This window comes from Mitsuaria chitosanitabida ATCC BAA-476 = NBRC 102408, from assembly GCF_001598255.1.
Taxonomy (GTDB): domain Bacteria; phylum Pseudomonadota; class Gammaproteobacteria; order Burkholderiales; family Burkholderiaceae_C; genus Roseateles; species Roseateles chitosanitabidus.
This window is the reverse complement of sequence record NZ_BCYP01000001.1, coordinates 114014-223910: the sequence shown is the minus strand read 5'-3', so window position 1 is coordinate 223910 and position 109897 is coordinate 114014. Positions and strand designations below refer to the sequence as shown.

Sequence of the window (109897 nt, the reverse complement as noted above, 5' to 3'; positions counted from 1 at the left end):
CCACCGAGGTCCGCGAGACCGCCATCGAGACCCTCGCCGAGAACCTCAACGATTCCGTCATCGCGCCGCTGTTCTGGTTTGTCATCGCCGGTCTGCCCGGGGCCGCCCTCTACCGCTTCGCCAACACCGCCGACGCGATGTGGGGCTATCGCGGTCCTTGGGAGTGGGCCGGCAAGTGGGCCGCGCGCGCCGACGACCTGCTGTCCTGGATCCCCGCGCGCCTGACCGGCCTGGCCATGATCGCGACCCGCCCCGGCCTGCTGCCGCGGCTGCTGCGCGAGGCGGCCCGCACGCCGTCGCCCAATGGCGGCTGGCCCATGGGCGCGATGGCATTGCGCCTGGACCGCGCGCTGAGCAAGCCCGGTCACTATCGACTCCATCCGGCCGGCGTCTCCGTGACCGCGGCCGACACCCTCATCGCGCGGCGCATCGCCGCGCGCACCCTGCTCGCGCTGGCTCTGCTCGGCGCACTGGGAGCCGCCGCGCTGCGTGGTGGCTTCGCTGGAGGTCCCGCATGAGCCGACTCCACGGCAAGCTCCAGGGCAAGCCCCCCCTCCTGGCCACCGGCCCCACCCACGGCGGCACCGACGCCGGTCCGCCGGTGCTGCACGACTTCTCCACCAACGCGCATCCGCTGGGCCCGCCGCCCGGCGCGCTCGACGCCGTCCTGCGGGCCGACCGGCTGCGCTATCCCGACCCGGGCTACACCGCCTTGCGCGCGCGCCTGGCCGACTGGCATGGCGTCACGCCGGAGCGCGTGCTGCCGGCCGGCGGCGGCTCCGAGGCGATCCGTCGCCTCACCTTGACGGCGATGCTCTCGGGCATGACCCGCGTCTGCGTCCCGCAGCCCGGCTTCGGCGATTACGCCGCGGCGGCGCACGCGCTGGGACTGCAGGTCATCGGCTACGCCGACGCCTTCGAGCTGGCGCAGTCGCTCACCCTGCCCTCGCTGGTCTGGGTCTGCGACCCCTGCAATCCCACCGGCGCCACGCTGGACGCGGCCGAGTGGGCCGCCGTCGCCGTGGCGCTGGGGCAGAGCGGCTCGCAGCTGGTCGTCGATCAGGCCTATGAGCCGCTGCGGCTCTCCGGCGTGAGCGCGCTGCCCACGGCAATCGCCGATGGGGCGTGGCGGCTGGTCTGTCCCAACAAGTCGCTGGGATTGACGGGCGTGCGGGCGGGGTATCTGCTCGCGCCGCGGGATGGGCTGTGGGTGGAGCGGGCCAACGAGCTCGCGCCGAGCTGGGTGGTGTCCGCCGAGGGTCAGGCCTTGCTCGAGGCCTGGACCGATGCGGGGATCCGGTCGGAGCTCGCGTCCTCGCTGCCGTTGCTGCGGGAGTGGCGCGATGCGCAGTGGACGCGCATGACCGCGATGGGGTTCGACCAGATCGGCGGCGGCGCGGCCAACTTCTGGCTCGCCGCCTTGCCCTCGCCCTGGCGGGACGCGCCAGAGCCCTTGCTCGAGGGGCTGCGTGCGCTGGGGATCAAGCTGCGGGACGCAAGTTCGTTCGGGCTGCCGGGGCTGGTGCGGGTGTCGGTGCAGACACCGGATACCGTCGACGCGCTGGAGGCGGCGATGCGGACCTTCTCGGGGCGCCGGGCGATGCCGGGGATGACGCGCGAAGACCCTCACCCCGACCCTCTCCCGCAAGCGGGAGAGGGAGGCGGCGCGAGGGGGCGTCCCGGGGACGGATTCGGGCTGTCGACGCGCTGGCCGACGACGGCCTCGATGCAGATGCCCTTCGATCGCGGAGCGCAACCATGACGGGCCGCGCGGTGATGGTGCTCGGCACGACGAGCGGCGCGGGCAAGAGCTTCCTGACCACGGCGCTGTGCCGCTGGTACGCGCGCCAGGGTCTCAAGGTCGCGCCGTACAAGGCGCAGAACATGAGCAACAACGCGCGCGTGGTGCCGGGTCTTGACGGTCGCGCGGGCGAGATCGGGTCGGCGCAGTACTTCCAGGCGCTGGCCGCGAGGGCGCGGCCCGAGGTGCGGATGAACCCCGTGCTGCTCAAGCCCGAGAAGGACACGGCCTCGCAGGTCGTCGTGCTGGGCGAGGTGGACGAGGCGCTCAGCCGCGCGCCCTGGCGCGAGCGCAGCGAGACGCTGTGGACGCACGCTCGCGGCGCCTTGCACGAGCTGCTGGCCGAGAACGACGTGGTCGTCATCGAGGGCGCGGGCTCGCCGGCCGAGATCAACCTGCACAGCAGCGACTACGTGAACATGCGCACCGCGCGCGAGGCGGGCGCCGCCTGCCTGCTGGTCACCGACATCGACCGCGGCGGCGCCTTCGCGCACCTGTTCGGCACGCACCAGCTGCTGCCCGCCGAGGAGCGCGCGCTGATCCGCGGCTTCGTGCTGAACCGCTTCCGCGGCGACGCGGCGCTGCTGTCACCGGGGCCGGAGATGCTCCAGCAGATGACCGGCGTGCCGACGCTCGCGACCCTGCCGATGTGGCGCGGGCACGGCCTGCCCGAGGAGGACGGTGTCTTCGACGACCAGCCCACCGGCGGCACGAGCGCCCTGGCCGCGTCGATCGCGTCGGGTACGGGCGGCGCCGCGACGCGTCGTGGCCCGCTGCGGATCGCCGTCGTCGCCTATCCGCGTCTGTCCAACCTCGACGAGTTCCAGCCGCTGCGCAACCTGCCCGACGTGCGACTCGCGTGGGCGCGCGAGCCCGCGGACCTCGACGGCGCCGACTGGATCGTGCTGCCCGGCTCCAAGGCCGTCGCGGCGGATCTCGCCTGGCTGCGGGCGCAGCGCCTGGACGTGGTCATCGCGGCGCACGCGGCCGCGGGACGGCCGGTGCTGGGCATCTGCGGCGGCCTGCAGATGCTGGGCGAGGCCCTGATCGATCCGCACGGCCTGGACGGCAACGCCCCGGGCCTGGGCCTGCTGCCGCTGGTCACCTCCTTCGAGCGCGAGAAGCTGCTGCGGGACACCGAATGCCGCTTCGCGCCCGAGCTCGACGGCCCGTGGGCCGCGCTGGCCTCGCTGCCGGCGCGCGGCTACGAGATCCATCACGGCCGCACGGCGCAGCACCCGTCGCTGCCGACCGCGCAGCCGGTGCTCTTCGACGGCCTGGGCGAGCCCCTGGGCTGGCGACACGGCCCGGTGCTGGGCCACTACCTGCATGGCCTGTTCGAGGACGAGCGCGTGCTCGCCGCGCTGTTCGCGCGTCCGTCGCGCCCGCTCGACCAGGTCTTCGACGAGCTGGCCGACTATGTCGACCGGCATTTCGCGCCCGGTGCGCTGCAATCCCTGTTGGAGCCCCGCCAGCCCCCGTGACCGCCTCGCGAGCGCGCGGCGACATGTCCGATCGCCGCGCACCGCGCCCGTCGCCGTCCACGACGGGCCCCGGCGGCCTCCTGCCAGCCCGAGCTCCCTTGTCCCTCGCGTCCCCCGAGCCCAGGCTCGCGCGAATCCCCTCCTCCTCCCGACGAGTTCCGAGTCCACCATGACCACGCAAGACCTGATCCCCGAGATCCCCTCGCTGCACGACGACGCCCTGGCGGCGGCGCTGCGCCACCGCATCGACCGCAAGACCAAGCCGGTGGGCTCGCTGGGCCGCCTGGAGACGCTGATGCTGCGCCTGGGCCTGATCCTGGGCAGCGACACGCCCAAGCTGATCGATCCGCAACTGCTGGTCTTCGCGGCCGACCACGGCATCGCGGCGCACGGCGTGTCGGCCTACCCGTCGGACGTGACCTGGCAGATGGTGGAGAACTTCCTGTCCGGCGGCGCGGCGGTGTCGGTGCTGGCGCGCCAGCACGGCCTGACGCTGAGCGTCGTCGACGCGGGCGTGAACCACAGCTTCGAGCCGCGCCCGGGTCTGCTGATCGCCAAGATCGCGATGGGCAGCCGCGACATGCTGGAAGGCCCGGCGATGAGCGTCGAGGAGTGCGCGACGGCGGTGGCCGCCGGCAAGACCCTGCTGCAGAAGCGCCCCGGCAACGTGCTGCTGCTGGGCGAGATGGGCATCGGCAACACCTCGTCGGCCTCGCTGCTGCTGGCGCGCCTGGGCGGCTTCCAGTTGGCCGAGTGCGTGGGCCGCGGCACGGGGCTGGACGATGCGCAGCTGCAGCGCAAGCTGTCGGTGCTGATGCGCGCGCTGGAGCGCCATCCGCGCGCCAACGAGCCGCTGTCGGCCCTGGCCGCGCTGGGCGGGCTGGAGGTGGCGATGATGGTCGGCGCCGTGCTACAGGCCGCGCTGGAGCGCCGGGTGATCGTGGTCGACGGCTTCATCACCGGCGCCGCGGTGATGGTCGCGGCGAAGCTGCAGCCGGCGGTGCTGGAGCGCTGCGTCTTCGCGCACCGGTCCAACGAGCAGGGGCACCGCCTGATGCTGGAGATGCTGCAGGTCGAGCCGCTGCTGGACCTGGGCCTGCGCCTGGGCGAAGGCTCCGGTGCCGCACTGGCCTGGCCGCTGCTGGAATCGGCCAGCCGCATCCTGGCGGAGATGGCCAGCTTCGATTCCTCGGGCGTCAGCGACAAGGTCTGACCGACAGGGCGCGGGCGAAGAGGCCGCTATGCTCGGCGGTCCCTGGACCTCGATGCGATCGACCGATCGATCTCCTCATGACCGCTCCCGACTTGTCCCTGCTCGACACCTTGCGCGCGCTCGAGGTCGAGCTGCATCACCCCGGCGTGCGCTGCAGCGCCGAGCGCCTGTCGCAGCTGCTGCATCCCGACTTCCATGAGGTCGGCCGATCGGGCCGGCAGTACGACCGGCCGACGATCATCGCGTGGCTGGCCGACGACCACGAGCCGCCGCGCGTGGTCCCCGACGATTTCCGCATCGCGCCGATCTCCCCGGACGCGGCGCTGCTGACCTATCGCTCCGCGCATCGGCAGGACGACGGCTCGCTGGCGCACCACACCTTGCGCTCGTCGCTGTGGCTGCGGACGGCCGAGGGCTGGCAGATGCGGTATCACCAGGGGACCGCCGCCGCACAGCCGTGGTGAGTCCCGCTTCCCGCGCGGGCATGGCGTCGAATCGGTGCGGATCCGCGCCGGGACGGTGCATCGCGGCAGGACGAAGGTCACATCGCGTCAGGCGGGTTGAGCGATAGATTCCCGGCGGCTCCGCTGCCGCGGGGCGGCCGGGTCCAGCCGGCCCGACCGAACGCTCCGCTCCCATGACCGATCTCCACGATTACGCCGCCTCCTTCGGCGACCTGCCCGTTCCCGCCGCGCTGCTCGATCTGCTGCGCTTCCAGGACGAGGTGGGCTTCGGCAACTACTCGCAGGCGCTGAGCCTGTCGGCGCAGGATCGCGACGGACTGCGCCACGGCTGGTCCGCGGATCCGGAGTTCCTCGCCCGCCTGGTGCCCTTCGCGCGCGCCTCGGCGTCGGGCTCGTTCTACGCGCTGTGGAATCCCGACCCGTCGCAACCGCCGCTGCCGGACCGCTGGCCGGTCGTGGTCTTCGGCGACGAAGGCGGCGAATGGGTGGTCGCCCGCGACGTGCGCGAGCTGCTGCGCGTCAGCACCTGCGACGTGGAGCCGATGATCGACATGGACCGCGTCCACTACTTCCGCAGCGAGCATCACTACCGCAAGAGCGCCGAGCTGGACCGCTATGTCGAGTGGCTGCGGGAGCACTTCCAGATCGCGCCGGTGGACGACCCGGAGGAGATCCTCAAGGCCGCCCAGAAGGAATGGCAGACCCGCTTCGAGCGGTGGATGCAGCCGATCCTGGGGGGATGAGGATCGAGGGCGAGGCGCCCGCGTCGCCCTCGATAGAATCACGCCCTGTGACCCGCTGGCTCCGCATCCTCGTCCTGGTGATCCTCGTCCCCGCCTACGGCATCGCCGCGGCCGGCGTGGCGAACTTCGCCTCGGGCGTCCCGCATGCGCAGCATCTGCGCGTCGACGGTCACCCGGTCGATGCCGGCGCCCTCGCGCCGGCGATCACCTCGCCCACGCCAGCGGACAACGGCGATCCGCAGGGCCGGCAGGTCCCGGATGACACGGGCGGCATCGCCTCGTTGCTCTACGAGCTCGGCGACACCTCGGACGACATGCCCGATCACTGCAAGCCCGACGCCGCGCCCATGCGGCTCGAGCAGCCGCGGTTGACACCCCGCGCCACGCCGGAGCCGCACGCGCCGGACATCTGGCCGCAGCCCCCCCGCCGCCCGCCACGGGCCTGACGACGCCCGCGCGACGGTCGCCTTCGCGAACCGTCCGCGTGTGAAGCGCGCCACGCGCGCCCTCTCTCGACCCGCGAGCGCCGATCGCCTGAGATCGCGTCCGTCGCCACGTCGTCCTTCATCGCCCTGTCCGGCCTCGCCGCCTTCCGTCGCGCGTGCCGGCATCGTCTGCCCATCATGGAAATCGCCATACTTTTCGCCCTCATCCTGCTCAACGGCGTGTTCGCCATGTCCGAGATCGGACTGGTCACCGCGCGTCGGGCACGCCTCCAGAAACTCGTCGACGAGGGCGACAGCGCCGCCGCGGCGGCCGTCAAGCTGGGTGAGGACCCGACCCGATTCCTGTCCACGATCCAGATCGGCATCACCTCCATCGGCGTGCTCAACGGCATCGTCGGCGAGGCCGCCCTGGCCGGACCGCTGGCCACCGAGCTCATCGTCCGCGGCATCCCCGCCGAGTACGCCAACGGCGTCGCCACCGGCCTGGTGGTCGTGCTGATCACCTACTTCTCCATCGTGCTCGGCGAACTGGTGCCCAAGCGCCTGGGCCAGTCCAACCCCGAGGCCGTCGCGCGTCTGGTCGCCCGTCCGATCGGGGCGCTGGCCGTCGCGACCAAGCCCTTCGTGCGACTGCTGTCGGGCTCGACGAACGCGCTGCTGCGACTGCTGGGCGTGAAGGCCTCCTCGGCCTTCAACGTGACCGAGGAGGAGATCCACGCCGTGCTCGCCGAAGGCACCAGCGCCGGCGTCATCGAGTCCCACGAGCACGCGATGGTGCGCAACGTCTTCCGCCTGGACGACCGCCAGATCAGCTCCCTGATGGTGCCGCGCAGCGACGTGGTCAGCCTGGACCTGAACGCGACCATGGAGGAGAGCCTCGCCCGCATCGAGGCCTCGGACCACGCGCTGTTCCCGGTCGTGCGGGGCACGGGGCTCAACGACATCGTCGGTGTCGTGAACGCGCGCCAGCTGCTCTCGGATCTGCTGCGTCATCGCCAGCCACGCCTGGACGAGCGCCTCGCGCCGCCGCTGTATGTGCCGGAGACGCTCACCGGCATGGAGCTGCTCGCCAACTTCCGTTCGTCGGAGGTGCACATGGCGTTCGTGATCGACGAGTACGGCGAGGTGCAGGGCATGGTCACGCTGCACGATCTGGTCGAGGCGATCACCGGCGAATTCCAGGCCCGCGATCCGGCCTCGGCCTGGGCGGTGCAGCGCGCGGATGGCTCCTGGCTGCTGGACGGCCACATCCCCGTGCCCGAGCTCAAGGACAGCCTGACGCTGGACGCCGTGCCGGAGGAGGAGCGCGGCCGTTACCACACGCTCAGCGGCATGATGATGCTGCTCAGCGGCCGCCTGCCGCGCGAGGCCGATGCCGTCGAATGGGAGGGCTGGCGCTTCGAGATCGTCGACATGGACGGCAAGACCATCGACAAGGTGCTGGCGACGCGGATGGAGGAGGTGGCCGATGCGCAAGCTGCTTGAGCGCTCGCCGCTGTCCACGCGACAGGATCGGCAGGCCCGCGCCGCGGGCACCGGTGTCGGACTCGGCCTGGCCCTCGTCATCAGCCTCATCGTCGCGCTCGCGCTGTCCGGCTGTGGCGAGGGCTATCCCAGCGACGACCGCGTGCTGGTCAGTCCCTTCGAGATGAGCAACGCGCAGCGCATCGCGGAGCTGAACCATGTGGGCAGCGACGCGCGCGCGGTGGGCGGCAACGGCCGCCAGTGGCGTTACACGCTGGAGGACAGCTGCCATCTGGAGGTCGAGCATCGACGCCGCGGCGGCGCGCCGGTGGCGACGCGGGTCGCGCTGACGCGAACGATGGATGCGGAGGTCGCCTTCGACGACGCGGGCAAGACCTACGACGTGGTTCTCGTCGACCACCGCGAGGATCCACCGGTGCGGGTGGGCACGCTGCTCAAGAGCGAGGGATGGACCCATGCGACGCAGGCCGGCCTGCTGCTGGATCTGGTGATCCGCGACTGCGCGCGACCGGCGGCCGCGGCGCGCTGATCCCCTTCAGGGGTACAGCGAGATGGCCTCGATGCCACCGCGACGCGCCATGTGCAGCAGCTGGAGCGCGGCGCCGCCGGGAGGACGGGAGAGCCCGTTCTCCCAGCGCCGGATCAGCCGTTCCGGGAGGACGAGCAGCCGCGCCAGGATGCACTGCTCGATGCCCATGGATTCGCGGATCTCGCGGATCTCCTGCGCCGTCAGCGGCGTCGGGATCGGAAAGCGCTCGTCGAGCGCCCGCTTCTCCTCCGCGGTCATCAGTCGATAGGGTGGGAACTCGCGCGACCAGGTGTGGATCATGGTCAGCAGTTTCTTCTTGCGCTTGCGGGTCATCGGTCCGCTCCTCGAGACACGACGTCCACGCCGCGCTTGCGGGTGAGGTGGATCAGCTTGAGCTCGGGGCCTCTCGGGTGGCTGCGGTCCTGCTCCCAGTCGCGCACGTGGTGCAAGCCGGTGTTGCAGGCGCGGGCGAAGATGATCTCGTCCGCGCTGGCTCGGCGGCGGATCCGGTGGATCGTGCCGCCGGTGATCAGCGGGGGCAGCGGCGCGCAGATCTGCTGAAAGTGCCGCCTCTCCTGGTGGGTCATCACCGACTCGGTCTTGAGCCTCTGGGCCCACCGGAAGATTCCGCCAAGGACCTTCGAATCACGCTGACGCATCGCAAGCCACCTCCATCACGGAGCCTTCGGCGAGCGCATCGCGCAAGCCATCGGCATTCATTGAAAGAAACCTCTTCGAGAGAAGTCGAAGGGCACTGAACTCCGCGGGCGAAAGATCCGCGCGTCGAGACCGATCAGTGCCAGGTCATGCGGGGTCTGCCGTCACCCTGAGGGCGGCCGACCGTTGGGGGAGAAATGGGGGATGGGTGCGCTCAGGCCAGCGCGTTCAGGCCGCGCTTGCGGGTGAGGTGGATCAGCTTGAGCTCGGGGCCACGTGGATGACCGCGGCCCTGCTCCCAGTCGCGCACATGCTGCGGGCCGCGGTTGCAAGCGCGCGCGAAGACCGCTTCGTCGATGTCGATCCGGCGGAGGATGCGACGGATCGCTCCCGCGGAGATCAACGCCGGCATCGGACCGAACAGCTGCTCATAGTGGCGCTGGCGATCAGGGGAGATGAGCCCGTGATCCATCCACCTTCGGGTCATGGCCAGCCCCTTGGCCAGAGACTTCGACTGTCGCTTCATCATGGCAGTGCACCTCGGAGATGTCGCCGCGCCCCAGCGCCTCGCGCAGGCCGTCGGCAGTCATTGAAAGCAGGTCGTCGGAGAGACGACGAGCGTGGGCAAGGTCGGTCGGCGAGAGGGCCGCCCGCTGGCTCTTGGCGTAGCCGCACAAGAAGAACCACGGGGTCCGTCGTCTGCTCGCGACGATGACCCGATAGCCTCCTCGCTTGCCGGCGCCGGATCTTGCGACCCGCTTCTTCAGCAGGCCATGACCCAGATCTGCATCGATGAGCCCTCGTGCCATTTCCGCCACGGCCGCGCACAGGTCGTCATCGGCCAGCACCTGCCTGCGCATCCATCGCCGAAAGTCGTCCACCACGAAGACCGTCACGCTGACCTCCCCGCATCGCTGCGAGATCGATCAGTGCCAGGTCATGCGGGGTCGGCCGTCACCCTGAAGTCGTCCCTCCGGCGAGGGGTGTGAGGGGGGCCGTCGTCGACGCGCCGTCGGGGCGCGGACATCCAGGCCGGGCCGGCCGCGTCCTCCCGACGCGCGCCGGCCTGGCGGGTTCAGGTCAGATCGAGTAGCCCAGCAGCATCGCGACGCCGGCTTCCTTGTTGGGGCGCTTGAAGCTGTCGCGGGTCAGGCGATTCATGGGGATCGCCAGCGCGTCGGTCTGGAACCACTTGCCGTAGAGCTGCTGGATCTCGCCGCTGCCGTAGATGCGCGACAGCGCGCGGTCCACCGCGGCGCCGAGCCGCGCGTCACCCTTGCGCATCATGATCCCGTAGGGCTCCACCGAGAACGCCATCTGGCCCAGGCTCAGGCTGTCCAGCGCCTTGTCCTTGGACGCCAGCCCCAGCAGCAGCGCGTCGTCCTGGGCGAAGGCCTTGGCCTTGCCCTCGCGCAGCGCCTTGAAGGCCTCGTTGTTGCCCGGGTACTGCACCAGCTGCATCTTGGCCTCGCCGCTGTGCTGCAGCTGGGTGAACAGCTTCTCCGACGTCGTGCCCTTGCTCAGCGCGATCGTCAGGCCGTCCAGGTCCTTGATGGACTCCACCCGGGTCCCGTTGGCCAGCAGCACCCGCATGCCCGCGACGAACACGGTGTAGCTGAAGTCCACCTGCTCCTGCCGCGCCTTGGTGTTGGTCGTGGAGCCGCACTCCAGGTCGATCTCGCCCTTCTGCAGCTTGGGGATGCGGTCCGCGCCGGTCACCACCACGTACTGCACCTTCACCTCGGGCAGCTTGAGCTCGCGCTTGATCTCGTCCACCGCGGCCAGGCACAGCTCGACGGTGTAGCCCTGCCCCTGCTTCTGCTCGTTCACGAAGGAGAACGGCCGCGCGGCCTCGCGCACGCCCAGCGTGATGGTCCGGGTGTCGCGGATGCGGGCCAGCGTGTCCGACGGCGCGGTCGCGGCGGCGGCCGGCGCCGCGTTCGCGGGCGTCGTGGCCGGATCGGCCGAGGCGGTCATCGGAACGGCCGCGATCGCGGCGGCGGCCATGAAAACGGCGCCGCTCAGGCGCCGGGTCGTCGGGAGGGAGGTCATGCGCGGGATCCGTGAAAACCCTGCATTCTAGGGAGGACGTGTGGCGGCGCCGCGCTCGTCCCCCCCGGCCCGACCGGCGGTCGGCGACGGCCCGACGGAAGGCGTGACACCCGTCACGCGCCGACTCGCCCGCGCAACAGTTCCGTGAAGCGGTCGTCAAGCCGCCATCCTCCAACCGCCGTCCCGCGTCGATTCCCTCCGGTCCGGAGGCTCGCTGGCACCGTACGCCAGGACTGCGTGCGATAGTGCGACCTTGCCAATTCCGCCTCCGGGCGATCCCCGCATCGTGTCCTCCGATCCCGCCGTCACCGGCACCGAATCTCCAGGACACGTCGTGTCCGCCGCTCCCGCCACCACCGGCGACCACGGGCATGGCCACGGACCGAGGCAGGGACTCGCGGCGCTGGCGCTGGGCGCGCTGGGCGTGGTCTACGGCGACATCGGCACCAGCCCGCTCTACACGATGCGCGAGGTGCTCAACCCCGCCAACGGCGTGACGCTGCAGGCGACCGACATCGTCGGCGCGGTCTCGGCGATCTTCTGGGCGCTGATGCTGGTGGTGACGCTCAAGTACGTGGTGCTGATCCTGCGCGCCGACAACAAGGGCGAAGGCGGCATCATGGCCCTCACCGCCCTGGCCGTGCGCGCGGCCGGCAGCACCGCCGCCAAGCGCCGCGTGCTGCTGCTGGTGGGCGTGTGCGGCGCCTCGCTGTTCTACGGGGACAGCGTCATCACGCCGGCGATCTCGGTCATGGGCGCGGTCGAGGGCCTGGAGATCGTCACGCCGGCCTTCAAGCCCTTCGTGCTGCCGATCTCGATCGCCGTGCTCACCGCGCTGTTCTTCATCCAGCGCCACGGCTCGGCCGCGGTGGGCGTGCTCTTCGGGCCGGTGATGCTGGTGTGGTTCGCGGTGCTGGGGCTGGCCGGCATCCACCAGATCGTCCAGGCGCCCGAGGTCCTGGCCGCGCTCAATCCGCTGCATGCGCTGAACTTCCTGTTCGCGCGCGGCCCGGCGCTGTTCCTGGTCGTCGGCGCGCTGGTGCTGGCGCTGACCGGCGCCGAGGCGCTCTACGCCGACATGGGCCACTTCGGGAAGCGGCCGATCCGGCTGGCCTGGACCGTGCTGGTGCTGCCGACGCTGGCGCTCAACTACGCCGGCCAGGGCGCGCTGCTGATGCGTGACCCCTCCGCCCTGGACAACCCCTTCTTCCGCCTGTTCCCGCCCGCGCTGCTGCTGCCCGTCGTGCTGCTGGCGACGCTGGCCTCGGTGATCGCCTCGCAGGCGGTCATCTCGGGCGCCTTCTCGCTGACCAAGGAGGCCATCCAGCTGGGCCTGCTGCCGCGCATGCGCGTGGTCTACACCTCCGCCCAGGCGATGGGCCAGGTCTACCTGCCCGCCATCAACTGGACGCTGCTGGTGGCGGTGCTGCTGGCGGTGCTGGGCTTCGAGAGCTCGTCGGCGCTGGCCTCGGCCTATGGCATCGCGGTCACGATCACCATGCTGATCACCACCGCGCTGACCTTCTTCGTCGTGCGTCACGCGTGGCGCTACCCCGCGCCGCTGGCCTGGGGCGTCACCGCCGGCTTCCTGGCGGTGGACGCGCTGCTGGTGGCCTCCTGCTCGCTCAAGGTGCTGCAGGGCGGCTGGTTCCCGCTGGTGATGGGCCTGGTGCTGTTCGCCGTGATGGCGACCTGGCGCCGCGGCAAGGAGCTGCTGGCCGCGCAGGTCGCCGGCGACGACCTGCCGCTGGTGCCCTTCCTGGAGGCGCTCGCCCAGGACGTCTCCAGCCCGCGGCCGGAGCGCATCGCCGTCTATCCGGTCTCGAACCCGGACGTGGTCCCGCCGGCCCTGCTGCACAACCTCAAGCACTACCAGATGCTGCACGCGCGCAACGTGCTGGTGACGGTGCGCTTCGAGGAGGTGCCCTACATGCCGGAGGACCAGCAGCTCAGCGTGGAGCCGCTGCCCGGCGGCTTCTGGCGCGTGGTGATCCGCTACGGCTTCAAGGACGAGCCCAACATCCCGGCGGCGCTGGGCCGCTGCGCCCGGCACGACCTGCAGTTCGACCCCTTCCTCGCGTCCTACTTCCTGAGCCGCGAGGTGGTGGTGCCGGCGTCGAGGAAATCGGCCGCCGGCCTGGCGCCCTGGCGCAGCAAGCTGTTCGCGACGATGGCGCGCAACGGCTCCAGCGCGGCCGACTACTTCCGGCTGCCCGACAACGCGGTCATCGAGCTGGGCTCACGGGTGCAGCTGTAGCGGCCGGCGTGCCGCGCACCAGCGCCCGCATCAGGACCGCCGCGATCAGGGTCGACGCGCACACCACATAGCCCACGACCGGGAAGTCGTTGATGTGGCCGTCCGGTCCGATGTGGACCAGGTGCCCCGCCACCAGCGAGGCCAATCCGCCCGCGAGCTGCTGCAGCGCCGAGTTGATCGCGTTGAAGGAGCCGCGCTGCTCGGGCACCGGCACCCCCGCCAACGTCGCCTGCGCCGGGATCATGCGCGAGAAGATGCCCACGAACATCACCACGTTCACCAGCACCAGCAGCCACAGCGGCGAACTGCCCAGACGCGTGTAGTAGAGCACCGTCGCGACGGTCACCGCGCAACCCGTGTAGAACACCCGCATCGCGCCGACGCGGTCCACCATGCGGCCGATCAGCGGCGAGAACACCAGCGTGCAGATCCCCGTGACCAGGTACACCACCGGCAGCTCGGTCAGCGGGATGCCGACGTTGTGCACGACGAAGGCGCTGGCGAAGGGCATCAGCATGAAGCCGCCCGTGGTCAGCAGCGCGGTCAGCGCGAAGGCCAGCTGATGGCGCGGCTTCTTCACCGTCTGCAGCAGGTGGCCGAAGGGGCTGTGCTGCCCGGTGCCGGGGGCGTTCAGATGGGCGTCGACCGGCTTCATGTTGAAGGCGATCACCAGCCCCCCCAGCACGCCGAAGATCACCAGCGCCAGGAAGGGCGCGTGCCAATCGAAATGCGAGGCCAGGAAGATCGCGAACGGCAGGCCCAGCACCTGGCTGGCCGCGAAGCCGCCCTGCAGCAGGCCCATCACGCGGCCGCGCTGCGCCGGCTGGAACAGGTCGGCCACGATGGCCATCACGATGGAGCCGATCACCCCGCCGAACAGGCCGGTGACCACGCGCGCCAGCAGCAGCGACTCGAAGCTGGTCGCCAGGCCGCACCACAGCGTGCCCAGCAGGAAGCCGACGTAGAAGAACAGCAGCAGCTTCTTGCGGTCGTAGCGGTCGGCGAAGCCCGCGGTCAGCAGGCCCGACAGCCCCGCGCTGAAGGCGTAGGCGGACACCACGGCGCCGAACTGGGCCGAGCTCATGGACAGCGCCGGCATGATCACCGCGCCCAGCGGCGACATGATCATGAAGTCCAGGATCACGGCGAACTGCAGCAAGGTCAGCAGGCCGACCGCGAAGCGCTGGTACGAGGTGAACGGCACCGGCGCGGGCGCGCTGCCCGGTGTCGCGGCGGCGGCGGGCGAAGAGGAGGGATGCGATGACATGGGGGCGGATTCTGCGCACCGGACGTGTCCCCGGCGTAAAGACATGCCTCTTTCGGGGACTCGGCCGCGGGCCCCGTGGCGCCGCCGCGTCAGCGTGACCTTCGGCCCCAGACCTCACCGGAAACAGGGGGATGAACGGCCGCGCGGTCCGATCTAGACTGTGGTCCAGCCGATTCCGATCCTGCGTCGACCCGCCATCCGCAGCGCGTCCGCGATCGCACCGGCCAGGTCCAGGGAGTGGTCCTTCGCAGCGATCGGGAGCGATCGATGCCGAGCCGAGAGGCACTCCTCCGCATCATCGAGATCCACAGCCAGGTGGCCCAGCTCGGACTGGACCTGGCGGGCGTGATGTCGCTGTCGGTGCACGGGACCCTGGATCTCGTGGAGGCCGACGGCGCCGCCATCGAGCTCGCCGAGGGCGAGGAACTCGTCTACCGCGCCGTGGCCGGCGCCGCGTCCCACCAGCTGGGCGTGCGCGTGCGCCGCGACGGCTCGCTCTCCGGGCGATGCCTGCGCGAGGCCCTGCCCCTGATCTGCGACGACACCGAGACCGATCCCCGCGTCGACCTGGAGGCCTGCCGCCGCGTGGGGCTGCGCTCGATGGTGGTGCTGCCGCTGCTGCACCAGGGCACGCCGGTGGGCGTGCTCAAGGCCTTCTCCAGCCGGCCGGCCCGCTTCGGTCCGCACGAGATCGAGGTGCTGGCGCTGATGTCCAAGGTGCTGGGCGCGGCGATGTACTGGGCGACCCGCTACGGGCGGGATGACCTCTTCCACCGCGCCACCCACGACGACATGACCGGCCTGGCCAACCGCTCGCTCTTCATGGACCGGCTGCGCCACGCCACCAGCGAGGTCGAGCGCGGCGACCCGCCCATCGCCGTCCTGCTGCTGGACATGGACGGCCTCAAGCACATGAACGACACCCTGGGCCACGCGGCCGGGGACGCGGCCATCATCGAGTTCAGCCGCCGCCTGGCCGGCGCGACGCGGGAGTCCGACACGGTGGCGCGGCTGGGCGGCGACGAGTTCGCCGTGCTGCTGACCCGCAGCGGCTCGGCGATGACGCTCGAGGCGACGCTGGAACGCATCCACCTGGCGGTCGAAGGTCCGTTCACCTACGCCGACCGGGTGCTGACGCTGCGCGCGAGCATGGGCGCCGCGCGCTGCCCGGAGGACTGGCGGGACGCCACGGCCCTGGTGGAGTGCGCCGACACGCGCATGTACGAGGCCAAGCGCGCCCGCCACGGCCGCGACCGAGAATTTGTCGACGTACGGTTGCCGACCCGCTGATCACCCCGATGCCGCCTGTCACGCGGGCTGCCCATAATGGCCCCTCGACAAGAGATGCCAAGGGGGGATCCGATGACCGACATGGTGTTCGAGGACGAGTTGCCCGAGCCCGGGGACGCTGGCCGCGCGCGCGCGCTGGATCCGTGGGTGGTGATGATCGTCGACGACGACCCCGCGGTACATCAGGTCACCCAGCTGGTGATGGCGGACTTCGAGTTCGCCGGCCGCAAGCTGCAGTTCCTCAGCGCCTACAGCGGCAACGAGGCCCGCGACATCCTGCGCGACCGCCAGGACATCGCGCTGATCCTGCTGGACGTGGTGATGGAGTCCGAGCATGCCGGCCTGGACGTGGCGCGCTTCATCCGCGAGGAACTGGGCAACACGCAGGTGCGCATCGTGCTGCGGACCGGGCAGCCGGGCCAGGCGCCCGAAGAGCACGTCATCAAGACCTACGACATCAACGACTACAAGGAGAAGACGGAGCTGACCAAGCGCAAGCTGATCACCGTCTTCTACTCGGCACTGCGCTCGTACCGGGACATCGTGATGCTGTCGCGCTCGCGGCAGGCGCTGCGGCGCTCGATCGACGCGATCACGCGCATCCACGACTCGAGCAACCTGGGCGCCTTCGCCTCGGCGCTGCTGGAGCAGGTGGCCCGCATGCTGGGCCACGAGGCGCAGGGCCTGTGCGCGAGCCGCATGTCCGCCTACGCGGCCTCGCATGCCGACGGTCGGCTGCGGGTGCTGGCGGCGACCTCCGAGTACCAGGGCCTGCTGCCCGACGGCGACGTCGCGGACCTGCCCGGCGAGGTGCGCGAGGCGCTGGACCGGGCGCTGCTGACGCGCCAGAGCAGCTTCGAGGAGGGCCGCTTCATCGGCTACTACCGGACCCATTCGGGCAACGAGAGCCTGCTCTACATGGTGGTGTCCGACCCCATCGACGACGAGGGTCGCGAACTGCTGGACATCTTCTGCGCGAACGTGGCGATCGCCTACGAGGGACTGCTGGAACGGGACCACGGGGTCGTGAGCGCCTGAGCGCCCGGCCCTGACCGCGCCAGGCCTGGCGCGGCCTCTCCCCGAGGTCATGGGACCTCCCGTCGCGGAACCCCGAGCCCGTTCCGGACCGAGCGCCACGCGCCGCCTCCGGGTCCGGGGGGCTCGTATCATCCGGGCCGTCGTCCCAGTTCCCGATTCAAGCCCGCGTCGCGTGAGCGTCGCGGGCTTCGCGTTCATGCATCAAGTCCGTCTGTTCTTCATCGCCCTGCAGTTCTTCACCCGCGTGCCGGTGCCGCGCTGGGTGGGCTTCGAGCCCCAGTGGCTGCAGCAGTGCGCGCGCTACTTCCCGCTGGTCGGCGCGGTGGTGGGCGGCTTCTCGGCGCTGGTGCTGTGGGCGGCGCAACTGGCCTTCCCGGCGACCGTCGCCGTCGGCCTGGCGATGGCGGCCAGCGTGTGGCTGACCGGCGGCTTCCACGAGGATGGTCTGGCCGACACCTGCGACGGGCTGGGGGGAGCGGTCTCGCGCGAGAAGGCGCTGACCATCATGAAGGACTCGCGCATCGGCAGCTACGGCGCGCTGGGGCTGATCCTGGTGCTGGGCATCAAGGCGACGGTGCTGCTGGGACTGGTCGACACCGATCCCTCGCTGGCGACGATGGCGCTGGTGTGGGCGCACGTGGCGTCGCGTGCCGCCCCGGTCTGGATCCTGCATCACCTGCCCTACGCCGGCGACGCCGAGCACGCCAAGGCCAAGCCGCTGGCGACGCGGGTCGGCGGGCCGGGCCTGGCGATCGCGCTGGGACTGGTGATCGCGACCACGGCGATGTGCGCCTGGCTGGCGCCGGAGAACGTGCCGCTGCTGCTGGGCGCGATCGTGGCCTCGGCGGCGCTGACCTTCCACCTGCAATCGAAGCTGGATCGGCGCCTGGGCGGCTACACCGGTGACACGCTGGGCGCAACGCAGCAGATCGTCGAGCTGGCGGCGCTGCTGGCCTTCCTGGCGCTGGCACCGCTGTTCCCGGCGGCCTGAGGCGGTCCGGGATCGCAACGGCAGGACCGACATGGACCCGACCCGAGCGCACAGGACGCCCCGAGTCCTCGGCAACGGGCCCGATGGCGGGGACACCCGGGGGACAGGCGCGCCGATCGAGGTGTGGCGCCATCCGCGTCCCGACGGCGCCGCGGGACGGTGCGTCGGCGGGCGCTGCGATCTGCCGGTGCAGCCGCGCCGCGCGAAGCGATTGGCGCGGCGCATCCAGGCCCATGCGAGGAAACACCGGCTCGCGCACGAGGTGTGGACCTCGCCGCTGCGGCGCTGCGCGGACGTGGGCCGATGGTTGAAGCGCTGGGGCTGGACACATCGGATCGATGCGGCGCTCGCGGAGATCGACTTCGGCGCCTGGGATGGCCGGCCGTGGGCGGAGATTCCCAGGGCGGCGATCGACGAGTGGGTGCGCGATTTCGCGACCTTCGCGCCCGAGGGCGGCGAGTCGCTGACCGCGCTGCTCGCGCGCGCGTCCGGATGGTCGGGGGGCGGACTCGTGGTCAGCCACGGTGGATGGATGCTGGCCCGACGATGGGGGCGCGATCACCCGGACCAGATGCCGCAAGCGGCTCGGTGGCCGAGCCCGCCCGCGTATGGCGAGCGCTGGTCGTTCTGACGGTCCCGCCCTCCCCCTTGGGAGACCGAGCGTTCCCGGCGCGTCTCACGACGCCGCGGTGGGGACCGGAACCGGAAGGGACCGACTCAGGCGGCCTGTTGAGTCAGGCGGATGTACTTCTGCATGAGGGTCTCGCGCGACTCCACGTGCTCGGGGTTCACCGGGATGCAGGCCACCGGGCACAGCATCGCGCATTGCGGCTCGTCGAAGTGGCCGACGCACTCGGTGCATTTGCCCGGATCGATCTGATAGAACTCCTCGCCCATGGAGATCGCCTCGTTCGGGCACTCGGGCTCGCACACATCACAGTTGATGCATTCGTCGGTGATCATCAAGGCCATGGCTTACTGCTCCATGCGGTTCTTGGCGATGCGCGCTTCCAGCCGCTCGCGCACCAGCGGCGACACGAACTTGGACACCTCGCCGCCCAGGGTCGCGATCTCCCGGACGAAGGTCGAGGAGATGAACTGGTAATGATCCGACGGCGTGAGGAACACCGTCTCCACGTCGGGCATCAGCTGCCGGTTCATGCCGGCCATCTGGAATTCGTACTCGAAGTCGGACACGGCCCGCAGCCCGCGCACGACGACCTTGCCGCCGTTCTCCAGCACGAAGTCGCGCAGCAGGCCCTTGAAGGCCACCACCTCGACGTTCGGGTACGGGGCGACCAGCTCGCGCGCCATCTCCAGGCGCTCGTCGACGCTGAACATCGTCTTCTTGTGATGACCGGCGGCCACCGCCAGCACCAGGCGCTCGAACAGCCGGCTGGCGCGACGCACCAGATCCTCGTGGCCGAGGGTCATCGGATCGAAGGTGCCGGGGTAGACGGCGGTCAGCAGGGTCTGCGAGGTCATGGGCGCGGATTATCCGCTGCGCCGCAACAGGCGGTAATGCACCGCTCCGGCCCGCCCTTCCTTCCATACGGACAAGCCCAGCGCCTCGGGCGCCTCGATGACCTCGGGCGACTCCAGATAGATCAGCCCCTGCGGCGACAGCAGGGGGGCCGCGGCCTTGAGCGCCGGCAGGAACAGGTCCTGCGCGAACGGGGGGTCCAGCAACACCAGATCGATCGACCCGGGAGCCGCCCGCTTCATCCAGGTGAGCGCATCGGCGTTCTCGATGGTCATCGGGACCGTGCCGTCCTTGTCCAGCCGCTTGAGGTTGGCCCGCAGCGCCGACGCCAGCGCGCCATCGCGCTCGATCAGCGTGACCTGCGCCGCGCCGCGCGACGCGGCCTCGAAGCCCAGCGCCCCGCTGCCGGCAAAGGCGTCCAGCACCCGCCAGCCGGCCAGGTCCTGCCCCAGCCAGTTGAACAGCGTCTCCCGCACCCGGTCGGGCGTGGGCCGCAGACCCGGGCTCGCCGGAACGGGGAGCTTGGAGCGCTTCCACACGCCGCCGACGATGCGGACCTCGCCCGGCCCCGCGTCACGCGGCGCCTGGGGTCTGGCCTTGATCGCGCCCTCGCCCACCGTGACCCGCGGGCCCGGCCGGCTCGAACGCCGCAGGCCGTCGACGGCCCGATCCTGATCGCGGCCCTTGCCGCGGCCGCTGGAGGACGCGCTCATTGCCGGATCGGAATGCCTTGCGACGCCATCAGCGCCTTGGCCTCGCCGACCGTGTGATCGCCGTAATGGAAGATGCTCGCGGCAAGCACCGCATCGGCGCCGCCCTTCGTGATGCCGTCGGCCAGGTCCTGCAGCGAGCCCACGCCGCCCGAGGCGATCACCGGCACGTTCACCGCGTCCGACACCGCGCGCGTCAGCGCCAGGTCGAAGCCGCTCTTCGTGCCGTCGCGGTCCATGCTGGTGAGCAGGATCTCGCCGGCGCCGAATTCGGCCATCTTCGTCGCCCACTCGACCGCATCCAGGCCGGTGTTCTTGCGGCCGCCGTGGGTGTACACGTCCCAGCCGCCGCCCTCTCGCTTCTTCGCGTCGATCGCGACGACGATGCACTGCGCGCCGTACTTGTCCGAGGCCGCGCGGATCAGCTCGGGGTCGGCCACCGCGGCGGAGTTGAAGCTGACCTTGTCCGCGCCCGCGTTCAGCAGTCGCCGCACGTCGGCGACCGAGCGCACGCCCCCGCCCACCGTCAGCGGGATGAAGACCTGCGACGCGACTCGCTCGATGATGGGGAGGATCAGGTCACGGCCGTCGCTGGTGGCGGTGATGTCGAGGAAGGTCAGCTCATCGGCGCCCTGCTCGTTGTAGCGGGCGGCGATCTCGACCGGGTCGCCGGCGTCCCGCAGTTCGACGAAGTTGACGCCCTTGACGACGCGACCGCCGGTCACGTCCAGGCAAGGAATGATGCGTTTGGCCAGCAAGGTCTCAGGCTCCGTTGAGCGCGTCGGCGCGCTGCTGCGCCTCGGCCAGGTCGAGGTCGCCGGTGTAGATCGCGCGGCCGCAGATCACGCCGCTGACACCTTCGCTCTCGACCGCGCACAGGGCCTCGATGTCGGCCAGGTTGGACAGGCCGCCCGAGGCGATCACCGGGATGGACAGCGCCCGCGCCAGCTTCACCGTGGCGTCGATGTTGATGCCGGTGAGCATGCCGTCGCGACCGATGTCGGTGTAGATCACGCCCTCGATGCCGTAGTCCTCGAACTTCTTGGCCAGGTCCACGACCTCGTGGCCGGTGAGCTTGCTCCAGCCGTCGGTGGCGACCTTGCCGTCCTTGGCGTCCAGGCCCACGATGATGTGGCCGCCGAAGGCCGACGCGGCGTCCTTCAGGAAGCCGGGGTTCTTCACCGCGGCGGTGCCGATGATCACGTAGGACAGGCCGTCGTCCAGGTAGCGCTCGATGGTGTCCAGGTCGCGGATGCCGCCGCCCAGCTGCACGGGGATGTCGTCGCCGACCTCGCGCAGGATGGCCTTGATCGCGCCCTCGTTGACCGGCTTGCCGGCGAAGGCGCCGTTCAGGTCCACCAGGTGCAGCCGACGCGCCCCGGCGTCGACCCATCGGCGCGCCATCTGCGCCGGGTCCTCGCCGAAGGTCGTCGAGTCATTCATGTCGCCTTGCTTGAGGCGGACGCACTTGCCGTCTTTCAGGTCGATCGCGGGAATCAGCAGCATGGCCGAGGGGGCTGTGGGTGAAGGAATGGGGAGGGAGAAAGCACTCGAGCAGCGCGCGTGCGTCGCAAGACCGGAGACCGGGTCTCACGGTCTCCAGTGCAGGAAATTGCGGTACAGGGCGAGCCCGGACGCGGCACTTTTCTCGGGGTGGAATTGGGTGGCAAAAATGTTATCCCGCGCCACGGCACAGGTAAAGCGCAGGCCGTAGTCGCTGTCGCCCGCGCTGTCGCGCGCGTCCGACGTCTCGGCGTAGAAGCTGTGGACGAAGTAGAACCAGCTCTCGTCCGGCACCTCGCCCCAGACGGGGTGGGGTCGGGTCTGGCGCACGCGGTTCCAGCCCATCTGCGGAACCTTGAAGCGGCTGCCGTCCGGCTGCAGCCGGCCCTCGAGCTGGAAGCGCTTCACGCGTCCCGGGATCAGGCCCAGTCCGGGCGTGTCCTGCTCCTCGCTGTGGTCCAGCAGCATCTGCATGCCGACGCACACGCCCATCAGCGGCTTGTTGGCGGCGGCGTCCAGCACCGCCTCCTTCAGGCCGCTGTCCTGCAGCTCGCGCATGCAGTCGCGCATGGCGCCCTGGCCGGGCAGCACGATGCGCTCCGAGGCGTAGACCTCCTCGGGCTTGGACGTGATCAGCACCTTCACGCCCTGGTCCTGCGCGGCGGCGATCACCGCCTGCGAGACCGAGCGCAGGTTGCCCATGCCGTAATCGACGACGGCGACCGTCTTGGGCTGGACGCTCACAGCGTGCCCTTCGTCGAGGGGATCACGCCCAGCGAGCGCGGGTCCAGCGCCATCGCCATGCGCAGCGCGCGGCCGAAGGCCTTGAACATGGTCTCGCACTGGTGGTGCGCGTTGTGGCCCTTGAGGTTGTCCACGTGCAGCGAGACCAGCGCGTGATTCACGAAGCCCTGGAAGAACTCGTAGGTCAGCTGGGTGTCGAAGGCGCCGATCGAGCCGGCGGTGAACTTCACGTCCATCTCCAGTCCCGGGCGGCCGGAGAAATCGATCACCACGCGCGACAGCGCCTCGTCCAGCGGGACGTAGCTGTGGCCGTAGCGGGTCAGGCCCTTCTTGTCGCCGATGGCCTGCGCGACGGCCATGCCCAGCGTGATGCCGACGTCCTCGACGGTGTGGTGGCCGTCGATGTGCAGGTCGCCCTGGGCCTCGATCTCCAGGTCGATCAGGCCGTGGCGGGCGATCTGGTCCAGCATGTGATCGAAGAAGCCGATGCCGGTGTTCAGCGTGGCCTGGCCGGTGCCGTCCAGATTCACGCGCACGCGGATCTGGGTTTCCTTGGTGTCGCGGCGGACTTCGGCGATGCGTTCGGAGCTCATGGGGATTCCAGCGGTAGGATCGTGATCAGGTCGAGGGGTCGGGGCGGATCAGGTCAGCGCGGCGCGCAGCGCCTCCAGCATGGCGGCGTTCTCGTCGGGCGTGCCCACCGTCAGGCGCAGGCAGCGCGCCAGCAGCGGATGCATGCCGGAGACATTCTTGACCAGCACGCCGCGCGACTTCAACTCGGCATGCAGCGCGTCGGCGTCGGGCACGCGTACCAGGATCATGTTGCCCTGGCTGGGGAAGCTCGTCACCCCGGGCAGCGTCTTCAGCGCCGCCTGGAGGCGCTCGCGCTCGGCGCGCAGCTCGGCGGCCTGGCGCTCGTAGACCTCGGCGTGCTCCAGCGCGAACAGGCCGGCTTCGGCGTTCAGCACGCTGATGTTGTAGGGCGGGCGCAGCTTGTCGATGTGGCCGATCAGCTCGGCATGACCCATCAGGTAGCCGATGCGCACGCCGGCCAGGCCGAACTTGCTCATCGTGCGCATGATCAGCACGTTGGCGTGGCGCGCCATCAGGCCCATGGCGTCGCGCTCGGCGAAAGGCTGGTAGGCCTCGTCGATGACGACCAGCCCGGGCGACGCCGCGGCGATGCGCTCGATCACGGCCTCGTCCCAGAGGTTGGCGGTCGGGTTGTTCGGATAGGCCAGGTAGACGATGGCGGGCCGCTCGCGCTCGATGGCGGCCAGCATGGCGGCCTCGTCCAGCTCGAAGTCCGGCGTCAGCGGCACGCCGACGAAGTCCAGGTGCTGGTACTTGGACGACAGCTCGTACATCACGAAGCCCGGCAGCGGCGCCAGCACGGCGACGCGCTCGCCTGGCCGGCAGACGGCCATCGCCAGCAGCGAGATCAGCTCGTCCGAGCCGTTGCCCAGCATCAGACCCTGGCCTTCGGGCAGCTTGGCGTGCGCGGCCAGCGCGCGGGCCAGCTCGCCGGTGCGCTCGCCCGGGTAGCGATTGATCGCGACGCGGCCCAGGCGCTCGCCGAGCGCCTGCTGGAGCGCCTCCGGCAGGCGGTACGGGTTCTCCATCGCGTCCAGCTTGATCAGGCCGGCGGCCGGATGGACCTGGTAGGCCCGCATCGCGCGGACATCGGCGCGCAGCGTGTTCAGGGCACGGTCGAGAGCAGCTTTCATGGGGAGACGGCGGCCAGGGAGGAGAGGGGGTCGGCGGCGCCACCGAAGGCGCCATCGGCGGCGGAGACGCCCGCCGGCAGCGCCCGCATCGGATCGACGATCAGCACGCTGTCGTAGAGCTGGCCGTGCGGCAGCGCCAGGCTGAGCAGGGTCTCGCAACCCTGGGCCTTGGCGGCGGCGACGATCAGCGCGTCGGCGTAGGGGAGCGCGAAGCGGCTTTCCAGCGACCAGGCGGATTCGACGGTCGCGTGGTCGGTGGACCAGGGGGCCCAGCGCTGGTAGCGGCGCACCTCGGCGCGCGCGTCGCCGTTGGGCATGGCGGGCTCGATGCGGGTGGTGACCGCGCGGTAGAAATCGTTGAGGACCTGGCTGGAGCTGCGGCCCAGCCGCTGCTGCCAGAGCACCCGCAGCCAGCGCATGGCCTGCAGGCGGCGCAGCGGGTCCGCGCCGTCCTCGCTGAGGATCAGGACGGAGGTATCGACGAAGACGGGGGCCGTCAGGTCGATGGAGGCCAGCGGGGCCTCGGAGGCCGCGTCGGTGGCGCGGGGGGCGGCGGCCTTCTTCATAGCAGCTCCCGGCCGGGATAGGCCGAGCCGTCGGAGGACCAGGTGCGCTCGCGGTGCAGCCAGTCCTGCAGGGCGCGCTCGTAGGCGTCGTCGTGGCGCATCTTCTCGGCCAGCAGCTCGCCGACGAGCCGCGACACGCTGGTGTTGCGTCGCGCCGCTTCCAGCCTCGCCCATTCGGCGACGCTGTCTTCCATGGTCACGGTGACGTTCTTCATGAGGGCCGCAGGCTAACACGAAGTTCGTGGAACACGAAGTTCGTGTCCCAAAGACCCCCAAAGACCCTCTCCCCTGCCCTCTCCCGCAAGCGGGCGAGGGGGCATGCCGGCTCAGTGGCGGAGCTGGAACTGGGCGACGACCTGCTGCAGGCTGCCGGCCTGCTCGCGCAGCGACTCGGACGCGGCGGAGGATTCCTCGACCAGCGCGGCGTTCTGCTGCGTGACCTCGTCCAGGCGCTGCACCGCCTGGCCGACCTCGATCAGGCTGGTGCTCTGCTCCTGCGTCGCGGAGGAGATCTCCTGGATGATGTCCGTCACCCGCTGCACGGCGGCCACGATCTCCCGCATGGTCTCGCCGGCGTCGCCGACCAGGCGCGACCCCACGTCCACCCGTTCGACGCTGGCGCCGATCAGCGTCTTGATTTCCTTGGCCGCCTCGGCGCTGCGCTGCGCCAGCGAGCGCACTTCCGACGCCACGACCGCGAAGCCGCGGCCCTGCTCGCCCGCGCGGGCCGCCTCGACCGCGGCGTTCAACGCCAGGATGTTGGTCTGGAAGGCGATCCCGTCGATCGTGCCGATGATGTCGGCGATCTTGCGCGACGAGGCATTGATCTGCTCCATCGTGCTGACCACCTCCGACACCACCGCGCCGCCGCGGTCCGCGACCTGGCTGGCGTTCAGCGCCAGCTGGCTGGCCTGGCGGGTGGAATCGGCGTTCATGCGCACCGTGTCGGTCAGCGCCTGCATGGTGGCGGAGGTCTCCTCCAGGCTGGAGGCCATCTGCTCGGTGCGGGCGGACAGGTCGGCGCTGCCGGCGGCGACCTCGCCGCTGGACATGGCGATGCTCTCCGCGCTCACGCGCACGGCCGAGAGCGAGCGGTTCAGCGCCTCGCGCATCGCGCCCAGGGCCTGCGCCAGCTGGCCGAGTTCATCGCGGCGCGAGGTGTCGACCTCGATCGCCAGGTTGCCCTCGGCCACGCGCTGGGCGACACCCACCATCTCGGTCAACGGACGCACCGTGCTGCGGGTCAGGTAGAACGCCAGCGCCGCGCCGGCCACCACCGCGGCCACGAGCAGCACGACCATGGTCGTGATCACCGTGTGGAAGGTCTTGCGCGACTCATCCGCGCTGTTCTTGGCGCCGGCCGTGTTGAGATCGACCAGCTTCTGCATGGCCTGCACCAGCTCGATGAACCCCTTGGCCGACTCGTTGACGACGACGGCCATGTACTCGCCGCGGTTGCCGGCCTTGCGCGCGGCGATCAGCTTGTCCTGGATGGCGACGTAGGCCGCGTACTTGGCCTGCGCCTCCTTCCACAGTGCCCCCTCCTCGGGGGAGGAGATCAGCGGCTCGTAGGCCTTGGCCAGCTCGGGCAGGGTCTTGTCGCGCAGGACCTTCATGCGATCCTGCTCCTGCTCGACCTCCAGCACCACCTCGCGCAGGCACATCGCCATCTCGGCGCGGCGCAGCTCGTTGAGCTGCCCCCGGTACGCGTTGACCGCGTTGATGGACGGGATCCAGTCGTCGGCCATGTCCTCGACATTGCCCTCGATCACATGCATCCGGTTGATCGCCACCAGGCCCACCACGACGGTGGCCAGCAGCACCGCCGCGAATCCCAACGAAATGCGCACGCCGACGCGCAGGTCCGAGAACTTCATACTTGGCCGTCCTTGTTTTCTGGATCAGCTTGCGATGCTAGTTCTCCGCACAACCGGGCGAATGGCGGAACAGCGGCAAAAGTCGCGTTTTTTTATTTTTTGAGGCGGAACTCGGCCGCCTGGGCGTGAGCCTGCAAACCCTCGCCGTAGGCCAGGGTCGCGGCGATCGGGCCCAGCACCTGGGCGCCGGCCTCGCTGACCTCGATCAGGCTGGAGCGCTTCTGGAAGTCGTACACGCCCAGCGGCGAGGAGAAGCGCGCCGTGCTCGAGGTCGGCAGCACGTGGTTCGGCCCGGCGCAGTAGTCGCCCAGCGACTCGCTGGTGTAGGCGCCCAGGAAGATCGCGCCCGCGTGGCGCAGCAACGGCTCCCAGCGGTGCGGGTCGGCGCTCGACACCTCCAGGTGCTCGGGCGCGATGCGGTTGCTGATCTCGCAGGCCTCGTCCATCGAGCGCGTATGGATCAGCGCGCCCCGCCCTTCCAGCGAGGCCTGGATCACGTCCTTGCGCGGCATGCCGGGCAGCAGGCGCTCGATGGCCTCGCGCACCTGCTCGATGTAGCCGGCATCGGGGCACAGCAGGATGCTCTGGGCGAGCTCGTCATGCTCGGCCTGGCTGAACAGGTCCATCGCGACCCAGTCCGGCGGCGTCGTGCCGTCGGCCAGCACCAGGATCTCGCTGGGGCCCGCGATCATGTCGATGCCGACCTGGCCGAAGACGTGCTTCTTGGCGCTGGCGACGTAGGCGTTGCCCGGGCCGGTGATCTTGTCCACCCGCGGGACGGTCGCCGTGCCGTAGGCCAGCGCCGCCACCGCCTGCGCGCCGCCGACGGTGAAGGCGCGGTGCACGCCGGCCACGTAGGCCGCCGCCAGCACCAGCGGGTTCTTCTCGCCGCGCGGGGTCGGGACGACCATCACGATCTCGGGCACGCCCGCGACCTGCGCGGGAATCGCGTTCATCAGCACGCTCGACGGGTAGGCGGCCTTGCCGCCCGGCACGTAGATGCCGACGCGGTCCAGCGGCGTGACCTTCTGGCCCAGCAAGGTGCCGTCCTCGTCGCGGTAGCTCCAGCTCTCGCCGCAGGCCTGCTTCTGCCGCTCGTGATAGCGGCGCACGCGCTCGGCCGCTTGCGTCAGCGCCTTCGCCTGCTCGGGCGGCAGGCCGTCGAAGGCGGCCTTCAGTTCCTCGCGGGTCAGCTCCAGCGCGGCCAGCGACTCGGCCTGCAGGCCGTCGAAACGGGCGGTGTACTCGAGCACCGCCGCGTCGCCGCGGGCGCGCACGTCGGCCAGGATCTCGGCGACGCGCGACTCGATCGCGGCGTCGGTCTCGGCCGACCAGTGCAGCACGCGCTGGAAGGCGGCGTCGAAGTCGGCCTCGGCCGTGCTCAGGGAACGCAGATTCAACATGAGAGGCTCCCGATCAGGCGGCGGGGTCGGCCGGGATGGCGGACGCGATCGCGTCGATCAGCGGCTTGAGCTGGTCGCGCTTGAGCTTGAGCGCGGCCTGGTTGACCACCAGGCGCGAGGAGATATCCATGATCCGCTCGACCTCGACCAGCCGGTTGGCCTTGAGCGTGCTGCCGGTGGAGACCAGGTCGACGATGGCGTCGGCCAGGCCGGTCAGCGGCGCCAGCTCCATCGACCCGTACAGCTTGATCAGGTCCACGTGCACGCCCTTGTCGGCGAAGTGCTGGCGGGCGATGGCGGTGTACTTGGTCGCCACGCGCAGGCGCGAGCCCTGGCGCACCGCGTTGTCGTAGTCGAAGTCGTCACGCACGGCCACGCTCATGCGGCACTTGGCGATGCGCAGGTCCAGCGGCTGGTACAGGCCCGCGCCGCCGTGCTCGATCAGCACGTCGCGGCCGGCCACGCCCAGGTCGGCGCCGCCGTACTCGACATAGGTCGGCACGTCGGTGGCGCGCACCAGCACGACACGGACGTCCGCTTGATTGGTCGGGAGGATGAGCTTGCGGGAGCTCTCCGGATCCTCCAGGACGGAGATGCCGGCCGCCGCCAGCAGCGGCAGCGTCTCTTCGAAGATTCGGCCCTTGGAAAGCGCCAGGGTGATCATGCGGTGTCCTCGGTGAACAAGCGCCTCGGCGGCGAGGCGCGGGGGCTGTTCAGCGGGACGGCAGCGGGTTCACCGGACGGCGCAACACCGCCACCCGCCGTTCAGCCGGGTGGCAATCAGGAATGATGGTGTTGGTCCAGCGTCGAGCCCTGCCGGGCCCATTCGCCGGGGGTGAGCGTCTTCATCGACAGCGCGTGGATCTGCTCGCGCATGCGGTCGCCCAGGGCCTGGTAGACGCGCTGGTGGCGCTTCACCCGGCTCAGGCCGTCGAATTCGGCCGACACGATGGTCGCGAAGAAATGACGGCCGTCGCCCTCGACCTGCAGCTCGCTGCAGGTCAGGCCCGCGGCGATGTAGGACTGGACTTCGGTGGGGGTGGGATCGGCCATGATGGGGCGGGATTCTACTCGGGTGCGTTCAGTGACGGATCTTGTAGCCGCGGCGCAGCAGCTCCAGCGCGACCCCGGCCACCACCGCGAAGGCCACGGCGACCATGGCCAGGCTCAGCCACGGGGAGGCGTCGCTCACGCCGAAGAAGCCGTGGCGGAAGCCGTCGATCATGTAGAAGAACGGGTTCAGGTGGCTCACGCCCTGCCAGAACGGCGGCAGCGAGCTCACCGAGTAGAAGACGCCCGACAGGAAGGTCATCGGCATCACGATGAAGTTCTGGAAGGCGGCCATCTGGTCGAACTTCTCCGCCCACAGACCGGCGATCAGGCCCAGCGTCCCCATCAGCGCGGCGCCCAGCACCGCGAAGGCCAGCACCCACAGCGGATTGGCCATGCCCGGCGGCGCGAACCACACGGTGGCGATGAACACGCCCGCGCCGACCATCAGGCCGCGGATCACGGACGCGCCCACATAGGCCAGGAACCAGGCCCAGTGCGACAGCGGCGTCACCAGCAGGAACACCAGGTTGCCGGTGATCTTGCTCTGGATCAGCGAGGAGCTGCTGTTGGCGAAGGCGTTCTGCAGCACGCTCATCATCACCAGGCCCGGGATCAGGAAGCTGGTGTAGCCCACGCTGCCGTAGACCTTCACGTGGTCCTCCAGCACATGGCCGAAGACCAGCAGATAGAGCACCGCGGTCAGCACCGGCGCGCCGACGGTCTGGAAGCCGACCTTCCAGAAGCGCAGCACCTCCTTGTAGAAGAGCGGGCGGGCGCCTTCGAGGCGGATGGGGAAATGGCTGGCGCTCATGCGCGGCCCCCTTGCATGATTTCGATGAAGACGTCCTCGAGGTCGGCGCGGCCGATCTCCAGGTCCTCGATGGGCACGGCGGCCTGACGCAGCGTGGCCAGGATCTGCTCGACCTCGGCCGCGTCGTGCGCGGTCAGCTGGACGATGCGACCGGTGATGCGGGCGCGCTCGGCCAGCGCCAGCGGCAGCGCCGAGTCGGTCTTGAACTGCAGCATCGTGGACGCGGTCCCGGCCAGCAGCTCCGAGGTGCGGTTCAGCGCGACGATCTTGCCCTGCTTGAGCATGGCGATGCGGTGGCACAGCGCCTCCGCCTCCTCCAGATAGTGCGTGGTCAGCAGGACGGTGTGGCCCTCGCGGTTCAGACGGGCGATGAACTGCCACAGGGTCTGGCGCAGCTCGACGTCAACGCCGGCGGTGGGCTCGTCCAGCACGATGACCGGCGGGCGGTGCACCAGCGCCTGCGCCACCAGCACCCGGCGCTTCATGCCGCCGGAGAGCTGGCGCATGTTGTTGTGGGCCTTGTCGGCCAGGCCGAGGTTGAGCAGCAGCTCGTCGATCCAGTCGTCGTTGTGGCGCACGCCGAAGTAGCCGGACTGGATGCGCAGGGTTTCGCGCACGCTGAAGAAGGGGTCGAAGACCAGCTCCTGCGGCACGATGCCCAGCTTCTTGCGGGCGTTGGCGTAGTCGTCCACCACGTCGTGGCCCAGCACCGAGACCTGGCCGCCGCTGGCGCGGGACAGGCCGGCCAGGATGCTGATCAGGCTGGTCTTGCCGGCGCCGTTGGGACCCAGCAGGCCGAAGAATTCACCGGGCTGGATGTCGAAGCTGACGTCGTCCAGCGCCTTGAACTGGCCGGCGCGGTAGGTCTTGCTGACGTGGCTGAAACGCAGGGCGGGCGGACCGCCGGCCGCCGGGGCCGCGGCGACCGGCTGTTGAAGGGAGCTTGCGAGCATGGGCGCGGATTGTAGGCAGGGGGTCCATCCCGCGCCCGCCTGGGGACATGACAGAATGCCGGCACTTCCGCCCCACTCCCATGGCCACCAAGAAGCCGCGCCGCACCGCCGAACGCATCCTCGAAGTCACGCTGGACCTCTTCAATCGCTTTGGCGAGCCGAACGTCTCGACCACGCTGATTTCGGCCGAGCTCGGCATCTCGCCCGGCAACCTCTACTACCACTACCCGGCCAAGGACGAGCTGATCAACGCCCTGTTCGGCCGCTACGAGAAGGCGCTCTCGGAGCTGCTCGGGGCCGTGGACAACGTGCGGGACGTGGAGGACGCCTGGCTGTTCTTCCACATGCTGTTCGAGCTGATCTGGCAGCACCGCTTCCTCTACCGCGACCTGAACGACCTGCTGTCCAAGAACCGCAAGCTGGAGACGCACTTCCAGAACGTGCTGGCGCAGAAGACGCAGGCGATGCAGGGCATGCTGGGCGGCCTGCAGCAGAGCGGCGCCCTGAACATCCAGGTGCGCGAGGCCGTGCCCACCGCCAACGCGATGGTGGTGCTGCTGAGCTACTGGCTGAGCTTCGAGTACGTGCGCGATCCGCGCAACGCGCTCGAGCCCGACCGCGCCGGCGAGGCGCTGATGCGCGGCGCCTTCCACGTGCTGGGGCTGCTGCTGCCCTATCTGGAGCCGAGCTCGCGCGACCACCTGTTCCGTCTGGCCGGCAAGTACCAGGGCGGCGCCGGGGACGGCAAGGCCTGACCCCGCGACCGCGGTCGGCGGCCCTCGGCGACGCCCGGCGGGCGCGGCGCGCGATGACGATCGGATGACAGGGGCTAGCACCAACACCGTCGGCGCCCCTCGGAACAAACCCTGAAAGTGTGCGAAGCCGGACCCCGCACTCGCGGATGGCGGGCCGGATCGGCACCCTATAAATTAGGGATATCGCATTCACCGACACCAAGGGACCGACCTCATGAAGCGCATCCTGACCGCCGCCGCCGCCACCACCGTGCTGGCGCTGATCGCCCCGATGGCCCACGCGGCCAAGACGCAAGAGAACGCCGACGCCAAGGCCCTGCGCGCCGAATGCGCCGCCAAGCACACCGTCGCCTTCGAGGCCCCGGCCGCCGCCAACGAGTTCCGCTTCGTCTACAGCAAGGGCGAGTACCGCGGCGAGGCGCAAGCCGGCAAGTCGGTCGCCTGCGGCGAGTCGCAGTACGCCGAGTACCTGGCCAGCGCCGACCCGGTCCGCGTCATGAATGCCTACCCGACCGCCGCCGGCCGCCCGAAGGCCGCCGCCAAGGCCGCCAGCAAGTGAGCGGATCGCCGAGCCCGGCTCGGCCACGACTCCTGCAATGAAGACGCCGCCCTCGGGCGGCGTTTTTCATGGCCGGCCGCCGACGCGCGAAGCGTCGCGACGCTCGGGGCGCCACGTCGACGCCTCAGGCGCCCGCCTCCCAGGGCAGCATCAGCGCGAGCACCAGCAGCTGCTGGAACTCGGGCTCGAAGTGGGCCACGATCCGCTCCGGATCGGGACACAGGCCCGCGTCGGCGATGAGGCCGAACTGCACCTGACCGGCGTAGGTCAGGATGCTCACGCCCAGGCTCATGTCGCCGGCCTGCGGCGCCCAGAACATCACGCGGTCGACCGTCGCGCCGCACAGGCGCAGCGGCAGCGTCGGCCCCGGCACGTTGGTCATCAGCGCGGTGGCCTTGCGCGACAGGGTCTTGAGCATGCCGCGCTGCGCGGCCTTCTCCACCGTGCCCGAGGTGGCCATCAGCCCCAGCGACAGCGCGGGCCGCAGGCTCTTCTTGAGCGCCTGGGTCTGCGCGTGCACCGCGTAGAGCCGCTTCACCGGATTCGAGATGCCGATGGGCAGCGGCAGCGGCACCATGCCGAAGCGGTTCCCCAGTTGCCAGGCCGTCTCCAGCGGGCGCAGGTTCACGGGCACCAGCGCGCGGATCTCCTGGCCCGAGGTGTCGTCGCCGTGTTCGCGCAGGTACTGGCCGATGGCGCCGGCCACGCAGCCCAGCAGCACGTCGTTGACCGACACGTTGAGCGACTTGCCCACCGCCTTCACCGCGTCCAGCGGCAACGGCGCGCCCCAGGCCACGCGCTTGGCGCGTCCGGCCTTGCCCTTGAGCCGGGTCTTCGCGTCGTCGGGCGCGTCGGTCAGGGCGGCGGCGTCCTCGAGCAGCCGGCGCCTCAGGCGCTCGGCCGGCTCCACCGGATCGGGCCGGGGGCTCCGCGCGCCGGCGCTCGCCATCTGCCGGATCTCGCTCACGGTCCAGGCGTTGATCGGCTTGATCATCGCGTCGGCCAGCCATTCGGGCTCGGCGTCGGGATCGACGGGCAGCGCGGCCGTGGTGCCCTTGCCGGCCTTGGCGGCCTTCGCCGCGGTCACGGCCTGGTCGAGCTTGGCCGCCTTGGACCGCTTGCCGCCCTTGGACGCGGCCAGGGTCTCCGCCTCCGCGCCCGGGGGCGCGAGCCCGCCATCGGTGATCGACAGCATCACCGCGATCAGCGCGATGCCGTCGGCGATGCAGTGGTGCACCCGGGCGATCAGCGCGCTGCCGCCGTCGTAATGCTCGATCAGATGCAGCTGCCAGAGCGGACGCTCCGGATCGAGCGGCTCGGCCGCCAGCTCGGCGAGCCGGTCCTGCAGCGCGCCGTCGAGCGATCGCCCCTTGCGGCGCGCGAGCGTCTCGCTGACGACGTGATGCGCGACGTCGACGGGCTGGTCCTCGACCCAGTAGGCGGCATCACCGGATTCGACGACGCGCTGACGGAAGCGCGGGAAGCGCATCAGGCGCTCGGCGACGCGTTCGCGCACGGCCTCGAGCGACACGGTCGGCTTCAGGAACAGGATCCCGTGGATCACCATCCGGTTGGCCTCGGTGTCCAGGCGCAGCCAGGCGGTGTCGAGCTTGGACATGGCCTCGGCGCCACCGGGCAGTGCCACCTTTCCCCGTTTCACGGCCTTCACCGTCTTCGCGGCCGCGGGCTTCCGGGTCGACGGGGCGGACGGGGACGCGGACGGGCGTGACGCGGACGTGGGCAAGGCGATCTCCTGGAGGGCGCGACGGGCGGCTGGATGGGGAACCGGGCGGGACGAAGCCGGATGATGCGTCATCTAGAGAGGCGGCCCCAGAGCGCGTGGTCGGCGATGGTTAACATCGCGCGATCCGTCCCGATTGTCGCCAACGGGACGCCTGCTGACCGCCAAGGGAGACCGCCATGAGCCTCAAGGACCAATTCGACACCGCCGTCGCCGATTCCAAGAACCTGCCGGAACGTCCGGACAACGCGACGCTGCTGCAGCTGTACGCGCTGTTCAAGCAAGCCACGACCGGCGATGTCGAGGGCGACCGTCCCGGCATGACCGACTTCGTGAACCGCGCCAAGTGGGACGCGTGGAAGACCCTGGAAGGCAAGACCAACGACCAGGCGATGCAGGCCTACATCGATCTGGTCGAAGGCCTGAAGTAAGCCCTCCGACGACCGGCGCCGACGCCGGCCGGACCGCGAAGCCGCCCTCTCCGGGCGGCTTCGTCGTTGCTGGGGTACCGCGCCCGGGACCCGGACGATCGCGCCGAGGGAGCGCGCCGCGGGCCTCAGCGCCGCGCCAGCGCCGCGCGCCGCTCGTCCTTGGGCAGCTTCGCCAGGCGCTTCACCTCGGCATAGAAGCGCTCCCAGTCCCCACCCTGGCGCTCGAACAGGTGGACGAAGTCCGGCACCAGGTCGGTGTAGCTGCCCTGGATCGCCAGCGCCGGCAGGGTCAGGCCTTGCACCCAGCGGTCGAAGCGGGTGTCCCCGCCCCACTGGTCGCGCTTCATGGTCTCGTAGTCGGCGCGCATCCGCGCCAGCGCCTCCGCCTTGCCGGCGCGCTTCTCGTCGTCGCTCGCGGTGCTCTGGAACACCGATTGCAGACGCTCCCGCGTCGTCTTCAGCAAGGCCTGGATCTGGTCCTGCCGCTGCCGGGACAGCTCGTCCTCGCGCAGCGCGTCGGGCCGCGCCGCCAGCCAGCGCGCCACGCCGATCTGCTCGACCGCGGTGGCGAAGCTCTCGTTGAAGGTGGTGTCGTCGCTCGCATAGGCGACCTGGTGGGCGAGCTCGTGGAAGATCATCCGCGCCAGCTGCCCGTCGGGATAGCGGATGAAGGTGTTGAGCAGCGGATCCCCGCCCAGCCAGTTGCTCCAGCCCAGCGAGGAGTAGGCCGGCACCCCGTAGACGTAGGGCTCCAGGCCTTCCTGCCGCAGTTGCTGCGCCAGCTCGCGCGCGGCGTCCGGCTGGAAGTAGCCGCGATAGCCGGCGCAGCCCATGATCGGGTAGCACCAGGTCCGCAGCTGCAGGCTGAGCTCCGGTGTCGCGACGACGTTCCACACCGCCGCGCCGCGCTTCAGGTCCGCGTAGCGCCGGTAGCTGTCGTTGTCGGGCAGCTTGAGCTCGCTGGACGCGTAGTCCCGGATGGACTTGGCCAGCACCAGGCGCTGGCGCAGCTCGGGGTCGAGGTCCTCGCGCGCCAGCCAGTCGTCGACCGGTTGGGCCGAGCGCACCAGCGACAGATGGCCCGACAAGGACTGGCGGTAGTAGCCCAGCTGCGCGCAGCCGCCCAGCGTGAGCAGCGGCGCGGCCGCCAGCAACAGGATCCACCAGCGCCGCAGCGCCACCCGCAGGAGCTTGGGCATGGCGATCTCAGTCCGCGGCCACCTCGACCAGGCAGTCGTAGAAGCACGGCGCCCGGCCCAGGTCGGTGAGGCGCTGATGCGTGACCTCGTTGACGTTGCGGCCGTCGGCGCCCAGCTTGCGCCACCACACGCCCAGGCCGTGCACGACGCCGTCGCGCGCCCGCGCGCTCACCTCAAGCCGGCAACGGTAGCTGCCGCGGTCGTTGAAGACCCGCACCATCTGGCCGTCGGCCAGGCCGCGCGCCGCGGCGTCGCCGGCGCTCATCTCCAGCAGTTGCTCGCCCTCGATGTCGCGCAGGCTCTTCACGTTCACGAAGCTGCTGTTCAGGAAGTTGCGCGCCGGCGGCGAGATCATCGCCAGCGGATAGCGCGCCGCCAGCGCGGGGTCGCTGGCGCGGCTCTCGTAGTTGGGCAGGTAGTCCGCGCCGCGCGCATCGGCCTTGCCGTCGCGCGACGGGAAGCCGCCCTCGGCGAAGGGCGCCTGCGGCAGCGGCAGGGTGAACCAGCCCCGCGCGCGCAGCTGGTCCAGGTCCACCTCGTCGCGGAAGGCCTGGCGCAGCAGCGCCTCGTCGTCCTCGTGGAAGGCGGGCTCGTCGAAGCCCATCGCCGCGGCCAGGTCCCGGAAGATCCGCGTGTTGGGACGGGACTCGCCCAGCGGCGCGATGGCCGGCTCGTTGATCAGCACATCGGTGTGGCCGTAGCTCAGGTGCACGTCCAGGTGCTCCAGCTGCGTGGTCGCCGGCAGCACGTAGTCCGCCAGGTCGGCCGTGTCGGTCATGAAGTGCTCCAGCACCACCGTCATCAGGTCCGCGCGGCCGAAGCCCGCCGCCACCTTGGCCGACTCCGGCGCCACCGCCACCGGGTTGCTGTTGTAGACGATCACCGCCTCGACCTTGGGGCCGAACGCCGGCGAGGCCTCGCGCAGCAGGTCGTCGCCGATGGTGCTCATGTTGATGGTCCGCGCGGGCCGGCCGCCGCGCAGGTCGGCGCGCTCCAGCGCCGGGTTCTTGAACGGTGCGAACCAGCCCGAGCTCGACAGCAGCAGCCCGCCCGCGCGGTGCCGCCACGCGCCGGTCAGACAGGGCAGCAGCGCGATCAGCCGCACCGCGTTGCCGCCGCCGCGCACGCGCTGCATGCCGTAGTTCAGCCGGATCGCGGCCGGGGCCAGGGTCGCGTAGTCGCGCGCCAGGCCGCGCACCTCGTCGGCGCTCAGGCCGCATTCGGCGGCGGTGCGCTCGGGCGTCCAGGCCAGGGCCTTCTCGCGCAGCTCGTCCCAGCCCGTCACGTGACGGGCGATGTAGTCGTGGTCCAGCCAGTCGTGGGCGATCAGCTCCTGCATCAAGCCCAGCGCCAGCGCGCCATCCGTGCCCGGCAGCAGCGCCAGGTGCTGATGGCACTTGTCGGCCGTCTCGGTCTTGCGCGGGTCGATGCAGACCAGCTTCGCGCCCGCGCGCCTGGCCTGGTTCGCGAAGGTCCAGAAATGCAGGTTGGACGCGATCGAGTTGCTGCCCCAGATCAGGATCAGCCTGGACTCGGCGTAGTACGGCAGGTGCATGCCGACCTTGTGGCCGTAGGTGGCCGCCAGCCCCGCGCCGCCGGCCGAGGAGCAGATCGTGCGGTCCAGGCAGGAGGCCCCCAGGCGGTGGAAGAAGCGCGCCGCCATGCCCTCGCCCTGCAGCATCCCCATGGTGCCGGCGTAGCTGTAGGGCAGGATGGCCTGCGGGTCGCGCGCCGCGATGGCCTTCAGGCGGCCCGCGATCTCCTCCAGCGCCTGCGCCCAGGCAATGCGCTCGAAACGCGGCGCCTCGTGCTTGGCGCTGACCCGCTTGAGCGGATGCAGCACGCGCTCGGCGTGATAGGTCCGCTCCGGGTAGCGCGACACCTTCGTGCACAGCGCGCCATGGGTGCTCGCATGGTCGGGCTGCCCCTGGACCTTGACCACCCGGCCGTCCTCGACGGTCACCTTCAGCGCGCAGGTGTCGGGGCAATCGTGCGGGCAGGCCCCCTTGACGATCCGGATGCCGGCACCCCCCTCGCGCCCGGGCGCCGTGCCGGCCTCGCGGGCGATGGCCGGATCGGCCTGTGGCGGGAGGTGCACGGGGGCTTCGGCGAGGGCGGACGGCATGCGCCAACTATTGCACAGGCGCCACACCATTGCGTTTTCTTACCGAACTCAGGGACGGACACACGCGCATGTAACGCTAAGCTCCCGCGCCAGGAGGCCGAAAACAGGTCGTGACGCGTCGAGCCTCCGGCGACCGCCGTCCTTGCCGTCCGACGGCCGTCGCCTCAGAACCCACGCACCATCCCCGGGAGCCCCCTTGCATCGCCGCCACCTTCTTGCCTCCGTCAGCGCCCTGGGCGCCCTCGCCACCCTGCCCGCCGCCGTGCGCGCGCAGGGCCGCCGCCTGGTGCTGGGCCAGTCGGTGCCGCTGACCGGGCCGGCCGCGCAGCTGGGCATCCAGATGCAGGCCGGCGCCAAGCTCTACTTCGACGCGGTCAACGCCGCCGGCGGCATCAACGGCACCACCATCGAGCTGCGCACGATGGACGACGGCTACGAGCCCGAGCGCTGCAAGGCCAACACCGACAAGCTGATCAAGGACGACGTGTTCGCGCTGTTCGGCTACGTCGGCACCCCGACCTCGCTGGCCGCGCTGCCGCTGGTCAACCAGAACAAGATCCCCTTCGTCGCGCCGCTGACCGGCGCCGAGGCGCTGCGCGACCCGCTCAGCCCCTGGGTCTATCACGTGCGCGCCAGCTACTACGACGAGACCGCGCTGATCGTGAAGCAACTGACCCAGCTGGGCCTGATGCGCATCTCCGTCTTCCACCAGAACGACGCCTACGGCAAGGCCGGCCTGGACGGCGTGCTGCGCGCGATGAAGCCGCTGGCCATCCAGCCGCAAGCCACCTCCACCGTGGAGCGCAACAGCGTCGACGTGGCCAAGGCGGTCAAGGACCTGGTGTCCACGGGCTCGCCGCCCGAGGCCATCGTCATGGTCAGCGCCTACAAGAGCTGCGCCGCCTTCATCCGCGCGGCCCGCAAGGCCGGTTACGGCGGCGTGTTCTACAACGTGTCCTTCGTGGGCACCCAGGCCCTGCTGGACGAGCTGGGCAAGGACGCGATGGGCGTGGTCGTGAGCCAGGTCATGCCCTACCCCTTCGGCGCCGCGATCGGCGTGGTCCAGGAGTACCAGACCGCCGCCACCAAGGCCGGCCAGAAGTTCAACTACACCGCCATCGAGGGCTACATCGCCGCCAAGGTGATGGGCGAGGCGATCCGCCGCATGGGCGCCCGCGCCAGCCGCGAGGCGCTGGTGGCCGCGCTGGACGGCATGTCCAACTACAACACGGGCGGCTTCACGGTGAAGTTCGGCGCCGCCAAGCACGTGGGCTCCAGCTTCGTCGAGCTGTCCATGCTGACCGACGACGGCCGCGTGAAGCGCTGACCGCCCGACGGGCCGTCTATCGCACCGAGCGGGGCCTGAGCGCCCCGCTTGTCCATTTCCGGGCCCGGGACGAACCCTGAGCCGGCCCGACCGGCGGAACCCCCGCGGGTAAACTGGCCCGTTCCCAGCGGCAGGCCGACGGGCTGTCGCGAAGACACGGAGTGCCCGCACCATGAAGCTGATCGAACCCATCCTGGCCGACGCGCCAGCCATCGCGAAGCTGCGACGAGACCTGCACGCCCACCCCGAGCTGTGCTTCCACGAGGACCGCACGTCGGACCTCATCGCCAAGACCCTCACCGACTGGGGCATCGAGATCCACCGCGGCCTGGGCAAGACCGGCGTGGTGGGCATCATCAAGGGCCGTGACGGCGGCAAGAGCGGTCGCACGCTCGGCTTGCGCGCCGACATCGACGCCCTGCCGATGACCGAGCACAACACCTTCGCCCACGCCAGCAAGCATCCCGGCAAGATGCACGCGTGCGGCCACGACGGCCACACCGCGATGCTGCTGGCGGCGGCCAAGCACCTGGCCGCGCACCGCGACTTCGACGGCACCGTCCACGTCGTGTTCCAGCCGGCCGAGGAAGGCGGCGGCGGCGCCCGCGAGATGATCAAGGACGGCCTGTTCAAGCTGTTCCCGATGGAAGCCATGTTCGGCATCCACAACTGGCCCGGCATGGCCGCGGGCCAGTTCGCGCTCAAGTCCGGACCGGTCTTCGCGTCGAGCAACGAGTTCAAGATCACCATCAAGGGCAAGGGCGCGCACGGCGCGATGCCGCACCTGGGCACCGACCCGGTCGTCGTCGCCGCGACCCTGGTCCAGTCCTTCCAGACCATCATCACCCGCAACAAGCGGCCGATCGACGCGGGCGTGATCTCGGTGACCATGATCCACGCCGGCGAGGCGACCAACGTGATCCCCGAGAGCTGCGAGCTGCAGGGCACGGTCCGCACCTTCACGCTGGAGACGCTGGACCTGATCGAGCGCCGCATGCGGCAGATCACCGAGGCCACGGGCGCGGCCTTCGAGGTCCAGTGCGAGTTCAGCTTCCACCGCAACTACCCGCCGACCATCAACCACCCCGCCGAGACCGCGTTCGCGCGCGACGTGCTGACCGAGATGGTGGGCGCGCCCAACGTGCAGGAGTTCGAGCCCACCATGGGCGCGGAGGACTTCAGCTACTACCTGCAGGAGGTGCCGGGCTGCTACTTCCTGATCGGCAACGGCGACGGCTCCCACCGCGACGGCGGTCACGGCCTGGGGCCCTGCATGCTGCACAACCCCAGCTACGACTTCAACGACGAGCTGATCCCGCTGGGCGGCTCGATGTGGGTCCGCCTGGTCGACGCGTGGTTCAAGCGATGACCGGCGAGCAGGAGAAGACGGTCCTCGACGACACCAAGCGCTGGGTGCAACGGGCCGTGATCGGCCTGAACCTGTGCCCCTTCGCCAAGAGCGTCGAGGTCAACCAGCGCCTGCGCGTGGTGGTCAGCGCGGCCCGCGCGCCGGAGGACCTCCTCAAGGACCTGGCGCACGAGCTGCTGGCCCTGAACCGCGCCGACCCGGACGAGACCGAGACCACGCTGATCGTCCACCCCTGGGTGCTCAACGACTTCCTGGACTTCAACGACTTCCTGGGGGCGGCCGACGCGCTGGTCGACGACCTGGAGCTGGACGGCGTGCTGCAGGTGGCGAGCTTCCACCCGGACTACCAGTTCGAGGGCACCGATCCGGACGACGTGGACAACCTCAGCAACCGCTCGCCCTACCCCACGCTGCACCTGCTGCGCGAGGAAAGCATCGAGCGCGCCGTCGAGTCCATGCCCGACACCGACGCGATCTACGAGGCCAACATCGACACCCTGCGCCGCATCGGCCGCAAGGGCTGGGACGCGCTGGACCTGGCGCCCAAGCTGCCGCTGTCGCAGCGGGCGACGCGCGAGGATTGATGTCCGGCTCCGGGCCGTGGGAACGGCCCGGGCGTCCGGGGGCGAGGTGTCGACCCGCACGCCGACCGATGTCCTGATTTGACCGCAACAGGTCCGGCGGCGGCGCGACGCCGGACCGCCTCGCCGGCACGATGGCGTCCATCAACCACCCTCCGATGGAGCCCGCGATGACCGCCACCACCCCAACCGCTCACGCCCCCGCCTTCGATCCCGAGGCCGACACCGCCGTCATCCTGATCGACGTGCAGGAGTCCTTCCGCCATCGTCCCTATTGGGACGCGGCCGGCTTCCAGGCCTACATGGCCCGCACCAACGCGTTGCTGACCGGCGCCGCCGCGCAAGGCCTGCCCGTCATCCGCATCCTGCACACCGACGGCCCGGCCACGCGGGAGAACCCGTTCTCGCTGGTCAGCGGTCATGTCCGCCCGATGGACGAGCTGGTGCAGGTGCCCATCGCGGCGGAGTTCCTCAAGCGCCGCCATAGCGCGCTGGTGGGCACGGGGCTGTCGATCTGGCTGACCGAGCACGGCATCCGCCGCCTGATCATCGCGGGCATCCGCACCGAGCAATGCTGCGAGACCACCGCGCGCCATGCCAGCGACGAGGGCTGGACCATCGACTACGTGACCGAGGCCACCCACAGCTTCCCGATCCAGCACGCGAGCGGCGTGATCGTCGACCTGGCGCAGATCAAGCTGCGCACCGAGGTCGCGCTGCAGGACCGATTCGCGCAAATCGTGAGCGTCGAGCAGGCACTGGCCCGCGCGGGCCGGCGCGAGGCGATCGCCGCCTGAGCCCCGGCGGCGCATACTCGCGCGATGTCCATTCCTGACCGCCCCAGCGCCACGCGTCCAGGCCCGACCGCGGCCCGGAAGCCCCGATCGAGACCGGCCGATGGCGCGCGCGGTGGGCCGGCCCTCGCCGGTCCGGCAAGCCGCACCGATCCGGTCACCGCGATCGACGTCTGGATCCTGGTCGAACGCCACACCCTGCTGCTCGATCTGGCCGGCGCGGCCGAGGCGCTGCGCCTCGCCAACCAGGCGCTGCGGCGACGCGGCGAGCCGGAGGCCTTCCGCCTGCGCTACTGCGGCGCGCAGGCACAGGCGCTGAGCTCGGTCGGGTTGACGCTGGGCGCGCTGGAGCCGCTGCCCGCGCTGGGCGCGACGGACTGGCTGATCCTCAGCGGCCGCCGGCACCCGCATCCCAGCGATCCGGCCCCGACCAGCGCCGAGCGCGCCGAGGACCTGAGCATCGAGCGCTGGCTGCATCGCGAAGGCGGCGCGCTGCTGACCGGGGGCGCGGGCCGGCTGCTGAGCATCTGCGCCGGGGCGCTGCTGGCGGCGCGGGCGGGGCTGCTCGACGGCCGCCGCTGCACCACGCATCACGAGTCGCTGGACGCGCTGCGCGCCGCCGCGCCGAACGCGGAGGTGCAGGCCAACCGGGTCTTCGTGCTCGACGGGCCGCTGGCGTCCAGCGCCGGCATCACCGCCGGCATCGACCTGGTGCTCGCCCTGATCGCCGAACGCTGCGGCGAGGCGCTGGCCGCCACGGTCGCTCAGGTCATGGTGGTCTACCTGCGCCGCGGCGCGCAGGACCCGGAGCTCTCTCCCATGCTCGCGCATCGCCACCACCTGCATCCGGCGCTGCACCGGGTACAGGACGCCATCTGCGCCCAGCCCGGCGCGGACTGGAGCCTGACCCGCATGGCAGCGGTCGCGCATGTCACCCCGCGCCACCTGACCCGCCTGTTCAGCCAGCACGGCGGGACCACCCCGCTGGACTATCTGCGGGCGATCCGGCTCGAACTCGCGCGCCGTGAACTCGCACGAGGCGCCCGTCCCGCGCAGGCCGCGCTGGCGGCCGGTTTCAGCTCGGATCAGCAGCTGCGCCGGACCCGGCGAAAACTGTCGGAAGGCCTAACACAATCCGCATAACGCCCAGACAAGCGGGTTTCGCGGAGTTCTGTTAACTTGCGCGCCCTAACGAACGAGGAGCGGGTTTTGAGCGATTGGCTGCAGCGACTGGAGGCCTTGGATCCGGCACGGCTGGCGGGCATGCGCCGCGGTGTCGAGAAGGAAAGCCTGCGCGCGCAAGCCGGCGCCACCTCGCTCGCGCTGACCCCGCATCCGACCGCGCTGGGCTCGGCCCTGACGCACGAGACCGTCACCACCGACTTCAGCGAATCGCAGCTGGAGCTGATCACCGGCGTGCACGCCTCGGCCGACGACTGCGTGAGCGAGCTCACCGAGATCCACCAGGCCGTCTATCACGCGCTGGGCGACGAGCTGATGTGGGCGTCGAGCATGCCCTGTCGGCTGCCCGCCGACGAGACCATCCCGATCGGCCGCTACGGCGCCTCCAACATCGGCCGCGCCAAGAGCGTGTACCGCATGGGCCTGGGCCACCGCTACGGCCGCCGCATGCAGACCATCTCCGGTATCCACTACAACTGGTCGATGCCGGGTCTGGACAACGCGGACCACTTCGCGCTGATCCGCAACTTCCGCCGCCATTCCTTCCTGCTGCTGACGCTGTTCGGCGCCTCCCCCGCGCTGTGCGCCAGCTTCGTCGCCGGCCGCGAGCACGGCCTGCGACCGCTGACCGACGGCACGCTGCACATGCCGCACGGCACCTCGCTGCGCATGGGCCGGCTCGGCTACCAGAGCGACGCGCAGGCCTCGCTCTCGGTCAGCTACAACAGCCTGGACGGCTATGCCGCCTCGCTGCAGGACGCGCTGACCCGCCCCTACCCGGCCTACGAGAAGGTCGGCGTCATGAACCCGGGCGGCGAGTACAACCAGCTCTCCACCACGCTGCTGCAGATCGAGAACGAGTTCTACGGCACGATCCGCCCCAAGCGCACCATCCGCTCGGGCGAGCGTCCGCTGCATGCGCTGCGCGAGCGCGGCGTCGAGTACATCGAGGTCCGCTGCATGGACCTGGATCCGTTCGAGCCCGTGGGCATCGCCGCCTCGACGATGCGCTTCCTGGACGTTTTCCTGCTGCACTGCTGGCTGACCGACAGCCCGGACGACACACCGGCCGAGCTCGGCGCGCTGGCCCGCAACCAGCACCGCACCGCGTCCGCGGGCCGCGAGCCCGGCCTCCAGCTGGAGCGCCGTGGCGGCGAGGTCGCGCTGCGCGATTGGGGCCGCGAGCTGCTGGCGGAGTTCGCGCCGATCGCGGCCAAGGTCGACGCGGCACTGGGCGGCTCGCTGTACCGCGAGGCGCTGGAAGCCGCGGTCGCGCGCTGGGCCGATTTCGACTCCCTGCCCTCGGCCCGCGTGCTGGCCGAGATGAGCGCCGCTCATGCGTCCTCGCACCTGGACTTCGTGGCGGCGCGCTCGGCGCAGGCGCGCGAGCATGTGCTGGCCCAGCCCGCCCCGGCGGGTCTGGACGAGCGCTTCGCCGACTCGGCGCGCGCCTCGCTCGAGCGACAGGCCGCCATCGAGGCCGCCGACACGCTGGACTTCGAGACCTTCCGCCAGCAGTACCTGGATCCGGCGCAACTGCGCGGCTGATCCCGGGCGCCGACCGGCGGCGCGGACGAAGCACACGGCGCGGGCGATCCGCGCCGTGGTCGTTTCAGGACACGTCCCGGGGACGAGCTCGATCGGGTTCGTCGACGCCGAGGTGGCCGAGGTGCCCGCTTGGGCCTCCTTGGAGATCAGGCCGGCGTCGCCGGATTGCGCAGCGCGTCGTGGCGCTTCTGCAGTTCCGTGCGCAGCTTCTTGCGCTCGATCGCCGCTTCCCAGCGGCGCTTCTCGTCGGGCGTGGTCGGCGACAGCGCCGGCACCGGCACGGGCCGGCCGTCCTCGCCCACCGCGACCATGGTGAAGAAGCAGCTGTTGGCGTGCCGCACGACCTGGTCGCGGATGTTCTCGGTCACGACCTTGATGCCGATCTCCATCGACGAGGTGCCGGTGTAGTTCACCGAGGCCAGGAAGCTGACCAGCTCGCCCACGTGGATGGGCTGGCGGAACATCACCTGGTCCACCGACAGCGTCACCGTGTAGCGCCCCGCGTAGCGGCTGGCGCAGGCGTAGGCCACCTGGTCGAGCAGCTTCAGGATGGTGCCGCCGTGCACGTTGCCGGAGAAGTTCGCCATGTCCGGCGTCATCAGCACCGTCATCGTGAGCTGGTGGGAAGGAAGGTCCATGGCGGCGGCGAGGATCCGGCGGCGGGATCGCGGAAAGTGGAGGGAGGCCGCCATGGTGCCATGCCGTGGCCGCCCGTGGCTCGCGCTTTGACGCGAGGGGCTTGACGCCGCGCGATGGCTCCGTCGCGGCGGGGGTGGACCTCTCTCCTCCGGCGCTTGCCGCTGACACGCCGCTCGGTTAGGGTGCGCGCCAGGAGGCTCCGATGGTCCAGGTCCCGCAGTCCAGCATCGCCGACACGCGCGGCGCGCAGATGTTCCCCACGCTCGGTGTCGGCGACATCGCCCGCGTGGCCCGCTTCGGTCATTTCCGGCGCTTCTCGCAAGGCGAATGGGTGGTGCGCGCCGGCGAGGCCGGCATGGGCATGATGCTCATCCTCAGCGGCGAGGTGCAGGTCTCGCAGCGCGACAGCCTGGGTCACGTCACCCCCATCCACCGCCACGGCGCGGGCCAGTTCATGGGCGAAGTCGGCCAGCTCAGCGGCCGGCCCTCGCTGGTCGACGGCCTGGCCGAGAGCGAGGTCGAGGCCGTCGAGGTCACGCCCCCGCAGCTGCGCGCGCTGCTGATCGCCGAGGCCGACCTGGGCGAGCGCCTCACCCGCGCCTTCATCCTGCGGCGCGTCGGCCTGATCGAGTCGGGCGCCAGCGGCGCGACGCTGATCGGCCGCGCGAAGTCGGCGCCGGTGATGCGGCTGCGCAGCTTCCTGGGCCGCAACGGTTTCCCGCATCAGCAGCTCGAGCCCGATCAGGACGAGGACGCCCGCGCCATCGCCGCGCAGTACATGACCGAGGGCGTGGAACTGCTGGTCATCTGCCCCGGCGGCGACGTGCTGGTCGATCCCAGCGACGAGGAGGTCGCCCGCTGCATGGGCATCGTCGACATGAAGGAGCGGCCCGATCTCTACGACGTCGCCATCGTCGGCGCCGGTCCGGCGGGCCTGTCGGCCGCGGTGTACGCGGCCTCGGAAGGCCTGTCCGTGCTGGTCATGGATTGCCGCGCCTACGGCGGCCAGGCGGGCGCGAGCTCGCGCATCGAGAACTACCTCGGTTTCCCGACCGGCATCTCCGGCCAGGCGCTGGCGGGTCGTGCCTTCGTCCAGGCCCAGAAGTTCGGGGCGGACATGCTGATCCCGGCCAAGGTCACCCGCATGAGCTGCGACCGCTCCGGCGCGGAGCAGGAGCTGCGACTGACGCTCGAGGACGGCCGCACGGTGCGCTCCCGCACCGCGGTGATCGCCACCGGCGCGCGCTACCGCCGGCCCGGTCTGGAGGAACTGCAGCGCTTCGAGGGCCGCGGCATCTGGTACTGGGCATCGCCGATCGAGGCGCGCATCTGCCATCGGCAGACCGTGGTCCTGGTGGGTGGCGGCAACTCGGCCGGCCAGGCGGCCGTCTATCTCGCCAACCACGCGGCCAAGGTGATCATGCTGGTCCGCGGACCGGGCCTGGCGGCGACCATGTCCCGCTATCTGATCGACCGCATCCAGAGCACCCCCAACATTGAACTGCTCCCGCATCAGGAGATCAGCCGGCTCGAGGGCGGCGGCGCGCTGGAGTCGGTCAGCTGGCGCGACCGGCGCAACGGCAACGAGCGTCGGCTCGCCTGCCAGCACCTGTTCATGTTCATCGGCGCCGAGCCGGAGACCGGCCTGATCGCCGATTGCGGGCTGGAGCTGGATCCGGCCGGCTTCATCATCACCGGCCGCGCCTGCGCCTGCCCGCTCGCCGAGTACAAGCCGGAGCTGCTCGAGTCCAGCCTGCCCGGCGTGTTCGCGGTGGGCGACGTGAGGTCGGGCTCGGTCAAGCGCGTGGGCGGCGCGATCGGCGAAGGCGCCCAGGTCGTCGCCAGCATCCACCAGTACCTGGCCCGCCAGGACGCCGCGCGCGCCGAGCGCCTCGGCCAGCCCGCGACCGCCGGCGCGACGGCCTGAGGCCGGCTCGCCGGCACCCACGCCCCGCCACACCGCGGCGCGCCGGCAACCGCCCGCGGGCCGCGGCCCGTCACCGGGCGCCCGCGTCGGGCGCTCCGCGATCCGCCCGACGCCTCCGATCCCCTGACATCGGCGATTGCGCTACCACCCCAGGCGTGACTTCGCTCTAAAATGCGAATCATTGTTATTTAGAGCCGCAGCCGCCCGATGTCCTCCTCCCCCGCCCGCCGCGACGAGTCGCGCGCCGACAGCCGCCGCCTCTGGACCTGGCCCATCGCGCTGGGCCTGCTGAGCGCCTCCGGCCTGCTGACCGCGCTGGTGTCGGACGACTGGGGCGATGTCTGGTCCTGGATCGCCCTGGGCGTGCCGGTCGCCGTCATGGCCTGGTTTGCCTGGCGTCCCCAGGCCGCCCGCTGAGCGCGTCGCGCTCGCCAGCCCCCCGAACACGAGACCCCGACGATGCTCAGCTCCCGCGCCATTCGCATCTGGACCTGGCTCCACAAGTGGACCAGCCTGATCTGCACGCTGTTCATGCTGCTGCTGTGCCTGACCGGCCTGCCGCTGATCTTCCACCACGAGATCGGGCACCTGCTCGGCGACGAGATCGAGGCCCCCGAGCTGCCGGCCTCGATGGACAAGCAGCGCGTGTCGCTGGACGTGATGGCGCGGGCCGCCAACGCCCAGCACCCGCGGATGGTCATCCAGTACGGCGGCGAGAACGAGGACGACCCGCGCCTGTGGTGGTTCACGCTGGGCCCGACGGCCGAGCCCACCGCCGACTACAAGTCCGTCGCCGTCGACGCCCGCACCGGCCTGGTGGTGCGCGAGTACCGCGTCGGCGAGGGCTTCATGGACCTGATGTTCCGGTTGCACGTGGACATGTTCGCGGGCCTGCCGGGCAAGCTCTTCCTGGGCCTGATGGGCCTGCTGCTGCTGATCGCGCTGGTCAGCGGCGTGGTGCTGTATGCGCCCTTCATGCGCAAGCTGGACTTCGGCGCGGTGCGCAAGGACCGCTCCACCCGCGTCAAGTGGCTGGACCTGCACAACCTGCTGGGCATCGTGACCCTGGTGTGGTGCTTCGTCGTCGGCGCGACCGGGATGATCAACACCTGGGCCGAGCTGCTGGTGCAGTACTGGCAGTACGACAAGGTCAGCGCGCTGCTGGCCCCGTACAAGGACCAGCCGGTGCTGGCGGCCTCCGAGCGCGGCTCGCTGCAGGCGACGCTGGACACCGCGATGAAGCACGGCGACCACCGCAAGGTCTCGTTCGTGGCCTTCCCGGGGACGTCCTTCTCCAGCCCGCACCACAACACCTTCTTCCTGAAGGGCACGACGCCGCTGACCTCCAAGCTGCTGCAGCCCCTGCTGATCGACGCCAAGACGGCGGAGCTCACCGCGGCGCCGGAACTGCCCTGGTACCTGACCGGGCTGCTGGTCTCGCAGCCGCTGCACTTCGGCGACTACGGCGGCATGCCGATGAAGATCCTCTGGGCGCTGCTGGACCTGGCGACCATCGTCGTGCTGGGCAGCGGCCTGTACCTGTGGATCCGCAAGCCGGCCGGCGCGCGCAAGAGGGCCGCCAGGACCGCCGACGGCGGCAAGCCGAGCGCCGACGACGCCCAGGACCCCGAAACCGCGGCCGCCTGACGCCTGTCCGCTTCCCCGAACCGACCCCGGATCGACCACCTTATGCCCGACTCCCCCAAGCATCAGATCGAGAGCCTGCAATCGAGCGGCCTGAAGGCGACGCTACCCCGCATCAAGGTGCTGCAGATCTTCGAGCAGGCCGACACCCGCCATCTCAGCGCGGAAGACGTCTATCGCCTGCTCCTGCTGGAGGGCGCGGACATCGGGCTGGCGACGGTCTACCGGGTGCTGATGCAGTTCGTCGAGGCGGGCCTGCTGGCGCGCCAGCACTTCGAGTCGGGCAAGGCGGTGTTCGAGCTCAACGAGGGCCAGCACCACGACCACATGGTCTGCCTGCACTGCGGCAAGGTGGAGGAGTTCTTCGACGCCGGCATCGAGCAGCGCCAGCGCGAGATCGCCGAGGAGCGCGGCTACCAGCTGGTGGAGCACGCCCTGGCGCTGTACGGCCTGTGCAAGGAGTGCCAGGCCAAGCGCTCACGCTGAGCGGCGACCCGGCTGGCCCGATCGGCCTGACCGGCGCATGGCGCCGGAACAACGGCGGGGCGCAATCCGGCTCATCCCTGTTGAATACTGTATGGGCATACAGTACATTCTCTTCATCGCAGCCAATCACGGCCGCAGCAGGAGAGATGCCATGCAAGTGCTCAAGCAACAGATCTGGTCGTCGCTGAACAACGCGGATGCATGGGTGTTGTGCATCGGCATCCTTTCCTGCCTTGGATTGGCGACCGGGGTGCTGGGCTGACTGTAGCCCTGCCCCATCGCCCCCAGCGTTCCGCTCGCGGAGCCAGGGTCCCCTCTTGAGGGGACCCGTTTTTTTCAGTTCTCAAACCTCATTCGTCCGCGGCTCACCCCGCGGACTTTTTTTTTGGCCAAGCGCCTCCCGAAGCCCGCCAGGCGGGACGCGGCAGGCCTTTCGGAATTCGATGGGAATCAGATCGGAGTCAGTACCGGCTCACCGGCCAGCCAGCGCCGGGTGTTCTCCAGGAAGAGATCGACCGTGGCCTGGACCGACTCCGGCGACCAGCCCGCGATGTGCGGCGTGAGGACCACGTTCGGGAAGCCGAGCAACGCTTCGGGCGGCTTGGGTTCGGACTCGTAGACGTCCAGCGCGGCGCCGGCGAGGGTGCCGGCGGCGAGCGCCTCGGCCAGCGCGGCGGTGTCGATCAGGCTGCCGCGGGCGATGTTGACCACGTGGCCCTGCGGGCCCAGCGCCTTCAGCACCTCGGCGTTGACGATGTGCCTGGTCGACGGGCCGCCCGGCGCGGCGACGACCAGGAAGTCCGCCCACTGCGCCAGCTCGACCGGCGAGCCGAAGTAGCCGCAGCCGAGCGCGTCGGGGCGCTCGCGGCGGTTGTGATAGCAGACCTCCATGTCGAAGGCCAGCGCCCGTTTGGCGATGCGCAGCCCGATGGTGCCCAGGCCCAGGATGCCCAGCTTGCGGCCATTGACGCTGGGCCGCAGCGGCAGCTCGTCACGCCAGATGCCGGCGCGCAGCGCCTTCTCCTGTTGCGGCAGCGCGCGCACCGTGGCCAGCAGCAAGGCCATCGCGTGGTCGGCGACGCAGGCGTCGTTGGTGCCGGCGCCGTTCCACAGCGTCAGGCCGCGGGCCTGGGCGGCCGGCAGGTCGATGGCCTCGTAGCCGGCGCCCAGCGTGGCGGCGGCGCCGAGCTTGGGCATCGCCGCGATCTCGTCGGCGCGCAGGCCGACCGAGCCGATGGTCAGCACGAGGTCGATCGTGGCGCCGTGCTCGGCGACGGCCTGGGCCCGGGCCTCGGCGGTCGGCGCGTAGATCACGTCATGGCGCTCGCGGAGCTGCGCCTGGTGCTGCTCGGCCATCGGCATCAGCAGCAAGACGGTGAGACGGCGGGATTCAGGGGCGGTAACGGACACGGGCGACCTCTCGGACTTCGGATGGACGACAGGGGACGCCGGCCATGATAGGAGCGGCCTCCCGCGCGATCCCCTCGCGGCGCACGCGTTGCGCACGCCCCGAGGCCCCCGCTCCGCCGGGTCCGCCGCCACGCCGTCCCGGCCGATCGACCGCCGACCGCCGACCGCCGACCGTCGACCATCGACCATCGACCATCGACCGTCAGCCGGCGCGAGGCGCCCCGTGCGGTCGCGCCCCGCCTGGGCCGATGACGCTCTGGGCCGACGACGCTCAGGGCCGCTCGCCGCGCGCCATGCGGGCGTCGATCTCCGCCAGCGCCTTCGTCAGCGAGGCGACCGAGTCGATCACCAGGTGCGCGCCCGCCGCCATCAGCCGCTTCGTGGCGGCCTCGCGATGGGCGACGACGGCCGCGTCGGGCAGCGCCTGCAGCTGCGCCAGCGTCAGGCCGGTCTCGTTGCCGGACAAGCTCAGGCCGATGGTCCACATGCCGGCGCGGCGGCCTTCCTCGATGCCGGGCGTCGTGTCGTCGACCTTCACGCAGGCGCGCACGTCGCCGATGCCCAGCGCCAGCACGTTGGCCAGCGCCATGAACGGCCCCGGGCGACCACCGGCGGCGAGCTCGTCGCCGGCCACCACATGGTCCGCCTCGATGCCGTCGGCCTTCGCCTGCGGCAGCAGCACGTCCAGCACTTGACGCGGATAGCCCGAGCACGAGCCGACCTTGAGCCCAGCGCCACGCAGCGCCTTCAGCGCGTCGACCGCGCCGGGGATCGGCTGCGAGTAGCGGCCGACCTTCTCGATCTGCATCGGCATGAAGCGCTCATAAATGGCGTCGATGTCGGCATCGGTCGAGGCCTTGCCGAAGCGCGCCTGCCATTGCGCCTGGAGGCCGGCATCCTCCAGCAGCGTGCGGATGTGGTCGCGCTTGGACAAGCCCATGGGACCGCGCGCCTCGTCCAGCGTCAGCGTGATGCCGAAGGTCGCGAAGGCGTCGACGAAGATCTGCGTCGGGGCCAGCGAGCCGTGATCGACCAGCGTGCCGGCCCAGTCGAAGATGACGGCCTGCAGATGCGGGAAGCGGGCGTGACCGGTGGCGGCCGAGGGGGTGCTTGCGGAGGTGCTCATGAGGTTGCTCTCGTTGGAGTCGAAGAACTCGGGGATCGGAATGAGTCTCAGGGGTCGGGGGGGCGTATCCGGGATCTCGGCGCCGAGGCCTTCAGCGTGAGTGCGGGACGACCGGCGCGCCGCCGATGAAGTTGCGGCCGCGCGGCCCGCGAAGCGCCTGGGCGACGCGCTCGTCCCAATCCGCGGGCGCGATGCCGTAGTCGGCCGGATCGGTGCTGACACCCAGGCCGCGCAGGAAGCGTTCCAGCGCCGCGACGGCCGCGTCGCCGTCGACCGCGTCGAAGATCGCCAGCAGCTGCTCATCCAGGGCAAGGTCTTGCCCCAGCGCCAACCGCATCACCCGCGGCAGGCTGAACGAGCAGGCCAGCCCGTGCGGCACGCCGTGAGTCAGCGTGATCTCGTAGGACAGCGAGTGCGCCAGCGCCGTCCTGGTATTGGAGAAGGCCATGCCCGCCTGCAGCGCGGCGACGGCCAGGGCCTCGCGCAGGTCGAGCCGGCGCGGCTCCTCGAGCAGCGCCGGCAGCGTCGCGACGATGCGGCGCGCGGCGGCGACGGCCAGGCTCGCGGAGACCGGATTGCGGTGCACGTTCCAGAGCGACTCCAGCGCGTGCGAGAGCGCATCGAGGCCGCTCGCGAGCGTCGCGGCGCGCGGCAGGCTGACCATCAGCGAGGGATCGACGACGGCCGCCTCCGGCCAGGTCCAGGGCAGGTGCAGCGAATGCTTGCGGGAGCGCGCCGCGTCCCACAGCGTCGCCCAGGGCGTGACTTCGCTGCCGGTGCCGGCCGTCGTCGGCACGGCGATCAGCGCGCGATGCGGGGCATCGGCCGGCAGGGGCGCGGCCTGGGGATCGACCAGGTGATCGAGCAGCTCGTCGAAGCGGCCCGAGGGCGTGGCGGTCAGCATCGCCTTGGCGCAGTCGATGCTGCTGCCGCCGCCGAGCGCGATCACGCAGCGTGCGCCGGGGTGGTCGTGCCACAGGCGCTCATACAGCGGTGCGAGCCACTGCACGTCGGGATTGGGGCGGATGTCGGTCTCGACGGCGACCAGGCGATCGCCGAGCATCCCCTTCAGCCGGCCGATCAGGCCCAGCGGCTCCGCCTCCGGGAAGACGATCAGCAGCGCGCGCCGATCGCCGACCAGCCGCGGTAGCCGTTCCAGCGCGCCGATGCCGGCGTGCACGTCCACGGGGTTGTGAAATTTCCAGAGGTCCATGTCAGGTCAGGTCCTTGATGCCTCAATGCCGGCCTTGATCCTGGATCGCGCGGCGCAGCTGGCTGGAGACGAAGTCCGCCGCGACCACCATCACCGTGATGACGATGATGCAGGTGGCGGTCTCGGGGTACTTGAAGAGCTTGAGGCTGCCCACCAGCTCGAAGCCCAGTCCGCCCGCGCCGACCATGCCCAGCACCGTCGCCGAGCGCAGGTTGACCTCGAAGCGGTAGAGCACGACGGCGATCCACGCGGTCACCACCTGCGGCAGCACGCCGAAGACGATCACCTGCAACGGCCGCGCGCCGGTCGCGCGCAAGGCCTCGAGCGGGCCCTGGTCGATCTCCTCGATCGCCTCGGCGAAGAACTTGCCCAGCATGCCGGCACCGTGGACGGCGAGCGCGAGCACGCCGGGGAAGGGCCCCAGTCCCACGGCGGACACGAAGACCAGCGCGAGGATCAGCTCGTTGATGCTGCGAGTCACGTTCAGGCCCTGGCGCGTGAGCAGATAGAGCCAGCGCGGACCGTGCAGGTTGCGCGCCGCGAGGAAGGACACCGGCACCGCGGCGACCACGCCCAGGAGCGTGCCCCAGACCGCGATCTGCACGGTCTCCACCGCCGGCCCCCAGAGGCGCTCCAGGATGCGCCAGTCCGGCGGCCAGGTGCGGCTGAGGAAGTCGGCGATCTGCGGCAGGCCCTCGGCCAGCTCGGTCGGGCTGAGCTGCGCGCCCCGGGCGCTCCATTGCAGCGCCCACAGGCCCGCGATCATCGCGATCAGCAGCCGGGTCCATCCGGCCGGCGTCGTCGGCAGGCCGATCAGCCAGCGATGGCGGTCGGCGGCGGCGCGCGCCTCCGCGCTCGTGTTCATCGTCGTCATGGGTGTTCCGTTCCGGCGCTCAGGCCTTCATCAGACGCGGATGCGCCTTCTGGCCCCCTCGCCCGCTGGCGGGCGAGGGCTGGGGAGAGGGTCTTTCGGGGTCGTCGCGTCCCGGATCGCCCATGCCACACGGTCTCGCTTCGCCGACGGGCGCTATCAGTTGCAGCCCGGCCTGGCCGGCGTAGAGCTCGTCCAGCTCCGCCTCCGACAGCTCGCCCGGCAGCCGGTCGAAGAGCACCCGACCTTGTGACAGCCCGACGATGCGATCGCCGAATTCGCGCGCGTACTCGACCTAGTGCAGGTTGCAGACCACGGTGATGCCGAGCTCGCGGCAGGCCTGGCGCAGGTATCCGAGCGCCTGGCGCGCCGTGTGCGGATCGAGGCTGGCGACCGGCTCGTCGGCCAGGATGACCTGCGGCCGCTGCGCCAGCGCGCGGGCGATGCCCACGCGCTGCATCTGGCCGCCGGACAGCGAATCCGTGCGGGCCTGGGCCTTGTGGTCCAGGCCGACGCGCGACAGGCAGTCCATCGCCAGCGCCACGTCTCCGGCGCGGAACAGCTGCAGCACCGAACGCCAGACCGGCACCGCGCCGAGCCGGCCGGTCAGCACGTTCTTGAGCACGCTCAGCCGCGGCACGACATGGTGATGCTGGAACACCATGGCCACGCGCCGGCGCAGCTCGCGCAGGTCGGCGGCGCCGGCGTCGGCGCGGACCGCCTGACCCGCGACGGTCATCTCGCCCTCGTCGGGCCGCACGAGGCGGTTCATGCAGCGCAGCAGCGTGGACTTGCCCGCGCCGGACGGACCGAGCACGACGAGAAACTCCCCAGGCATCGCGTCCAGATCGACGCCGCGCAGCACGGCGTTGTCGCCGTAGCGCTTGGTCAGGCCGCGCAGCCGGATCACTTCATGCTCCGCAGGTCGAGCTTGAGCACCTTGGCGGTCTCGCGCACCACGTCGTAGGCGGCGTCGTGGGTCGGCTGGAAGCCGTTGAGCACGCCCTGGTCGCCCCACTTGACGTCCTTCAGGCCGGCCAGCGCCTTGGCCAGCTTCTCCTTGAGCGCCGGATCCAGGTCCTTGCGCCAGACCATCGGGGATTCCGGGATGGGCCTGGAGGACCACAGCACGACGAAGTCGTCCTGCTTGACCTGGCCCTTGGCGACGGCGGTGGCGAAGATGCGGTCCGCGACGGCGGCGGCGTCGACCTTCTTGTTGGCCACCGCCAGGATGCTCGCGTCGTGCGAGCCGGAGAAGATCACGCGGCCGAAGAGCTGCTCGGGCTCGATGCCCATCTGCTGCAGGCCGGCCTTGGGGAACAGGTGGCCGGAGGCCGAGCTCGGATCGACGAAGGCGAAGTTCTTGCCCTTCAGGTCGGACACGGCGCGCAGACCGCTGTCCTTGCGGGCGAGGATCAGGCTCTTGTAGGAGCTCTGGCCGGTCTTCTTGGTCTCGGCGACGGCGAAGGCCTCGACATTGGCGACCGAGCTGGCCAGCACGTAGGAGAAGGGACCGAGGTAGGCCACGTCCAGCTTCCTGGACCGCAGCGCCTCGATGACGCCGTTGTAGTCGGTGGCGACGAAGGGCTTGACCGGCATGCCCAGCTGCTTCTGGAGCTCGTCCAGCACCTGGCGGCTGGACTCGATCATGGCCTGCGAGTCCTCGGCGGGGATCAGGCCGATGGTCAGGGTCTGTTGTTGGGCGAGGGCGGGGGTCAGGGCGAAGGCGGCGAGCGCCAATGCGGAGAAGGCGCGCAGCGCGGCGCGGCGCGGGAGATCGGTCAGGGCGTGGGACATGGCGGCATCCAGGGGTGGGGTGGGCGGATGACGGCACTCTATGAATCGAAGATGACAGGCGATCCATCGATGTCATCGCGATTTGGTGGGCGAGCTATTGATGGGGGCTATGGGCTTGGAGGGGGCTGGGCGGCGTCAGGCGCTTTGCTCTCTGGTGTGCGGCGGCCCTCACCCCAACCCCTCTCCCACTTCATGGGAGAGGGGCTTCAATGCGCGTCGCCGTATGGAGCCCCTCGCCCGCTTGCGGGAGAGGGGTTGGGGTGAGGGCCGTCGCACACAGCGAGCCCCCTCCCGCGCAGTCAGACAACCAACGTCACAGCCCCGTCACCCCCCTCCCCCACCATCGCCTCCATCTCAATTTCCCCGCCGATCCATCGACGGCGTCTATCCATGTCGGCCGCCAAGCTCCGCGCCTTTCTCGCCGTTGCCCGCCACGGCAGCTTCAGCGCCGCCGCACGTGCATTGGGGCTCTCTCAGCCCACCCTCACCACCCAAGTCCAGGCCCTGGAGAAGCAACACCAGGTCGAGCTCTTCCACCGCCGCGGCCACCGCATCGAGCTCACCACCGTCGGCCATCAGCTGCTCCCCATCGCCCGCCAGCTCGCGGCCCTGGAAGTCGAGGCCTACAACCTCCTGCACGACTGCGGCCAGCTCACCCGCGGCCAACTCAAGCTCGGCGCCGTCGGCCCCTTCCACGTGATCGAGATGGTCGACGCCTACCGCCAGCGCTATCCCAAGGTGGACGTCTCCATTCGGCTGGGCAACTCCGCCCAGGTCTTCGGCGACCTGGAGAACTACGTGATCGACATCGGGGTCCTCGCTCGCTTCCACGACGCGCCCGGCTTCGAGACCCTGCACTACGCCCGCCACGCCATCATCCTGTTCGTCCACGTCGACCACCCCTTCGCCCGCCGCGGCAGCGTGCCGCTGCACGAGCTCGCCGACCAAGCGCTGCTGCAACGCGAGGACGGCTCCAGCACCCGCCGCGCGCTCGAGCACGCGCTGCGCCAGGCCGGCATCGCGCCGCGGGTGGCCATGGAGATCGGCAGCCGCGAGGCCCTGCGCGAGGCGGCCGCCCGCGGCATCGGCGTGGGCGTGGTCTCCGAGGCCGAGTTCATCCCCGACCCGCGCCTGCGCCCGGTCCGCATCGACGGCGATCCGGCCTGCACCGAGACCCACATCTACTGCCTCAAGGAACGCCGGGACAGCCTGCTGCTGAGTTCCTTCTTCGAGGTCGCCCAGGGCCTGCGCCAGGTCGAGGACCGCCGCCAGGGCCAGGATGCGGACGAGGCCCCCTCGCCCGCCACGGTCGAGACCTGACCCCGCCCCTTCCGAGGCCCCCTCGCCCCGGCCGCGCACGGCGCGCCACAGGCCTCCGGGATCGCATCCGGGCGCTCTTGCGCGCGGACAGGCTCCGGCCAGACACTGGACAGGTTTCTGAAGGGCGGCAAAGGCATCCTGCGCGCTTCGTGCGGGGGGCCCAGGGGGCCGTCTGTTCCCTGGAATCCATGCAGAACCAGAAAGACGATCCATGGACCGCCGCCAATACTTCCCACGCCAGGTCGTCGAGGCCGGCGCGAACCGCTGGGACTGGGCGCTGCTGCCGCTGGTGCTGGGCCTGCTCGTGCTGCTGGCCTACGGCGCCGCGCAGATGGCCCGGCCCTTCGAGCTCGGCGACCCGCTGCCGCTGACGCTGGATCCGTCCCACCTCCCCTACTACCTGCTGCGCACCAACCTGCGCATGCTGGCCGCGATGGTGCTGGCGCTGCTCTTCAGCGCCGTCTTCGCGGTGCTCGCCGCCAAGGTCCGCGCCGCCGAGAAGGTCCTGGTGCCGATGCTGGACATCCTCCAGTCCATCCCCATCCTGGGCTTCCTCTCGATCACGGTCACCGGCTTCATCGCGCTCTTCCCCGGCAACCTGCTGGGCGTCGAATGCGCGGCCATCTTCGCGATCTTCACCTCGCAGGCCTGGAACATGGCCTTCAGCCTGTACCAGTCGCTGCGCACCGTCCCGTCGGAATTGGACGAGGCCGCCCGCGTCTTCCAGCTTTCCCACTGGCAGCGCTTCTGGCGTCTGGAGCTGCCCTACGCCATGCCCGGCCTGCTGTGGAACATGATGATGTCCATGTCGGGCGGCTGGTTCTTCGTGGTCGCCTCGGAGGCGATCTCGGTCTCCAACCAGAACATCAAGCTGCCGGGCGTGGGCTCGTACATCGCGCTGGCCATCGAGGCCCGCGACCTGGGCGCCATCGGCTGGGCCATCCTGGGCATGCTGGCCGGCATCCTGCTCTACGACCAACTGGTGTTCCGCCCGCTGGTGGCCTGGGCGGACAAGTTCCGCTTCGAGGACAGCGGCACCGACACGGCGCCCAACTCCTGGATGCTGACCTGGCTGCGCCGCACCGCGCTCACGCGCCGCATCGCCGCCTGGACCGTGGACCGGCTCGAGAACAGCCTGGTCTGGTTCCGCCGCCACCACGACGGCACCTCCATCCGCGCGCGCGCCGCCGGCCCCGGCCTGATGGGCGTGCCCGCGGCCACCTGGACCCGCGCCTGGGACGCGGTCATCGCCGCGGCGGTGATGGTGGCGCTGTACCACCTGGTGCGCTTCGTCCACAGCGAGGTGGGCTGGCACGAGGCCGGCCACGTCTTCCTGCTGGGCTGCCTGACACTGGTCCGCGTGATGGTGCTGATCGGGCTGGCCGCGCTGGTCTGGGTGCCGGTGGGCATCTGGATCGGGATGAATCCGCGCTGGTCCGGCCGGCTGCAGGCGGTGGCGCAGTTCCTGGCGGCCTTCCCCGCGAACCTGCTGTTCCCGGTGGTGGTCGTGCTGATCGTGCGCTGGAAGCTCAACCCGGACGTGTGGCTCTCGCCGCTGATGATCTTCGGCACGCAGTGGTACCTGCTCTTCAACGTGATCGCGGGCGCGTCGGGCATTCCGGCGGAGCTGCGCCACGCGGCGCGCAACCTGGGGTTGAGCGGCTGGCTGAAGTGGCGGCGCTACCTGCTGCCGGCGGTGTTCCCGAGCTTCGTCACCGGCGCGATCACCGCCAGCGGCGGCTCCTGGAACGCCAGCATCGTGGCCGAGTACGTGTCCTGGGGCGACACCACGCTGCAGGCGCATGGGCTGGGGAGCTACATCGCGGAGATGACCGCCAAGGGCGACTTCCCGCGCATCGCGCTGGGCATCGGCGTCATGTGCATCTTCGTGATGGGCTTGAATCATTTCGTCTGGCGCCGCCTGTACCGGCTGGCGGAAGACCGCATGCATCTGTGAGGACATCGGCATGAGCGCACCCATCATCGAACTCCACGGCGTCGGCAAGAGCTTCCGCTCCGCCGACGGCCATCCGCGCCCGGTGCTCGAGGAGCTGGACTTCACGCTGCGCGAGGGCGAGATCGTCGCCCTGCTGGGCCAGTCGGGCTCGGGCAAGAGCACGCTGCTGCGCATCATGGCGGGCCTGGTGCCGGCCGATCGCGGTCAGGTCCGCTACCGCAACCAGCCGATGTCGGGCCCGGCGCGCGGCATCAGCATGGTGTTCCAGTCCTTCGCCCTGTTCCCGTGGCTGACGGTGCAGCAGAACGTCGAGCTGGGCCTGGAGGCGCGGGGCGTCGCCAAGGCCGTGCGCGAGGAGAAGGCCGAGGCGGCGATCGCGATGATCGGCCTGTCGGGCTTCGAGGGCGCGCTGCCGCGGGAGCTCTCCGGCGGCATGCGGCAGCGGGTGGGCATCGCCCGCGCGCTGGTGACGGAGCCCGACGTGCTGCTGATGGACGAGGCCTTCTCCGCGCTGGACGTGCTCACCGGCGAGCGGCTGCGCGAGGACATCCTGGAGCTGTGGGACGGCGGCAGCATGCCGACGCAGGCGATGCTGGTGGTGTCGCACAACATCGAGGAGGCGGTCATGATGGCCGACCGCGTCCTGATCTTCGCGAGCGACCCGGGCCGCATCCGCTGCCAGCTGTCGGTGCAGTTGCCGCGGCCGCGCGATCCGGAGAGCGCCGACGTGCGCGCGCTGATCGACGAGGTCTATGCGCTGATGACGGCCGGGCGCCCCGCGCGGGTGGCGGGCACGGCCGGCGCCGCCGCGGCGCCCGCCCCGCTGGCCGAGCGCCTGCCCGCCGCGGACGTGGCGCGCATGGACGGTCTGCTGGAGATGCTGGCCGAGCCGCCCTTCGACGGTCGCGCCGACCTGCCGCAGCTGTGCGAGGAATCGGGCCTGCCCGACGCCGAGCTGCTGCCGGTGGCGCACGCGCTGTCGCTGCTGGGGCTGGCGCAGCTGGACAGCGGCGACCTGCAGCTCACACCGCTGGGCCGTCGCTACGTGGAGGGCGCTCACGGCGTCCGGCGCGATCTCTTCGGCGAGCAGCTGATGGCGCACGTCCCGCTGATCGCGCACATCCGCCACAGCCTGGAGCAGGAGCCCAACGGCGTGATGCCGGACAAGCCGGTGCTCAAGCTGCTGAGCGAGCACCTGGACGATGCCGAGGCCGACGCCGTGCTGCAGACCGCGGTGACCTGGGCGCGCCACGGCGAGGTCTTCGAGTACGACTACAACACCGGCGCGCTCCGGCTGCCCACGGGCGAGGACGAGGCGGCGGGACGCTGAGTCTTCATCGGCCCGCTAGAGTCGGGCCTTCGTTGCCACGACGACGGAGGCCTCCGCATGAAGCGCATCGCCCGCAACCGGAATCGCTCGCGCGGCCACGCGCGCCTGCTCAGGCGCGCGGCGCGCGACTGGCATGCGCCGCGGGGCTGGCGCTCGATCGAGGAACTGCAGCGGCGCGGCTCGTTCTCGATGCTGGCGCGCCTCGCGTCGCTCGCGGACAGCCCGAACGCGCGTCACCGCGCGGTGGCGCTGTCGGTGGCGGCGCAGCTGATGCGGCGGGTCGATGGCGAATGGACGCCCTTCGCCGAGGACGAGACCCAGCGCCTGCTGCTGCAGGGGCTCTCCGACCCGCATCCGGACGTGGTCCGCGCGGCGGTCGCCGGTCTCGGCCACCGGCCGCATGGGGCGAGCGTGGACGCGCTGCTCAGGCTGGCCACGCATCGCGACGAGCGCATGCGCTGGCAGGTCGCCGTGGCGCTGGGATCCTACGAGGAGCCGGAAGCGATCGCGGGACTGATCGCGCTGTCGACGGACCCGTCGGACGAGGTGCGTGACTGGGCCACCTTCGGACTGGGCACGCTGCGGATGGACGACACGCCCGAGATCCGCGCGGCGCTGCGCCGCAATCTGGACGACATCGACGAGGATGTGCGTGGCGAAGCCCTGGTGGGCCTGGCGCGCCGCCACGACGAGGGCATCGTCGAGCGGCTGATGGCGCGGCTCACGCCGGACTGCCACCTCTACGAGCTGGACGCCGCCGTCGCACTGGCCGACCCGCGGCTGCTGGCGCCGCTCCAGACGCTGGAAGCCCTCGCCCGGGAGCGCGGCGTCAGAGACGACTACTGGTGGGAGGAGTTGAGAGAGGCGGTGGCGGCGAGCGGTGCGACTGGGTCTGATTTCTAGCGTTTTATACGGAATCGGTCTGTTTTCTAACAAAATAGACGATCTGATAGCGGAATAGACGCGATGGCCGACACACATTTCGGATTTCAGCGCTTGGCGGAGATGCATGACATCCAGCTCGTGCAACCGCTGTTCACGCGCAGTCGTCTGGGAACGATGAGGCAGCGGGACATGGCGAATGGCCGTGAAGTCAGGACCTGGACCGTTCAATATCAGCCGGAAGACTCCTTGGCCGGGCATTTCGAGTTCGGTCTCAAGTACGAGCGCATCCACCTCGAATTCTTCTCCCGACTCTTCCACAGCATCGATCCGGAATCGCTCGCCGCATGGGTCCGACGCGAGCCGATGGGCGCCTACGCGCGCCGCGCCGCGTTCTTCTACGAATGGCTGACGGGCCGCACCTTGCCGCTGCCCGACACGGCGCACAACGTGGGGTACGTGGATGCCCTCGATCCTGATCTTTATCTGGTCGCCCAGACACCTGATCGCCATCGACGCTGGCGCGTCAACAACAACCTGCCCGGCACTTCGGCCTTCTGCCCGATGGTCTACCTCGGGCCCGCGGATGCGCGCGACTGGCTCTATGAGGTCGGCACGGGCGTTCGTCACCTCGACGACACCTATGGCCCGGACCTGCTGCTGCGCAGCGCCGCCTGGCTGACCTTCAAGGAGTCCCGCGCGAGCTTCGCGATCGAGCGCGAGGCGGACAAGGAGGACCGCGTGAAGCGCTTCGCCGCCGCCATCGAGGAGTTCAGCGGACGCATGCCGGATCCGATGTCGCCAGACAGCCTTCAGACCCTGCAACGCGCCGTGCTGGGCGAGAACGCCTTGCGCGTGGGCATCCGCCGGTCGCCGGTGTTCATCGGCCAGTCCACATTCCGCGCGCAGATCGTTCACTACATCGCGCCGTCCGAGTCGCTGGTCGACGAGATGCTGGAAGGACTCCGCGGCCTTGAAATCCGAACCCGCGGCGCCAATACGGTGGCTCGCATCGCCGCGGTGTCCTTCGGGTTCGTCTACCTGCATCCATTGGCTGACGGCAATGGCCGCGTGCATCGATTCCTGGTGAACCATCTGCTGGCGGCGGACCGAGTCGTGCCGACCGGCATCATCGTCCCTGTCTCCGCGACCATCGCCAGCAATGCCCGCGCGCGCGCCGCCTACGACCATGTGCTGGAGGTGATCTCAAAACCGCTCATGAGCCGCTATGCGGATGCCTACCGCTTCGGCTCGTCGCGCACTTGCCCGGATGGTGTCGTCACCGACTTCCAGTTCTCGCAGACCGACGATGCCCAGCACGCGTGGCGCTACCTGGACCTGTCCGAGCATGCCCGGTACATGAGCGAGGTGCTCCGACAGACCGTCGAGCATGAAATGGCCGAGGAGGCCTTGACGCTGCGTCGTTACGACGAAGCGCGCGATGCGATCAAGGACGTCGTGGAGATGCCGGACGCCGACGCCGATCGCATCATTCGCTCATTGCACGAGGGCCACTGGGTGGTGAGCAACAAGCTGCGCAAGGCGCTCCCGGAGATCTTCCAGGAAGGCGGGACCCTGCACACGCGGCAAGACCGAATCGTCGAGGTGGTCCGGCAAGCCTTCGAGGCCCCTTACGCCGGAAAGGTCGAAGGCATCGAGGACTGAGCGCCCGGCTGACGCGGGGTCGACGCCCTCACGCCTCCACATACGCCGCCGCGATCATCACGCCCGCGTTGATCGGCGAGGGCTCGTCGGCGCGCGGGGTGTAGACCATGTCGCCGATCAGGATCTCCGTGCCGCTGAGCACGCACACGCCGGCGCGCTTGGTCGGCGCCATGTCCCAGATCTGGTACCCGTAGTGGCAGGACCCGGGGTCCGACCAGGAGATCGCCGCCGTGCGCGGCGTCGGCCGGTCCAGCACGTGGATGGTCGGCGGCGGCCGCAGCGCCGGACCGCCATCGGCCATCACCGGGCGCCCCGCCCGCGTCGGCCTCGGCACCTCGGCCACGCCGCCATTCCCCAGCCACGACACCGTCCGCAGCCACCCGTCCCGGGTCGGATCACTCGCCAGATCCATGTGCATGCCGCACCGCCTTTCACGTCCGCCGACAATCCGGCGTCATTGCCTGAAATAATTCAACGAGTGATGAATATAGCAAAGGCGGGACGCCGATGACCGACAAGACCCCGAAGGCCGGCGGGGCGCCGCGACGCCGCGGGCGCCCGAGCGCGGACTGTGCGCAAGGCGCGGACAACCTGCTGCGGACCGCCCGCCGCACCTTCGCGCTGCGCGGCTACGAGGCCACCAGCGTGCGCGAGATCGCCCGCCTGGCCGGCGTCGACGCGGCCCTGATCGCCCACCACTTCGGGTCCAAGGAAGCGCTGTGGCTGGCGGTGGTCGACCAGATCGTGGGGCTGACCGACCCGATGCGGGCCGTCGCCATCGCGCTGCGGCAGGACGCCACGCTCGGGCCGCGGGTGCGCGTCGAGCGGGCGCTGCTCGACTTCATCGACCGTGTCTTCGAGCATCCGGACATCGGCATCTTCTTCTCGACCGCCGCGACCGAGGAAGGCGAGCGGCTGAACGTGCTCGTGGACAAGCTGGTGCGGCCCTTCCACGATGTGTTCCTGCCGCTGTTCGAGGACGCCATGGACGCGGGCGAGCTGCGCCGCTGCGACCCCGCCCTGCTCTTCTCGCTGCTCACGCAGGGCATCAGCAAGACGGTGGCCTACAGCCATGTGCTGCGCGCCGTGTCCACGCTGCCCGACGACCCCGCGCGCTTCAAGCGCGAGATCTCGGACGTGACGCTGCAGCTGCTGCGCTGAGACGGGGCGCGCGAGCGCCCCACCCGATCGCTCAGAAGGTGTAGCTGCCGTACACGGCGGCCACCGGCGTGGTCTTGCGACGCACCAGCGGGCTCTTGGCGGCATCGCCGACCAGCGTCTGCGCGCCCACCGCGCCGGTCACGCTCCAGTGGCTGTCGAAGCGGTGCTGCCAGTTCACGCCGGCCTCGATCTCCTTGAAGCCCGACTTGGGCGTGTAGGCCTTGAAGGCGGTGCGGGCCGCCTGCGCGGCGCTGACGCCGTAGTAGGTCTGCATGTACTTGCTGTCGCCGGCGGTGCCGCCCACGGACACGCCGATGGTGTCGGTGGCGTCGTTCATCAGCTTCGCGGAGGCGCCCAGGCTGTAGGTGGCGCCGTTCTCGCGCTTGGTCAGCGGCTGCTCGGTGCGGACCTGCAGGTCCAGCCAGGGCAGCACGGCATAGCCCACCGACAGGTTGCCGGTGGCGCTGCCCTTGACTTCGCCCATGCCGCGCAGGAAGTCGCTGCCGGTGCTGAAGCCGCCGCGCTGCTTCTTCTGGTCGTAGCGCGGGCCGCGGTAGCCGACGGAGGCGCTGTAGGAGATGCCGTTCGTGGCGCCGCCGTAGCCCAGGCCACGCATCGTGCTGGCGAAGAAGCCGCTCGAGTGCTGGTAGTCGGCGGCGATCAGCGGCACGGCCATGGTCTCGTCGGAGCCGCTGTAGCGCGAGGTCACCGCCACGCCGGCGCCCAGGGTGTAGGTCGACGTGGCGGGTGCCGCGGACGCGGCGGCCGGGGCCGTCGACTGCGCCTGCGCGGCGGTGACCGCCAGCACGGCGGCGCCGGCGACGCAGGCCTGGGCGATCGAGGTCACGGAGGAGACGGCACGCGCGGAGGTGGCGGCGAAGGAGGAGTTGGAACGGTTCATGTCGATGGTGGTGATGCGGTGGGAAGCCCGGTCGCGGACCGGGCGGTCGGTGGCACGCGTCGCATGGGGGACGGCGCGCGCGGGGGTGGGGGTCGGCGCGGGGCGGCTCACTCGTAGCGGCCGCGGCGGCACTCGGCCACCAGGCGCTTGGCCGATTCGGCGCGGTCGATGACGCGGTAGCGGCCGTCGCAGGCCTCGGCCGCGGCCCGGTAGCAGGCCGGCCAGCCCTCGGGGCTGTCGCAGGTCACGACGAAGCCCTCGCGGCCGCGAGGCGTCGTGATCGGATCGACGGTGGCCGCGCAGGCGCTCAACGCGCAGACGAGCGCACAGATCAGCGGCATGTGGACGGCGCTCGGTCCGATCGGACCGGGGCCGCGTCCGGTCGGACGCGGCGTGGGGGGCTCTCTCACTTCGGTACTCCCTGAACAAGGGTCCGGCAAGGCACCGGACCGCCAGGGCAGTGTCGAAACGGCCCATGAAGTCGACCTGAGTCGGACATGAAGAAACCATGAAGCGGCCGCCCCGCCGACGGTTTTCCCCGTGGCGGGCTGGTCCAATCACGGTCATGAAGATCCTGCTCATCGAGGACGACCTGGACCTGGGCAACGGCGTGCGCATCGCCTTGACCGACCATGGCTTCGACGTCGTCTGGACGCGCCACATCGAGGGCGCGCTGCGTCATCTGGAGGACCAGCCCTGCGACCTGGTCCTGCTGGACCTGGGCCTGCCCGACGGCGACGGCCTGCACCTGCTCACGCGCATGCGCCGCGACCACGGCGCCCTGCCGGTGCTCATCCTCAGCGCGCGCGACGCGCTCAAGGACCGGCTGCAGGGGCTGGACTCGGGCGCGGACGACTACCTGGTCAAGCCCTTCGAGGTCGCCGAACTGGTGTCGCGCATCCGCGCGCTGGCCCGCCGCAGCTACGGCTTCGATGGGGAGACCCTCTCGCTGCGCGGCCTGCAGCTGCACGTGCCCACGCGGCGCGTCACGGTGCAGGGCAGGCCGGTGGAGCTGACCGTCAGCGAGTACGAGCTGCTGCGCCAGCTCATGATGCGGGTGGACCGCATCGTCACGCGCCGCACGCTGGAGGAGCAGGTGCTGCCCGGCGGACAGAGCAACGCCAGCAACTCGCTGGACGTGCACATGGCCAACCTGCGCCGCAAGATTGGCGACGGCTACGTGCGCACGGTGCGTGGCGTGGGCTACGTGATCGATCAGCAGGGGGCGGCATGATCGGCGCCGCGCGCGGGCCCGCCTGTCCGGGGCTGGCGCGTCGCCTGGCCGGTCTGCCCCGGGCCTGGTTCGTCGCGCTCGTGCGGCCGAGCCTGGTGCGACGCCTGCTGGTCGCGCAGATGGTGATGCTGATGGCGATCTGGGTCTGCGGCATCGGCTACCTGCTGAGCCTGGGCGGCCGCGCCTTCCTGCTGCTGGACGCGGACAGCGTCTACGAGACCATCAACGCCGTGGCCGACGGCCTGTCGGACCGGCCCGACTACCTGAAGCGCGCGCTCGACAAGATGCACGAGTCCGTGACCGACGACTATCCGGGCCCGCTCAAACGGCGCCCGTCCTTCGTCGTCGAGCACGGCGGCCGCGTGCTGTACCGCGCGTCGAACGCCCCGGACGTGCCCGCCGCGAGCTACGGGAAGCTGACCCCGCTGCACATCGGCGACCAGCTGTATCGCGCGCGCTCGGTGACCTCGGCGTCGGGCACGCGCACCACGATGTTCGCGCCGGACGACGGCTGGAACGTGCTCAAGACCATCTACTCGGACGGCTTCTACCTGATGCCGCTGCTGACCTGCCTGCCCTTCCTCGTGATCCCGGCGTGGATCTCGATCCGGCTCGCGATGCGGCCCTGGAGCGGGGTGGCGCGCGAGCTCGCGCGGCGCGGGCCGCAAGACCTGTCCCCGCTGCGCTATCGCGACGGGCACCAGGAGCTGTCGATGATGGTCGACGCGATCAATGGCTGGATGCGGCGCGTGTCGTCCAGCGCCGAGCGCGAGCGCAGCTTCGTCGCCGACGCCGCCCATGAGCTGCGCACGCCGCTGGCGGCGATGCTGGTGAACGTCGAGGCGTTGCGCGGACATGCGACCGACGAGGGCGGCCGCCAGCTGATGAGCGGCGTGCTGAGCAGCGGCCACCGCGCGACCCGCATGGTCAACCAGCTGCTGACGCTGATGCGCAGCGAGGCCACCGAGGCCGAGCCCGTCGAGCTGGTGGAGCTGGACCGACTGCTGCAGGATCGGATGGCGGTGCTGGGGCCGCTGGCCTCGGCGCGCGGGACCGAGCTCGAGCTGTCGGCCGAGCCGGACCTGCGGGTCGACGCGCCGGTCGCGGCGCTGGCCTCGCTGGTCGACAACCTGGTCGAGAACGCGATCAAGTACGGTCCGTCCGGCGGCGTCGTGCGGGTCGCCCTGCGGCGCGAGGGCGCGCAGGCCGTGCTGTGGGTCGAGGACCAGGGGCCGGGCATCGCGCCGGCACTGCGCGAGCGCGTGTTCGACCGCTTCTTCCGCGATCCGGCGCAGCGCGAGCCCGGCAGCGGCCTGGGGCTGTCGATCGTGCGCACGGTGCTGACGCAGCTCGGCGGGCGGATCGCGCTGCTCGACGGCGAGCAGGGCGGCCTGCGCGTCGACCTGCGACTGCCGCTGGCGCGCCGCTCGCGGCGCCCGGCGGCACGCCCACCCGAGCCGGCGACCCGGTCGGCCTGAGCACGCCGTCCGGTGTCCCGGTCGGGCCCGGCGCGAGCTCCGGGCCGCCGACGCGCATCGAATCGTCTTTCCCGCGCAGGGCGGATACACAGGCATACGCAACCGGTATCGCGACCGGGGGCCTTTCCGAAGAATGCGGTTCATCGCGGCCCAGGCCGCCTTCCCTGGAAAGGAATCCGCATGTCCAAGTCCCCCCGTCGCACCCTCATCCCGCTGGCCCTGGGCGGCGTCGCCGCGGTCGCGGCGGTGATGTTCTCGCTGCCGCCCTCGGCGGAGGCCACGGTGGCGTCCGTGATCGCGGCCCACGGCGCCCGGCCGGCCCCCGAGTTCAAGGGCATCAGCAACTGGTTCAACACGCCGCCGATGACGATGGCGAGCCTGCGCGGCAAGGTCGTGCTGGTCGACTTCTGGACCTTCACCTGCAGCAACTGCCTGAACCAGCTGCCGCACGTGCAGGCGCTGCACGAGAAGTACAAGGATCAGGGCCTGGTGGTGATCGGCGTGCACTCGCCGGAGTACGAGGAGGAGCGCTCGACGGCGGGACTGAAGGCGGCCATCGCGCGGCTGGGCATCCAGCACGCGGTCGCGCAGGACAACGACTTCGCCACCTGGCGCGCCTACAACAACCGCTTCTGGCCGGCCGAGTACCTGATCGACAAGCAGGGCCGGGTCGTCTACTCGCATTTCGGCGAAGGCGCGTACGAGCAGACGGAGGCGGCGATCCAGGCGCTGCTCAAGCAGCCGGGCTGAACTTCCATCCCCCGCCCGATGGTGGGAACTCCCCCCGGAATCCCCCCGCGCACCTTCCTGCGGGTGGATTCCGGACTCGTTTGACGAATGTCAGAGCCGCCCTCTGTCATTGGCGAAAGGCGATTCCTAGACTTCCGGATCTGGCATGCGCCGTCGCGTGTGCGTCGAGGAGTCGTCCATGTATTCGGCCTACGCCATCGCCAACGCCTTCATCCGCCGTGCGCAGGAAGGGCGCCTGCCCCACCTGAACAGCATGAAGCTCCAGAAGCTCATGTACTTCACGCAGGCCTGGCATCTGAGGGTCAAGGGCTTCCCGCTCATCGACGACACCTTCATTCGCGGTGCCAATGGCCCCATCCTCCCGTCGATTCACCATCAGGCGAAGCGCTACGGCATGCGGTCGATCACGCAGACGATCCAAGCCCTCTCGGGCGATGACGACCAGGACGAACGGTGGATCCCGATCTTGCAGAAGGACGACGCGAGCGCCCTCGATCTGGTCGATGTCATCTGCGAAAGATACGGATGTCTGTCGTGGCGTGAGCTTTCGGCCTTGACCCATCTGCCGGGTTCAGCATGGTCCCAAGGTCAGGCGGATGACAGCCCGATCACCAACGCCCAGATTCGCAACGACCCGACGCTATGACCAGCAAGTCGCCCTCCGACTGGCGCACGACCCTCCCCGACGCGGCCTCCGCGGCGGGAAACGCACGGACGACGACACGGGCGAGGCCAAGGCATGACGAGGTCGGCACCCCGGCCCGCGCCGGGGCCGGGCTCGATCACCCCGCGTCCACGCCCTGCACCGCCATCGACAGCACGTAGCCCTCGCTGCGCACCGTCTTGATGTACTTGGGCTCGCGCGCGTCGTCCCGCAGGCGCTGGCGCAGGCGGCTGACGAGCAGGTCGATCGAGCGCTCGAAGAGCTCCGTGTCCCGCCCTTGCGTGAGGCTCATCAGCTGGTCCCGGCTCAGCACGCGCTGCGGGTGATCCAGGAACACGCGCAGCATCCGGTACTCCGCGCCGCTCAGCGGCACCACCGTGCCCAGCGTGTCGATCAGGTGCCGCTCGATGGTGTCCAGCACCCAGTCACCGAAGGCCAGCCGCGGCGATTCGTCCGTCGACCGCATGTTGGGTGGCAGCATGCGCGCGCGGCGCAGCACCGAATTGATCCGCGCCAGCAGCTCCCGCGCCGCGAAGGGCTTGGCCAGGTAGTCGTCGGCGCCCATCTCCAGGCCCAGGATGCGGTCCGCCTCGTCCCCGCGCGCGGTCAGCATGATCACCGGCGTCGCCTTGTACTTGCCCGCGCGCAGGTCGCGGCACAGCGACAGACCGTCCTCCCCGGGGAGCATCAGGTCCAGGATCACCAGGTCGAACGGCCCGGCCGTCTCCAGCGCGATGCGCATGTGGCGCCCCGTCGGCACGGCCGTCACCTTCATCCCGTTGCGGGTCAGGTAGGTGCTGAGCAGCTCGCGGATCTCGCGATCGTCGTCGACGATCAGGAGGTGGTCGGGCGTGGGCGTGGAGGTCTGCATGGCGAAGGACTGTAGCGGCCGCATCATCCCAACGGAACGCCTCGGGCAACCTACTGTCTTCGTAGCGGGCGACGTATACACAAGCATACAAAGCGCCCCCCGAAAGACGCTTCCGCGCCTATAAACCGGGCTGCGCGCCGCACCGGGCCCGCCGGCCTCGAGCGGGTTCCTCCCGGACCGCTCCGACCACGCACCCGGTCCGCCCCCCCAACAAGGAGCCCCCATGAGCCGCGTCGTCGACTACTACTTCGCCCCGCACAGTCCCTGGACCTATCTCGGCCACGAGCGCTTCGCCGCCCTCGCCCGCGAGGCCGGCGCGACGGTGCGCCTGATCCCCATCGACCTGCTCCAGCTGTTCGAGGTCTCCGGCGGCCTGCCGCTGGCGCAGCGTCCCCCGCAGCGCCAGGCCTACCGGCTGTTGGAGCTGACGCGCTTCTCGCGCCACCTGGGCATGCCCATGCACGTGGAGCCGCGGCACTTCCCCGTCGTGCCGCACGCCGCCGCCAGACTGGTGATCGCCGTCGATCAGGCCGACGGCACCGACGCCGCGATGCGGCTGACCGGCGCGCTGCTGCGCGCGGTCTGGGAGCAGCAGCGCGACATCGCCGACGACGCCACCCTGACGGCCCTCCTGGCCGAGCAGGACCTCGACGCCGCGCGCCTGGCCCGCTCGCGCGAGGCCGACATCGCCGCCCGCTACGACGCCAACACCCGGGCCGCCATCGACGCCCGCCTGTTCGGCGCACCGAGCTACGTGATCGACGGCGAACTGTTCTGGGGCCAGGACCGCCTGGACTTCGTGCGCCGCGCCCTGCTGCCGGACCCGGCATGAGCGCGTCCGCCTCGGTGTCCGCCACGGCCCCCGCGAGCGCGCCGCGCGGCTGGCTGCCGCGCACCCTCTTCGCGCGCGTCACGCTGCTGATGGTGCTGGGCATCGCGGTGGCCCAGGCGCTGGCCTTCGTCGCGATCCGGCAGGAACGCATGATGGCCCTGCGCGAGCTGATGATGTCCGGCATCGAGCGGGACATCGCCACCGGGGTCGCCATCCTCGATCGCCTGCCCGCCGCCGAGCGCGCCGCCTGGCTGGCCCGGCTGGAGCGCCCCAACTACCGCTTCGCCGTCGGCAGCGAGATCGATCCCGACGCCGGCCCGGTCCGCGCCGACGCGTTCAGCCGGGACTTCACCGATGCCTTGTCGCAGGCGCTGCGGCCCTTCCGCATCGAGCGCCTGGCCCAGCTCGGCGGCTCGCGCTACGAGATGCTGGTGCGGCTGAGCGACGGCTCGGCGCTGACGGTGCACGCGCGGCGCGTGGACATGCCGGTGTCGGCCTGGGTGCTGTGGGTGCTGGCGGCGCAGCTGGCCGTGCTGGCGCTCTGCGCCTGGCTGGCCGTGCGCCTGGTGACGCGGCCCTTGGGGGCGCTCGCCGCCGCCGCCGACGAACTCGGTCCCGAGATGACGCCCACGCTGCTGGACGAGGCCGGACCCGCCGAGGTCGCGCGGGCCGCGCGCGCCTTCAACGCGATGCAGACCCGCATCGCCGGCTACACGGCCGAGCGGGTCGAGATCCTGGCGGCGATCTCCCACGACCTGCAGACGCCCATCACCCGGATGCGCCTGCGCGCCGACCTGATGGCCGACGAGGCCCTGCGCGACAAGTTCCGGCAGGACCTGGGCGCCATGCATGCGCTGGTGCGCGAGGGCGTCACCTATGCCCGCACCCTGCACGGGACCTCGGAACCGCCGATCCGCCTGGACGCCGACGCGCTGCTGGCCAGCATCGTCGGCGACTACGAGGACGCCGGCGAGCCGGTGACGCTGGAGGGGCGGCTCGGCGCGCCGGTCGTGAGCCGGCCGCAGGCGCTCAAGCGCATCCTGGTCAACCTGGTGGACAACGCCCTGGCCTTCGGCGGTCAGGCCGAGGTGCGCGTGAGCACGGGGACCACCGCGGACGAGACGCAAGACATGACCCCGGGTGCCGGCCCGATGTGGTCGCTGTCGGTCCTCGACCGCGGCCCGGGCATCCCCGAGGACCAGTTGCAGGCCGTGTTCAAGCCCTTCCACCGGCTGGAGACCTCGCGCAACCGGGACACCGGCGGGACGGGGCTGGGGCTGGCGATCTCCCAGCAGCTCGCGACGGCCATGGGCGGCACGCTGACGCTGCGCAATCGGCCCGACGGCGGGCTGGAGGCCCGCTTGTCGCTGCCGCGGGGGGATCTGGCGCGTCTGTCCACGGGTTCTGTGGACAAGTCTGTTGGCTCGATGGGCAGGGATCGCGCAAGCCCTTGATTCCTCACGGAATTCATTGCAGTGCCGCGAAATGAGGCAGTGATCCGAAGGGGCCATCCGATCGGGTGTTCACAGGGGGCAAGGACTGTCCCCGCCTGCTGTGGACAAGTCTGTTGGCTGCCTTTGCAGCAAGTTCGCAAGTGCTTGTCGCCGTATGGGAAAGCTTGCATTGCCTCAGAAATAGGCACTGGGGAGAGTGCGGCGACGGACGCGATTTTTCGCTTGACCTGACCCCCTTCGGGGTGGTGGCAAGTTCGGGTCCCGGAGAAAGGTTGCTCACAGTGCCCACTGGTTGTGCACCGGGGCACCGGACTGTCCACGGCCTCTGTGGACAAGTCTGTTGGCTGCCCGGGCAAGGATGTCGCAAGTGCTTGTCGCAGCAAGGAATTGCTTGCAGTGCTGCGGAATGAGGCAGTCACCTGTCGACGACGGCCCGGCGGGCGCGCCACGCCCCGGTGCCGGCCGGCCGCGAAGGCGCCGGCTCGGCGGCCGACGGGCTCAGACGATGCGCAGACCCAGGTTGGGCAGGCCGTCGATGTGGCAGTCGATGAGGTCGCCGCGGACCACGGGACCGACGTTCTCGGGCGTGCCGCTGTAGATGATGTCGCCGGGCTGCAGCTCGAAGGCGCGCGACAGCTGCGCGATCTGTTCCGCGACGCTCCAGATCATCTGGCTCAGATCCGCGTCCTGCTTGATCTGCCCGTTGACCTTGAGCCAGATCGCGCCCTTGGCCGGATGGCCGCCCAGCAGCGCCACCGGATGGATAGGCCCGATGGGCGCCGAGTGATCGAAGCTCTTGCCGATCTCCCAGGGCTTCTTCTGATCGCCCATGCCGCGCTGCAGGTCACGCCGCGTCATGTCCAGGCCGATCGCGTAGCCGTAGACGCAGGCGAGCGCCTGTTCCGGCGAGATGTCGCGGCCGCCCTGATGGAGCGCGGCCACCAGCTCGCATTCGTAGTGGTAGTTCTTCGTCAGCGTCGGATAGGGGTGATCGGCGACGGTGCCCGGGGCGACGTTCTGGATCGCGTCCGCCGGCTTCTGGAAGAAGAACGGCGGTTCGCGGGTCGGGTCGCTGCCCATCTCGCGCGCATGGGCGGCGTAGTTGCGGCCGATGCAGTAGATGCGGCGGACCGGGAAGCGCTGGTCGCTGCCGACGATGGGGATGCTGGTCTGGGCGACGCTGAAGGGGGTCTTCGCCGCGGCGGGCGCGTCGGCCTGGCCGGGCAGGGCACATCCGGCCAGGGCGCCGGCGGCCATCGCGGCCGAGGTGTTGAGCAGGGAACGCCGGTCCATCGCTGTCTCCTTGTGCGGAAGGGGGATGCCGGCGGAGTATCAGCCCGTCAACGCCTCCACGATGCGCTGGAAACCCTGGAGCACGGGCGCCGCGTCCGGCGCGTACTGCGCCTGCACGATGGCGCCGTCGACGGCCACGGCCAGCGCGGCGGCGAGCTTCGACCGGCGTCGCGAGGCGGGGAGCAAGGCGGCGATCTCCGCCGTCATGTCCTGCTTGTGCCGGCGCGTGATCTCGACCACCTCCGGCAACGCCGCTCCCATCTCCCCCACCCCGTTGAGGAACGCGCAGCCGCGATAGGCCCCCAGCGCCTGCCCGTCGAACCATTCGGTCAGCGTGGGGGTCAGGGCTTGCGCCCCCTGGTCCGCGGCGCCATGTCGCGCGAGCGCCTCCCGGAACCAGTCCATCCAGCGGCCGTGACGCCGGTCCAGGTAGGCCACGATCAGGTCGTTCTTGCTCGGGAAGTGCCGATAGAAGGTGACCTTGGTGACGCCGGACTCGGCGATCACGCGGTCGATGCCGGTCGCGCGGATGCCCTCCGCATAGAAGAGGTCATGAGCGGTGCGCAGGATCCGCTCGCGGGCGGGCAGCTCGCCGATGTCCCCGCTGCCGGTGGTGTCGTTCATGCGGTCATTGTAGACAGACCTGTCTACCCTCGTCAGAATGCCGCCATGTAGACAACTCTGTCTACATGCTTCACTTCACGAGGAACCGACCATGGACACCCGCCCGCCCCTGCCGCCCTTCACCCGCGAGACCGCGATCCAGAAGATCCGCCTGGCCGAGGACGCCTGGAACAGCCGCGACCCGGCGCGCATCGTGCTGGCCTACAGCCCGGACACGCAGTGGCGCAACCGCGCCGAGTTCCCGCGCGGCCGGGCCGAGGCCCAGGCCCTGCTGGAACGCAAGTGGGCGCGCGAGCTCGACTACCGCCTGATCAAGGAGCTGTGGGCCTTCGAGGGCCGGCGCATCGCCGTGCGCTTCGCCTATGAATGGCGGGACGACGCCGGCAACTGGTACCGCAGCCACGGCAACGAGAACTGGGAGTTCGACGACAACGGCCTGATGACGCATCGCCACGCGAGCATCAACGATCAACCGATCCCGGCCGCGGACCGGAAGTTCCACTGGCCGCAGGGCCGCCGCCCGGACGACCATCCGGGCTTGAGCGACCTGGGGCTGTGAGTCCGGCGGGGCGCGGCGCTCAGGCGTCCGGATCCAGCTCCGGCACCACCACCGCGCCCAGCACCACCCGCCGCATCGCGCCGCCGAAGCAGGTGATCGCGCCGCAGCCGACCATGACGGACAGCATCAGCATGAAGTCGAGCTTCGGCGCCGGGCAGGTCTGCGCCAGGCTGGCCCAGGCCAGCCCCCCGCATTGCTGGTGCAGGATTCCGACCGCCACGGCCGCCTGCACGACGGCGCGCAACAGCCAGGACGTCGCGGCGTCGTAGGTGCCACGCTTCCAGAAATGCAGGCTGGCCAGCAGCACGAGCAGGCCACCGACCAGCAGCGTGCGCAGCGCCTGGCCATCGCCGATCCAATGCGCCACCGCCAGCAGCAGCACCAGGTTCACCGCGCCGCCGGCGGCATTGGCCCAGATCGTTCGTGTCATGGTTCTCCTCCCTGTTGTTGGCGGCGATTCTTCCTCAAGCGCGGGGACTGATCCACCGTTCAGCGGGCGCCGCCCTGAGCCCGCCACTCGCTCGGCGACTTGCCGGTCTGACGCGCGAAGAAGCGCGTGAAGTAGGCCGGATCGGCGAAGCCCAGACCGTCGGCGATCTGTCGCACCATCAGGTGGGTGTAGCCGAGCTCGCGCTTGGCCTCGAGCAGCAAGCGCTCGTGCAGCACCGCGAGCGCCGAGCAGCCGAGGTGCCGACGACACAGGCGGTTCAACTGCGCGGGCGTGATGCCCAGCGGCCGCGCCAGCGCGGCGACCGTGGGCTGCCGCCGGAAATGCTGCTCCACCTGCTCGCGGAAGCGCGTCAGATGCTGCATCGCGCGGCCATCCGCCTGCGTCGTCGACCTCGGACGATCCAGGCGGGCGGCCTGAGTGACCAGCAGGGCGACCGCGTGATCCAGCGCGGGCCCGCGCCACGCACCGTCGCCGGCGTAGTCCTCGCGCAGCCCGTGGGCGACGGCGAACAGCAACCGCGTGACCGTCGCGCCGCGGTCCAGCGCGACCAGGCGCGCCTGGTCCAGGCTGTCGAGCAGATCCGGCACATGGTCGAGAAGCTCCCGCAGCCGGGACTGGTCCAGCGTGATCACCAGCCCCTCGGTCTCCGGCGCGAAGCGAAAGCCATGGACCGCCTGCGCGGGCACCCACACGAGCGCGGGCGCGCGCAGCACGACCTCGTCCTCATCCATCCGCGCGGTGACCCGGCCGCGCTCGATCAGCAGGAGCTGCACCAGCACACCATGGCGGTGCGGCTGGATTTCCCAATTGTGCAAGCGGCTGCGGTCCGCGATCGATTCGAGGTGCAGCCCGTCCAGCGTCGATCGCCGGCCCGCCTCGCCATAGAGGGCATACACGGGGGGACGGGGTCGTCCCCGGCGCGTCTCGGGGGCTCGGTCGTTTCCGGACATGGGTTCCGATTGTGCAAGCCGGTGTCGGTCGCGTCCATGCGCGATCACCCGCCCCGCTCGTAGTCTTCCGTCCATCGGAGACAAGCCGGCTCACCGGCACAGCGGCCTCAGGCCCCAAGCCCATGAAGACCTTGCGAACCCAAGTGCTGATCGTCGGTGCCGGACCGTCCGGGCTGCTGCTCGGCCAACTGCTGCACCGCGCCGGCATCGACACGCTGATCCTCGAGCGCCAGAGCGGCGAGCACGTGCTGACGCGCATCCGGGCCGGCGTGCTGGAGCCGGGCACCGCCGAGCTGATGGACGAGGCCGGAGTCGGCGCGCGGCTGCGGGCGGAGGGCCTGGTCCATGACGGGTTCGCGCTCGCCATCGACGGCGTGAGGCATCGGATCGATCTGCGGGCGCTCACCGGCGGGCGGAGCGTGCTGGTCTACGGGCAGACCGAAGTCACCCGGGACCTCATGTCGGCGCGCGCCGAGGCCGGCCTGCCCACGCTCTACGACGCCGCCGAGGTCCGCATCGCCGACTTCGACACCGAGCGTCCGCACGCGCACTGCGTCGTGAACGGGGCAGCGATCCGGATCGATGCCGACTTCATCGCGGGTTGCGACGGTTTCCATGGGGTGTGCCGCGCCAGCGTCCCCGCCGACGCCCTGCGCCTCTTCGAGAAGGTCTATCCCTTCGGCTGGCTCGGGCTCCTGAGCGACACGCCGCCCGTGTCCGACGAGCTCATCTACGGTCGCCACCCGCGCGGCTTCACGCTCTGCAGCATGCGGTCGCCGACGCGCAGCCGCTACTACCTGCAGGTGCCGCTGACCGAGCGGGTCCAGCACTGGAGCGACGATCGATTCTGGGAGGAACTGCGGCGGCGCCTCGACCCCGAGGCGGCGGATCGCCTCGTCACGGGGCCCTCGCTGGAGAAGAGCATCGCGCCGCTGCGCAGCTTCGTCGCGGAGCCGATGCGCTTCGGTCGACTGTTCCTCGCCGGGGACGCGGCGCACATCGTGCCGCCGACGGGGGCCAAGGGCTTGAACCTCGCGGCCTCGGATGTGCGCTATCTCTCGCAGGCGCTCATCGAGCACTACCGCGAGCGCAGCCAGGCCGGCATCGACCACTACTCGTCACGATGCCTCTCCCGCGTCTGGAAGGCGGAGCGCTTCTCGTGGTGGCTCACCAGCCTCATGCACAACGTCGATCAGGAGCCGGCGTTCCAGGCGCGGCTGCAGCAGGCGGAGCTCGACTACGTCCTCGGCTCGGAAGCGGCCCTGCGTGTGCTCGCGGAGAACTACGTCGGGTTGCCGGTTTAGGTGGCCTGCGACCAGCCCCCGATCACCCCTCGATGAGTCCCAGGAAGTGATCCAGGATCACGAAGTGGTCCTCGAAGCACTGCGACTCCATCGCGGGCAGCTCGTCACGGTGGAACCAGCGCGCCTCCTTGACGTCGTCGCTGCCCAGCACCTCGGGCAGCATGGCCATCTCCGGGAACTTGAAGTGGTGCGCCATCGTGATCAGGCGCCCGCGCGCGCTGCGCAGCGGATCCTCGAAGGTCGCGACCTCATGCAGTGCCGCGAGGATGGACGCGGGCAGCAACGGGAACTGCGTCTCCTCGATGAGCTCCCGGATCGCGCAGGCGACCAGTTTCTCGCCCCGCTCCAGGTGGCCGCCGGGCACCGCCCACAGGTCTTCCCCGAACGGGCCCTTGCGCCGCACCAGCAGCACCTGATCACCGGCGGTGACCACCGCGTCCCCCGTCATGTAGGCGACGGCGGTGTACTTGCGGCGATAGGCCGCGACCGCGGCGTGCTCGGCCTGCCGACGCAGGTACTCGGGCAGGCGGCTCCAGGCCTGCAACCACGCCCGCACCGGCGCGCTCACGTAGGGCGCCATCACGGTGAGCGCGGCGTCCGCGTCCTCCGCCTCGAAGAAGACATTGCGCATGGCCGTCGCATCCACGTCGGCGAGTCGCGCCACGAGATGCTGGCGCCAGCGCGGGAAGTTGCTCAGGTAGTAGCTGGTGTGATCCTTCTGATGGCCGACCAGCACGATGTCCGCCTGCTCGCCGGCCAGCGCGGTCACGCCGAAGGCGACCGCGGCGTTCCAGCGCTTGTCGTCGAAGTAGTCGCGCACGGGCAGGAAGTGCAAGCGCGCCTGCTGGTCGGGCGTCATGTTGGCCAGCAGCATCTGCCGGCGCTCCTCGTGCAGGAAGGGATTGCGCGGATCGCGCGACCGGTAGGACGAGCCCAGCACCGCGATCACCTCGTCCGCGACGGCGAAGGCGGCCTGGAACAGCGCCTCCTGCCCCCGATGCACCAGCTGCCACCGGCCCACCACCACGGCGATGGTCTTGCGGGTCTTGGCGATCATGCGGAGTCCTTTCGATTCGATGAAGAGAGGCGCGACGGCCGGCCACCGGGGCCTCGTGGCCTCGTGGCCTCGTGGCCTCTTGGCCGTCTGGCCGCGACGTCAATAGTGCTTCGCCGCGATCGGCAGCTGACGGCCGCTGCCGAAGGCCCGCCCGCGCAACCGGATGATGGGCGGCGCCTGGCGGCGCTTGTACTCGCTGCGCGCGATCATGCCCTTGACCCGGACGATCAGCGCCTGACCTTCGTCGCCCCGGTCCTCGCCCGACCGCGCGTCCGGTCCGGCATCCAGCGCCGCGACGGCCGCCTGGGCCGCGGCCCGCTCCTGCGGGGCAAGCCGCTCTCCCTCGATCAGCAGCTTGAGCACCTCGTCCAGCAGCTCGTAGGGCGGCAGGCTGTCGGTGTCGCGCTGATCGGGGGCCAGCTCGGCGCTCGGCGGCTTGTCCAGGATCGCGGCGGGAATCAGCGCGCGGCCCGCCGCGGCGTTGAGGTGTCGACCGAGCGCGAAGACCTCCGTCTTGTAGAGATCGCCGATCAGCCCCAGGCCCCCGTTGGTGTCGCCGTAGAGCGTGCAGTAGCCCACTGCGATCTCGCTCTTGTTGCCGGTGGTCAGCAACAGGTGACCCCGCGCGTTGGACACGGTCATCAGCAAGGTGCCCCGCACGCGCGCCTGCAGGTTCTCCAGCGCCAGCCCCGACGGCCGCAGCGCGAGCGTGCTGGCCGCCATCGTGTCGCCGACCTGCCGGACGACGTCCTCAATGGGACAGACCTCGAGCGCGATGCCCAGCTGCTCGCACAACGCGCGGGAGTCGTCGACGCTGCCGGACGACGAGAAGCGCGACGGCATGGTGATGGCGAGCACCCGATCCGCCCCCAGGGCCTCGACCGCGAGCGCCAGGGTCAGCGCCGAGTCGATGCCACCGGAGCAGCCCACCACCACGCGCTCGAAGCCGCAGCGACGGGCGTAGTCGCGCAGGCCGAGCACGATCTGCCGGCGCTGGAACTCGGGCGTCGACAGGCCGTCCGCGGCGGGCGGAATCGGCAGCACACCGCCCTCGCGCGACGAGAACACGCCGCGATCGGTCTCGAAGCGCAGGGTGGTCAGGTCGGACTCGAAGCGGGCGGCCTCGAAGACGACACCGGGCTCGGGCTCCATCGCGAAGGAGGCGCCGTCGTAGACCAGCTGATCGTGTCCGCCGACCTGGTTGACGAAGACCAGCGGCAGGCGATGCCGCCAGGACGCGGCCCGGAAGACCTGGTGCCGCAGGTCGCGCTTGCCGATCTGGCTGGGGCTGGCGTTGATGGACACGACGAGGTCGGGCGCCGCGTCGGCCAGTCGCTGGAAGGGATTGACGGCGTAGTCCTTGCCCTCGTCGTTCCAGCCGTCCTCGCAGATCATGAAGCCGACCTGCGTGCCGGCGATGCGCAGCACGCGGGCGACGTCGGGGCCGGGCTCGAAGTGGCGGCGTTCGTCGAAGACGTTGTAGGTCGGGAGCAGCTGCTTGTGATAGTCGAGCAGCACCTCGCCGTCGCGGATCACCAGCAGGGAGTTGCGATAGGCCTTGCCCGGACCGTCGTGCCGCGTGGGCACGCCGACGACCCAGTGCAGCGAGGACACCTCGCGCGTCGCCGTCAGCAGGTCCGCGAGCGCGACGTCCAGCCGGCGCTGGAAGTCCTCGTCGTCGAGGAGGTCGGCCGGGTAGTAGCCGGTGAGCGAGAGTTCCGGGAAGACGACCAGGTCGGCACCGTCGAGCCGCGCGCGGCGCGCCGCCTCCAGATGCAGTGCGAGATTGCCGTCGAGGTCGCCGATGGTCGGGTTGATCTGGGCGATGGTGAGATTGAGCATGACTTCACTCCGGTTGGAAGACCCTCACCCCTGCCCTCTCCCGCAAGCGGGAGAGGGAGTCGAGGTCGGCGCAGTGCGGGGGACCGGTCGCAGGTTGTCAGGGTCAGTGCAGTGCGGGGACCGATCGCAACTTGTCGGGGTCGGCGCGCTGCGGGGGGCGGTCGCGGGTTGTCGAGGTCGGCGCGGTGCGGGGGGCTGTGGCGGGTTGTCGGGGTCAGCGAACGGCGAAGACCTGCCGCAGGTAGTTCAGGAAGGTCTCGTCGTCGCACAGCGTCTTGCCCGGGGCGTCGGAGAGCTTGGCGACCGGCTGGGCGTTGCAGGCCACCAGCTTCATGACGATGTTGAGCGGCTTGGGCCCCAGGTCGTTGGTGAGGTGGGTGCCGATGCCGAAGCCCACCGGCACGCGCGTGGCGAAGTGCGTGTGCAGCCGGAAGGCCTCGTCGGCGTCGAGTCCGTCGCTGAACACCAGGCGCTTGGTCCGCGCGTCGATGCGCAGCCGGGCATAGTGCGCCAGCGCCTTCTCGCCCCAGACCATCGGATCGCCGCTGTCGTGGCGCAGGCCGTCGAAGAGCTTGGCGAAGTACAGGTCGAAGTCGGCGAGGAAGGCCTCCATGCCGATCACGTCGGTCAGCGCGATGCCCAGGTCGCCTCGGTACTCCTGCACCCAGCCCTCGAGCGCCGCGTGTTGCGACAACCGCAGCTGCACGCCCACCGCCTGGTAGGTCTGCAGGTACTCGTGGGCCATCGTGCCGATCGGGATCAGGCCATGCCGGCGGGCAAGCGCCACGTTGGACGTCCCCTTGATGCACTCGGGGATCTCGCGCTTGAGCGTGCCGACGACCTCGTCATGCCACTCGCCCGAGAAGCGCCGGCGCAGGCCGAAGTCGAAGAACTCGAAGGGGCAGGCCTCGGCGCCCAGCGTGGCGGGCACGCCGGCCGCGTAGTCGCGCAGGCGGGCGACCTTCGCGGCCAGACGCCGGCGACCTTCGGCCAGGACGGCCTCGCGGCGATCGGCGCAGAGCCGGCGGAAGTAAAGCTCGTTGACGATCGCCAGCACGAAGATCTCGAAGCCCATCACGTGGACCTGCGGACCCTTGGCGACGATCACCAGTTGGCCCTGCTCCGCGCCCTCGCCCGGCCTCGCCTCGATGAAGCGGCGCTGGAAGCGGAAGATGCGCAGGAAGTCGATGAAATCGGACTTCATGAAGCGCAGACCGCCGAGGTAGGCCAGCTCGTCGTCGCTGAAGCTCAGCGTGCAGAGGTGGTCGAGCTCCGCGTTGACCGCGTCGCTCAGCTCGCTCAATGGGAAGGCCGGCTCGTTGCGGCAGACGAAGCGGTACTCGGCGTCGTTGGCGGGGAAGGCATGCAGCAGGGTCTGCCACATGGTGAACTTGTAGAGATCCGTCTCGAGCAGCGACCGGATCACGGGAACAGGCGCGGGAGCCGGTGCGCGGGCCGGAGCCGTGGCCTTGGAGGGGGCAGGAACGGGATCGGAGGTCATGGTGTGGTCCTCCACTCAGGCCGACAGCAGGCCGAGCACCTGCGCCGCGCTCAAGGTCCTGACGCCCAGCGCCCTCGCCCGCTCGACGAAGGCGGTCGCTCCGGCCTCGAAGCCACCGACCGGGCTCATCGCGTCCTCGATCAGCACGACGCGGGCCAGCCGCTCGGCGCTCATCTCGGCGAAGAGGTCGTCGGCGGTCGCCGCGACACAGTGGCTGCTGGCCTCGCCGGCGATGAAGGTCAGGCCGGCGAAATCGACGATGCGATCCACCAGCGCGCGGTTGGTCTGGGTGCGCGGGTCGCCGTCGACGGGCACCTCGGCGCGGACGGCGCTGTACTGCTCGGTCATCGGGTTCAGGCCCTTGAGGATCTTCTCCACCGGCCGCAGCATCGCGGCCTCCCAGCGCGCCAGCGCGGCGGCGAGGTCCGCGTGGATGTTGTGGCCCCAGGTGCCGACCACGCAGTGCGTCGACCAGACCATCAGCACGTACTTCCTGGGGCTGGCTTCCAGCGCGTCCAGATAGGCGAGTACCTGCGGGAGCAGCGCCGCGTCACGCGGCACGAAGCGGCCGGCGCGCACGTCGGCCGCGGTGATGGGCGTGAAGGGATGGACCGCTCCGCCCGCGCCGTCGACCGGGCCGGTGCGCCAGAAGGCGGGACGCTCGATGGCGTAGACGGGGTGGGAGTCGAGGGTGACGACGATGTCGGTGAAGGCCGCGCCGGCTTGATCGAGCAGCTCGGCGAGACGCTTCATGTCGGCGTCGGCGCCGGTGACGGGCAGCGCGGCGCCGGGGATGTCGCAGAAGTCGTTCTGCGGATCGACGATCAAGAGCTGGGCTTGAGGACGGGGGCTCATCTTCGGACTCCTTCTTTCGGTGCGTGGCGCCAGCATAGCCGACTTCGTGCTTGTTTGCACTAAGTAGCTGAAAGGAATTCGAGATGAAATGCAACCGGATGCACCGCGCCCGTCGCCCAGGGCTTCCCCTCTCCCGCTGCGCGGGAGAGGGGCGGGGGTGAGGGCGGTCGAGTGGCAGCGAGCCCGTTGACCTGCCCGATCGCCCCGACCCATAATTCGTGCCCCTTCGCACTAAGGCTTCCGCCCTTCGCACCGTGGACTTCGAGCGCCCCATCGTCACCGTCGACATCGTCCTGCTGACGCTGATCGACGGCCGGCTGCACGCCGGCCTGGCGAAGCGCGACCGCGAGCCGGCGCTGGACGCCTGGACCCTGCCTGGCGGCTGGGTCCGCACCGACACGGACCACGACGCCGACGAGGCCGCCGCCCGGATCCTGCGTGACAAGGCGGGGCTCGTCTCCCCCTACCTCGAGCAGCTGCGCACCTTCTCCGGCCAGCACCGCGACTCCCGCGGCTGGTCCTTGTCCATCGGCTACTACGCCGTGGTGCCGGGTCTTGCCTCCGGCGACAGCCGGGGCCTCTCCGCGGTGTCGCTGCAGACCGAGCGCTTCCGCTGGAGTCCCGTCGACAGCCTCCGCTCGCTGCCCTTCGACCACCTGGAGATCCTCCGCACGGCCGTCGCGCGGGTGCGGTCGAAGACGCTCTACTCCTCCCTGCCCGTGCACCTGATGCCGGCCGAGTTCACCCTCGGCCAGTTGCAGCAGACCTACGAGCAGGTGCTCGATTCCACGCTGGACAAGCGCGGCTTCCGTCGCCGCATCGAGGAGCTGGACGTGATCGAGGAGATCCCCGGCGCCTTCACCAGCGGCGGGCACCGGCCGGCGCAGCTCTACCGCCGCAAGCCGCATGGCGCGGCCCTGAAGACGGCGGCGAGCAACCTGGCGATCGGCTGACCGGCGAAGAGGCTGACCGGCGTCACGCCGGCCCGGTCACCGCCCCGGCCCGCGGATCGGACCCGCACGAGCGGCGCCACCTCTCGTCCAAGCCGCCTCAGCCCCGATCGATGTAGCCGAAGGTCCCGTGGTCGCGGATCTCCTCCGCGGCCTGGCGCGCGGCCTTCATCGCATGGCGGAACAGCGACGTCGCCACGCTCACGCGCCGCACGCCGGCCTCGCCCAGCGCCGCCAGGCTGTAGCTCTTGCCCGGCACGCCGTTCATGAAGTTGACCGGCTTGCTCACCGACGCGCAGACCCGGCGCACCGCGTCCAGGTCCGGCAGCAGCGGCGCGAACAGCACGTCCGCCCCCGCCCGCTCGTAGGCCTGCAGGCGGCGGATGGTGTCGTCGAGATCGGGCACGCCCTGGAAGAAGTTCTCCGACCGCGCGGTCACGGTGAAGGGGAAAGGCAGTCGACGCGCCGCCTCGACGGCCGCCGCCACGCGCGCGACCGACAGCTCGAAGTCGAAGATCGGCGGGCCATCGGAGCCGCCGGTCGAGTCCTCGATGGAGCCCCCCACCGCGCCGGCCGCCGCGGCCAGGCGGATGGTCTCGGCGCAGTCCTCGGGGCTGACGCCGAAGCCGTTGCCCAGGTCCGCGCTGATGGGCAGCGCGCTCACGCCGACCAGCATGCGGATGTGCGCCATCTTCTCGTCGCGGGTCAGTTGACCGTCGCGCTTGCCGACCACCTCGGCGGCGGCGGCGCTGGAGGTCGCCAGCGCCAGGAAGCCGGTGGTCTCCAGCATGCGGGCCGAGGCCGCGTCCCAGGCATTGGCGATGACGAAGGGCTCGGTGCGGTCATGCAGGGCGCGCAGCGCGACGGCCTTGCCGGCCTGGGTGGCGGGAGCAGTGCTCATGGGGATCCTCAGGGTGGTCCGGGGTGAATGGGTCGGCGGATCCTAGGCGGGCCTCCTGCCGCTGTCTGGCAGGAATCGGACTTCTCCCTCTTCGCGTCAGGCCCGACACGACCGCGCCGGGCGCCGCCCGACCTCCCTCGCCCGACCCGCCCGCTACCTCCAACGGGGTGGCGCCGCCGCCACGCTCGCGGGGGATTTACCCCCTGCACCGCCCTCGGCGCGCGCCCAGCGCACCAAATTGCCCTTCAACTTGTTGCGATCAATTCGCATTTGATAACGTGTCGCGTTTCGCGGATTCGCCAGCCCCTCCGCCGGGCCGGCGTCGCTTGGCCGGAGGCACTCCCCCCTGCCTTCGGCCCCACCTCCTCCCTCCTGATCTCCGGTACCCCGGCCCACGTCCATGTCGTCCACCGCCTTCCGCGCCGCCACGCCGCGCCTGACCCTGGTTTCCCTGTCCGTGCTGAGCCTGCTGGCGCCGCTGTCGGCCCGTGCGCAGTCCGCCGAGGCCAAGCCCGCGCCGTCCGGCGCCGCCACGGCGTCCACCCAGGTCGCCGTCGCCGATGCCACGCAGAAGAAGCTGCTGGACGAGGTCGTGGTCAGCGGCGAGCGCAAGAAGACCTTCGCGCCGGAGACCGTGCGCGTGGGCGCCTTCCGCGACCAGGACCCGCTGGACGTCCCGTTGACCAACGCCGTGATGTCGCGCGAGCTGCTGGACGCGCAGGGCGCGCAAGGGCTGTTCGACGCGCTGAAGAACACCGCCGGCGTGACCCGCTCGCAGGTGAGCGGCTCCACCTACGACAACCTGTCCATCCGCGGCATCGTGGTCGAGAACCGCGGCAACTACCGCCTCAACGGCAGCCTGCCCATCGTCAACCTGATCGACATCCCGCTCGAGAACAAGGAGCAGGTCGAGGTGCTGAAGGGCGCCTCGTCGATGTACTACGGGATGGTGCCGCCCTCGGGCATCGTCAACTTCGTGACCAAGCGCGCCGGTCCCAAGCCGGTGACCTCGCTGACGACGACGATCAACGACCACGGCGGCGTCAAGACCCACGTCGACATCGGCCGCCGCTTCGGCACCGACGACAGCATGGGCCTGCGCGTCAACGCCGCAGCGGGCAAGGAAGAGACCGGCATCGACCGCTACAAGGGCGACCGCAACCTGGTCACGCTGGCCTACGACTGGCGCGCCACGCCGTGGGCCAACTTCAAGGTCGATCTGGAGCGCTACCGCAAGAACGTCAGCGAGCAGGCCGGCATCCAGCTGCCCGCCGCGGTGAACGGCGTGATCACCCTGCCGCGCGTGCCCGACAACAAGACCAACCTGGCCGGCGACTGGGCCCGCTACGACGCGCACGCCACGAACGCGCTGGTGCGCGGCGACTTCGCCGTCAACGACAACTGGGTCGTCAGCCTGGAGACCGGCCGCGCCAAGACCGATCGCGACCGCAACTTCTCGACCTTCCAGAACTACAACAAGGACACCGGCGCGGGCACGCTGAGCACCACGGTGCTCAAGGGCCAGGCCTACACGAACACCAACCACCGCGTCGAGGCGATCGGCCGCTTCGACACGCTGGGCCTGTCGCACGAGCTGACCCTGGGCGCCAGCTACAACCGCCGCGAGTCGGCGGGCTGGCAGTCCGCCGTCGTGACCGCGTCGCAGAACCTGTACGCGCCCGTCGACGTCGCGCCGGTCAGCCCCACGCTCAAGCAGGCGGGCTACCCGTCGGAGATCCGCGACCGCGGCCTGTACGTCTTCGACCGCGTCGCCATCGGCGAGCAGTGGCAGGTCCTGGCCGGCCTGCGCAAGACCGACTACCGCAGCCTGGCGACCAACCCCAGCGCGCCGACGACCGTCTTCAAGGCCGACAAGGTCACGCCCAACTTCTCGCTGATGTGGAAGCCGATGAAGGATCTGAGCGTCTACGGCTCGGTGCTGCGCGGCCTGGAGGAGACCGGCACCGCGCCGCTGAGCGCGAGCAACGCCGGCGAAGTGCTCGCCCCCGCCGTCAGCAAGCAGCATGAGCTGGGCGTGAAGGCGCGCGTGGGCTCGGTGCTGCTGCAGACCGCGGCCTTCCAGATCGAGCGCGCGCTGACCACCACGGTCAACGGCGTCTACCAGGTGGGCGGCCAGTCGCGCTACCGCGGCATCGAGTTCTCGGCCAGCGGCGAGATCGGCCGCGACTTCGCGGTGGTGGCCTCGGCCACGGTGCTGGACGCGGAGATCACGCGCGTGGGCACGACCAATCCGCTGGAGCTGGGCAAGACGCCGGAGAACACGCCCAAGAACACGCTGAGCCTGTTCGGCGAGTACCGCGTGCCGATGGTGCCGGGACTTGCGCTGAACGCCGGCGTGTACCACGTGGGCAAGCGCGCGGTGAACAACGCCAACCAGGGCTGGATCGACGCCTACGAGACGCTGTCGCTGGGCGCGCGTTACGCCACGACGGTGCTGGGCAAGCCGCTCAGCCTGCAGGCCAACCTGGACAACGCCACCAACAAGGACTACTGGAGCACCGCCGGCAACAACCTGCTGGGCGTCGGCGCGCCGCGCACCCTGCGCGTGACGGCCAAGGTGGACTTCTGAGCATGGCGCTGGCCAAGGCCCGCAAGGTCTGGATGTGGCTGCACCGGTGGGTCGGGCTGACGCTCGGCCTGCTGCTGGCGGCCGCCGCGTTGCTGGGCGCCCTGATGACGGTGCTGCGGCCGCTGGACGAGGCCCTGCATCCCGCGCTGTTCCGAGCGCCGGCGCACGCGGTCGGGGCTCCGGTGGCGCAGGTCGATCCGGGCGCGCGGACCGCGATGGCCGGGGCGGCGGCGACCGCGTCGGCCTCGCCCTCCGCCGCCGAGGCGGCACCGCTGGAGACGCTGCGCCGCCGCATCGCGGCGGAGTTCGGTCCTCAGTCGACGATGACGCTGCGCCCGCCGCGCGAGGACGGCGAGTCCCTGCGCGTGCTGGTGCGGGGGCCGGCCTGGGAAGGCACGCTCTACCTCGACCCGGCGACGCTGGCCGAGCTCGGCCGCCGAGGTGAGACCGACGGCGCCGCCAACCTCGTCTTCGAGCTGCACAGCGCGCTCCTGCTGGGCGACACCGGCAAGGCCGTGCTGGCGTTCACCTCGCTGGCCTACCTGGCGCTGCTGGTGACCGGCCTGGTCCTGTGGTGGCCGACGACACGCGCGCAGTGGAGGCACGCCTTCAAGCTCAAGCTCGACAAGGGCGCGACGCGCGGCCTGTTCGATCTGCACCGCTTCGGCGGGGCGGTGCTGGGCCTGCTGGTGGCGGTGGCCGTGGCCAGCGGCGCCTGGATGGCCTATCGGCCGATCGGCGGCTGGGTCAACGCGATGGTGGGCGACGCCGCCACCAAGCCGCCCAAGGTCGGCAAGGACCATGGCGAGCGGGTAACGCTGGATGCGATGGTCGCGCAGGCGCGGGCGCGCTGGCCCGAAGGGCAGATCGGTTACGTGCAGTTGGCCGCGAGCGACGGCAAGCCGGTGCGCATCCGCTTCAAGCTGCCGGGCGACCCGCATCCCAACGGCTTGTCGTCGATCTGGATGCATCCGGTCGACGGGCATGTGCTGGGGCAGCAACGGCTGGAGCAGCTGGATCTGGCCACGCGGTCGACGGCCTGGATCTATCCGTTGCACGCGGGAGAACTGTTCGGGACGGCGAATCGCGTGGTGACCGGGGTCGTGGGGCTGGTGCTCTTCGGAATGGGGGTCACGGGCACGTGGCTGTGGTGGCGCCGGCGGCGCTGAAGCAGCAGCCCGAAGACCCTCACCCCTGCCCTCTCCCGCAAGCGGGAGAGGGGGTCGACCGCTCAGGCGTTCTCATGGGGTGAATGCTCGGTGCCTCATGGCTCCCTCGCCCGCGGCGAGAGGGATCGACGCCGCCCGGGCGCTCTCGTGGCAAGAACGCGCGGTGCCTCATGGCTCCCTCGCCAACGGCGAGAGGGATCGACACCGCCCGGGCGCTCTCGTGGCAAGAACGCGCGGTGCCTCATGGCTCCCTCGCCCGCTTGCGGGAGAGGGCGGGGGTGAGGGTCTTCGAGCTGCCACGAGCAGCAATGATCCCGTCTTCATGGCAACCGTCGAGGCGGTCCAAGTTACGGCACCGCTTGCGGTAGTCGCTACCGCGGCGCCGTGCAGGCGGCAGGTCCGCCTAGCCTGCGAGCCGCATCGTTCCGAGGGGTGATCGCGCGCCACCGTCGCGCCGCCTTCGCGCCTGTGCGCCACCGCACGGTCAATCTCACGTCGATCCTCGGCCCCCATGCCGGCCAGCCTCCGACGCGCGCCCCGCGTGGCCGCGTCCGCCGGCCGGCATCGAGATCGGCATCGGCACCGCCATCGGCATCTTTTTCCGGCGCTCCGACCGCCAGGGCAAGACCCGGCCCCGGTGCCTTGCCGCGGCGTCCCCCGCGGTGGCGACGGTGCCGAGACGAGGTGGGAACCTCGCATGCCCCCGGCCCTGCATCACCGCTGACGAACCCGATTGCGCCGGAGCGCCCGACTCGATGCCGCTGTACCACCTGCCGCCCGCCCCGACTCCTTCCCTTCCACACGCCGCCGGCCCGTCGCCGGTCACCGGGGCCACGCCGCCGACGGGTCCCGCGCCGATCCCCGGGACCTGGTCGTCCCGCGCGACCGATGCGCCCGGCCCGGCCGGGCCGTCGAACGGTGCCGCCTACGCCGGCCCGGAGCGGCGCGCCGCGACCCGGGCCGCGAACGGCGACCTGTACCGCTGGTCACGCCACTCGCCCGTCGTCCCGCTGCTGCTGGACTGGCTGCACGAGAGCGACGCCGTGGTCCGCGCCCTCGGTCCGGCGATGTGGCGCCATTTCGCGATGCACGTGATGCAGCACGCCAGTTCCCGGGACCTGCGCGCGATGGGGTTGACCGAGGCGCCGTCCGCGCGCGTCTGGACCTCCTGGCCGGCCTGGCGCCGCGCGGGATTCCGCGTCGCCGACGCGCCGGGACGGCTGCATCGCGCGGTCATCTGGTGGGAGGACGGCGATGACGACGCCGATCCCGACGCCATCGCCGCCGCGGACTTCCGTCCCCCGTACGGCGCCGCGCTGTGGCTGGACGGTCGGCTGCTGCCCTATCCGCAGGAGCTCACCTTCGGCGCGTCCATCGCCGGATCCGGCGACTGGATCGACGACCGCTACCTGGTCATCGACGTCGACGGCCCGCCCGAGCACCCCGACTACGTCGAGGAGAAGGCCAACGGCGGCGGCTCGGTGCTGAGCCTGCTGGTCGTCGACGCGCGCCATCGCAGCTGCCATCTGCTCAATCCGCGCGCCCACGAGCCCTGGCTGCGTCCCCGCGTGACCGCCCAGCGCGGACGCTGGCGCATCGACCCCGGCGCCGGCGAGGCGGGGCCGATCCGCCTGATGACGCCGGCCGACCTGCCGCCGCCGTCCATCCCCTCGGACCTCCCGGTCGAGGAGGCCGAGCCGCGCTCGCTCGCCCCGGCCTGGCGCCACGTCGTCGATGCGTGGAATGCCGACCAGGACCGCCTGGTGTGCCAGCTCGGCGAGTGGAACTACGAGCTGGCGCTGGACAGCTTCCGCGAGGCCGCCTTCCGGGGCTAGCGCGATGCGCCGTCCCGATACCTCCGTCCGCTGTCGCCATCCGATGCCACCGTCCGATGCCGCCGCGTGCGAGCCTCCGCCCCGCGGCCCCTCGTTCCGGCGACAGGCCTTGGCGGGCCCTCGGTGATGCTGTCGCGCTCGCGCCGCCCTTGGCCGACATACTCGACCGCTTGCCCCCTTCGCCGGCCTGAGCCGGGCCTCGATGACCATGACCCTGCGACATGAGTGCTCCCCGCGCGGCCCCGGCCGCACCGGCCTGATCGCCGTGATCGGCATGACCCTGCACACGCTCGCCGCGAGCGCGACGAACGCGCCGGCACCGGCCAAGCCCGTCTTCCCCACGCGGCTGCAATGCGCGCCCGACGACCTGAACCACGCGTCCGTCAGCGTCGACGCGGCGGGCGTGCCGGTGCAGGCCTCGATCTATCTGGCCGCGGGCACGCACGAATGCGGCCTGACCACCACGGGCGCCGCGCTCGCGCAGCCCGACGGCGCCTGGCGTTTCGAATGGCGCGACCAGGATCAGGGCGACCAGCGCTATCGCCTCACCGTGCGGCGCGCCGGCGCGGACGGCTACACGATCGCGACGGAGCCCCGTCGTTGCGGCACGCTGGCGCTGCCCGCGTCGGTCACGCTGTCGCCGAAGGGCAAGGGCTGCCAGGCCAGCGTCGATCGCGCGCTGGCCTTCGTCCCGTTCTGGCGCGACCTGCGCGAGGCCGTCGCCCGGCGCGACGGCGAACGCCTGCAGCAGCTCGCGCTACCCCAACTGCTCTTCGCCGAGGGGTCCGACCTCATGAAGGCACCGGCGGCCCTGCTGCGCGGCGGCGCGGCCTGCATCGACATCGTGACCACCCCGACCAGCGGCAAGCGGCTGGGGCAATTGCTCAGGACCATCGAGGTGCCGCGTCTGGACGGCCCGCCCTTCGAGTTCGACGGCAAGTCCTCCGTGAGCGTGGACGGCGCGATGACCGCGCTCTGGACCACCGCCGGGTGGCGGATCGAGTCCTTCAACGCCAGCCGCGGCGTGTTCAGCCAATGCGGCCCCAAGGGCTGAGGCCGCCCCGACGATCGCGGATCTCGCGGCGCGGCGGACCCGCGCCGCGTCGGATCGTCCGCCGTTCCGACGCGCCTCAGGGCAACCAGTTGAGCTCGTCGCTGGCGCAGCCCAGCAGCGGCCGGTCGCGCGTGCGCGGGTCGGGGATCGAGAAGTGGTCCGCCCGGTCGTAGTTGACGCTCGAGATCGAGCCGTCGGCCGGCACCACCCGCACCGACTGGCACATCGGCATCGCGCCGGCGACGCCCATCCCCGGATTCACCCCGCGCGTGAGAAAGGCCACCCATTGCCCGTCCGGCGACCAGGTCGCGCCCATCACGTGCTGCGCCACGCCCAGCCGCACGACCTCCGGCGCGGGCCGGGTCAGCGGTCGCACGACACCATCCTCCAGGCCCACCGTGTAGAGCGACCGGAAGTTGATCCGTCCCACCGGCGTGTTCAGCGTCAGCAGCCCCCGACGACCGTCGGGGCTGACGCGCAGCTCCGCGCCCGCCGATCGGATGCCCTCCGGCAAGCGCAGGGGCAGCCGCTGCTGGATGCCCGCGCGCGGCTTGGCGAAGACCAGTTCATCTCCCGCCAGATAGACGTAGCGTCCGTCCGGCAACCAGTCGACCGCCTCCGAATAGGCGTCACGGTCGTAGTCCAGCGGCGAGTCCTCGTCGACCGCTTGCCCGTTCAGCATCTTCACGAACAGCCGGGGTCGGGGCGAGTCCGCGCGCAGCCACCAGTAGCCGAGCAGGAACTGGCCGTCCGGCGACACCCGCACGTTCGCCGAGAAGCGCGGCCGGTCCCCGGTGCCGGCGAAGGGCGAGAGATCCGCCTGGCCGATCTGGACGAAGCGCCGCGGCTCGAGGAAGGCCAGGCTGCCGTACGGGTCGGTGCGCACGAAGGCGCCCGTGAACGCGCTGCCATGCCAATGGTCGGGCCCGCGCCGGCGCGAGAGCGGGCTCACGGGCAGCGGCGTGAGCTTGCCGCTGCGCAGGTCGAACTCCGCATAGGTGTCGGCCCCGTTCGTGCTGAGGAACAGCCGGCCCGTGCGGGGCGCGGCGCGCGGGTTCGCGTCCTCGGCCGCGATGGCCGTGGCCATCGGCCATGCGGCCAGCAGTGCCGCCAGCGCCATCGTCCGATGGCGCGCCTTCCTGATCGGTGTCACGCGCGGGTCTCCCTCGTTGATCACCTCATCTTCGCCTGGGCGTCGACGACTTCGCCACCGCGCGGGGCGCGCCTGGGGTCTTGCCGGTGCCCGATTTCGGGGACGCGCGACGGCGCTTGGCGCCGCTCGCCGCCGTCACCTCGCGACAGCAGGCCATGAACTGCTCGGTCGCGGGCGTCGCCTTGCGCTGGCGCAGCGTCAGCAGCCCCACCGGCGGCAAGTCGATGGGCACGGTCACCGGCAGCGCCTTCGCCAGGCCCTCGGCCTCGAGGTAGCGCGCCACGTTCTCCGCGACGAAGGCCGCCGCGCCGCGCTGGCGCAGGAAGGTCAGCGTGACCAGGAAGGAGGCGCTCTCGATGATGTCGATCGGCGGATCCAGGCGCTCCTGATAGAACATCTGGTTGAGCTTGATCCGCGACGAGGCCCACGGCGGCGGCATCACCCAGGGCACCTTCGCGAGCTCCGCCCAGCCCGGCTTGCGCATCGCGGCCAGCGCGTGATCCGGCCGCACGACGATGCGCATCTGCTCCTCGTAGAGCGGCTCCGTCGCCAGGTCCGGCGAGGCGTAGCCCGGCTCCAGCCGCGCGACGATCACGTCCAGCTCGCCCACCCGCAGCCGCGGCAGCAGGCGCGTGAGGTCGCCCTCCTCGACATAGACCGTCGTCAGCGACGAGCGCTGCTTGAGCCGCTCCACCGCCTGCGCCACCAGCCCTGGCGTCGCCACGACCATGGTCCCCACGCTCACCCGGCCCGCCGCGCCGCTGGCCACGGCGGCGATCTCGTCGCGGGTGCGGGCGTAGTCCGACAGCACCGAGCGCGCGAAGCGCACCACCGCGTCGCCGAAGGGCGTGGGCTCGGTGCCGCGCGTGGAGCGGGTGAAGAGCTCCAGCCCGAACATGCGCTCCACCTCGGCCAAGGACTTGGACACCGCCGGCTGCGTGTGCGAGAGGAACTCCGCCGCGCGGCCCAGATGCCGGAACTGGTCCAGCGCGACCAGCATCTGCAGATGCCGCAGCTTGAGGTTGGAACGGAGGACGCGATCGATCTGGCTCATGGCCGCGAATCTTAGCCACGACGCCCCCTCATGGCTTCCTCCGATACATGCCAAAACCGGCATGAAGGCTGTCGAGTTCTTCAATTGAGGCGAATGAAGCCGCTGCCCACAATCCGGCCACACGAAATGCCCGTGGACCGTCCCGCCTCAATGGCGATCGACGTTCCGCGAGGCCCCGAGCCCATAGAGGCCCCAGCATTGAAGGCCAGGAGACAGAGATGAAGAACTTCCGCATGGACCGCCGTCGCGTCCTGATCGCCGGCGCCGCCGGCCTGGGCGCGAGCGCGCTGACGATGCCCCGCCTCGCCCACGCCGCCGCCTATCCGAGCGAGCGCGCCATCACCTTCATCTGCCCCTGGCCCGCCGGCGGCACCGCCGACATCACCATGCGCGCGCTGTGCCTGGCCGCCGGCAAGGCGCTGGGCCAGACCATCATCATCGAGAACCGCGCCGGCGCCTCCGGCATGCTGGGCACCAAGACGCTGTCCACGGCCAAGCCCGACGGCTACACCATCGGCCAGATTCCCATCTCGGTCACGCGCTTCGCGCAGCTGCGCACCGTGCAGCTGGATCCGCTCAAGGACCTGACCTATCTGGCCCGCGTCAACGGCCAGACCTTCGGCCTGGCCGTGCGCGCCGACTCGCCCTGGAAGACGCTGGCCGACTTCGTCGCCGCCGCCAAGGCCAAGCCCGGCATGCTGACCTACGGCAGCGCCGGCATCGGCGGCGCCACGCACGTCGGCATGGAAGAGTTCAACCTGCTGGCCGGCATTCAGCTCAACCACATCCCCTACAAGGGCGGCGCCCCGGCGCTGCAGGACCTGCTGGGCGGTCAGGTGGACGCGGTGGCCGACTCCAGTTCCTGGGCGCCGCACGTCAAGTCCGGCAAGCTGCGCCTGCTGGTGACCTGGGGCGAGTCCCGGACCAAGGACTTCCCCAGCGTGCCGACGCTCAAGGAGTCCGGCTATCAGTTGGTCGTCGACGCCCCCAACGGCATCGGCGCGCCCAAGGGCATGGACCCGGCCATCGTCGCCAAGCTGCGCGAGGCCTTCCGCAAGGCCGTCACCGATGCCGACTTCCTGGCCACCTGCGACCGCATCGACACGCCGGTGATGTACCTGGACCAGCCCGACTACGAGAAGTACATCGCCGCCACCTACCGCAAGGACACGCAGTTGATCGAGCGCCTGAAGCTGCGCGAACTGCTCGCCAAGGGCTGACGCGACACCTGCCGCGGCAGACGTCATCGCCCCTTCTCCGCCGATCTCATCAGCGATCTCGCCGCTGCCCTCGCCGCCGCCGCCACGCCTCACCAGACCTCCCCGATGACCGCACCCTCCGATTCCACCGTCAGCGCCGCAGGCGCCGCCGGTGCCACCACCTCCGGCGCCGTCGCCGCCGCGCAGGCGGCCATCGCCAGCGCCTCGCCGCTGCTGCGCCTGCACCGCGACGACAACGTGCTGATCGCCCGCCAGGTGCTGACGCTGGGTCAGGAGCTGCCGGAGTTCGGGCTGCGCCTGAAGGCGCAGGTCCCGGCGGGCCACAAGATCGCCGCGCGCCGCATTGCCGAGGGCGAGCCCATCCGCAAGTACAACGCCGTGATCGGCGTGGCCGCGCGCGACATCGAGCCCGGCGACTACGTGCACGCGCACAACATCGCGCTGGTCGAGTTCGACCGCGATCCGGCCTTCGGCGCGGACGTGAAGCCGGTCGACTATCTGCCCGAGGATCAGCGCGCGACCTTCATGGGCATCGTGCGCGCCGACGGCCGCGTGGCGACCCGCAACTTCATCGGCATCCTGGCCTCGGTGAACTGCTCGTCGACGGCGATCAACCGCATCGCCGAGCACTTCACGCCGGAACGGCTCAAGGACTATCCGAACGTCGACGGCGTGGTCGCCTTCGCGCAGACCACCGGCTGCGGCATGTCCTCGCCCAGCCCCCACTTCGACCTGCTGCGCCGCACGATCGCGGGCTATGCCAAGCACCCCAACCTGGGCGGCGCGCTGATCGTCGGCCTGGGCTGCGAGCGCAACCAGGTCGCGGGACTGGTCGAGTCCCAGCACCTGGTGCCCGGCGAGACGCTGCAGACCCTGGTCATGCAGGACACCGGCGGCACCCGCGCCACCATCGAGGCCGGCATCCGCGCGGTCGAGGCGATGCTGCCGCTGGCCAACCGCGTGACGCGCCAGCCGGTCAGCGCGGCCCACCTGAAGATCGGCCTGGAGTGCGGCGGATCGGACGGCTTCTCAGGCATCGGCGCGAATCCCGCGCTGGGCGCGGCGATGGACATCCTGGTGCGCCACGGCGGCACCGCCATCCTGTCCGAGACGCCGGAGATCCACGGCGTCGAATACATGCTCACCCGCCGCGCGGTCAGCCCCGAGGTCGGTCAGAAGCTGCTCGACCGCCTGGCCTGGTGGGAGGACTACACCCGCGGCCACAACGGCCAGTTCAACGGCGTGGTCGGCCCGGGCAACCAGGCCGGCGGTCTGGCCAACATCTTCGAGAAATCGCTGGGCTCCGCGATGAAGGGCGGCACCACGCCGCTGCAGCAGGTCTACGAGTACGCCGAGCCCATCGATGAAGCCGGCTTCGTGTTCATGGATTCGCCGGGCTACGACCCGGTGGCCGTCACCGGCCAGATCGCCAGCGGCGCCAACCTGATCTGCTTCACCACCGGGCGCGGCTCGATGTTCGGCTCCAAGCCGGCGCCGACGATCAAGCTCGCCAGCAACACGCCGATGTTCACGCGCCTCGAGGAGGACATGGACATCAACTGCGGCCAGGTCATCGACGGCACGCTGACCATCGAGGAGATGGGCCAGCAGATCTTCGAGCACATCCTGCGCGCGGCCTCCGGCGAGTCGACCAAGAGCGAGCTGCTCGGTCTGGGCGATCACGAGTTCGTGCCTTGGCACCTGGGCATCGTCAGCTGAGCGGCGTCCAGGCCACGCCACGCCGCAACGACGACGCCCTGACGACCTCGCGCCGACAACACCGCCGCCCCGTCCGCCGCAGTCCGCCCCTCCGCTCCGCCATTCCCCGTTGATCGCGGCCCTCCCCTTCCACCCGCCCTCCTCATGAAGATCCAGAACCACATCGCCGGCCGCTGGTGCGACGCCGCTACGGGCGACCGCTTCCCGGTCGTCGATCCGGCCGACGACAGCCGCATCGCCGAGGTGCCCGACAGCCGCGCCGACGACGCCCGCGCCGCGGTGGACGCCGCGCACGCCGCCTTCCCCGGCTGGCGCGCCGTGCCGGCGAAGCAGCGCGCCGCGATGCTCAAGCGCTGGAACGATCTGATCCTGCGCGACCAGGACCGCCTGGGCGCGTTGATCTCGCAGGAGCAGGGCAAACCGCTGGCCGAAGGCCGCGCCGAGGTCGCCTACGCCGCGAGCTACGTCGAGTGGTTCGCCGAGGAAGCGACCCGCATCAACGGCGAGGTCATTCCCGCGCCGGTGCAGGGCCGCCGCATGCTGGCGCTGCGCGAGCCGGTCGGCGTGGTCGCCGCGATCACGCCCTGGAACTTCCCCGCCGCGATGATCGCCCGCAAGATCGCGCCCGCGCTGGCCGCCGGCTGCACCGTGGTCGCCAAGCCGGCCGAGGACACGCCGCTGACCTCGCTGGCGCTGGTCGATCTGGCCGTCGAGGCCGGTCTGCCGCCGGGCGTGCTCAACATCGTCTGCGCCTCGCGCGAGCGCACGCCGGAAGTCGTCGACGTCTGGCTGGCCGACGACCGGGTGCGCAAGATCACCTTCACCGGCTCGACGCCGGTGGGCAAGCATCTGGCGCGGGAATCGGCTTCGACGCTGAAGAAGCTGTCGCTGGAGCTGGGCGGCAACGCGCCCTTCATCGTCTTTGACGACGCCGACGTGGACGCGGCGGTCGAGGGCCTGATGGCGGCCAAGTTCCGCAACGGCGGCCAGACCTGCGTGTGCCCGAATCGCGTCTTCGCGCAGCACGGCATCCATGACCGCTTCGTCGAGAAGCTGGCCGCGCGCGTGGCGGCGCTCAAGGTCGGCCCGGCCACCCGCGCCGACTCGCAGATCGGTCCGATGATCAACGCCCGCGCGGTCGACAAGATCGAGCGTCATGTGATGGACGCGGTCGAGCGCGGCGCCCTGATCGCGGCCGGCGGACGCCGCATCCGCGACGACGTCGCCGCCGGTCCCAACTACTTCGCCCCGACCGTGCTGACGAACGCGACCACGGCCATGCTGCTTTGGCACGAGGAGACCTTCGGCCCGGTGGTGCCCATCTTCCGCTTCAAGACCGAGGACGAGGTCGTAGCCGCGGCCAACGACACGCCCTTCGGGCTGGCCGCCTACTTCTACACCCGCGACTTCGCGCGCGCCTGGCGCGTCGCCGATGCGCTGGAGAGCGGCATCGTCGGTCTGAACGAAGGCGCCATCGCGGCCGAGGCCGCGCCCTTCGGCGGTGTCAAGGAATCGGGCTACGGCCGCGAGGGCTCCACCCACGGCCTGGAGGACTACCTCCACATCAAGTACGTCTGCCAGGGCGGTCTGTCCTGATCGGGCGGCTCCGCCACGCAGGACGCATCGACCGGTCCCTCACGGGCCGGCCATCGAGAGGACGACGATGAACTTCACCAACACCTTCAAACAGGCGCTCCAGGCCGGCCGGCCGCAGATCGGGCTATGGCTGTCCATGGCCCAGGCCTACAGCGCCGAAGTCTGCGCGACCGCCGGCTTCCAGTGGCTGTTGATCGACGGCGAGCACGCGCCCAACGACCTCACCAGCACGCTGCAGCAGCTGCAGGCCGTCGCGCCCTATCCATCGCACCCGGTGGTGCGCGCGGTCAACGCGGACAAGGACGGCATCAAGAAGCTGCTGGACATCGGCGTGCAGACGCTGCTGATCCCCATGATCGACACCGCCGAGCAGGCCGCGGCCGTGGTCTCGGCCACGCGCTATCCGCCGCTGGGCGTGCGGGGTGTCGGCGCCGCGGTGGCGCGCGCCTCGCGCTGGGGCCTGCGCCGCGACTACCTGAACGAGGCCGACGGCGACGCCTGCGTTCTCGTCCAGGCCGAGACCGCGACCGCGCTGAGGAACCTCGAGGCCATCTGCGCGGTCGACGGCGTGGACGGCGTGTTCATCGGCCCGGCCGATCTGGCCGCGTCCATGGGCCATCGCGGCAACCCGGCGCATCCCGAGGTGCAAGCCGCCATCGAGGGCGCGATCCGCACCATCGTCGCCAGCGGCAAGGCCGCCGGCACGCTGACCGGCGACGCGGCGCTCGCCAGGCGTTATCTGTCGCTGGGCGCGCGCTTCGTCGCGGTGGGCATTGACGTTACGCTGCTGGCGCAGGCCACCCGGCGCCTGGCCACCGATTTCGAGCTCGCCCCGCCGCAACCGGCGCCCACGGGCTCGCCCTACTGAACTCCATGTGAAAGAACGACCATGAGCAAGACCTACAAGATCGCCTGCATCGCCGGCGACGGCATCGGCAAGGAAGTGATGCCCGAGGGCCTGCGCGCGCTGGAAGCCGCGGCCAAGCGTTTCGACATCCGGCTGGAGTTCACCCACATCGAGTGGGCCAGCTGCGACTACTACCAGCAGACCGGCCAGATGATGCCGGACGACTGGAAGGCCCAGCTGCAGCCGATGGACGCGATCTTCTTCGGCGCCGTGGGCTGGCCGGCGACGGTGCCGGACCACGTGTCGCTGTGGGGCTCGCTGCTGAAGTTCCGCCGCGAATTCGACCAGTACATCAACCTGCGTCCGGTGCGACTCTTCGACGGCGTGCCCTGCCCGCTGGCCAACCGCAAGCCCGGCGACATCGACTATCTGGTCGTCCGCGAGAACACCGAGGGCGAGTACACCAACCTGGGCGGCGTGATGTACGCCGGCACCGATCGCGAGATCGTGATCCAGGAATCGGTCTACTCGCGCTTCGGCGCGGACCGCGTGCTGAAGTACGCCTTCGACCTGGCGCAGTCGCGCGATCGCAAGCACCTGACGGTGGCGACCAAGAGCAACGGCATCGCGATCTCCATGCCCTGGTGGGACGGTCGCGCCGACGCGGTCGGCCAGGCCTATCCGTCGGTCACGGTGGACAAGCAGCACATCGACATCCTGTCGGCGCGCTTCGTGCTGCAGCCGGGCCGCTTCGACGTGGTGGTGGCCTCCAACCTCTTCGGCGACATCCTGTCCGACCTGGGCCCGGCGACCACCGGCACCATCGGCCTGGCGCCGTCGGCCAACCTGAATCCGGAGCGCAGCTTCCCCTCGTTGTTCGAGCCGGTGCACGGCTCCGCGCCCGACATCTACGGTCAGAACATCGCCAACCCGGTCGCCATGATCTGGTCGGGCGCGCTGATGCTGAAGTTCCTGGGCGAGGAAGCCGCGCATGACGCGATCCTCGCGGCCATCGAGAAGACGCTGACCGGCGGCCCGCGCACCCGTGACCTGGGCGGCACGGCCGACACGACCGAGATGGGCAAGGCGATCGCCGCGCTGATCTGATGATCGATCCGATGGTCGATGTGACGGTCGATCCGTCGAGCGATCTGACGATTCGATGACTTGAAGCAGAGAGAGAAGCGCCGTCGATGAAGCGCCACAGAGCGCATCGACGGCGGGCTTGGAGACATTCATGAGCAGGACCCGTTGGGTCGTCGCCGCCCTGATGTGGCTGGCGATCGCCATCAACTACATCGACCGGACCGTGCTGTCCGCGGCCGCCCCGAAGTTGATCGAGGAATTCGGTCTGACGCCCGACATGATGGGCATCGTGCTGTCGGCCTTCTTCTGGTCCTATGCGCTGCTGCAGATCCCGGCGGGCTGGGTGTCCGACCGCTACGGCCAGAAGGTCGGGTTGGGCGCCGCGGTGGGCTCGTGGTCGCTGGCGACGGCGGCGACGGGTCTGGCCAGCGGCTTCAGCTCGCTGGTGGCGCTGCGGGTGGTGCTAGGCGTCGGTGAGGCGGGCGCCTATCCGGCCAACGCGGGCATCGTCTCCAAGTGGTTCCCGGACAAGGAACGCGCGACGGTGTCGGCGCTCTTCGACAGCGCGTCCAAGTTCGGCGGCGCGGTGGCGATGCCGTTGATCGTCGCGCTGATCGTGCTCTTCGACTGGCGCGTCACCTTCGCCATCGTGGGCAGTGCGGGCCTGCTGTGGTTCGTGGTCTGGTGGTGGTTCTTCACCGAGACGCCGGAGCAGCATCGCCGCTGCGATCCGCAGGAGGTCGCCTACATCCGCGGCGGGCAGACGCAGCGCCACGGGGTGGACAACGAGATCCCGATGAAGTGGTACGAGCTGCTGAAGTACCGCAACATCTGGGCGATGTGCCTGGGCTTCTTCACGATCAACTACATCTCGTACTTCTTCATCACCTGGTTGCCGACCTACCTGGTGAAGGAGCAGCACATGGGGCTGCTGCAGATGGGCTTCGTGGCCTCGCTGCCGCTGATCTGCGGGCTGATCGCGGAGGTCGCGGCGGGCTGGATGTCGGACCGGATCGTGCACAGCGGTCGCCTGTCGCTGACCGCGACGCGCAAGCTGTTCCTGATCGTCGGGTTGCTGATGGCGCTGTGCATCGGGCTGGCGCCGCTGTCCTCGTCGGTGGTGTTCACGGTGGCGCTGCTGTGCATCGCGAAGTCGGGCACGACGGTGGCGGCCTCGCAGGTCTGGGCGCTGCCGGGTGACGTGGCGCCGAAGAACATGGCGTCGACGGTGGCGGGCCTGCAGAACATGGTGTCCAACTTCGGCGGCGTGATCGGGCCGGTGGTCACCGGCGCGATCGTCGGCGCGACGGGCTCGTTCAAGATGGCGCTGCTGTTCTCGGCAGGGCTGGGCGTGCTTGGGATCTTGAACTATGCGTTCCTGCTGGGGAAGGTGAAGCCGATCGTGGCGCCGACAAAGAGCGGCGAGCCGTCGGGCGTTGTGATGTCGACTGCGCATTGAGGGGTTGGGGGCTTCCTCGGCCGCTTGCGATAGAGCCCTGAAGACCCTCAAAGCCAACCAGCCCTTCGGAACCGCCAGAACAGCACCCCGCAAGTAGCCGTGATGACCCCGAGCGCCGCCGGATACCCCCAGCGCCACTTCAGCTCCGGCATCACCTCGAAGTTCATCCCCCAGATCCCGGCGAACGCCGTGGCGGCCGCGAAGATCCCTGCCCAGGCCGCGAGCCGCTTGGTGATCTCCGAATCCTCGATCGCCGCCATCGACAGGTGGACCTGGATCGCGGTCGTCGCCGTGTCCCTCAGCGAATCCAATGCCGACTGCATCCGCTCCAGGTGGTCGTAGACATCGCGGAAGTACTCCCGCGTGTCCTCGCAGATCGGCGGCACGCGTCCGCGCACCAGCTTCCCCACCGCGTCGAGCAACGGCGACACCGCATGCTTGACCAGCGTGACCCGCTGCTTGAGCTCATACACCCGCCGGATGTTCTCCCGCGTCACACCCGGCTCGAAGATCTGCGCCTCGATCGCGTCGAGCTCCGACTCCAGCGCCTCGATGACGGGGAAGTAGCGATCGACGACCGCGTCCATGATCGCGTACATCACGAAGCCCGGACCGCGCTTGAGCATGTGCGGTTCCTTCTCCGCGCGGGCGCGCACGCCGAGCAGGCTCTGCGCCACGCGATTCCGGATCGACAGCACGAAGTTCCGCCCCGCGAAGATGGACACCTCGCCGGTGCACAGCTCGTCGGTCGGCGTGAACTGCACCGTCTGCATGACGGCGAACAGCGTGTCGCCGTACTCCTCCACTTTGGGCCGCTGCTGGCCATGCAAGGCGTCCTCGACGGCGAGCTCGTGCAGGCCGAACTCCTCCTTCATCGCGAGCACCTCCTCGGGCGCCGCGTCGCGCAAGGCGACCCAGACGAAGCAGTCGGGCAGTTGGAGGTAGTCGCTGATGTCTTCCGGCTTGATGTCGGCCAGCCGGCGGCCGTCGCGATAGGCGACGCAGTTGATGAGCATGACGGGTCTCGATCGTTCTCGTTGCCCGCGAGGGTAGCCCGGGACGGATCAAGACGGCATCAAGAGAAACCGAGGGGCGGAGGTCAGTCCGGCAGCAGCTCCAGCACTTCGTCGCCGTAGCCGTCGCGCTCGCCGGTGGGGCGCCAACCGAGGCGGCGGTAGAAGCCGTGGGAGCGATGCGCGGGGTTGTCCGAGCAGCCCAGGAACAGCCGCTGATGGCCGAGGCCACGCAGCTGATCGACCATCCGCGCCAGCAGCGCGCGGCCCAGCCCCTGTCCTTCGAACTCCGGCAGCAGCGCGAGCACGACGATCTCGCCACTGCCCGCGTCGCCGAAGCAGTAGCCGGCCATGCGGTCGCCGGCCATCGCGATCGCGCCGGGCAGAACGCCGTCGCGGACCTGACCGGACCAGGAGGCTTCGGTGATGCCGAGCTCGGCCAGGCGGGAGGCGGAGATGGCGTTCTCGCGCGTGCGGCCGCGAAGGTCGATGCAGGCGGGGATGTCGGCGGGGACGGCGGGGCGGATGGGGAACGTCATGGGGGAGAGCGTAGCTGGAAGACCCTCTCCCGCAAGCGGGAGAGGGAGCAAGAAAGGTCGGGCGTGCCAACACCCCGAAGACCCTCACCCCTGCCCTCTCCCGCAGGCGGGAGAGGGAGTAAGAGGGCTCGGCTATCAGCTATCAGCTATCAGCTATCAGCTATCAGCTATCAGCTGTCAGCCATTGGCCATCGGCCATTCAACGATGACGCCTGAGCGCTGGTGACTCCCTCTCCCGCTTGCGGGAGAGGGTGGGGGTGAGGGTCTTCGGGCTCTTGCCACTGCCCCGCCCGCCATTCCGCGAGCGTCCCCTCCGCCATCACCCCGATCCAATCGGCCATCGCCTCCGCCTCCTCCGGATCGTGCGTGACCATCAACGCGGTCTGTCCGGCGTCGCGCAGGATGGCGCGGACCTCGCGGACCAGCCGACCTCGCGTGTCGGCATCCAGACTCGAGAACGGCTCATCGAGCAGCAACAGCTTCGGCGACGGCGCAAGCGCCCGCGCCAAAGCCACGCGTTGCTGCTGACCGCCGGAGAGCTCATGCGGCATCCGCCCGCCCAGCGCATCTAGTCCCACCAGTGCCAGCAGTTCACGCACGCGGCGCTCACGTTCATCGCGCTTCCAGCGGCGCAGGCCGAAGCCGACATTGGCCGCCGCATCCAGATGCGGGAACAGCGCGATCTCCTGGAACAGCAGCCCCACCCCGCGCTGCTCCGGCGCGAGCTGCGTCGTCGCGGTCGACAGCGTCCGCCCGTCCAGCGCGATTCGGCCCGAGCTCAGCGGCTCGAAGCCGGCGATCGCGCGCAGCGCGGTGCTCTTGCCGCAGCCCGACGGGCCCAGCAGGCAGGCGATGCCGCCCAGCGGCAGCGACAACGACAGGCCGCGCAACACGGGGGTCTGCGCGCCGGGATAGCGGACGTGGACGTCCTCCAGGGCGAGCGTGCTCATGTCGCCTCCTTCGTGGGAATGAACGGGGTCGAGGATGCGTCCGACACGCGCGTCGCGGACACGGCGCGCGGTGCTTCGGGCCCGCCTCGCGCCTCTGACGCGCATGCCGCTTGCGGCGCGCGCGACACCTGCGGCGTGCGCCGTGCACGCGGCGTGTCGGCGTTCGGCGCCGGCGATGCGGGTGAAGCCGGCTCGCGGCTCAGCAGCAGCACGGCCGGCAGGCCGACGGCGACGATCAGCAGCGCGGCCAGCGCGCCGTGCTCGTAGCTGCCGCGCGCCGCTTCCGCGTAGAGCAGCGTCGGCAAGGTCTCGACATTGGCAGGCCGCAGCAGCAGCGAGGCCGGCAACTCCTTCATCACGTCGATGAAGACGAGCAGCGCGCTCGTGGTCAGCGCGGGCCGCAGCAGTGGCAGGTGCACGCGGCGCAGCGTGCCCAGCGGCGATTCGCCCAGGCTGCGGGCGACCTGCTCCAGCGGCGCGGGAATGCGCGACAGGCCCGCCTCGACCCCACCGATCGGCAGCGCGAGGAAGCGCATCACCCCCGCCGCGACCAGCACCACGCCCAGGCTCATCATCGGCAGCCCCGGCAAGCCGAGCGCGCCTGCGATCCAGGCATCGAGCGCGAGCGCCGGCGGCAGCAGGCCGATGGCCAGCACCGTGCCAGGAATCGCGTAGCCCAGCGCCGCGCCGCCCAGCCACCAGGCCCGCGTGCGCGCCCCCGCGGTCGAGCGCGCCGCCCAGGCCACCACCAGGCCCGCCGTCACGGCGATCGCGGTGACGCTCAGCGCCAGCAGGGCCGAGTGCGTCGCGCCGGCGATGACCTCGGGGGTCAGGCCGTAACCCTCCACGACGCGCTTCCACGCGAGCGTCGCCAGGTGTCCTGCCGGCAACACGAAGCCGATCACCACGGGCAGGGCGGCCGCGGCCGTCGCCAACCAGGCGCGCGCGCCGTGCAGCCGCTGACGCGGCGCCGGCCGCATCGCCCGCACGGCCCCGGCGCGCTGGCGGCAACGGCCCTGCCGTTCCAGCATCACCAGCACCGCCACGAGCGCCAGCATCGCGCAGGCGATCTGCGCCGCGGCGCCGAGGTCCGAGCGCGTCACCCAGGTCGTGTAGATCGTCGTCGTCAGCGTCGTGACGCCCAGGAACTCCGAGGCGCCGACATCGTTCAGCACCTCCAGCAACACCAGCCCCACGCCGACCGCGAGCGCCGGCCGCGCCATCGGCAAGGCCACGCGCCGGAACGCGCCCCACGGACCTTCGCCCAGCAGCCGCGCGGCCTCCATCAGCCGCGCCGGCTGGGTCGAGAACATCGCCCGCATGCTCAGGTAGACATAGGGATAGAGCACCGCCGACAGCACCAGCACCGCGCCGCCCATCGAGCGCGCGTCGGGCAGGCGGAACTGCCGTGGCGAGTCGAAGCCCAGCAACGCCCGCAGCGCCCCCTGGAACGGGCCGATCGGATGCAGCAGGTCCACGTAGCTGTAGGCGGCGATGTAGGTCGGGACCGTCAGCGGCAGCAGCAGCGCCCATTGCAGGACGCGCCGGCCGGGGAAGTCGGCCCGCGTGACCAGCCAGGCGCAGCCGGTGCCGACGACGGCCGTCAGCAGGCCGACTCCGCCCAGCAGCGTCGCGGTGCGCGCGAGCGCGCCCGGCAGGACGTGCTCGATCAGATGCGACCAGTGCGCCGCGCCGGCGCCCAGCGCCGTCCACGCGAGCGCCGCCAGCGGCGTCAGCACCGCGAGCGCGATGGCCGCGGCGCACGCGGCCCAGAGCGGACCGACCGCGCGCGGCCGGACGAGGTCCCGGCTCACGCGCTCAGGGCTCCCGCGCTCATTGGTCGAAGGCGACCTTGTCGATCAGCAGGCTGGCCTGCTTGCGGTGACGCGCGATCTCGGTCAGCGGCAGCGGGTCGGCCTTGAGCGGGCCGATCGCGGACTGGATCAGCGGATCCAGCGCCACGCCGGCGCGCACCGGGTACTCGTAGTTGATCTGCGCGTAGAGCTGCTGGGCCGGCTCCGACACCAGGAACTCCACCAGCGCCTGCGCCGCGGCCTTGTTGGGCGCGTGCCTGGCGACGGCGGCGCCGCTGATGTTGACGTGCGTGCCCGCGCCGCGCGCGGCGAAGGTCGGCTTCAGCACCTGGATGCCGTCGCCCCACTTGCGCGCGTCGCTGCCGGGCTTGGCCGACTTCATCTGACCCACGTAATAGGAGTTGGCCAGGCCCACGTCGCAGACGCCGCCCAGGATGTCGCGCGCCACGTCGCGGTCGCCGCCGGTGGGCTTGCGGCCCAGGTTGGCCTTAAGGCCGCGCAGCCACTGCTCGGTCTTGGCCTCGCCGTCGTGGGCGATCATCGCGGCCACCAGCGCGGTGTTGTAGGGGTGCTGGCCCGAGCGCGTGCAGACCTTGCCCTTCCACCTCGGATCGGCCAGATCCTCGTAGCGGATCGCGGTCGCCTTCAGGCCCTGATCGGCGTAGAGCACCCGGGCCCGCATGGACAGCGCGGTCCACTGACCATCGCTCGCGCGCAGGTTGGCGGGGACGGCGGCCTCCACCTCGCCGGACTTCAGCGCTTGCGTCACGCCGCCCTCGACCAGGTCGATCAGATTGCCCACGTCCACCGTCATCAGCAGGTCGGCCGGCGAGCGCGCGCCCTCGGCCTTGACCCGCTCCAGCAGGCCGTCCTTGACGAAGACCGTGTTGACCTTGGTCCCCGTCTTGGCCGTGAAGGCCGACAGCAGCGGCTGCACCAGCGCGACCTCGCGCGTCGTGTAGAGCGTCAGCTCGCCTCCGGCCGGCACGTTGGCCTGCGCGGCCAGGGGCATCAGCGCCGCGGCCAGCGCGAGCGCCGAGGCGGCAGGGATCGGACGGAAGGTCAGGTCGGGTCGGCGCATCGTCGGGTCTCTTTCTCAATGGATGAGAACTCTTCTCATCTGAAAGAGGCGCAATGTAGGCGCCGGGCCCGCCCGGCGGAAGGTGCCAAAAGCTGGCGGACCCACAGGATTTGCGGTGGCCGCCGTTCAGGCTGGCTTCAGGCCGGTTGGATCGGGTTCCCCGACGAGGCCGTCTGGGGCAGCGCCCGCGCGCCGGCGGCGATCACGGCGGAAATGGCCCCGATCTCCTCGCGCAGCCAGCGCTGGGCCGGATCGGGATCCGAGCGGACATGCCACACCTGGCTGATGTCGATGCCCCGCAGCGCGAAGGGCACCTGGCGGCTGGCCAGGCGCTCGGCCTGACCGATGGCGGGGACGAAGGTGTCGGGCAGCACGGTGATCAGGTCGGACTGCTGCACGGCCAGGGCGCCGGTGAAGAAGCTGTTCACCGTCATCGCCACCGTGCGCCGCCGGCCCAGCAGCGCCAGCGCGTCGTCGACGAAGCCGTGCGGCCGGCCGGCGAAGTTCACCCGCAGGTGCTGCGCGGCGCAGTAGGCGTCCAGCGTCAGCGCACCGGGCGCGGCCAGCGGGTGGTCCGGCCGCATCACGCAGACGTAGCGGCCCGAGTACAGCGGCTCGCGTCGCAGCGCGGCGCTGTCGTCCTCGATCAGCAGCTGCTCGGTGAGGTCGGGGAAGAAGCCGATCGCCAGGTCGGCCCAGCCCTGCTCCAGCAGTTCGCGCGGATCGCGGGTGGTCAGCGGCACCACGCGCAGGCCGACGTGGATGCCCTCCCGCAGGAAGCGCTGGGCAAGACGTGGCACCACCAGCGCGGCGGTGGCGTCGGCCATGGCCAGCGTGAAGCTGACCGCGTTGCCGGCGGCACGCGGGTCGAAGGGCTGCGGCTCCAGGGCCTGCTGCAGGCTGGCCAGCGCGCGGCGCACCACGGGCCACAGCGCCTGCGCGTGCGGGGTGGGCTCGACGCCGGTGGAGGTGGGGATGAAGAGCTCCTCGTGCGTGGCCTCGCGCAGGCGGCGCAGCGCGTTGCTGACGGCCGGCTGGGTGATGGCCAGGCGGTGGGCGGCGCGGGTGACGTGCCGCTCCTCCATGACCACGTCGAAGACCCGCAGCAGGTTCAGGTCCAGCGTGCGGAAGTTGACGGGGCGGGCGGGGCTGCTCATGGGGCCGGATGCTAATTCCGTCACGGGTCATTTCCGGCCGTGATGACCCGATTCGGAGACGCAATTGGCGGCCGCTACGTAAAAACCGCAACATGGCGGCCATGGACGACGGCGATGCGACCCGCGACGCCGGCTCCTCTCGACGACCCAGACCGACCCGAACGATCCGACGCCTCAACAAGGACACATCATGAACACCACCACGCTGAATGCCGCACCCCAAGTGATGGCCGCCGACGCCGCCCGGGCCAGCGCCGCGAGCGCCGCCGGCGAGCGCGTGGTGGGTGTGGCGCTGCGCGCCGGTCGCGGCTTCTTCCGCTTCGTCAACGCCGCCGCCGAGGTCCGTCCCCGCGCGATGCTGCTGCAGGCGGCCGAGGCGGAGTCGACCGACCGCCCCGACCTGGCCTTCTCGCTGCGCCGCGCGGCGCGCAACGGCTGGATGTACTGATCTCTCTCTCAGGGCGCCACGAGGCGTCCCGCTCCTGCAGGGAAGGCCGGACCGCGAGGTCCGGCCTTTTCCTTTGCGCCTCCCGCCGATTCCGCACCCCGCCAGCGATCTCAACATGGTCGGCATCCCTGTTGGTGATGCGAGGTGTGTGATGAATCAAGTGATGCCCGTCCGGCCCCATGGCGCGCCGAATTCGGCCTGGCGCACGAGGAGGTGATGACCTGGATCGCCGCCGGCCGCCCGCACTGACTCCCGTCATGCGGGCGGGTGCTCGCCAGCCCGCACAATGCGCCCCATGGCCTTTCCTCTCACGCTCCTCGACGCGGCCTCGGCCGCGGGCGCGCACATCCTGTGGGTCTACCTGGTCCTGCTCGCCGTGGTCACGGGCGCGACCTGGCTGTCCGCCCGCGCCCTGCTGCCCGATCGCGGCGGCCCCGCCTTCCCGCCCGATCCGCTCTCTCCCGCCGCACTGCTCGTCCGGCTGGCCGCGGGCTTCCTGTTCATCGTCGGCGGGGCCATGCTCTTCGCCGAGATCGCCGAGCAGCTCCACACCGCCCCGACGCTGGGCCAGCTCGACGAGGCCTTCATCGCCGCCTCCATCGACCAGGTCCCCGATCCCATCCTCCACGGTTTCTTCCTGCTGACCTTCCTCGGCAACCGCGACACGCTGATCGGCATCGGCGTGACCGTCGCCCTGGCGCTGCTGTGGCGCCGCCGCGGCCTGGCGCTGGGCTGGACCCTGGCGATGCTCGGCAACGCGATGCTCAACCCCACGCTCAAGCACATCTTCGAGCGCACCCGGCCGCTGCACCCCACGCATTGGCTCACCGAGGACGGCTTCAGCTTCCCCAGCGGCCACAGCTCGGGCTCCGTGGTGGTGCTGGGCATGCTGGCCTACGTCGCGGTGCGCGTGCTGCCGCGTCGCTTCCACGTGCCGGCCTGGGTGATCGCCGCCGCGCTGGCCTTCTCGGTCGGCTGCAGCCGGCTCTTCCTGCGGGTGCATTTCCCGACCGACGTGCTGGCGGGCTTCACCTCCGGCGCGGCCTGGCTCGCCGTGTCGATCGCGAGCATCGAGTTCGCGCGCTGGGGCCACCGCCGCTACACCAGCCGCCGGCCCCGGCAGACGCTCTGATCAGCGCCGGCGAGCCCGCGATCAACGGACAGCCCGCCGCCCGTCATCGCGGCCCGCGTTGACGGGTCGCGGCTCCCAGGTCACGCGAGCGTCGTCGACGCCACGCGCTGGAACAGCCCGACCGACTCATCGACGTCCCAGCGCTCGACCACGCCGGCACGACCTGACCCCGCTCGGATCACGTTCACCGAGTTCGGGATTCCTCCCCGCACCCGCGTGCTCAGCGCCGTGCCCGCCTGTACCGCCCACATCGGGCGCGGCAGCTCCGGCCAGCGCTCGCGCAACGGCAGGACGTAGGGCAGGTGGATGTGCCCGCCGACCACCGCGTCGGCGCCCGCCTCCGCCCAACGCCGCACCGCGGCTCCCCGGCCGCGCAGCAGATTCTTGAGGTCCGTCGCCGAGGGCACGGCCACCGGCTGATGCACGGCGATCAAGCGCAACTGCCCCGGCTTCGCCGTCGCGAGGCGACGCGCGACCCGCTCCACCTGCGCCGACGACACCTCACCATGCTTGTGCCGGTAGCGGCGCGTGGTGTTGAGGCCGATGACGAGCAGATCCTCCGATTCGAACTCTCCCTCCAGCGCCCGGCCGAAGGCGCGCGCATAGCGGCCATAGGGATCCAGCATCCGGTTGAAGAGCGCGAACAACGGGATGTCGTGATTCCCCGGGATCACGAGCCGCGCCGGCGCATGGAGCTTGTCGACGAAGGCACGGGCCCGCGCGAACTGATCGGGCCGCGCGCGCTGCGTGATGTCGCCGGTGAGCAGAAGCAGATCGGGCCTGAGCTCGGCGGCGAGCCGCTCCAGCGCCGCGAGCGCCATCGGCCGCTCGGTGCCGAAGTGCGGATCGGAGATCTGCAGCACCACCGTCATCGGCCGCGCTCCATCGAGTCCTGCGCATCCTCGGCCGTCGTGCCGGTCGGCG

The 109897-nt window shown here is 70.7% G+C and carries 108 protein-coding genes and 1 pseudogene (2 of these 109 cut by a window edge); 54 read left to right on the top strand and 55 right to left on the bottom strand.

The features are described 5' to 3' along the window. From cbiB to MCHT01_RS00975, 9 genes are all read left to right on the top strand, one after another. Nucleotides 1-518 carry the 3' portion of an adenosylcobinamide-phosphate synthase CbiB gene (cbiB, locus tag MCHT01_RS01015; protein ID WP_067061103.1) on the top strand. Its footprint begins 442 nt before the window's first position, so only the last 518 of its 960 coding nucleotides appear in the window; its start codon lies off the left edge, out of view; its stop codon occupies nucleotides 516-518. Further along, on the top strand, nucleotides 515-1762 hold the full coding sequence (locus tag MCHT01_RS01010) for a pyridoxal phosphate-dependent aminotransferase (RefSeq protein ID WP_067061100.1): 1248 nt from the start codon (nucleotides 515-517) through the stop codon (nucleotides 1760-1762). The genes cbiB and MCHT01_RS01010 overlap by 4 nt, the downstream gene beginning before the upstream one ends. Beyond that, a complete protein-coding gene (locus MCHT01_RS01005; protein ID WP_067061098.1) occupies nucleotides 1759-3285 on the top strand; it encodes a cobyric acid synthase in 1527 nt (508 codons plus the stop codon). Before MCHT01_RS01010 ends, MCHT01_RS01005 begins: the two co-directional genes overlap by 4 nt. Before the next feature lie 169 nt (nucleotides 3286-3454). Beyond that, nucleotides 3455-4498, top strand: a complete 1044-nt coding sequence (cobT, locus tag MCHT01_RS01000) for a nicotinate-nucleotide--dimethylbenzimidazole phosphoribosyltransferase (protein WP_067061095.1) — start codon at nucleotides 3455-3457, stop codon at nucleotides 4496-4498. A gap of 77 nt (nucleotides 4499-4575) precedes the next feature. Then, entirely contained in the window at nucleotides 4576-4962 is a 387-nt protein-coding gene (locus MCHT01_RS00995) for a nuclear transport factor 2 family protein (RefSeq protein WP_067061093.1), read from the top strand. A 173-nt stretch (nucleotides 4963-5135) separates the two neighbouring features. After that, entirely contained in the window at nucleotides 5136-5705 is a 570-nt protein-coding gene (locus MCHT01_RS00990) for a hypothetical protein (protein ID WP_067061090.1), read from the top strand. A gap of 47 nt (nucleotides 5706-5752) precedes the next feature. Then, nucleotides 5753-6151 carry a hypothetical protein gene (locus MCHT01_RS00985; protein ID WP_067061088.1) on the top strand — a complete coding sequence of 133 codons (399 nt, stop codon included), beginning with the start codon at nucleotides 5753-5755 and terminating at the stop codon, nucleotides 6149-6151. Between the two features lie 177 nt (nucleotides 6152-6328). After that, the gene (locus tag MCHT01_RS00980; protein WP_067061085.1) at nucleotides 6329-7636 is read left to right on the top strand and encodes a hemolysin family protein; all 1308 of its coding nucleotides are present in this window, start codon (nucleotides 6329-6331) and stop codon (nucleotides 7634-7636) included. Beyond that, a complete protein-coding gene (locus tag MCHT01_RS00975; RefSeq protein ID WP_067061082.1) occupies nucleotides 7620-8165 on the top strand; it encodes a hypothetical protein in 546 nt (181 codons plus the stop codon). Before MCHT01_RS00980 ends, MCHT01_RS00975 begins: the two co-directional genes overlap by 17 nt. A 6-nt stretch (nucleotides 8166-8171) precedes the next feature. Here MCHT01_RS00975 and MCHT01_RS00970 read toward each other — a convergent pair whose 3' ends face one another. From MCHT01_RS00970 to MCHT01_RS00955, 5 genes are all read right to left on the bottom strand, one after another. Beyond that, nucleotides 8172-8498, bottom strand: coding sequence for a helix-turn-helix domain-containing protein (locus tag MCHT01_RS00970; protein ID WP_067061079.1), 327 nt, complete (start codon nucleotides 8496-8498; stop codon nucleotides 8172-8174). Next, complete coding sequence (locus MCHT01_RS00965) at nucleotides 8495-8752, bottom strand: helix-turn-helix domain-containing protein (protein WP_148661325.1); 258 nt, start codon at nucleotides 8750-8752, stop codon at nucleotides 8495-8497. The genes MCHT01_RS00970 and MCHT01_RS00965 overlap by 4 nt, the downstream gene beginning before the upstream one ends. 284 nt (nucleotides 8753-9036) lie before the next feature. Further along, nucleotides 9037-9294: a helix-turn-helix domain-containing protein gene (locus MCHT01_RS00960; RefSeq protein ID WP_067061073.1), complete on the bottom strand. Its 258-nt coding sequence runs from the start codon at nucleotides 9292-9294 to the stop codon at nucleotides 9037-9039. Next, the gene (locus MCHT01_RS25340; protein WP_084451496.1) at nucleotides 9269-9718 is read right to left on the bottom strand and encodes a type II toxin-antitoxin system RelE/ParE family toxin; all 450 of its coding nucleotides are present in this window, start codon (nucleotides 9716-9718) and stop codon (nucleotides 9269-9271) included. The genes MCHT01_RS00960 and MCHT01_RS25340 overlap by 26 nt, the downstream gene beginning before the upstream one ends. 184 nt (nucleotides 9719-9902) lie before the next feature. Continuing rightward, the gene (locus MCHT01_RS00955; protein ID WP_245643115.1) at nucleotides 9903-10874 is read right to left on the bottom strand and encodes an amino acid ABC transporter substrate-binding protein; all 972 of its coding nucleotides are present in this window, start codon (nucleotides 10872-10874) and stop codon (nucleotides 9903-9905) included. A 334-nt stretch (nucleotides 10875-11208) separates the two neighbouring features. Here MCHT01_RS00955 and MCHT01_RS00950 point away from each other — a divergent pair, with 334 nt between their 5' ends. Next, on the top strand, nucleotides 11209-13131 hold the full coding sequence (locus MCHT01_RS00950) for a potassium transporter Kup (RefSeq protein ID WP_067061070.1): 1923 nt from the start codon (nucleotides 11209-11211) through the stop codon (nucleotides 13129-13131). Here MCHT01_RS00950 and MCHT01_RS00945 read toward each other — a convergent pair. Further along, entirely contained in the window at nucleotides 13100-14398 is a 1299-nt protein-coding gene (locus MCHT01_RS00945) for an MFS transporter (RefSeq protein ID WP_067061067.1), read from the bottom strand. The genes MCHT01_RS00950 and MCHT01_RS00945 overlap by 32 nt on opposite strands. 267 nt (nucleotides 14399-14665) lie before the next feature. Here MCHT01_RS00945 and MCHT01_RS00940 point away from each other — a divergent pair, with 267 nt between their 5' ends. The 4 genes from MCHT01_RS00940 (at nucleotide 14666) to MCHT01_RS00925 (ending at nucleotide 18348) form a co-directional block, all read left to right on the top strand. After that, nucleotides 14666-15688, top strand: coding sequence for a sensor domain-containing diguanylate cyclase (locus tag MCHT01_RS00940; RefSeq protein ID WP_067061064.1), 1023 nt, complete (start codon nucleotides 14666-14668; stop codon nucleotides 15686-15688). 72 nt (nucleotides 15689-15760) lie between these two features. Beyond that, nucleotides 15761-16726 (top strand): DUF3369 domain-containing protein, encoded by a 966-nt coding sequence (locus MCHT01_RS00935; RefSeq protein WP_067061060.1) that lies wholly within the window; start codon nucleotides 15761-15763, stop codon nucleotides 16724-16726. A gap of 196 nt (nucleotides 16727-16922) precedes the next feature. Further along, on the top strand, nucleotides 16923-17717 hold the full coding sequence (locus MCHT01_RS00930; RefSeq protein ID WP_067061312.1) for an adenosylcobinamide-GDP ribazoletransferase: 795 nt from the start codon (nucleotides 16923-16925) through the stop codon (nucleotides 17715-17717). A gap of 31 nt (nucleotides 17718-17748) precedes the next feature. Further along, the gene (locus MCHT01_RS00925; protein ID WP_084451492.1) at nucleotides 17749-18348 is read left to right on the top strand and encodes a histidine phosphatase family protein; all 600 of its coding nucleotides are present in this window, start codon (nucleotides 17749-17751) and stop codon (nucleotides 18346-18348) included. An 86-nt stretch (nucleotides 18349-18434) separates the two neighbouring features. On the opposite strand, the gene MCHT01_RS00920 is transcribed toward MCHT01_RS00925, so the two are convergent. From MCHT01_RS00920 to MCHT01_RS00845, 16 genes are all read right to left on the bottom strand, one after another. Beyond that, complete coding sequence (locus tag MCHT01_RS00920; RefSeq protein WP_067061057.1) at nucleotides 18435-18689, bottom strand: YfhL family 4Fe-4S dicluster ferredoxin; 255 nt, start codon at nucleotides 18687-18689, stop codon at nucleotides 18435-18437. Between the two features lie 3 nt (nucleotides 18690-18692). Next, nucleotides 18693-19202, bottom strand: a complete 510-nt coding sequence (gene coaD / locus MCHT01_RS00915) for a pantetheine-phosphate adenylyltransferase (protein WP_174549023.1) — start codon at nucleotides 19200-19202, stop codon at nucleotides 18693-18695. A gap of 9 nt (nucleotides 19203-19211) precedes the next feature. After that, nucleotides 19212-19913: a 16S rRNA (guanine(966)-N(2))-methyltransferase RsmD gene (gene rsmD / locus MCHT01_RS00910; protein WP_084451490.1), complete on the bottom strand. Its 702-nt coding sequence runs from the start codon at nucleotides 19911-19913 to the stop codon at nucleotides 19212-19214. Next, nucleotides 19910-20668, bottom strand: a complete 759-nt coding sequence (gene hisF / locus MCHT01_RS00905; protein WP_067061054.1) for an imidazole glycerol phosphate synthase subunit HisF — start codon at nucleotides 20666-20668, stop codon at nucleotides 19910-19912. Before hisF ends, rsmD begins: the two co-directional genes overlap by 4 nt. Nucleotides 20669-20672: 4 nt before the next feature. Then, complete coding sequence (hisA, locus tag MCHT01_RS00900; RefSeq protein ID WP_067061051.1) at nucleotides 20673-21416, bottom strand: 1-(5-phosphoribosyl)-5-[(5-phosphoribosylamino)methylideneamino]imidazole-4-carboxamide isomerase; 744 nt, start codon at nucleotides 21414-21416, stop codon at nucleotides 20673-20675. Between the two features lie 84 nt (nucleotides 21417-21500). Next, nucleotides 21501-22157: an imidazole glycerol phosphate synthase subunit HisH gene (gene hisH, locus MCHT01_RS00895; RefSeq protein ID WP_084451488.1), complete on the bottom strand. Its 657-nt coding sequence runs from the start codon at nucleotides 22155-22157 to the stop codon at nucleotides 21501-21503. After that, nucleotides 22154-22750 carry an imidazoleglycerol-phosphate dehydratase HisB gene (gene hisB / locus MCHT01_RS00890; RefSeq protein ID WP_067061049.1) on the bottom strand — a complete coding sequence of 199 codons (597 nt, stop codon included), beginning with the start codon at nucleotides 22748-22750 and terminating at the stop codon, nucleotides 22154-22156. Before hisB ends, hisH begins: the two co-directional genes overlap by 4 nt. A 48-nt stretch (nucleotides 22751-22798) precedes the next feature. After that, entirely contained in the window at nucleotides 22799-23884 is a 1086-nt protein-coding gene (gene hisC / locus MCHT01_RS00885; RefSeq protein ID WP_067061046.1) for a histidinol-phosphate transaminase, read from the bottom strand. After that, complete coding sequence (locus tag MCHT01_RS00880) at nucleotides 23881-24450, bottom strand: PIN domain-containing protein (protein ID WP_174549022.1); 570 nt, start codon at nucleotides 24448-24450, stop codon at nucleotides 23881-23883. Before MCHT01_RS00880 ends, hisC begins: the two co-directional genes overlap by 4 nt. Next, nucleotides 24447-24665: a CopG family transcriptional regulator gene (locus MCHT01_RS00875; RefSeq protein WP_067061044.1), complete on the bottom strand. Its 219-nt coding sequence runs from the start codon at nucleotides 24663-24665 to the stop codon at nucleotides 24447-24449. Before MCHT01_RS00875 ends, MCHT01_RS00880 begins: the two co-directional genes overlap by 4 nt. 111 nt (nucleotides 24666-24776) lie before the next feature. Next, nucleotides 24777-26327 (bottom strand): methyl-accepting chemotaxis protein, encoded by a 1551-nt coding sequence (locus MCHT01_RS00870; protein WP_067061041.1) that lies wholly within the window; start codon nucleotides 26325-26327, stop codon nucleotides 24777-24779. Between the two features lie 92 nt (nucleotides 26328-26419). Beyond that, nucleotides 26420-27730 carry a histidinol dehydrogenase gene (hisD, locus tag MCHT01_RS00865; protein ID WP_067061037.1) on the bottom strand — a complete coding sequence of 437 codons (1311 nt, stop codon included), beginning with the start codon at nucleotides 27728-27730 and terminating at the stop codon, nucleotides 26420-26422. Between the two features lie 13 nt (nucleotides 27731-27743). Next, a complete protein-coding gene (hisG, locus tag MCHT01_RS00860) occupies nucleotides 27744-28394 on the bottom strand; it encodes an ATP phosphoribosyltransferase (protein ID WP_067061035.1) in 651 nt (216 codons plus the stop codon). 116 nt (nucleotides 28395-28510) lie between these two features. Then, nucleotides 28511-28783 carry a BolA family protein gene (locus tag MCHT01_RS00855; RefSeq protein ID WP_067061031.1) on the bottom strand — a complete coding sequence of 91 codons (273 nt, stop codon included), beginning with the start codon at nucleotides 28781-28783 and terminating at the stop codon, nucleotides 28511-28513. 28 nt (nucleotides 28784-28811) lie between these two features. Next, nucleotides 28812-29594 carry an ABC transporter permease gene (locus MCHT01_RS00850; RefSeq protein ID WP_067061028.1) on the bottom strand — a complete coding sequence of 261 codons (783 nt, stop codon included), beginning with the start codon at nucleotides 29592-29594 and terminating at the stop codon, nucleotides 28812-28814. Continuing rightward, nucleotides 29591-30547 (bottom strand): ABC transporter ATP-binding protein, encoded by a 957-nt coding sequence (locus MCHT01_RS00845; protein ID WP_067061026.1) that lies wholly within the window; start codon nucleotides 30545-30547, stop codon nucleotides 29591-29593. Before MCHT01_RS00845 ends, MCHT01_RS00850 begins: the two co-directional genes overlap by 4 nt. 80 nt (nucleotides 30548-30627) lie before the next feature. Here MCHT01_RS00845 and MCHT01_RS00840 point away from each other — a divergent pair, with 80 nt between their 5' ends. Both MCHT01_RS00840 and MCHT01_RS00835 read left to right on the top strand, forming a co-directional pair. Further along, nucleotides 30628-31302 (top strand): TetR/AcrR family transcriptional regulator, encoded by a 675-nt coding sequence (locus tag MCHT01_RS00840; protein ID WP_067061023.1) that lies wholly within the window; start codon nucleotides 30628-30630, stop codon nucleotides 31300-31302. A 214-nt stretch (nucleotides 31303-31516) separates the two neighbouring features. Further along, complete coding sequence (locus MCHT01_RS00835) at nucleotides 31517-31861, top strand: hypothetical protein (protein WP_067061021.1); 345 nt, start codon at nucleotides 31517-31519, stop codon at nucleotides 31859-31861. A 124-nt stretch (nucleotides 31862-31985) separates the two neighbouring features. Here MCHT01_RS00835 and MCHT01_RS00830 read toward each other — a convergent pair whose 3' ends face one another. Continuing rightward, a complete protein-coding gene (locus MCHT01_RS00830) occupies nucleotides 31986-33521 on the bottom strand; it encodes a wax ester/triacylglycerol synthase family O-acyltransferase (protein WP_245643114.1) in 1536 nt (511 codons plus the stop codon). Between the two features lie 260 nt (nucleotides 33522-33781). Here MCHT01_RS00830 and MCHT01_RS00820 point away from each other — a divergent pair, with 260 nt between their 5' ends. Next, nucleotides 33782-34033, top strand: coding sequence for an acyl-CoA-binding protein (locus tag MCHT01_RS00820; protein ID WP_067061012.1), 252 nt, complete (start codon nucleotides 33782-33784; stop codon nucleotides 34031-34033). A gap of 125 nt (nucleotides 34034-34158) precedes the next feature. Here the strand turns inward: MCHT01_RS00820 and MCHT01_RS00815 are convergent, their stop codons facing one another. Together MCHT01_RS00815 and MCHT01_RS00810 are read right to left on the bottom strand one after the other, a co-directional pair. Beyond that, nucleotides 34159-35232 (bottom strand): aminopeptidase, encoded by a 1074-nt coding sequence (locus MCHT01_RS00815; RefSeq protein WP_067061009.1) that lies wholly within the window; start codon nucleotides 35230-35232, stop codon nucleotides 34159-34161. Between the two features lie 7 nt (nucleotides 35233-35239). Beyond that, nucleotides 35240-37357: a molybdopterin-containing oxidoreductase family protein gene (locus tag MCHT01_RS00810; RefSeq protein ID WP_084451486.1), complete on the bottom strand. Its 2118-nt coding sequence runs from the start codon at nucleotides 37355-37357 to the stop codon at nucleotides 35240-35242. A gap of 196 nt (nucleotides 37358-37553) precedes the next feature. On the opposite strand from MCHT01_RS00810, the gene MCHT01_RS00805 reads away from it, so the two are divergent. The 6 genes from MCHT01_RS00805 (at nucleotide 37554) to gshA (ending at nucleotide 44158) form a co-directional block, all read left to right on the top strand. After that, nucleotides 37554-38684 carry an ABC transporter substrate-binding protein gene (locus MCHT01_RS00805; protein WP_067061007.1) on the top strand — a complete coding sequence of 377 codons (1131 nt, stop codon included), beginning with the start codon at nucleotides 37554-37556 and terminating at the stop codon, nucleotides 38682-38684. A 172-nt stretch (nucleotides 38685-38856) separates the two neighbouring features. Further along, complete coding sequence (locus MCHT01_RS00800; protein WP_067061004.1) at nucleotides 38857-40053, top strand: M20 aminoacylase family protein; 1197 nt, start codon at nucleotides 38857-38859, stop codon at nucleotides 40051-40053. Then, entirely contained in the window at nucleotides 40050-40637 is a 588-nt protein-coding gene (locus MCHT01_RS00795) for a DUF1415 domain-containing protein (RefSeq protein WP_067061001.1), read from the top strand. Before MCHT01_RS00800 ends, MCHT01_RS00795 begins: the two co-directional genes overlap by 4 nt. Before the next feature lie 167 nt (nucleotides 40638-40804). Then, nucleotides 40805-41431 carry a cysteine hydrolase family protein gene (locus MCHT01_RS00790; protein WP_067061294.1) on the top strand — a complete coding sequence of 209 codons (627 nt, stop codon included), beginning with the start codon at nucleotides 40805-40807 and terminating at the stop codon, nucleotides 41429-41431. Between the two features lie 24 nt (nucleotides 41432-41455). Further along, nucleotides 41456-42571 carry a GlxA family transcriptional regulator gene (locus tag MCHT01_RS00785; RefSeq protein ID WP_084451482.1) on the top strand — a complete coding sequence of 372 codons (1116 nt, stop codon included), beginning with the start codon at nucleotides 41456-41458 and terminating at the stop codon, nucleotides 42569-42571. A gap of 120 nt (nucleotides 42572-42691) precedes the next feature. Beyond that, the gene (gshA, locus tag MCHT01_RS00780) at nucleotides 42692-44158 is read left to right on the top strand and encodes a glutamate--cysteine ligase (protein ID WP_245643124.1); all 1467 of its coding nucleotides are present in this window, start codon (nucleotides 42692-42694) and stop codon (nucleotides 44156-44158) included. A gap of 146 nt (nucleotides 44159-44304) precedes the next feature. Here gshA and MCHT01_RS00775 read toward each other — a convergent pair whose 3' ends face one another. Beyond that, complete coding sequence (locus tag MCHT01_RS00775; protein WP_067060997.1) at nucleotides 44305-44796, bottom strand: acyl-CoA thioesterase; 492 nt, start codon at nucleotides 44794-44796, stop codon at nucleotides 44305-44307. 203 nt (nucleotides 44797-44999) lie between these two features. Here MCHT01_RS00775 and MCHT01_RS00770 point away from each other — a divergent pair, with 203 nt between their 5' ends. The 4 genes from MCHT01_RS00770 (at nucleotide 45000) to fur (ending at nucleotide 48854) form a co-directional block, all read left to right on the top strand. Then, a complete protein-coding gene (locus MCHT01_RS00770) occupies nucleotides 45000-46724 on the top strand; it encodes an FAD-dependent oxidoreductase (protein WP_067060994.1) in 1725 nt (574 codons plus the stop codon). A 207-nt stretch (nucleotides 46725-46931) separates the two neighbouring features. Continuing rightward, nucleotides 46932-47141 carry a hypothetical protein gene (locus tag MCHT01_RS00765; RefSeq protein ID WP_067060991.1) on the top strand — a complete coding sequence of 70 codons (210 nt, stop codon included), beginning with the start codon at nucleotides 46932-46934 and terminating at the stop codon, nucleotides 47139-47141. A gap of 42 nt (nucleotides 47142-47183) precedes the next feature. Beyond that, nucleotides 47184-48371 (top strand): PepSY-associated TM helix domain-containing protein, encoded by a 1188-nt coding sequence (locus MCHT01_RS00760; RefSeq protein WP_067060988.1) that lies wholly within the window; start codon nucleotides 47184-47186, stop codon nucleotides 48369-48371. 42 nt (nucleotides 48372-48413) lie between these two features. Continuing rightward, on the top strand, nucleotides 48414-48854 hold the full coding sequence (gene fur, locus MCHT01_RS00755) for a ferric iron uptake transcriptional regulator (protein WP_067060985.1): 441 nt from the start codon (nucleotides 48414-48416) through the stop codon (nucleotides 48852-48854). Between the two features lie 450 nt (nucleotides 48855-49304). Here fur and MCHT01_RS00750 read toward each other — a convergent pair whose 3' ends face one another. From MCHT01_RS00750 to phnD, 6 genes and pseudogenes are all read right to left on the bottom strand, one after another. Beyond that, entirely contained in the window at nucleotides 49305-50216 is a 912-nt protein-coding gene (locus tag MCHT01_RS00750) for a 2-hydroxyacid dehydrogenase (protein WP_067061288.1), read from the bottom strand. Nucleotides 50217-50535: 319 nt separating this feature from the next. After that, a complete protein-coding gene (gene phnX / locus MCHT01_RS00745) occupies nucleotides 50536-51390 on the bottom strand; it encodes a phosphonoacetaldehyde hydrolase (RefSeq protein ID WP_067060981.1) in 855 nt (284 codons plus the stop codon). A gap of 91 nt (nucleotides 51391-51481) precedes the next feature. Next, nucleotides 51482-52603: an iron-containing alcohol dehydrogenase PsrA gene (gene psrA, locus MCHT01_RS00740; RefSeq protein WP_067060977.1), complete on the bottom strand. Its 1122-nt coding sequence runs from the start codon at nucleotides 52601-52603 to the stop codon at nucleotides 51482-51484. A gap of 22 nt (nucleotides 52604-52625) precedes the next feature. Continuing rightward, nucleotides 52626-53477 (bottom strand): phosphonate ABC transporter, permease protein PhnE, encoded by an 852-nt coding sequence (gene phnE, locus MCHT01_RS00735; protein WP_067060973.1) that lies wholly within the window; start codon nucleotides 53475-53477, stop codon nucleotides 52626-52628. Nucleotides 53478-53496: 19 nt separating this feature from the next. After that, nucleotides 53497-54384 (bottom strand): annotated as a pseudogene (phnC, locus tag MCHT01_RS00730) (phosphonate ABC transporter ATP-binding protein). Further along, nucleotides 54381-55271 carry a phosphonate ABC transporter substrate-binding protein gene (gene phnD / locus MCHT01_RS00725; RefSeq protein ID WP_084451480.1) on the bottom strand — a complete coding sequence of 297 codons (891 nt, stop codon included), beginning with the start codon at nucleotides 55269-55271 and terminating at the stop codon, nucleotides 54381-54383. The pseudogene phnC and the gene phnD overlap by 4 nt, the downstream one beginning before the upstream one ends. 390 nt (nucleotides 55272-55661) lie before the next feature. On the opposite strand from phnD, the gene MCHT01_RS00720 reads away from it, so the two are divergent. From MCHT01_RS00720 to MCHT01_RS00700, 5 genes are all read left to right on the top strand, one after another. After that, nucleotides 55662-56591, top strand: coding sequence for a LysR substrate-binding domain-containing protein (locus MCHT01_RS00720; protein ID WP_084451478.1), 930 nt, complete (start codon nucleotides 55662-55664; stop codon nucleotides 56589-56591). 211 nt (nucleotides 56592-56802) lie between these two features. Beyond that, nucleotides 56803-58548: an ABC transporter permease gene (locus tag MCHT01_RS00715; RefSeq protein ID WP_067060970.1), complete on the top strand. Its 1746-nt coding sequence runs from the start codon at nucleotides 56803-56805 to the stop codon at nucleotides 58546-58548. 10 nt (nucleotides 58549-58558) lie between these two features. Beyond that, the gene (locus tag MCHT01_RS00710; RefSeq protein ID WP_067060967.1) at nucleotides 58559-59878 is read left to right on the top strand and encodes an ABC transporter ATP-binding protein; all 1320 of its coding nucleotides are present in this window, start codon (nucleotides 58559-58561) and stop codon (nucleotides 59876-59878) included. A gap of 57 nt (nucleotides 59879-59935) precedes the next feature. Beyond that, nucleotides 59936-60781 (top strand): HEAT repeat domain-containing protein, encoded by an 846-nt coding sequence (locus MCHT01_RS00705; protein WP_067060964.1) that lies wholly within the window; start codon nucleotides 59936-59938, stop codon nucleotides 60779-60781. A gap of 63 nt (nucleotides 60782-60844) precedes the next feature. Then, nucleotides 60845-62425 carry a Fic family protein gene (locus tag MCHT01_RS00700; RefSeq protein WP_067060961.1) on the top strand — a complete coding sequence of 527 codons (1581 nt, stop codon included), beginning with the start codon at nucleotides 60845-60847 and terminating at the stop codon, nucleotides 62423-62425. A gap of 28 nt (nucleotides 62426-62453) precedes the next feature. Here MCHT01_RS00700 and MCHT01_RS00695 read toward each other — a convergent pair whose 3' ends face one another. Further along, the gene (locus MCHT01_RS00695; protein WP_067060958.1) at nucleotides 62454-62843 is read right to left on the bottom strand and encodes a DUF3331 domain-containing protein; all 390 of its coding nucleotides are present in this window, start codon (nucleotides 62841-62843) and stop codon (nucleotides 62454-62456) included. Between the two features lie 89 nt (nucleotides 62844-62932). Here MCHT01_RS00695 and MCHT01_RS00690 point away from each other — a divergent pair, with 89 nt between their 5' ends. Beyond that, entirely contained in the window at nucleotides 62933-63586 is a 654-nt protein-coding gene (locus MCHT01_RS00690) for a TetR/AcrR family transcriptional regulator (RefSeq protein ID WP_067060956.1), read from the top strand. Between the two features lie 31 nt (nucleotides 63587-63617). Here MCHT01_RS00690 and MCHT01_RS26605 read toward each other — a convergent pair whose 3' ends face one another. After that, nucleotides 63618-64487 carry a MipA/OmpV family protein gene (locus tag MCHT01_RS26605; RefSeq protein WP_169806073.1) on the bottom strand — a complete coding sequence of 290 codons (870 nt, stop codon included), beginning with the start codon at nucleotides 64485-64487 and terminating at the stop codon, nucleotides 63618-63620. A gap of 107 nt (nucleotides 64488-64594) precedes the next feature. Next, nucleotides 64595-64828 carry a hypothetical protein gene (locus MCHT01_RS26600; protein ID WP_067060950.1) on the bottom strand — a complete coding sequence of 78 codons (234 nt, stop codon included), beginning with the start codon at nucleotides 64826-64828 and terminating at the stop codon, nucleotides 64595-64597. A gap of 224 nt (nucleotides 64829-65052) precedes the next feature. Between MCHT01_RS26600 and MCHT01_RS00675 the strand changes: the two genes are divergently transcribed. The 4 genes from MCHT01_RS00675 to MCHT01_RS00660 all read left to right on the top strand — a co-directional run bounded on the left by MCHT01_RS00675 (nucleotide 65053) and on the right by MCHT01_RS00660 (nucleotide 68595). Then, the gene (locus tag MCHT01_RS00675) at nucleotides 65053-65721 is read left to right on the top strand and encodes a response regulator (protein ID WP_067060947.1); all 669 of its coding nucleotides are present in this window, start codon (nucleotides 65053-65055) and stop codon (nucleotides 65719-65721) included. Continuing rightward, complete coding sequence (locus MCHT01_RS00670) at nucleotides 65718-67199, top strand: sensor histidine kinase (protein WP_067060944.1); 1482 nt, start codon at nucleotides 65718-65720, stop codon at nucleotides 67197-67199. Before MCHT01_RS00675 ends, MCHT01_RS00670 begins: the two co-directional genes overlap by 4 nt. A 180-nt stretch (nucleotides 67200-67379) precedes the next feature. Beyond that, nucleotides 67380-67949 (top strand): thioredoxin family protein, encoded by a 570-nt coding sequence (locus MCHT01_RS00665; RefSeq protein WP_067060940.1) that lies wholly within the window; start codon nucleotides 67380-67382, stop codon nucleotides 67947-67949. 178 nt (nucleotides 67950-68127) lie between these two features. After that, nucleotides 68128-68595: a Panacea domain-containing protein gene (locus MCHT01_RS00660; RefSeq protein ID WP_067060938.1), complete on the top strand. Its 468-nt coding sequence runs from the start codon at nucleotides 68128-68130 to the stop codon at nucleotides 68593-68595. Between the two features lie 136 nt (nucleotides 68596-68731). On the opposite strand, the gene MCHT01_RS00655 is transcribed toward MCHT01_RS00660, so the two are convergent. After that, entirely contained in the window at nucleotides 68732-69484 is a 753-nt protein-coding gene (locus MCHT01_RS00655; protein ID WP_067061282.1) for a response regulator, read from the bottom strand. Nucleotides 69485-69707: 223 nt separating this feature from the next. On the opposite strand from MCHT01_RS00655, the gene MCHT01_RS00650 reads away from it, so the two are divergent. After that, nucleotides 69708-70316 carry a 2-hydroxychromene-2-carboxylate isomerase gene (locus MCHT01_RS00650; protein WP_067060935.1) on the top strand — a complete coding sequence of 203 codons (609 nt, stop codon included), beginning with the start codon at nucleotides 69708-69710 and terminating at the stop codon, nucleotides 70314-70316. Next, complete coding sequence (locus MCHT01_RS00645; protein WP_084451476.1) at nucleotides 70313-71770, top strand: ATP-binding protein; 1458 nt, start codon at nucleotides 70313-70315, stop codon at nucleotides 71768-71770. The genes MCHT01_RS00650 and MCHT01_RS00645 overlap by 4 nt, the downstream gene beginning before the upstream one ends. Before the next feature lie 498 nt (nucleotides 71771-72268). On the opposite strand, the gene MCHT01_RS00640 is transcribed toward MCHT01_RS00645, so the two are convergent. Beyond that, on the bottom strand, nucleotides 72269-73063 hold the full coding sequence (locus tag MCHT01_RS00640; RefSeq protein ID WP_067060932.1) for a fumarylacetoacetate hydrolase family protein: 795 nt from the start codon (nucleotides 73061-73063) through the stop codon (nucleotides 72269-72271). A gap of 39 nt (nucleotides 73064-73102) precedes the next feature. Further along, on the bottom strand, nucleotides 73103-73687 hold the full coding sequence (locus tag MCHT01_RS00635; protein WP_067060930.1) for a TetR/AcrR family transcriptional regulator: 585 nt from the start codon (nucleotides 73685-73687) through the stop codon (nucleotides 73103-73105). Between the two features lie 91 nt (nucleotides 73688-73778). On the opposite strand from MCHT01_RS00635, the gene MCHT01_RS00630 reads away from it, so the two are divergent. After that, nucleotides 73779-74246 carry a nuclear transport factor 2 family protein gene (locus MCHT01_RS00630; RefSeq protein WP_067060927.1) on the top strand — a complete coding sequence of 156 codons (468 nt, stop codon included), beginning with the start codon at nucleotides 73779-73781 and terminating at the stop codon, nucleotides 74244-74246. A gap of 19 nt (nucleotides 74247-74265) precedes the next feature. Here MCHT01_RS00630 and MCHT01_RS00625 read toward each other — a convergent pair whose 3' ends face one another. Continuing rightward, nucleotides 74266-74676: a hypothetical protein gene (locus MCHT01_RS00625; protein WP_067060924.1), complete on the bottom strand. Its 411-nt coding sequence runs from the start codon at nucleotides 74674-74676 to the stop codon at nucleotides 74266-74268. 59 nt (nucleotides 74677-74735) lie between these two features. Beyond that, nucleotides 74736-75593 (bottom strand): helix-turn-helix domain-containing protein, encoded by an 858-nt coding sequence (locus MCHT01_RS00620; protein ID WP_067060919.1) that lies wholly within the window; start codon nucleotides 75591-75593, stop codon nucleotides 74736-74738. Between the two features lie 185 nt (nucleotides 75594-75778). Here MCHT01_RS00620 and pobA point away from each other — a divergent pair, with 185 nt between their 5' ends. Continuing rightward, entirely contained in the window at nucleotides 75779-76951 is a 1173-nt protein-coding gene (gene pobA / locus MCHT01_RS00615) for a 4-hydroxybenzoate 3-monooxygenase (protein ID WP_067061279.1), read from the top strand. Between the two features lie 22 nt (nucleotides 76952-76973). On the opposite strand, the gene MCHT01_RS00610 is transcribed toward pobA, so the two are convergent. The 4 genes from MCHT01_RS00610 to MCHT01_RS00595 all read right to left on the bottom strand — a co-directional run bounded on the left by MCHT01_RS00610 (nucleotide 76974) and on the right by MCHT01_RS00595 (nucleotide 82206). After that, nucleotides 76974-78008 carry an NUDIX domain-containing protein gene (locus MCHT01_RS00610; protein WP_067060917.1) on the bottom strand — a complete coding sequence of 345 codons (1035 nt, stop codon included), beginning with the start codon at nucleotides 78006-78008 and terminating at the stop codon, nucleotides 76974-76976. Nucleotides 78009-78107: 99 nt separating this feature from the next. Beyond that, the gene (locus MCHT01_RS00605) at nucleotides 78108-79850 is read right to left on the bottom strand and encodes an NAD+ synthase (RefSeq protein WP_067060913.1); all 1743 of its coding nucleotides are present in this window, start codon (nucleotides 79848-79850) and stop codon (nucleotides 78108-78110) included. Nucleotides 79851-80064: 214 nt separating this feature from the next. Continuing rightward, nucleotides 80065-81351, bottom strand: a complete 1287-nt coding sequence (pncB, locus tag MCHT01_RS00600) for a nicotinate phosphoribosyltransferase (protein ID WP_084451539.1) — start codon at nucleotides 81349-81351, stop codon at nucleotides 80065-80067. 15 nt (nucleotides 81352-81366) lie between these two features. Next, on the bottom strand, nucleotides 81367-82206 hold the full coding sequence (locus MCHT01_RS00595; RefSeq protein ID WP_067060911.1) for a cysteine hydrolase family protein: 840 nt from the start codon (nucleotides 82204-82206) through the stop codon (nucleotides 81367-81369). 254 nt (nucleotides 82207-82460) lie between these two features. Here MCHT01_RS00595 and MCHT01_RS00590 point away from each other — a divergent pair, with 254 nt between their 5' ends. Continuing rightward, nucleotides 82461-83159, top strand: a complete 699-nt coding sequence (locus tag MCHT01_RS00590; RefSeq protein WP_067060908.1) for an NUDIX hydrolase — start codon at nucleotides 82461-82463, stop codon at nucleotides 83157-83159. A gap of 97 nt (nucleotides 83160-83256) precedes the next feature. Here MCHT01_RS00590 and MCHT01_RS00585 read toward each other — a convergent pair whose 3' ends face one another. Next, nucleotides 83257-84057 carry an isocitrate lyase/PEP mutase family protein gene (locus tag MCHT01_RS00585; RefSeq protein ID WP_067060906.1) on the bottom strand — a complete coding sequence of 267 codons (801 nt, stop codon included), beginning with the start codon at nucleotides 84055-84057 and terminating at the stop codon, nucleotides 83257-83259. 400 nt (nucleotides 84058-84457) lie between these two features. On the opposite strand from MCHT01_RS00585, the gene MCHT01_RS00580 reads away from it, so the two are divergent. The 4 genes from MCHT01_RS00580 (at nucleotide 84458) to MCHT01_RS00565 (ending at nucleotide 90705) form a co-directional block, all read left to right on the top strand. Next, nucleotides 84458-86647 carry a TonB-dependent siderophore receptor gene (locus tag MCHT01_RS00580; protein WP_084451472.1) on the top strand — a complete coding sequence of 730 codons (2190 nt, stop codon included), beginning with the start codon at nucleotides 84458-84460 and terminating at the stop codon, nucleotides 86645-86647. A 2-nt stretch (nucleotides 86648-86649) separates the two neighbouring features. Further along, nucleotides 86650-87816, top strand: a complete 1167-nt coding sequence (locus MCHT01_RS00575; RefSeq protein WP_067060903.1) for a PepSY-associated TM helix domain-containing protein — start codon at nucleotides 86650-86652, stop codon at nucleotides 87814-87816. A 755-nt stretch (nucleotides 87817-88571) separates the two neighbouring features. Then, a complete protein-coding gene (locus MCHT01_RS00570; RefSeq protein ID WP_067060900.1) occupies nucleotides 88572-89651 on the top strand; it encodes a hypothetical protein in 1080 nt (359 codons plus the stop codon). Between the two features lie 208 nt (nucleotides 89652-89859). Next, nucleotides 89860-90705, top strand: coding sequence for a hypothetical protein (locus tag MCHT01_RS00565; protein ID WP_148661323.1), 846 nt, complete (start codon nucleotides 89860-89862; stop codon nucleotides 90703-90705). Nucleotides 90706-90781: 76 nt separating this feature from the next. On the opposite strand, the gene MCHT01_RS00560 is transcribed toward MCHT01_RS00565, so the two are convergent. Together MCHT01_RS00560 and MCHT01_RS00555 are read right to left on the bottom strand one after the other, a co-directional pair. Further along, nucleotides 90782-91858: a TolB family protein gene (locus tag MCHT01_RS00560; protein WP_148661322.1), complete on the bottom strand. Its 1077-nt coding sequence runs from the start codon at nucleotides 91856-91858 to the stop codon at nucleotides 90782-90784. Between the two features lie 25 nt (nucleotides 91859-91883). Further along, nucleotides 91884-92912 carry a LysR substrate-binding domain-containing protein gene (locus MCHT01_RS00555; protein WP_084451470.1) on the bottom strand — a complete coding sequence of 343 codons (1029 nt, stop codon included), beginning with the start codon at nucleotides 92910-92912 and terminating at the stop codon, nucleotides 91884-91886. Between the two features lie 218 nt (nucleotides 92913-93130). Here MCHT01_RS00555 and MCHT01_RS00550 point away from each other — a divergent pair, with 218 nt between their 5' ends. The 6 genes from MCHT01_RS00550 to MCHT01_RS00525 all read left to right on the top strand — a co-directional run bounded on the left by MCHT01_RS00550 (nucleotide 93131) and on the right by MCHT01_RS00525 (nucleotide 100839). Beyond that, nucleotides 93131-94132, top strand: a complete 1002-nt coding sequence (locus MCHT01_RS00550; protein ID WP_067060892.1) for a tripartite tricarboxylate transporter substrate binding protein — start codon at nucleotides 93131-93133, stop codon at nucleotides 94130-94132. A 105-nt stretch (nucleotides 94133-94237) separates the two neighbouring features. Continuing rightward, the gene (locus MCHT01_RS00545; protein WP_084451468.1) at nucleotides 94238-95851 is read left to right on the top strand and encodes a UxaA family hydrolase; all 1614 of its coding nucleotides are present in this window, start codon (nucleotides 94238-94240) and stop codon (nucleotides 95849-95851) included. Between the two features lie 144 nt (nucleotides 95852-95995). Then, nucleotides 95996-97447 (top strand): NAD-dependent succinate-semialdehyde dehydrogenase, encoded by a 1452-nt coding sequence (locus MCHT01_RS00540; protein WP_067060888.1) that lies wholly within the window; start codon nucleotides 95996-95998, stop codon nucleotides 97445-97447. 67 nt (nucleotides 97448-97514) lie between these two features. Next, nucleotides 97515-98315, top strand: a complete 801-nt coding sequence (hpaI, locus tag MCHT01_RS00535) for a 4-hydroxy-2-oxoheptanedioate aldolase (RefSeq protein ID WP_067060885.1) — start codon at nucleotides 97515-97517, stop codon at nucleotides 98313-98315. Between the two features lie 21 nt (nucleotides 98316-98336). Beyond that, complete coding sequence (locus MCHT01_RS00530) at nucleotides 98337-99401, top strand: tartrate dehydrogenase (RefSeq protein ID WP_067060883.1); 1065 nt, start codon at nucleotides 98337-98339, stop codon at nucleotides 99399-99401. 130 nt (nucleotides 99402-99531) lie between these two features. Beyond that, nucleotides 99532-100839 (top strand): MFS transporter, encoded by a 1308-nt coding sequence (locus MCHT01_RS00525; RefSeq protein WP_148661321.1) that lies wholly within the window; start codon nucleotides 99532-99534, stop codon nucleotides 100837-100839. Nucleotides 100840-100886: 47 nt separating this feature from the next. On the opposite strand, the gene corA is transcribed toward MCHT01_RS00525, so the two are convergent. The 6 genes from corA to MCHT01_RS00495 form a co-directional block, all read right to left on the bottom strand. After that, nucleotides 100887-101855, bottom strand: coding sequence for a magnesium/cobalt transporter CorA (gene corA, locus MCHT01_RS00520; RefSeq protein WP_067060880.1), 969 nt, complete (start codon nucleotides 101853-101855; stop codon nucleotides 100887-100889). 83 nt (nucleotides 101856-101938) lie between these two features. After that, complete coding sequence (locus MCHT01_RS00515; protein WP_067060877.1) at nucleotides 101939-102391, bottom strand: GNAT family N-acetyltransferase; 453 nt, start codon at nucleotides 102389-102391, stop codon at nucleotides 101939-101941. 170 nt (nucleotides 102392-102561) lie between these two features. Beyond that, on the bottom strand, nucleotides 102562-103341 hold the full coding sequence (locus MCHT01_RS00510) for an ABC transporter ATP-binding protein (RefSeq protein ID WP_084451466.1): 780 nt from the start codon (nucleotides 103339-103341) through the stop codon (nucleotides 102562-102564). Next, on the bottom strand, nucleotides 103338-105155 hold the full coding sequence (locus MCHT01_RS00505; protein ID WP_084451464.1) for an ABC transporter permease: 1818 nt from the start codon (nucleotides 105153-105155) through the stop codon (nucleotides 103338-103340). The genes MCHT01_RS00510 and MCHT01_RS00505 overlap by 4 nt, the downstream gene beginning before the upstream one ends. 19 nt (nucleotides 105156-105174) lie before the next feature. Further along, nucleotides 105175-106236 (bottom strand): extracellular solute-binding protein, encoded by a 1062-nt coding sequence (locus MCHT01_RS00500; protein ID WP_067060874.1) that lies wholly within the window; start codon nucleotides 106234-106236, stop codon nucleotides 105175-105177. 137 nt (nucleotides 106237-106373) lie between these two features. Further along, entirely contained in the window at nucleotides 106374-107393 is a 1020-nt protein-coding gene (locus MCHT01_RS00495; protein WP_067060871.1) for a LysR family transcriptional regulator, read from the bottom strand. A 190-nt stretch (nucleotides 107394-107583) separates the two neighbouring features. Between MCHT01_RS00495 and MCHT01_RS00490 the strand changes: the two genes are divergently transcribed. Both MCHT01_RS00490 and MCHT01_RS00485 read left to right on the top strand, forming a co-directional pair. Then, nucleotides 107584-107841: a hypothetical protein gene (locus MCHT01_RS00490; protein ID WP_067060868.1), complete on the top strand. Its 258-nt coding sequence runs from the start codon at nucleotides 107584-107586 to the stop codon at nucleotides 107839-107841. 295 nt (nucleotides 107842-108136) lie between these two features. Continuing rightward, a complete protein-coding gene (locus MCHT01_RS00485; protein WP_067060866.1) occupies nucleotides 108137-108973 on the top strand; it encodes a phosphatase PAP2 family protein in 837 nt (278 codons plus the stop codon). 80 nt (nucleotides 108974-109053) lie between these two features. Here the strand turns inward: MCHT01_RS00485 and MCHT01_RS00480 are convergent, their stop codons facing one another. Then, on the bottom strand, nucleotides 109054-109845 hold the full coding sequence (locus MCHT01_RS00480) for a metallophosphoesterase family protein (RefSeq protein ID WP_067060862.1): 792 nt from the start codon (nucleotides 109843-109845) through the stop codon (nucleotides 109054-109056). Beyond that, a protein-coding gene (locus MCHT01_RS00475; protein ID WP_084451537.1) for a diacylglycerol/lipid kinase family protein crosses the window boundary here: on the bottom strand, nucleotides 109842-109897 show its 3' portion. The gene runs 1048 nt beyond the window's last position; only the last 56 of its 1104 coding nucleotides appear in the window; the start codon falls outside the window, past its right edge; its stop codon occupies nucleotides 109842-109844. The genes MCHT01_RS00480 and MCHT01_RS00475 overlap by 4 nt, the downstream gene beginning before the upstream one ends.

Bases quoted from the DNA above. Each gene is read 5' to 3' on its own strand.
- MCHT01_RS00820 (WP_067061012.1), top strand. From the start codon at position 33,782: ATGAGCCTCAAGGACCAATTCGACACCGCCGTCGCCGATTCCAAGAAC.
- MCHT01_RS00850 (WP_067061028.1), bottom strand. From the start codon at position 29,594: ATGAGCGCCAGCCATTTCCCCATCCGCCTCGAAGGCGCCCGCCCGCTC.
- MCHT01_RS00670 (WP_067060944.1), top strand. From the start codon at position 65,718: ATGATCGGCGCCGCGCGCGGGCCCGCCTGTCCGGGGCTGGCGCGTCGC.
- MCHT01_RS00705 (WP_067060964.1), top strand. From the start codon at position 59,936: ATGAAGCGCATCGCCCGCAACCGGAATCGCTCGCGCGGCCACGCGCGC.
- cobT (WP_067061095.1), top strand. From the start codon at position 3,455: ATGACCACGCAAGACCTGATCCCCGAGATCCCCTCGCTGCACGACGAC.
- MCHT01_RS00660 (WP_067060938.1), top strand. From the start codon at position 68,128: ATGTATTCGGCCTACGCCATCGCCAACGCCTTCATCCGCCGTGCGCAG.
- MCHT01_RS00775 (WP_067060997.1), bottom strand. From the start codon at position 44,796: ATGGACCTTCCTTCCCACCAGCTCACGATGACGGTGCTGATGACGCCG.
- MCHT01_RS00700 (WP_067060961.1), top strand. From the start codon at position 60,845: ATGGCCGACACACATTTCGGATTTCAGCGCTTGGCGGAGATGCATGAC.
- MCHT01_RS00625 (WP_067060924.1), bottom strand. From the start codon at position 74,676: ATGACACGAACGATCTGGGCCAATGCCGCCGGCGGCGCGGTGAACCTG.
- MCHT01_RS26600 (WP_067060950.1), bottom strand. From the start codon at position 64,828: ATGCCGCTGATCTGTGCGCTCGTCTGCGCGTTGAGCGCCTGCGCGGCC.
- pncB (WP_084451539.1), bottom strand. From the start codon at position 81,351: ATGACCTCCGATCCCGTTCCTGCCCCCTCCAAGGCCACGGCTCCGGCC.
- MCHT01_RS00610 (WP_067060917.1), bottom strand. From the start codon at position 78,008: ATGATCGCCAAGACCCGCAAGACCATCGCCGTGGTGGTGGGCCGGTGG.
- MCHT01_RS00550 (WP_067060892.1), top strand. From the start codon at position 93,131: ATGAAGAACTTCCGCATGGACCGCCGTCGCGTCCTGATCGCCGGCGCC.
- MCHT01_RS00495 (WP_067060871.1), bottom strand. From the start codon at position 107,393: ATGAGCAGCCCCGCCCGCCCCGTCAACTTCCGCACGCTGGACCTGAAC.
- MCHT01_RS00655 (WP_067061282.1), bottom strand. From the start codon at position 69,484: ATGCAGACCTCCACGCCCACGCCCGACCACCTCCTGATCGTCGACGAC.
- MCHT01_RS00750 (WP_067061288.1), bottom strand. From the start codon at position 50,216: ATGCCGATGGCCGAGCAGCACCAGGCGCAGCTCCGCGAGCGCCATGAC.
- MCHT01_RS00580 (WP_084451472.1), top strand. From the start codon at position 84,458: ATGTCGTCCACCGCCTTCCGCGCCGCCACGCCGCGCCTGACCCTGGTT.
- MCHT01_RS00970 (WP_067061079.1), bottom strand. From the start codon at position 8,498: ATGACCCGCAAGCGCAAGAAGAAACTGCTGACCATGATCCACACCTGG.
- MCHT01_RS00675 (WP_067060947.1), top strand. From the start codon at position 65,053: ATGAAGATCCTGCTCATCGAGGACGACCTGGACCTGGGCAACGGCGTG.
- MCHT01_RS00965 (WP_148661325.1), bottom strand. From the start codon at position 8,752: ATGACCCACCAGGAGAGGCGGCACTTTCAGCAGATCTGCGCGCCGCTG.
- MCHT01_RS00565 (WP_148661323.1), top strand. From the start codon at position 89,860: ATGACCCTGCGACATGAGTGCTCCCCGCGCGGCCCCGGCCGCACCGGC.
- hpaI (WP_067060885.1), top strand. From the start codon at position 97,515: ATGAACTTCACCAACACCTTCAAACAGGCGCTCCAGGCCGGCCGGCCG.
- MCHT01_RS00485 (WP_067060866.1), top strand. From the start codon at position 108,137: ATGGCCTTTCCTCTCACGCTCCTCGACGCGGCCTCGGCCGCGGGCGCG.
- hisD (WP_067061037.1), bottom strand. From the start codon at position 27,730: ATGTTGAATCTGCGTTCCCTGAGCACGGCCGAGGCCGACTTCGACGCC.
- MCHT01_RS00640 (WP_067060932.1), bottom strand. From the start codon at position 73,063: ATGGACCGGCGTTCCCTGCTCAACACCTCGGCCGCGATGGCCGCCGGC.
- MCHT01_RS00695 (WP_067060958.1), bottom strand. From the start codon at position 62,843: ATGCACATGGATCTGGCGAGTGATCCGACCCGGGACGGGTGGCTGCGG.
- MCHT01_RS00540 (WP_067060888.1), top strand. From the start codon at position 95,996: ATGAAGATCCAGAACCACATCGCCGGCCGCTGGTGCGACGCCGCTACG.
- coaD (WP_174549023.1), bottom strand. From the start codon at position 19,202: ATGACCTCGCAGACCCTGCTGACCGCCGTCTACCCCGGCACCTTCGAT.
- MCHT01_RS00515 (WP_067060877.1), bottom strand. From the start codon at position 102,391: ATGACGTTCCCCATCCGCCCCGCCGTCCCCGCCGACATCCCCGCCTGC.
- MCHT01_RS00995 (WP_067061093.1), top strand. From the start codon at position 4,576: ATGACCGCTCCCGACTTGTCCCTGCTCGACACCTTGCGCGCGCTCGAG.
- MCHT01_RS00635 (WP_067060930.1), bottom strand. From the start codon at position 73,687: ATGAACGACACCACCGGCAGCGGGGACATCGGCGAGCTGCCCGCCCGC.
- MCHT01_RS00870 (WP_067061041.1), bottom strand. From the start codon at position 26,327: ATGAAGTTCTCGGACCTGCGCGTCGGCGTGCGCATTTCGTTGGGATTC.
- MCHT01_RS00595 (WP_067060911.1), bottom strand. From the start codon at position 82,206: ATGAGCCCCCGTCCTCAAGCCCAGCTCTTGATCGTCGATCCGCAGAAC.
- MCHT01_RS00840 (WP_067061023.1), top strand. From the start codon at position 30,628: ATGGCCACCAAGAAGCCGCGCCGCACCGCCGAACGCATCCTCGAAGTC.
- MCHT01_RS00530 (WP_067060883.1), top strand. From the start codon at position 98,337: ATGAGCAAGACCTACAAGATCGCCTGCATCGCCGGCGACGGCATCGGC.
- MCHT01_RS00975 (WP_067061082.1), top strand. From the start codon at position 7,620: ATGCGCAAGCTGCTTGAGCGCTCGCCGCTGTCCACGCGACAGGATCGG.
- MCHT01_RS00575 (WP_067060903.1), top strand. From the start codon at position 86,650: ATGGCGCTGGCCAAGGCCCGCAAGGTCTGGATGTGGCTGCACCGGTGG.
- MCHT01_RS00605 (WP_067060913.1), bottom strand. From the start codon at position 79,850: ATGCTCAATCTCACCATCGCCCAGATCAACCCGACCATCGGCGACCTC.
- MCHT01_RS00765 (WP_067060991.1), top strand. From the start codon at position 46,932: ATGTCCTCCTCCCCCGCCCGCCGCGACGAGTCGCGCGCCGACAGCCGC.
- gshA (WP_245643124.1), top strand. From the start codon at position 42,692: ATGCGCCGCGGTGTCGAGAAGGAAAGCCTGCGCGCGCAAGCCGGCGCC.
- MCHT01_RS00935 (WP_067061060.1), top strand. From the start codon at position 15,761: ATGACCGACATGGTGTTCGAGGACGAGTTGCCCGAGCCCGGGGACGCT.
- MCHT01_RS00555 (WP_084451470.1), bottom strand. From the start codon at position 92,912: ATGAGCCAGATCGATCGCGTCCTCCGTTCCAACCTCAAGCTGCGGCAT.
- MCHT01_RS00880 (WP_174549022.1), bottom strand. From the start codon at position 24,450: ATGAAGAAGGCCGCCGCCCCCCGCGCCACCGACGCGGCCTCCGAGGCC.
- MCHT01_RS00720 (WP_084451478.1), top strand. From the start codon at position 55,662: ATGTCGGCCGCCAAGCTCCGCGCCTTTCTCGCCGTTGCCCGCCACGGC.
- MCHT01_RS00815 (WP_067061009.1), bottom strand. From the start codon at position 35,232: ATGCCCAAGCTCCTGCGGGTGGCGCTGCGGCGCTGGTGGATCCTGTTG.
- MCHT01_RS00835 (WP_067061021.1), top strand. From the start codon at position 31,517: ATGAAGCGCATCCTGACCGCCGCCGCCGCCACCACCGTGCTGGCGCTG.
- MCHT01_RS00545 (WP_084451468.1), top strand. From the start codon at position 94,238: ATGACCGCACCCTCCGATTCCACCGTCAGCGCCGCAGGCGCCGCCGGT.
- MCHT01_RS00490 (WP_067060868.1), top strand. From the start codon at position 107,584: ATGAACACCACCACGCTGAATGCCGCACCCCAAGTGATGGCCGCCGAC.
- fur (WP_067060985.1), top strand. From the start codon at position 48,414: ATGCCCGACTCCCCCAAGCATCAGATCGAGAGCCTGCAATCGAGCGGC.
- MCHT01_RS00955 (WP_245643115.1), bottom strand. From the start codon at position 10,874: ATGACCTCCCTCCCGACGACCCGGCGCCTGAGCGGCGCCGTTTTCATG.
- MCHT01_RS00710 (WP_067060967.1), top strand. From the start codon at position 58,559: ATGAGCGCACCCATCATCGAACTCCACGGCGTCGGCAAGAGCTTCCGC.
- phnD (WP_084451480.1), bottom strand. From the start codon at position 55,271: ATGTCCCACGCCCTGACCGATCTCCCGCGCCGCGCCGCGCTGCGCGCC.
- hisB (WP_067061049.1), bottom strand. From the start codon at position 22,750: ATGAGCTCCGAACGCATCGCCGAAGTCCGCCGCGACACCAAGGAAACC.
- MCHT01_RS00525 (WP_148661321.1), top strand. From the start codon at position 99,532: ATGAGCAGGACCCGTTGGGTCGTCGCCGCCCTGATGTGGCTGGCGATC.
- hisC (WP_067061046.1), bottom strand. From the start codon at position 23,884: ATGAAAGCTGCTCTCGACCGTGCCCTGAACACGCTGCGCGCCGATGTC.
- MCHT01_RS00930 (WP_067061312.1), top strand. From the start codon at position 16,923: ATGCATCAAGTCCGTCTGTTCTTCATCGCCCTGCAGTTCTTCACCCGC.
- phnE (WP_067060973.1), bottom strand. From the start codon at position 53,477: ATGACGACGATGAACACGAGCGCGGAGGCGCGCGCCGCCGCCGACCGC.
- phnX (WP_067060981.1), bottom strand. From the start codon at position 51,390: ATGAGCACCTCCGCAAGCACCCCCTCGGCCGCCACCGGTCACGCCCGC.
- MCHT01_RS00800 (WP_067061004.1), top strand. From the start codon at position 38,857: ATGAAGCTGATCGAACCCATCCTGGCCGACGCGCCAGCCATCGCGAAG.
- MCHT01_RS00920 (WP_067061057.1), bottom strand. From the start codon at position 18,689: ATGGCCTTGATGATCACCGACGAATGCATCAACTGTGATGTGTGCGAG.
- MCHT01_RS00790 (WP_067061294.1), top strand. From the start codon at position 40,805: ATGACCGCCACCACCCCAACCGCTCACGCCCCCGCCTTCGATCCCGAG.
- MCHT01_RS00645 (WP_084451476.1), top strand. From the start codon at position 70,313: ATGAGCGCGTCCGCCTCGGTGTCCGCCACGGCCCCCGCGAGCGCGCCG.
- MCHT01_RS00810 (WP_084451486.1), bottom strand. From the start codon at position 37,357: ATGCCGTCCGCCCTCGCCGAAGCCCCCGTGCACCTCCCGCCACAGGCC.
- corA (WP_067060880.1), bottom strand. From the start codon at position 101,855: ATGCTCATCAACTGCGTCGCCTATCGCGACGGCCGCCGGCTGGCCGAC.
- MCHT01_RS00875 (WP_067061044.1), bottom strand. From the start codon at position 24,665: ATGAAGAACGTCACCGTGACCATGGAAGACAGCGTCGCCGAATGGGCG.
- hisG (WP_067061035.1), bottom strand. From the start codon at position 28,394: ATGATCACCCTGGCGCTTTCCAAGGGCCGAATCTTCGAAGAGACGCTG.
- MCHT01_RS00500 (WP_067060874.1), bottom strand. From the start codon at position 106,236: ATGCGCCGACCCGACCTGACCTTCCGTCCGATCCCTGCCGCCTCGGCG.
- MCHT01_RS00785 (WP_084451482.1), top strand. From the start codon at position 41,456: ATGTCCATTCCTGACCGCCCCAGCGCCACGCGTCCAGGCCCGACCGCG.
- MCHT01_RS00795 (WP_067061001.1), top strand. From the start codon at position 40,050: ATGACCGGCGAGCAGGAGAAGACGGTCCTCGACGACACCAAGCGCTGG.
- hisA (WP_067061051.1), bottom strand. From the start codon at position 21,416: ATGCTGCTGATTCCCGCGATCGACCTGAAAGACGGCAAGTGCGTCCGC.
- MCHT01_RS00945 (WP_067061067.1), bottom strand. From the start codon at position 14,398: ATGTCATCGCATCCCTCCTCTTCGCCCGCCGCCGCCGCGACACCGGGC.
- MCHT01_RS00510 (WP_084451466.1), bottom strand. From the start codon at position 103,341: ATGAGCACGCTCGCCCTGGAGGACGTCCACGTCCGCTATCCCGGCGCG.
- MCHT01_RS00940 (WP_067061064.1), top strand. From the start codon at position 14,666: ATGCCGAGCCGAGAGGCACTCCTCCGCATCATCGAGATCCACAGCCAG.
- MCHT01_RS01005 (WP_067061098.1), top strand. From the start codon at position 1,759: ATGACGGGCCGCGCGGTGATGGTGCTCGGCACGACGAGCGGCGCGGGC.
- MCHT01_RS00585 (WP_067060906.1), bottom strand. From the start codon at position 84,057: ATGAGCACTGCTCCCGCCACCCAGGCCGGCAAGGCCGTCGCGCTGCGC.
- MCHT01_RS00760 (WP_067060988.1), top strand. From the start codon at position 47,184: ATGCTCAGCTCCCGCGCCATTCGCATCTGGACCTGGCTCCACAAGTGG.
- MCHT01_RS00650 (WP_067060935.1), top strand. From the start codon at position 69,708: ATGAGCCGCGTCGTCGACTACTACTTCGCCCCGCACAGTCCCTGGACC.
- MCHT01_RS00960 (WP_067061073.1), bottom strand. From the start codon at position 9,294: ATGGATCACGGGCTCATCTCCCCTGATCGCCAGCGCCACTATGAGCAG.
- MCHT01_RS00690 (WP_067060956.1), top strand. From the start codon at position 62,933: ATGACCGACAAGACCCCGAAGGCCGGCGGGGCGCCGCGACGCCGCGGG.
- MCHT01_RS00715 (WP_067060970.1), top strand. From the start codon at position 56,803: ATGGACCGCCGCCAATACTTCCCACGCCAGGTCGTCGAGGCCGGCGCG.
- rsmD (WP_084451490.1), bottom strand. From the start codon at position 19,913: ATGAGCGCGTCCTCCAGCGGCCGCGGCAAGGGCCGCGATCAGGATCGG.
- psrA (WP_067060977.1), bottom strand. From the start codon at position 52,603: ATGGACCTCTGGAAATTTCACAACCCCGTGGACGTGCACGCCGGCATC.
- MCHT01_RS00570 (WP_067060900.1), top strand. From the start codon at position 88,572: ATGCCGCTGTACCACCTGCCGCCCGCCCCGACTCCTTCCCTTCCACAC.
- MCHT01_RS26605 (WP_169806073.1), bottom strand. From the start codon at position 64,487: ATGAACCGTTCCAACTCCTCCTTCGCCGCCACCTCCGCGCGTGCCGTC.
- MCHT01_RS00980 (WP_067061085.1), top strand. From the start codon at position 6,329: ATGGAAATCGCCATACTTTTCGCCCTCATCCTGCTCAACGGCGTGTTC.
- MCHT01_RS00630 (WP_067060927.1), top strand. From the start codon at position 73,779: ATGGACACCCGCCCGCCCCTGCCGCCCTTCACCCGCGAGACCGCGATC.
- MCHT01_RS00855 (WP_067061031.1), bottom strand. From the start codon at position 28,783: ATGGCCGATCCCACCCCCACCGAAGTCCAGTCCTACATCGCCGCGGGC.
- MCHT01_RS00770 (WP_067060994.1), top strand. From the start codon at position 45,000: ATGGTCCAGGTCCCGCAGTCCAGCATCGCCGACACGCGCGGCGCGCAG.
- MCHT01_RS00990 (WP_067061090.1), top strand. From the start codon at position 5,136: ATGACCGATCTCCACGATTACGCCGCCTCCTTCGGCGACCTGCCCGTT.
- MCHT01_RS00480 (WP_067060862.1), bottom strand. From the start codon at position 109,845: ATGACGGTGGTGCTGCAGATCTCCGATCCGCACTTCGGCACCGAGCGG.
- MCHT01_RS00925 (WP_084451492.1), top strand. From the start codon at position 17,749: ATGGACCCGACCCGAGCGCACAGGACGCCCCGAGTCCTCGGCAACGGG.
- MCHT01_RS00845 (WP_067061026.1), bottom strand. From the start codon at position 30,547: ATGCTCGCAAGCTCCCTTCAACAGCCGGTCGCCGCGGCCCCGGCGGCC.
- MCHT01_RS00665 (WP_067060940.1), top strand. From the start codon at position 67,380: ATGTCCAAGTCCCCCCGTCGCACCCTCATCCCGCTGGCCCTGGGCGGC.
- MCHT01_RS01010 (WP_067061100.1), top strand. From the start codon at position 515: ATGAGCCGACTCCACGGCAAGCTCCAGGGCAAGCCCCCCCTCCTGGCC.